The 115,343-nt window shown below is 66.3% G+C and carries 102 protein-coding genes (1 of these 102 cut by a window edge); 33 read left to right on the top strand and 69 right to left on the bottom strand.

Annotation, left to right across the window (positions count from 1 at the left end):
- The 3 genes from OH799_RS29240 to OH799_RS29230 form a co-directional block, all read right to left on the bottom strand.
- Positions 1-892, bottom strand: partial view of an anti-sigma-D factor RsdA gene (locus OH799_RS29240; RefSeq protein WP_406270626.1) — the 5' portion only. 263 nt of this gene lie to the left of the window's left edge; 892 of the gene's 1,155 nt are visible here — the first part of the coding sequence; its start codon is at positions 890-892; its stop codon lies beyond the left edge, outside the window.
- Entirely contained in the window at positions 885-1,463 is a 579-nt protein-coding gene (locus tag OH799_RS29235; RefSeq protein WP_357266072.1) for a sigma-70 family RNA polymerase sigma factor, read from the bottom strand. Before OH799_RS29235 ends, OH799_RS29240 begins: the two co-directional genes overlap by 8 nt.
- 133 nt (positions 1,464-1,596) lie before the next feature.
- Entirely contained in the window at positions 1,597-2,469 is an 873-nt protein-coding gene (locus tag OH799_RS29230; RefSeq protein ID WP_406270622.1) for a hypothetical protein, read from the bottom strand.
- 624 nt (positions 2,470-3,093) lie between these two features.
- Between OH799_RS29230 and OH799_RS29225 the strand changes: the two genes are divergently transcribed.
- The 3 genes from OH799_RS29225 to OH799_RS29215 all read left to right on the top strand — a co-directional run bounded on the left by OH799_RS29225 (position 3,094) and on the right by OH799_RS29215 (position 4,632).
- A complete protein-coding gene (locus OH799_RS29225; RefSeq protein WP_357266076.1) occupies positions 3,094-3,387 on the top strand; it encodes a WhiB family transcriptional regulator in 294 nt (97 codons plus the stop codon).
- Between the two features lie 416 nt (positions 3,388-3,803).
- Entirely contained in the window at positions 3,804-4,379 is a 576-nt protein-coding gene (locus tag OH799_RS29220; RefSeq protein WP_406270618.1) for a sigma-70 family RNA polymerase sigma factor, read from the top strand.
- A 1-nt stretch (position 4,380) separates the two neighbouring features.
- Positions 4,381-4,632, top strand: coding sequence for an RskA family anti-sigma factor (locus tag OH799_RS29215; RefSeq protein ID WP_406270615.1), 252 nt, complete (start codon positions 4,381-4,383; stop codon positions 4,630-4,632).
- Positions 4,633-4,886: 254 nt separating this feature from the next.
- On the opposite strand, the gene groL is transcribed toward OH799_RS29215, so the two are convergent.
- Together groL and groES are read right to left on the bottom strand one after the other, a co-directional pair.
- Complete coding sequence (gene groL, locus OH799_RS29210; protein WP_406270612.1) at positions 4,887-6,497, bottom strand: chaperonin GroEL; 1,611 nt, start codon at positions 6,495-6,497, stop codon at positions 4,887-4,889.
- Between the two features lie 141 nt (positions 6,498-6,638).
- Complete coding sequence (gene groES, locus OH799_RS29205) at positions 6,639-6,938, bottom strand: co-chaperone GroES (RefSeq protein ID WP_014981824.1); 300 nt, start codon at positions 6,936-6,938, stop codon at positions 6,639-6,641.
- A gap of 592 nt (positions 6,939-7,530) precedes the next feature.
- Here groES and OH799_RS29200 point away from each other — a divergent pair.
- Positions 7,531-8,925 carry an Hsp70 family protein gene (locus tag OH799_RS29200; RefSeq protein WP_406270609.1) on the top strand — a complete coding sequence of 465 codons (1,395 nt, stop codon included), beginning with the start codon at positions 7,531-7,533 and terminating at the stop codon, positions 8,923-8,925.
- 180 nt (positions 8,926-9,105) lie between these two features.
- On the opposite strand, the gene tsaD is transcribed toward OH799_RS29200, so the two are convergent.
- The 7 genes from tsaD to OH799_RS29165 form a co-directional block, all read right to left on the bottom strand.
- On the bottom strand, positions 9,106-10,149 hold the full coding sequence (gene tsaD / locus OH799_RS29195) for a tRNA (adenosine(37)-N6)-threonylcarbamoyltransferase complex transferase subunit TsaD (RefSeq protein ID WP_406270607.1): 1,044 nt from the start codon (positions 10,147-10,149) through the stop codon (positions 9,106-9,108).
- Positions 10,146-10,658 carry a ribosomal protein S18-alanine N-acetyltransferase gene (rimI, locus tag OH799_RS29190; protein WP_406270604.1) on the bottom strand — a complete coding sequence of 171 codons (513 nt, stop codon included), beginning with the start codon at positions 10,656-10,658 and terminating at the stop codon, positions 10,146-10,148. Before rimI ends, tsaD begins: the two co-directional genes overlap by 4 nt.
- A gap of 5 nt (positions 10,659-10,663) precedes the next feature.
- Positions 10,664-11,383, bottom strand: a complete 720-nt coding sequence (gene tsaB / locus OH799_RS29185) for a tRNA (adenosine(37)-N6)-threonylcarbamoyltransferase complex dimerization subunit type 1 TsaB (protein ID WP_406270601.1) — start codon at positions 11,381-11,383, stop codon at positions 10,664-10,666.
- Positions 11,384-11,438: 55 nt separating this feature from the next.
- A complete protein-coding gene (gene tsaE / locus OH799_RS29180) occupies positions 11,439-11,891 on the bottom strand; it encodes a tRNA (adenosine(37)-N6)-threonylcarbamoyltransferase complex ATPase subunit type 1 TsaE (RefSeq protein ID WP_406270598.1) in 453 nt (150 codons plus the stop codon).
- Positions 11,884-12,972 (bottom strand): alpha/beta fold hydrolase, encoded by a 1,089-nt coding sequence (locus OH799_RS29175; protein ID WP_406270595.1) that lies wholly within the window; start codon positions 12,970-12,972, stop codon positions 11,884-11,886. The genes tsaE and OH799_RS29175 overlap by 8 nt, the downstream gene beginning before the upstream one ends.
- Positions 12,969-14,192 carry an alanine racemase gene (gene alr, locus OH799_RS29170; protein ID WP_406270592.1) on the bottom strand — a complete coding sequence of 408 codons (1,224 nt, stop codon included), beginning with the start codon at positions 14,190-14,192 and terminating at the stop codon, positions 12,969-12,971. Before alr ends, OH799_RS29175 begins: the two co-directional genes overlap by 4 nt.
- Positions 14,193-14,506: 314 nt before the next feature.
- On the bottom strand, positions 14,507-15,955 hold the full coding sequence (locus tag OH799_RS29165; protein WP_406270590.1) for an NAD(P)H-hydrate dehydratase: 1,449 nt from the start codon (positions 15,953-15,955) through the stop codon (positions 14,507-14,509).
- Between the two features lie 170 nt (positions 15,956-16,125).
- On the opposite strand from OH799_RS29165, the gene OH799_RS29160 reads away from it, so the two are divergent.
- On the top strand, positions 16,126-16,551 hold the full coding sequence (locus OH799_RS29160; protein ID WP_406270587.1) for a cupredoxin family copper-binding protein: 426 nt from the start codon (positions 16,126-16,128) through the stop codon (positions 16,549-16,551).
- 54 nt (positions 16,552-16,605) lie between these two features.
- Here OH799_RS29160 and OH799_RS29155 read toward each other — a convergent pair whose 3' ends face one another.
- Positions 16,606-17,097, bottom strand: coding sequence for a MarR family winged helix-turn-helix transcriptional regulator (locus OH799_RS29155; protein WP_406270584.1), 492 nt, complete (start codon positions 17,095-17,097; stop codon positions 16,606-16,608).
- Between the two features lie 137 nt (positions 17,098-17,234).
- On the opposite strand from OH799_RS29155, the gene OH799_RS29150 reads away from it, so the two are divergent.
- On the top strand, positions 17,235-18,431 hold the full coding sequence (locus tag OH799_RS29150; protein ID WP_406270581.1) for an MFS transporter: 1,197 nt from the start codon (positions 17,235-17,237) through the stop codon (positions 18,429-18,431).
- A gap of 90 nt (positions 18,432-18,521) precedes the next feature.
- Here OH799_RS29150 and glmS read toward each other — a convergent pair whose 3' ends face one another.
- Entirely contained in the window at positions 18,522-20,405 is a 1,884-nt protein-coding gene (glmS, locus tag OH799_RS29145) for a glutamine--fructose-6-phosphate transaminase (isomerizing) (protein WP_406270578.1), read from the bottom strand.
- Positions 20,406-20,441: 36 nt separating this feature from the next.
- On the opposite strand from glmS, the gene OH799_RS29140 reads away from it, so the two are divergent.
- A complete protein-coding gene (locus OH799_RS29140; protein ID WP_406270575.1) occupies positions 20,442-21,299 on the top strand; it encodes a dienelactone hydrolase family protein in 858 nt (285 codons plus the stop codon).
- A gap of 10 nt (positions 21,300-21,309) precedes the next feature.
- Here OH799_RS29140 and OH799_RS29135 read toward each other — a convergent pair whose 3' ends face one another.
- The 5 genes from OH799_RS29135 to OH799_RS29115 form a co-directional block, all read right to left on the bottom strand.
- A complete protein-coding gene (locus tag OH799_RS29135) occupies positions 21,310-21,660 on the bottom strand; it encodes a hypothetical protein (RefSeq protein WP_406270573.1) in 351 nt (116 codons plus the stop codon).
- Between the two features lie 49 nt (positions 21,661-21,709).
- A complete protein-coding gene (locus OH799_RS29130) occupies positions 21,710-23,335 on the bottom strand; it encodes a hypothetical protein (RefSeq protein WP_406270570.1) in 1,626 nt (541 codons plus the stop codon).
- A 58-nt stretch (positions 23,336-23,393) separates the two neighbouring features.
- The gene (locus OH799_RS29125; protein WP_406270567.1) at positions 23,394-23,705 is read right to left on the bottom strand and encodes a hypothetical protein; all 312 of its coding nucleotides are present in this window, start codon (positions 23,703-23,705) and stop codon (positions 23,394-23,396) included.
- Positions 23,706-24,100: 395 nt separating this feature from the next.
- On the bottom strand, positions 24,101-24,409 hold the full coding sequence (locus tag OH799_RS29120) for a DUF6802 family protein (protein WP_406270564.1): 309 nt from the start codon (positions 24,407-24,409) through the stop codon (positions 24,101-24,103).
- 74 nt (positions 24,410-24,483) lie between these two features.
- A complete protein-coding gene (locus OH799_RS29115) occupies positions 24,484-24,675 on the bottom strand; it encodes a PspC domain-containing protein (RefSeq protein ID WP_406270561.1) in 192 nt (63 codons plus the stop codon).
- Between the two features lie 146 nt (positions 24,676-24,821).
- Here OH799_RS29115 and OH799_RS29110 point away from each other — a divergent pair, with 146 nt between their 5' ends.
- Complete coding sequence (locus OH799_RS29110) at positions 24,822-26,477, top strand: ABC-F family ATP-binding cassette domain-containing protein (RefSeq protein WP_406270558.1); 1,656 nt, start codon at positions 24,822-24,824, stop codon at positions 26,475-26,477.
- 505 nt (positions 26,478-26,982) lie between these two features.
- Here OH799_RS29110 and glmM read toward each other — a convergent pair.
- The 5 genes from glmM to OH799_RS29085 all read right to left on the bottom strand — a co-directional run bounded on the left by glmM (position 26,983) and on the right by OH799_RS29085 (position 34,300).
- Entirely contained in the window at positions 26,983-28,359 is a 1,377-nt protein-coding gene (gene glmM, locus OH799_RS29105; protein ID WP_406270555.1) for a phosphoglucosamine mutase, read from the bottom strand.
- 278 nt (positions 28,360-28,637) lie between these two features.
- A complete protein-coding gene (gene rpsI / locus OH799_RS29100; RefSeq protein WP_406270552.1) occupies positions 28,638-29,147 on the bottom strand; it encodes a 30S ribosomal protein S9 in 510 nt (169 codons plus the stop codon).
- Positions 29,144-29,587, bottom strand: a complete 444-nt coding sequence (gene rplM, locus OH799_RS29095; RefSeq protein ID WP_327112742.1) for a 50S ribosomal protein L13 — start codon at positions 29,585-29,587, stop codon at positions 29,144-29,146. The genes rpsI and rplM overlap by 4 nt, the downstream gene beginning before the upstream one ends.
- Positions 29,588-29,760: 173 nt before the next feature.
- Positions 29,761-31,707 carry a hypothetical protein gene (locus tag OH799_RS29090; RefSeq protein WP_406270549.1) on the bottom strand — a complete coding sequence of 649 codons (1,947 nt, stop codon included), beginning with the start codon at positions 31,705-31,707 and terminating at the stop codon, positions 29,761-29,763.
- 112 nt (positions 31,708-31,819) lie between these two features.
- Complete coding sequence (locus OH799_RS29085) at positions 31,820-34,300, bottom strand: FHA domain-containing protein (protein WP_406270546.1); 2,481 nt, start codon at positions 34,298-34,300, stop codon at positions 31,820-31,822.
- A gap of 144 nt (positions 34,301-34,444) precedes the next feature.
- Between OH799_RS29085 and OH799_RS29080 the strand changes: the two genes are divergently transcribed.
- Positions 34,445-35,848 carry a metallopeptidase gene (locus OH799_RS29080; protein WP_406270543.1) on the top strand — a complete coding sequence of 468 codons (1,404 nt, stop codon included), beginning with the start codon at positions 34,445-34,447 and terminating at the stop codon, positions 35,846-35,848.
- Here OH799_RS29080 and OH799_RS29075 read toward each other — a convergent pair.
- The gene (locus OH799_RS29075; protein ID WP_406270540.1) at positions 35,845-37,197 is read right to left on the bottom strand and encodes an FHA domain-containing protein; all 1,353 of its coding nucleotides are present in this window, start codon (positions 37,195-37,197) and stop codon (positions 35,845-35,847) included. The two genes, OH799_RS29080 and OH799_RS29075, sit on opposite strands and share 4 nt — an antisense overlap.
- Positions 37,198-37,343: 146 nt before the next feature.
- On the opposite strand from OH799_RS29075, the gene OH799_RS29070 reads away from it, so the two are divergent.
- The 7 genes from OH799_RS29070 to OH799_RS29040 all read left to right on the top strand — a co-directional run bounded on the left by OH799_RS29070 (position 37,344) and on the right by OH799_RS29040 (position 45,012).
- Entirely contained in the window at positions 37,344-38,549 is a 1,206-nt protein-coding gene (locus OH799_RS29070) for a hypothetical protein (protein WP_406270536.1), read from the top strand.
- A gap of 156 nt (positions 38,550-38,705) precedes the next feature.
- Positions 38,706-39,866 (top strand): hypothetical protein, encoded by a 1,161-nt coding sequence (locus tag OH799_RS29065; RefSeq protein ID WP_406270533.1) that lies wholly within the window; start codon positions 38,706-38,708, stop codon positions 39,864-39,866.
- Between the two features lie 10 nt (positions 39,867-39,876).
- On the top strand, positions 39,877-41,082 hold the full coding sequence (locus tag OH799_RS29060; protein ID WP_406270530.1) for a hypothetical protein: 1,206 nt from the start codon (positions 39,877-39,879) through the stop codon (positions 41,080-41,082).
- Between the two features lie 6 nt (positions 41,083-41,088).
- Positions 41,089-42,288, top strand: a complete 1,200-nt coding sequence (locus OH799_RS29055; protein ID WP_406270528.1) for a hypothetical protein — start codon at positions 41,089-41,091, stop codon at positions 42,286-42,288.
- A gap of 99 nt (positions 42,289-42,387) precedes the next feature.
- The gene (locus OH799_RS29050) at positions 42,388-43,923 is read left to right on the top strand and encodes a serine/threonine-protein kinase (RefSeq protein ID WP_406270525.1); all 1,536 of its coding nucleotides are present in this window, start codon (positions 42,388-42,390) and stop codon (positions 43,921-43,923) included.
- A 432-nt stretch (positions 43,924-44,355) separates the two neighbouring features.
- Positions 44,356-44,685 carry a WXG100 family type VII secretion target gene (locus OH799_RS29045; RefSeq protein WP_357266238.1) on the top strand — a complete coding sequence of 110 codons (330 nt, stop codon included), beginning with the start codon at positions 44,356-44,358 and terminating at the stop codon, positions 44,683-44,685.
- Between the two features lie 30 nt (positions 44,686-44,715).
- A complete protein-coding gene (locus tag OH799_RS29040; protein ID WP_327112722.1) occupies positions 44,716-45,012 on the top strand; it encodes a WXG100 family type VII secretion target in 297 nt (98 codons plus the stop codon).
- Between the two features lie 108 nt (positions 45,013-45,120).
- On the opposite strand, the gene OH799_RS29035 is transcribed toward OH799_RS29040, so the two are convergent.
- Positions 45,121-46,569, bottom strand: a complete 1,449-nt coding sequence (locus tag OH799_RS29035; RefSeq protein ID WP_406270522.1) for a type VII secretion-associated protein — start codon at positions 46,567-46,569, stop codon at positions 45,121-45,123.
- A complete protein-coding gene (gene eccCa, locus OH799_RS29030) occupies positions 46,569-50,600 on the bottom strand; it encodes a type VII secretion protein EccCa (protein WP_406270519.1) in 4,032 nt (1,343 codons plus the stop codon). The genes OH799_RS29035 and eccCa (OH799_RS29030) overlap by 1 nt, the downstream gene beginning before the upstream one ends.
- Positions 50,601-50,660: 60 nt before the next feature.
- Between eccCa (OH799_RS29030) and eccD (OH799_RS29025) the strand changes: the two genes are divergently transcribed.
- Together eccD (OH799_RS29025) and mycP (OH799_RS29020) are read left to right on the top strand one after the other, a co-directional pair.
- Positions 50,661-52,238 (top strand): type VII secretion integral membrane protein EccD, encoded by a 1,578-nt coding sequence (eccD, locus tag OH799_RS29025; RefSeq protein ID WP_406270516.1) that lies wholly within the window; start codon positions 50,661-50,663, stop codon positions 52,236-52,238.
- A 10-nt stretch (positions 52,239-52,248) separates the two neighbouring features.
- Positions 52,249-53,715 (top strand): type VII secretion-associated serine protease mycosin, encoded by a 1,467-nt coding sequence (gene mycP / locus OH799_RS29020; RefSeq protein WP_406270513.1) that lies wholly within the window; start codon positions 52,249-52,251, stop codon positions 53,713-53,715.
- A gap of 211 nt (positions 53,716-53,926) precedes the next feature.
- Here mycP (OH799_RS29020) and OH799_RS29015 read toward each other — a convergent pair whose 3' ends face one another.
- The 6 genes from OH799_RS29015 to OH799_RS28990 all read right to left on the bottom strand — a co-directional run bounded on the left by OH799_RS29015 (position 53,927) and on the right by OH799_RS28990 (position 60,705).
- Entirely contained in the window at positions 53,927-55,462 is a 1,536-nt protein-coding gene (locus OH799_RS29015) for an amidase (protein WP_406270510.1), read from the bottom strand.
- Positions 55,463-56,124: 662 nt separating this feature from the next.
- Positions 56,125-56,943 carry an ESX secretion-associated protein EspG gene (locus OH799_RS29010; protein ID WP_406270507.1) on the bottom strand — a complete coding sequence of 273 codons (819 nt, stop codon included), beginning with the start codon at positions 56,941-56,943 and terminating at the stop codon, positions 56,125-56,127.
- Entirely contained in the window at positions 56,940-58,223 is a 1,284-nt protein-coding gene (locus OH799_RS29005) for a hypothetical protein (protein ID WP_406270504.1), read from the bottom strand. The genes OH799_RS29010 and OH799_RS29005 overlap by 4 nt, the downstream gene beginning before the upstream one ends.
- A 14-nt stretch (positions 58,224-58,237) precedes the next feature.
- Positions 58,238-58,615 (bottom strand): hypothetical protein, encoded by a 378-nt coding sequence (locus tag OH799_RS29000; RefSeq protein WP_406270501.1) that lies wholly within the window; start codon positions 58,613-58,615, stop codon positions 58,238-58,240.
- Between the two features lie 15 nt (positions 58,616-58,630).
- Complete coding sequence (locus OH799_RS28995; RefSeq protein WP_406270499.1) at positions 58,631-59,293, bottom strand: DUF3558 domain-containing protein; 663 nt, start codon at positions 59,291-59,293, stop codon at positions 58,631-58,633.
- 83 nt (positions 59,294-59,376) lie between these two features.
- Entirely contained in the window at positions 59,377-60,705 is a 1,329-nt protein-coding gene (locus OH799_RS28990; protein WP_406270496.1) for a helix-turn-helix domain-containing protein, read from the bottom strand.
- 266 nt (positions 60,706-60,971) lie between these two features.
- Between OH799_RS28990 and OH799_RS28985 the strand changes: the two genes are divergently transcribed.
- A complete protein-coding gene (locus OH799_RS28985) occupies positions 60,972-61,328 on the top strand; it encodes a hypothetical protein (RefSeq protein ID WP_406270493.1) in 357 nt (118 codons plus the stop codon).
- A gap of 140 nt (positions 61,329-61,468) precedes the next feature.
- On the opposite strand, the gene eccB (OH799_RS28980) is transcribed toward OH799_RS28985, so the two are convergent.
- Entirely contained in the window at positions 61,469-62,959 is a 1,491-nt protein-coding gene (gene eccB, locus OH799_RS28980; RefSeq protein WP_406270489.1) for a type VII secretion protein EccB, read from the bottom strand.
- A gap of 112 nt (positions 62,960-63,071) precedes the next feature.
- Between eccB (OH799_RS28980) and eccE (OH799_RS28975) the strand changes: the two genes are divergently transcribed.
- Positions 63,072-64,715, top strand: a complete 1,644-nt coding sequence (gene eccE, locus OH799_RS28975; RefSeq protein ID WP_406270486.1) for a type VII secretion protein EccE — start codon at positions 63,072-63,074, stop codon at positions 64,713-64,715.
- A 69-nt stretch (positions 64,716-64,784) separates the two neighbouring features.
- On the opposite strand, the gene OH799_RS28970 is transcribed toward eccE (OH799_RS28975), so the two are convergent.
- Positions 64,785-64,919: a hypothetical protein gene (locus tag OH799_RS28970; protein WP_406270483.1), complete on the bottom strand. Its 135-nt coding sequence runs from the start codon at positions 64,917-64,919 to the stop codon at positions 64,785-64,787.
- Between the two features lie 634 nt (positions 64,920-65,553).
- Here OH799_RS28970 and OH799_RS28965 point away from each other — a divergent pair.
- On the top strand, positions 65,554-66,780 hold the full coding sequence (locus OH799_RS28965; protein ID WP_406270480.1) for an MFS transporter: 1,227 nt from the start codon (positions 65,554-65,556) through the stop codon (positions 66,778-66,780).
- Positions 66,770-67,522 (top strand): DUF6875 domain-containing protein, encoded by a 753-nt coding sequence (locus tag OH799_RS28960; protein WP_406270477.1) that lies wholly within the window; start codon positions 66,770-66,772, stop codon positions 67,520-67,522. The genes OH799_RS28965 and OH799_RS28960 overlap by 11 nt, the downstream gene beginning before the upstream one ends.
- A gap of 259 nt (positions 67,523-67,781) precedes the next feature.
- On the opposite strand, the gene OH799_RS28955 is transcribed toward OH799_RS28960, so the two are convergent.
- Both OH799_RS28955 and OH799_RS28950 read right to left on the bottom strand, forming a co-directional pair.
- Positions 67,782-68,345, bottom strand: a complete 564-nt coding sequence (locus tag OH799_RS28955) for an NADPH-dependent FMN reductase (RefSeq protein ID WP_406270474.1) — start codon at positions 68,343-68,345, stop codon at positions 67,782-67,784.
- 223 nt (positions 68,346-68,568) lie between these two features.
- Positions 68,569-69,498: a zinc-binding dehydrogenase gene (locus OH799_RS28950; RefSeq protein ID WP_406270471.1), complete on the bottom strand. Its 930-nt coding sequence runs from the start codon at positions 69,496-69,498 to the stop codon at positions 68,569-68,571.
- A 78-nt stretch (positions 69,499-69,576) separates the two neighbouring features.
- Here OH799_RS28950 and OH799_RS28945 point away from each other — a divergent pair, with 78 nt between their 5' ends.
- The 3 genes from OH799_RS28945 to OH799_RS28935 all read left to right on the top strand — a co-directional run bounded on the left by OH799_RS28945 (position 69,577) and on the right by OH799_RS28935 (position 72,260).
- Positions 69,577-70,227 carry a TetR family transcriptional regulator gene (locus tag OH799_RS28945; protein WP_406270469.1) on the top strand — a complete coding sequence of 217 codons (651 nt, stop codon included), beginning with the start codon at positions 69,577-69,579 and terminating at the stop codon, positions 70,225-70,227.
- Between the two features lie 99 nt (positions 70,228-70,326).
- Positions 70,327-71,157, top strand: coding sequence for an NAD(P)H-binding protein (locus OH799_RS28940; protein WP_406270466.1), 831 nt, complete (start codon positions 70,327-70,329; stop codon positions 71,155-71,157).
- 107 nt (positions 71,158-71,264) lie between these two features.
- A complete protein-coding gene (locus tag OH799_RS28935; RefSeq protein ID WP_406270462.1) occupies positions 71,265-72,260 on the top strand; it encodes a GAF domain-containing protein in 996 nt (331 codons plus the stop codon).
- 46 nt (positions 72,261-72,306) lie between these two features.
- Here the strand turns inward: OH799_RS28935 and OH799_RS28930 are convergent, their stop codons facing one another.
- The gene (locus OH799_RS28930; RefSeq protein ID WP_406270459.1) at positions 72,307-73,116 is read right to left on the bottom strand and encodes an S-methyl-5'-thioadenosine phosphorylase; all 810 of its coding nucleotides are present in this window, start codon (positions 73,114-73,116) and stop codon (positions 72,307-72,309) included.
- Between the two features lie 245 nt (positions 73,117-73,361).
- On the opposite strand from OH799_RS28930, the gene OH799_RS28925 reads away from it, so the two are divergent.
- On the top strand, positions 73,362-73,670 hold the full coding sequence (locus tag OH799_RS28925) for a metal-sensitive transcriptional regulator (RefSeq protein WP_357266196.1): 309 nt from the start codon (positions 73,362-73,364) through the stop codon (positions 73,668-73,670).
- A gap of 45 nt (positions 73,671-73,715) precedes the next feature.
- On the opposite strand, the gene OH799_RS28920 is transcribed toward OH799_RS28925, so the two are convergent.
- The 5 genes from OH799_RS28920 to OH799_RS28900 form a co-directional block, all read right to left on the bottom strand.
- On the bottom strand, positions 73,716-74,693 hold the full coding sequence (locus tag OH799_RS28920) for a TAXI family TRAP transporter solute-binding subunit (RefSeq protein ID WP_406270455.1): 978 nt from the start codon (positions 74,691-74,693) through the stop codon (positions 73,716-73,718).
- The gene (locus tag OH799_RS28915) at positions 74,690-76,111 is read right to left on the bottom strand and encodes a sensor histidine kinase (RefSeq protein ID WP_406270452.1); all 1,422 of its coding nucleotides are present in this window, start codon (positions 76,109-76,111) and stop codon (positions 74,690-74,692) included. The genes OH799_RS28920 and OH799_RS28915 overlap by 4 nt, the downstream gene beginning before the upstream one ends.
- Before the next feature lie 37 nt (positions 76,112-76,148).
- A complete protein-coding gene (locus OH799_RS28910) occupies positions 76,149-76,808 on the bottom strand; it encodes a response regulator transcription factor (protein WP_406270449.1) in 660 nt (219 codons plus the stop codon).
- A gap of 46 nt (positions 76,809-76,854) precedes the next feature.
- The gene (locus tag OH799_RS28905; protein WP_406270446.1) at positions 76,855-78,264 is read right to left on the bottom strand and encodes an MFS transporter; all 1,410 of its coding nucleotides are present in this window, start codon (positions 78,262-78,264) and stop codon (positions 76,855-76,857) included.
- 196 nt (positions 78,265-78,460) lie between these two features.
- Positions 78,461-79,294, bottom strand: a complete 834-nt coding sequence (locus tag OH799_RS28900; RefSeq protein ID WP_406270443.1) for an LLM class F420-dependent oxidoreductase — start codon at positions 79,292-79,294, stop codon at positions 78,461-78,463.
- Between the two features lie 174 nt (positions 79,295-79,468).
- Between OH799_RS28900 and OH799_RS28895 the strand changes: the two genes are divergently transcribed.
- A complete protein-coding gene (locus OH799_RS28895; protein ID WP_406270440.1) occupies positions 79,469-79,921 on the top strand; it encodes an Hsp20/alpha crystallin family protein in 453 nt (150 codons plus the stop codon).
- Positions 79,922-79,992: 71 nt separating this feature from the next.
- On the opposite strand, the gene truA is transcribed toward OH799_RS28895, so the two are convergent.
- From truA to infA, 8 genes are all read right to left on the bottom strand, one after another.
- Complete coding sequence (truA, locus tag OH799_RS28890; protein WP_406282700.1) at positions 79,993-80,898, bottom strand: tRNA pseudouridine(38-40) synthase TruA; 906 nt, start codon at positions 80,896-80,898, stop codon at positions 79,993-79,995.
- Positions 80,899-80,983: 85 nt separating this feature from the next.
- Complete coding sequence (gene rplQ / locus OH799_RS28885) at positions 80,984-81,505, bottom strand: 50S ribosomal protein L17 (RefSeq protein WP_406270437.1); 522 nt, start codon at positions 81,503-81,505, stop codon at positions 80,984-80,986.
- A 50-nt stretch (positions 81,506-81,555) separates the two neighbouring features.
- Positions 81,556-82,614: a DNA-directed RNA polymerase subunit alpha gene (locus tag OH799_RS28880; protein WP_357266180.1), complete on the bottom strand. Its 1,059-nt coding sequence runs from the start codon at positions 82,612-82,614 to the stop codon at positions 81,556-81,558.
- A 131-nt stretch (positions 82,615-82,745) separates the two neighbouring features.
- Positions 82,746-83,351, bottom strand: coding sequence for a 30S ribosomal protein S4 (gene rpsD, locus OH799_RS28875; RefSeq protein ID WP_406270434.1), 606 nt, complete (start codon positions 83,349-83,351; stop codon positions 82,746-82,748).
- 20 nt (positions 83,352-83,371) lie between these two features.
- Positions 83,372-83,785, bottom strand: a complete 414-nt coding sequence (gene rpsK, locus OH799_RS28870; RefSeq protein WP_014981768.1) for a 30S ribosomal protein S11 — start codon at positions 83,783-83,785, stop codon at positions 83,372-83,374.
- A gap of 9 nt (positions 83,786-83,794) precedes the next feature.
- Complete coding sequence (gene rpsM / locus OH799_RS28865) at positions 83,795-84,166, bottom strand: 30S ribosomal protein S13 (protein ID WP_040686660.1); 372 nt, start codon at positions 84,164-84,166, stop codon at positions 83,795-83,797.
- Positions 84,167-84,412: 246 nt separating this feature from the next.
- The gene (gene rpmJ, locus OH799_RS28860; RefSeq protein WP_011207363.1) at positions 84,413-84,526 is read right to left on the bottom strand and encodes a 50S ribosomal protein L36; all 114 of its coding nucleotides are present in this window, start codon (positions 84,524-84,526) and stop codon (positions 84,413-84,415) included.
- 147 nt (positions 84,527-84,673) lie between these two features.
- Positions 84,674-84,895 (bottom strand): translation initiation factor IF-1, encoded by a 222-nt coding sequence (gene infA, locus OH799_RS28855; protein WP_003418601.1) that lies wholly within the window; start codon positions 84,893-84,895, stop codon positions 84,674-84,676.
- Between the two features lie 470 nt (positions 84,896-85,365).
- Here infA and OH799_RS28850 point away from each other — a divergent pair, with 470 nt between their 5' ends.
- On the top strand, positions 85,366-88,326 hold the full coding sequence (locus OH799_RS28850) for an AAA family ATPase (protein ID WP_406270429.1): 2,961 nt from the start codon (positions 85,366-85,368) through the stop codon (positions 88,324-88,326).
- Positions 88,327-88,551: 225 nt separating this feature from the next.
- Here the strand turns inward: OH799_RS28850 and OH799_RS28845 are convergent, their stop codons facing one another.
- From OH799_RS28845 to eccD (OH799_RS28830), 4 genes are all read right to left on the bottom strand, one after another.
- Positions 88,552-88,983, bottom strand: a complete 432-nt coding sequence (locus OH799_RS28845) for a DUF4254 domain-containing protein (RefSeq protein ID WP_327112672.1) — start codon at positions 88,981-88,983, stop codon at positions 88,552-88,554.
- A gap of 486 nt (positions 88,984-89,469) precedes the next feature.
- Positions 89,470-93,543 (bottom strand): type VII secretion protein EccCa, encoded by a 4,074-nt coding sequence (gene eccCa / locus OH799_RS28840; RefSeq protein ID WP_406270425.1) that lies wholly within the window; start codon positions 93,541-93,543, stop codon positions 89,470-89,472.
- Positions 93,544-93,545: 2 nt separating this feature from the next.
- Positions 93,546-94,970, bottom strand: a complete 1,425-nt coding sequence (mycP, locus tag OH799_RS28835) for a type VII secretion-associated serine protease mycosin (RefSeq protein WP_406270422.1) — start codon at positions 94,968-94,970, stop codon at positions 93,546-93,548.
- A 5-nt stretch (positions 94,971-94,975) separates the two neighbouring features.
- Positions 94,976-96,448: a type VII secretion integral membrane protein EccD gene (gene eccD, locus OH799_RS28830; RefSeq protein WP_406270419.1), complete on the bottom strand. Its 1,473-nt coding sequence runs from the start codon at positions 96,446-96,448 to the stop codon at positions 94,976-94,978.
- Between the two features lie 133 nt (positions 96,449-96,581).
- Here eccD (OH799_RS28830) and eccA point away from each other — a divergent pair, with 133 nt between their 5' ends.
- On the top strand, positions 96,582-98,399 hold the full coding sequence (eccA, locus tag OH799_RS28825; protein WP_406270416.1) for a type VII secretion AAA-ATPase EccA: 1,818 nt from the start codon (positions 96,582-96,584) through the stop codon (positions 98,397-98,399).
- Positions 98,400-98,423: 24 nt separating this feature from the next.
- On the opposite strand, the gene eccB (OH799_RS28820) is transcribed toward eccA, so the two are convergent.
- Positions 98,424-99,881 carry a type VII secretion protein EccB gene (gene eccB / locus OH799_RS28820; RefSeq protein ID WP_406270414.1) on the bottom strand — a complete coding sequence of 486 codons (1,458 nt, stop codon included), beginning with the start codon at positions 99,879-99,881 and terminating at the stop codon, positions 98,424-98,426.
- Between the two features lie 269 nt (positions 99,882-100,150).
- Between eccB (OH799_RS28820) and eccE (OH799_RS28815) the strand changes: the two genes are divergently transcribed.
- On the top strand, positions 100,151-101,875 hold the full coding sequence (eccE, locus tag OH799_RS28815; protein WP_406270411.1) for a type VII secretion protein EccE: 1,725 nt from the start codon (positions 100,151-100,153) through the stop codon (positions 101,873-101,875).
- A 308-nt stretch (positions 101,876-102,183) separates the two neighbouring features.
- Here eccE (OH799_RS28815) and OH799_RS28810 read toward each other — a convergent pair whose 3' ends face one another.
- The 10 genes from OH799_RS28810 to OH799_RS28765 all read right to left on the bottom strand — a co-directional run bounded on the left by OH799_RS28810 (position 102,184) and on the right by OH799_RS28765 (position 107,776).
- A complete protein-coding gene (locus OH799_RS28810) occupies positions 102,184-102,465 on the bottom strand; it encodes a hypothetical protein (protein ID WP_406270408.1) in 282 nt (93 codons plus the stop codon).
- A 90-nt stretch (positions 102,466-102,555) separates the two neighbouring features.
- A complete protein-coding gene (locus tag OH799_RS28805) occupies positions 102,556-102,870 on the bottom strand; it encodes a WXG100 family type VII secretion target (protein ID WP_406270405.1) in 315 nt (104 codons plus the stop codon).
- A 98-nt stretch (positions 102,871-102,968) separates the two neighbouring features.
- Complete coding sequence (locus OH799_RS28800) at positions 102,969-103,748, bottom strand: ESX secretion-associated protein EspG (protein WP_406270402.1); 780 nt, start codon at positions 103,746-103,748, stop codon at positions 102,969-102,971.
- A 34-nt stretch (positions 103,749-103,782) separates the two neighbouring features.
- On the bottom strand, positions 103,783-104,739 hold the full coding sequence (locus tag OH799_RS28795) for a PPE domain-containing protein (RefSeq protein ID WP_406270399.1): 957 nt from the start codon (positions 104,737-104,739) through the stop codon (positions 103,783-103,785).
- A 15-nt stretch (positions 104,740-104,754) separates the two neighbouring features.
- On the bottom strand, positions 104,755-105,051 hold the full coding sequence (locus tag OH799_RS28790; RefSeq protein ID WP_406270396.1) for a PE domain-containing protein: 297 nt from the start codon (positions 105,049-105,051) through the stop codon (positions 104,755-104,757).
- A gap of 12 nt (positions 105,052-105,063) precedes the next feature.
- Entirely contained in the window at positions 105,064-106,338 is a 1,275-nt protein-coding gene (locus OH799_RS28785; RefSeq protein WP_406270393.1) for a hypothetical protein, read from the bottom strand.
- Entirely contained in the window at positions 106,335-106,652 is a 318-nt protein-coding gene (locus OH799_RS28780) for a hypothetical protein (protein ID WP_406270390.1), read from the bottom strand. Before OH799_RS28780 ends, OH799_RS28785 begins: the two co-directional genes overlap by 4 nt.
- A 171-nt stretch (positions 106,653-106,823) precedes the next feature.
- Entirely contained in the window at positions 106,824-107,150 is a 327-nt protein-coding gene (locus OH799_RS28775; RefSeq protein ID WP_406270387.1) for a YbaB/EbfC family nucleoid-associated protein, read from the bottom strand.
- A gap of 144 nt (positions 107,151-107,294) precedes the next feature.
- Complete coding sequence (locus tag OH799_RS28770; RefSeq protein ID WP_406270385.1) at positions 107,295-107,609, bottom strand: hypothetical protein; 315 nt, start codon at positions 107,607-107,609, stop codon at positions 107,295-107,297.
- Positions 107,610-107,641: 32 nt separating this feature from the next.
- Complete coding sequence (locus tag OH799_RS28765) at positions 107,642-107,776, bottom strand: hypothetical protein (protein ID WP_406270382.1); 135 nt, start codon at positions 107,774-107,776, stop codon at positions 107,642-107,644.
- A gap of 701 nt (positions 107,777-108,477) precedes the next feature.
- On the opposite strand from OH799_RS28765, the gene OH799_RS28760 reads away from it, so the two are divergent.
- The 3 genes from OH799_RS28760 to OH799_RS28750 all read left to right on the top strand — a co-directional run bounded on the left by OH799_RS28760 (position 108,478) and on the right by OH799_RS28750 (position 113,576).
- Positions 108,478-110,451 carry a hypothetical protein gene (locus OH799_RS28760; protein ID WP_406270379.1) on the top strand — a complete coding sequence of 658 codons (1,974 nt, stop codon included), beginning with the start codon at positions 108,478-108,480 and terminating at the stop codon, positions 110,449-110,451.
- A gap of 237 nt (positions 110,452-110,688) precedes the next feature.
- The gene (locus OH799_RS28755) at positions 110,689-112,797 is read left to right on the top strand and encodes a hypothetical protein (RefSeq protein ID WP_406270376.1); all 2,109 of its coding nucleotides are present in this window, start codon (positions 110,689-110,691) and stop codon (positions 112,795-112,797) included.
- On the top strand, positions 112,794-113,576 hold the full coding sequence (locus OH799_RS28750) for an ESX secretion-associated protein EspG (RefSeq protein WP_406270373.1): 783 nt from the start codon (positions 112,794-112,796) through the stop codon (positions 113,574-113,576). Before OH799_RS28755 ends, OH799_RS28750 begins: the two co-directional genes overlap by 4 nt.
- Positions 113,577-113,886: 310 nt before the next feature.
- Here the strand turns inward: OH799_RS28750 and OH799_RS28745 are convergent, their stop codons facing one another.
- The 3 genes from OH799_RS28745 to OH799_RS28735 all read right to left on the bottom strand — a co-directional run bounded on the left by OH799_RS28745 (position 113,887) and on the right by OH799_RS28735 (position 115,206).
- Entirely contained in the window at positions 113,887-114,540 is a 654-nt protein-coding gene (locus OH799_RS28745) for a Uma2 family endonuclease (RefSeq protein ID WP_406270371.1), read from the bottom strand.
- Between the two features lie 120 nt (positions 114,541-114,660).
- Positions 114,661-114,972, bottom strand: coding sequence for a hypothetical protein (locus OH799_RS28740; RefSeq protein ID WP_406270369.1), 312 nt, complete (start codon positions 114,970-114,972; stop codon positions 114,661-114,663).
- Positions 114,973-115,071: 99 nt separating this feature from the next.
- Positions 115,072-115,206, bottom strand: coding sequence for a hypothetical protein (locus tag OH799_RS28735; RefSeq protein WP_406270366.1), 135 nt, complete (start codon positions 115,204-115,206; stop codon positions 115,072-115,074).
- Between the last annotated feature and the right edge of the window lie 137 nt (positions 115,207-115,343).

The raw sequence follows: 115,343 nt of genomic DNA, 5'->3' as shown, positions 1-115,343 counted from the left end.
ACGCGGTCGTCGGCTTGCTGCCGTTCGGCGTGGTCGCATCGGTGGAATCCGAGGGCTTACCGGACGGCGCCGAGGGCTTACCGGACGGCTCGACCGGCTGCTGCAGGATCGTCGGCGCGGTGCTTCCGCTGGTCGGCTTCGGCTTCGAGGTCGCGTGAGTGTCGGAGGTCGGCCTCGGTTCACCCGACTTCGGCACCGTCGTATCGAGCTGATCGGCCAGCTCCGGCGACCACTTGCGCAGTTCGACGAGCAGACGGTCCCACTCGGTCATCACTTCGTTGCGCTTCTGCGGATCGTTGATCTGCGTGGCGTTCTCCTTGGCCCGCTCCAGGCGGGCCTTCGCCTGCACCGGGTCCTGGGCGACCAACGTCGACGCCTCGGCCAGGTCGTTGTCGGCACGCTGCACGACGGTGGTCTGGGCCTGTTCACTGAACACGACCTCTTTGACCCGCCACAGCGGATCACCCGGCTCGGCGTTGTACGAGAACGCCGTCATGCCGCCGAAGACCAGGGCCAGTGCCGCCGCGGTTCCGGCGATCGGACGAAGTAGCCGTAGCCGCCCTCCGCTGTGCGCGCCGATGCGGACCTGACGCGCGCCGATCTCCTGATTGACCGCGGCCACGATCGCATCCAAGTCCGGCTCCGCGGACATCGGCGGGGCGATCAGCTCCGCCCGCCAATCCGCGAGCAGCGTCGCGAGCTGATACTCCTCGGCGCTGTCGGTGCTCACCGGACCATCGCTGGCGATGGCATCGATCAGAGCATCGTCGCGGCGTACCGCTGCGATGTCGACCGGGCCGGTATCACCGGACGCCTCGGCGTAGGGACCGCTGTTTCGCGATCCAAGCCGCGCCTTCCAGTCACCCCGACCGCGCTCGCCATCCCTAGCCATACATTTCACCTGCCCTCGCCACTTGTGACTTGAGTTTCGCGAGTGCCCGGTGTTGGGCCACCCGTATCGCGCCCGCCGTACTGCCCACGGCGACTGCGGTTTCTTCTGCCGACAGACCCATGACCAAGCGCAGGATCAAGATCTCCCGATGCTTCTCAGGAAGCGTCGCGAGCAGACGGTTCATCTGCCTGCTCGTCTCGGACTCGAGAGCTCGTTGTTCCGGTCCCTGGTCGGTGGATATGACATCTGGTACTTCGGCCATCGCCTCCGCCTTGTTACGGGCGGCGTTGCGATGCGCGTCAGCGACCTTGTGCGAAGCGATTCCGTAGACGAAGGCCATGAAGGGCCTGCCCTGGTCCTGATACCTGGGCAAGGCGGTCATCACAGCCAGACAAACCTCCTGCGCAACGTCGTCCGCGGAGAGCTGCCCACGCTCCGCGGCTCCGATCCGCGCGCGGCAGTAGCGCACCACCAGCGGGCGGACCATCTCGAGTACCTGAGCTAAAGCGGATCTGTCGCCCTGCGCAGCGGCAGTGACGGCGAGGTCCAACTCTTCGCCCGTATGCGTCATCGTCAGAGATATTCCTGGCGTTACAAGTGGCACCGTCCGGTGACGACCAGTGCTTCCACCGAAGGGGCGGAACGGATCTAACAATAGCGACCCGTTGCCGGGAACCGGGCAACACGGTCATCTCCGCGATCACCTACCGACCACCCATGGGACGGAATACCCCGCCCCGGCGAGCGATGGTCGCGGCGCACTCGGCCGCCTCCGCCGCAGCGCCCTCGACCCCCAGCCCGGCGCGCAACATAGCGCTTGCCCACCGCAGCGGTAGCAGCCTGTACTCGCGACACTGCTCGGCGACTTCTTCGGCAAGCGACACGGACCGGTCGTGCTCACCCCCCGCCGCGGCGGCTGCGGCGAGCAGTAGGCGGGACTTGACCCGGTGCCGCACCGACGGTGCCCTTTCGGCCAACTCCATCGCGGCATCGGCGTGCCCGGTCGCAGGCCCCGAATTTCCTGCGATCAGGGCGGTTTCCGCGCAGACCCAGTGCCACCTCAGCGCGGAGCGCCAACCCATCTCCCCCGGCGCTGTCGCCGCTCGACTGCGTCGCAGAAGCCGGTCGGCCAGCGCGAGCCGCCCGACGCCGAGCGCGTCGGCGGCGAGCCCGGTCAGCGCGTCGCAGAGGGCGTCGTGGCGGTCGGGGCCGTCGTCATCGGACCGTTTCCGAGTGGTCTCGGTCGCGGCGGCGTCGGTCGCGAGGATCAAGGCTGCGGCCCGTCCGTCGAATGCCGCGGCGCGCGCATGCCAGCCGAGTTGGCGCAACAGCGAACCCGCCGTACTTCCCGCCAGTGAGAGGAGTACCGGGTCGGTGCTGTGATTGCATACCTTTCGCAGTTCGACCCGAGCTGCGGCGTAACGCCCCTGGCCGCCGAGTACCACCGCGCGATACCAGGAGCCGAGGGCGTCCGAGGCGGGTGGCAACTCGGCGACGGCGCGACCAGGGTCGATGCCGAAGGCAGCCTCGGCGAGGAGCGCGAGGTCAGGATCTCCTGGCGGAGCGGGCGCGAACACGGGCGCACTCTATCCTGTGGTGCGCGCGGGCCCGGCCCGCAGAAAGGAGGCCGCGGCAAACCGGCAACTTCTCAGCATTTCGCCGTCTCTCGATGTTTCCATCAGGTAAATCTCGTCTGGCAACCTCGGGGTGTGCGCGCTCGGAATTCACTCGCGTTTCGAGTAATTAACCTGAGCGCCCCGTTTTCGCCATCTCGGATCCATACACCGCGAACGCGCCGACGACCACTGCGACCACCCCACCGACCAGCCGACCGGGGCGGGCCACTGAAGGGTCCGGACCCATAAACACGCTCCTACCTGCGCAAATAGTGAAGCTACTTACGCAGCACGAAGCCACGAACCGCTAGCCAACCGACCAGTATCGCCGGAACCGACGCAAAAAGTAAATAGCTCTGAGGTTAAATTTCCCAGCCTAGAATTCGGAGGACGGCTGCGTGGAACTATTGACGGAATTTCGCGGCTGGACCTAACGTAGCTCATCGTCACGGACGGCGCCGCGCGAAATTGCAGCGACCGAAGGCAAGCCCGAGGGCACCCTCGCCGACCCGGCGCCGTGGCCCACAACTGTTGCAGAACAACTGCTCGACAATGCTGACGAGCTCGCACTACGAGGAGTTCACCATGCCCATGCCGACCCACCTCCCCGGACCGAACGCCGATGTCTGGGATTGGCAGATGCGAGGGTCCTGCCGCGGGCAGGACTCCGCGGTGTTCTTCCATCCCGACGGCGAGCGAGGCAGAGCGCGCACGGCGCGCGAGATGCGCGCCAAGGAGATTTGCCGCAGCTGCCCGGTGCTCATGCAGTGCCGCAGTCACGCGCTGAAAGTCAGCGAGCCCTATGGCATCTGGGGCGGCATGTCGGAGACCGAGCGCGAGATGCATACGCGGCGCAACCGGCGCCGCATGGCCGTATAGACGAATTCCTTCCCATCCACACGCCGCTGGGCGCCGAATGCCTAGCAAACAACGGGCCACTGCAATTGGCCTCGGCCGAGCCGGTCACGGCAACACGGTGATCGGTTCCGCACCGAGGATCGGCGCGTGGGCTCCGATCGGTCACCACCGATCCGCCGGCCGCCGCAGCGCGCAGCTGCCGGTCCGGCGTTTTGCGACATCGCGCGGCGCGTTACGGCGTCTCCACTCCTGAGCCGCCTTGCGTGTCGGCGCTTTTCGCAAAGCTGCTGGCCTACAGCCGGTTTGTCGGCACCCCACCGGAAGGGAGGTCATAGCGACACGCTACGGTAGTGACTGATGACACAGAATGGAGCGTTGTGACAACGCGGCCGCCAGCCGCAGAGGGCGACTCGTTCCGAAGAGAAGCCTTCCCACCAGTGGATTCTGCGGTTACGGCACGCGCAGCCGAAAGTATCGAGCTCGCCGCGCTTTTGCATCGATGCGGCCTGTCGGACCATGAAGCATTCGCCGAGCTGTACGACCGGACGTGCGCGCGCGTCTTCGGTCTTGTGCTGCGCGTCCTACACGATCCCGGATATGCGGAGGAGACCACCCAGGAGGTCTATCTGCAGATTTGGCGGACGGCAGCGAATTTCGACCCGGCGAAGGGCTCGGCAGTGACGTGGTTGATGACTCTCGCGCACCGACGCGCCGTCGACCGGGTCCGCGCCGAGCAGGCCCACACCCAGCGTGAAGTCGCCTATGGGATACGGGTTCTCGGCAACGAATTCGACGAGGTCACCGAAGAAGTCGAGCGTAGGCTCGAACAACAGGCCGTCCTGGGGGGTCTCGCCACACTGACGGAGACCCAGCGGGAAGCCATCTCGCTCGCCTACTACGGCGGGCGAACCTACGCGGAGGTAGCGCACTACCTCGGCATAGGGTTACCGACCGTTAAGTCCCGTATTCGGGATGGATTGACACGACTGAAAAGAAGTTTGGGGGTGACGTGAGATGAACGAATACCAGATCGATCTCGCGCACACCGTCGCGCTCGGATCGATCGACGACGAAGACCATCACCAGGTGCAGAAACTGCTCGACAGCGAGGACCCCGTGCTACGCGCGGCGTTCAGCCAGGAAGTACGAGATACGAAGGAAGCTCTTTCCCTTCTTGCCGCAGCGACGGCGGCTACGCCGTCGCCCGCGCTGCGTGCTCGCTTACTCGCAGCCATCGCCGCGGAAGAGCCACCGGTCGCCAGCTGATCCGGCGCCCCGCCACGGATTTCCCGCTCCGCACGTCCAGAACCGTAGCAGTCGGACGGACCTGCGGTCCTTGTTCCGGCCCACGGTCGACAGTGTGTCGAGCTTCGGAATACCCGGTACTCACCGAGTCACAGGTCGAGGTAGCGACTTCGGGTTGTCGAGTGCACAGACAAGGGCCCCCGGGCCAAGATGCGGTCCGAGGGCCTTGTCGTCCTGCGTTATCGTCGTCCTGCGTTATCCGAGCGGCGACGGAGTCAGTGCGCGTGTCCGTGATGACTGTGATCGTGCTGCTCCTCGGCAGGCTTGTCGACCACAGCGCTCTCGGTGGTGAGCACCATCCTGGCGACCGAAGCCGCGTTGACAACAGCCGAGCGGGTTACCTTCACCGGGTCGACGACACCGTCGGTGAGCAGATCACCATAGCTGAGCGTGGCGGCGTTGAAGCCCTCTTTGCCCTCGGTTACCCTGCTGACCACCACAGCCCCATCCAACCCCGCGTTGGTGGCGATCCAGTACAACGGCGCACGCAGCGCGGTGCGCACCACCTCGACGCCGACGGCCTCGTCGCCGGACAGCGAGTCGCGCAGCTCGACCAGCTTGGCGCTCGCCTGCACCAGCGCGGTGCCGCCACCGGGCACGATGCCCTCCTCGACGGCGGCCTTGGCCGCGCTCACCGCGTCTTCGACGCGGTACTTGCGCTCCTTGAGCGCGGTCTCGGTGGCCGCGCCGACCTTGATCACCGCGACGCCGCCGGACAGTTTGGCCAGCCGCTCCTCGAGCTTCTCCCGGTCCCAGTCGGAATCGGTGGCCTCGATCTCGCCGCGCAGTTGCGCGCTGCGCGCTGCGATGTCCTCCGCGGTGCCCGCACCATCGATGACGGTGGTGTCGTCCTTGGTGACCACCACGCGACGGGCCTTACCCAGCACGTCGATGCCCGCCTCGCGCAGTGAGATGCCGAGATCGGGGTTGATCACGGTGCCCGCGGTGACCACGGCAAGATCGTCGAGGAACGCCTTGCGGCGGTCGCCGAAGAACGGCGCCTTCACCGCGACGGCCTTGATCGTCTTACGAATCGCGTTGACCACCAAGGTGGACAGCGCCTCGCCCTCGACGTCCTCGGCGATGATCAGGACGGCCTTGCCGCTCTCGGCAATCTTCTCCAGCAGCGGGAGGAAGTCCGGAAGCGAGCTGATCTTCTCGCGGTGCAGCAGGACGAACGCGTCCTCCAAGACGGCCTGCTGGCTGTCGGCGTCGGTGACGAAGTAGGGCGAGAGGTAGCCCTTGTCGAACTGGACGCCCTCGGTGACCACCAGCTCGGTCTGCAATGTCGAGGACTCCTCGACGGTGACGACCCCGTCCTTGCCGACGGTGGTCAGCGCCTTGCCGACCATCTCGCCGATCTCCTCGTCGCGCGAGGACACGGTGGCGACCTGTGCGATCGCCTGCTCGCCCGAGACCGGGGTGGCCTGCGCGAGCAACGCCTCGGAGACCGCGTCGGCGGCCTTGGCGATGCCGGAGCCGATCGAGATCGGATTTGCGCCGGCCGCCACATTCTTCAGCCCGGCCCGGACCAGCGCCTGAGCCAGCACGGTGGCGGTGGTCGTCCCGTCGCCCGCGACGTCGTTGGTCTTGGTGGCGACGCTCTTGACCAGCTGTGCGCCGAGGTTCTCGAACGGGTCTTCCAGCTCGATGTCGCGCGCGATGGTGACGCCGTCGTTGGTCACGGTCGGGCCGCCGAAGGCCTTCGCCAGCACGACGTGGCGGCCGCGCGGGCCGAGGGTGACCTTCACGGCGTCGGCGAGCTTGTCGACACCGCGTTCCAGAGCTCGACGAGCCTTCTCGTCGAACTCGATCTGCTTTGCCATGTATTTTGCTCCTGTATCGGGTTCACGGCGCTCCGGGTGGTTACCGAAACCACGCCAGGCAATACGCCGAAGGCGCTAGCCAACGCACTCCGCCCCGGGTCGAGAGAGACACCGGGGCGGAACGCATTCGTGCCTGATCGGCTACTTGGTGACGACGGCCAGCACGTCGCGCGCCGACAGGATGAGGTATTCCTCGCCCTGGTACTTGATCTCGGTGCCGCCGTACTTGCTGTAGATAACGGTGTCACCCTCCTTGACATCGACCGGGATGCGGTCGCCCTTGTCGGTGACGCGTCCCTCGCCGACGGCGATGACGGTGCCCTCCTGCGGCTTCTCCTTCGCCGTGTCGGGGATGACCAGGCCGGAGGCCGTCGTCGTCTCGGCCTCGTTGGCCTGGACGAGGATCTTGTCCTCGAGCGGCTTGATGTTCACGCTCGCCACGTTGAGCCCTCCACTTTCAGGGGATTTCGGTCGTCCGGAACTGTTGTTCCGGACTCGTCGGTTCGGTCACGATGCTGACGCCTGCGCATAGCCCCGTCGTCGCGGGTGCCGGGACCCCTGCTCAGTAGTCAAACTGCTGGCACACGCACTACACACAGTGCCGACTAGCACTCTATACATGAGAGTGCCAGCGCTCAAGGGCGGGCGGTGCCAAGTTTGCGGACGGCTCGCCCATGATGGTCGGGACTTCCTATTGGTTCAGGAAATCTGTAACGTTCGGATAACGGATTGTGACACTATTGACGACGGTCGCTGTCCGGCGCCTCGGCGCCGCCGAGGCTACGCAGGGCTATTCAGGGGTACTCAGGGGTACCGCAGCGTCATCGGAATAGACAGCGTCACAGAACAATCGTTCCACCACAGCTTCACCAGAGAGCAAGCCAGACGTGATTCATGGCCGGTCCCCGAGACCCACCCGGACAAGGGGCCTGTCCTATCCCCGGTTCGGGTCGTGCGTCATCCATACAACGGTCCGGCAGTTCATTCGAGATGGTCGACGACACCACGACCATCCGCTCGAAGGGAGGTGAACATGCGAACGTCCCTGGGCATTTCGGCCGGGGCAGAGGTCGTGTGCTCGGCGCTGGTCGCTACCGCGCCGAACGGCGCGCAGAGCTTCGACTACCGCGTCGTCTCCGCCGACGCGGCCAATTCCGATCTCGGCGACCTGGTGGCGTCCTCGATCGAACTGATGACCACTCAGCTGCCGACCACCCAGCCGCCGCGCGAGGTCATCCATCCGCTCGGGGCACGCAGCGCGGGCACGCAGCGCGGGCACGTGTCCGCCACCAGCCGGCCGCCCACCAGCGTGGCCGTCGCCTACCGCACCAGGGAGCAGGCACAGGCCATCCGCTCGGCAACCGGTAAGCAGCGCGAGCTACGGCTGATCCCGGAGGGCACCGCAGCGCTGACCTATCTGCGGCACACCGGCCTGCTCGACCGCTACGACACCGTCGCCATCGTCGACCTCGGCGCGTCCGGGCTCACCGTCACCATCGCCGACTTGGCCGACGACGCCATGCTCCGGTCCGATCGGACCGCGACCATCAGCGGCAAAGCCATCGACGACCTCGTCTACCACCATCTGGTGGACCAGCACTTCGCCCGGCGCGGCACCCGCCCGAACCGCGGCAGGCTGACCAACCGGGGCCGCGCGGCCAAGGAGCACCTGTCGATCGCGCCCGCCGTCACCATCGACCACGTCGCCGGACGTCCGCTGAAGCTGACCAAGGCCGACTTCGAGGTGCTGATCGCCGACCTACTGCGCGACATGGCCGTGTTCGTCGCGGCGGTGTGCGCGCGGGCGCCGAAGCTCCCGCAGGCAGTCGCGTTGATCGGCGGCGGAGCCAACATCCCCGCCGCGCTGAACACGCTTACCGGCACGCTGAACATGCCGGTGTTCACCGTGCCCGATCCGGAGGCCGTAACCGCCAAAGGCGCGGCGCTGGTGGCCGATTCGGTGCAGCCCTCGGTGTTTCCGGTCGGCGCGCTCGGCAGCGATGCACCCGCCGGGACGTTCGCCAAGGTGGTCGGCACGCTCGCGGGCGCGATCGTGGTCGTCGGCCTGATCATCGGCTACGGCGTGAAGACGTTCTCGCCCACGTCGGACGACGAGGTCTCCCCCGCAGGAACGACGAGTACGGCCCCGCAGCTGCCTACGCCGCCGATACTGCCGCCGAACGGAGCGGGACCCACCCCTGGAGGCCGGAACCAGGAAAGCACCAGCCGGCCCGGCGACAGCGCCGGACCGACCCCGGACAGCGCGCAGCCGAGCCCGACCGGCATTCCGTCCACAACTCAGGCGACCACACCGGCGCAGCCCACGCTGCGTCCGGATCCGAACCTCCCGCCGATTCCGTTCCCCGAACTGCTCGGCCCACTGTTCGGCCATCCGAGGTCGGCGCAGGGAGGTTCGTCCGGCCAGTAGCAGAGCCGTACACCAACCAGGCCCGCACACCATCCAGGCCCGCACGCGAGCCGGGCACCCAGCACGAGCCGCACGCGACCCGGCGCCCGCACGGGCGGGTATCCCGTTCTCCTCGCGCGCGAACTCGGTTTCGGCGGCGAGCCCAGCAAATCGGACAGAGTTCGCAGAGCCCGGATCGGGTTACCGGACCGAGCTGACCGACACCGGCAGACCCGGATCGGTGGCCACCGTCAGCGGCGACGGCGCCGCGCCGCCCGCGATCACATGGGCGCCGAGCGCGGCGATCATCACCCCGTTGTCCGTGCACAGCCGGGGCTTGGGCACGCGAAGGGTCAAACCGGCCGCCGCGCATCGCTCCTCGGCCATCGAGCGGATCCGCGAGTTGGCCGTCGCGCCGCCGCCGAGCACCAGCGTGCCGACACCGATGTCCTTGGCCGCACGCACGGCCTTCATGGTGAGCACGTCCGCGACCGACTCCTGGAACGACGCCGCGATGTCCGAGATCGGCAGGTCCTCCGCACCGATGCCGTCGCGCTGCGCTGCCTCCACATAGCGGGCGACCGCGGTCTTGAGACCGGAGAAGGAGAAATCGTAGCGCGGGTCACGCGGCCCGGTCATGCCGCGCGGGAACGTGATCGCGCGCGGATTACCGGTCACCGCGGCGGCATCGAGTGCGGGACCACCGGGAAAGCCGAGCCCGAGCAGGCGCGCGACCTTGTCGAACGCCTCCCCCGCCGCGTCGTCGACGGTGCTGCCCAGTTCCATGATCGGCTCGGCCAGGTCCGTGACATGCAGCAAATGCGTATGCCCACCGGACACCAGCAGCGCGACACAAGGCGGCATAGGACCGTGTTCGAGGGTGTCCACCGCGACATGCCCACCGAGGTGGTTGAGTGCGTAGAACGGCACATCCCATGCCCCCGCATACGCTTTCGCCGCCGCGACACCGACGAGTAGCGCACCGGCCAGACCTGGCCCGATCGTCACGGCCAGCGCATCCGGCTTCGCGATACCCGCCGCGGACAGCGCGCGCCGCATGGCAGGCACGATCGCCTCGAGATGTGCGCGCGAGGCGATTTCGGGCACAACGCCGCCGAAGCGTGCGTGCTGGTCGACACTGGAGGCGACCTCGTCCGCGAGAAGTTCGCAGGTGCCGTCAGAGTCCCTTCGGACGATGCCGACACCGGTTTCGTCGCAGGAACTCTCGATCCCCATGACGATCACGAGAGCACCTCATCCGGTTTGCTCGCTCGCCACTCCCGGTCCTCGTCGGTGAGCGCGGGACGGCGCATCGTGTACGCGTCCGCACCGCTGGGGTGGTAGTAGTTCTTGCGCAACCCGATGATGTGGAAGCCGTGCTTGGCATACAGCCCGATCGCGGGCGCGTTGTCGGTGCGAACCTCGAGGAACACCGGTCCGCCGCGGCTGCCCGCCTCGGCGAGCAGCGCCTCGAGCAGCAACGTGCCGATGCCCGCGCGATGACAGCCGGGGTCGACACCGATGGTGTGCACCTCGGCCTCGGGGTGTTCGGCATCACCAAGCAGGGCTATCCCCGCATAGCCGACCATTCGCCCGTCGTCGTCCTGAGCGGTGATATAGCGGTTGTGCTGGCCGGCCAGCTCCGACTGGAACGCGATCGCGTGCCATGGGTCGTCCTCGGGGAACAGCAGCTGCTCCAATTCGACACAGCGCTCGATGTCCGCAGCCACCATCGGCTCGATCCGGAAACCCACCCGCGTCACGCTCCCGTCCGGTCGAGGGCGCGGTAGGCGTTCTCGACGGCGTCCGGCCTGCGCAAATACAGCGGGACCAAAGGCTCGGGCACGGTGCGGGCGAGCACCTCTGCCGCCGCGACCCGCACCAGCCCGACGGGCGAGGGGGTCTCGGCCGGAAGCACGGGGAGATCGAAGAAGTCGACATGCGACGCGGATCCGGCGATCGCCGTGGCCTGGTTTGCGTCGAGGTCGGCGGGCTTGCACACCTCCGGCCCCGCCACGCGGGCACCTTCGCGATATCGCGCCCAATACACCTCGCGTCGGCGGGCGTCGGTCACCACCAGCAGCTCGCTGGTCGGCGGGAGCACGGCCGCCTCGGGGCGCTGGGCGAGATCGATCGCCGCGTCGGCGGCGATCGCGTCGAGACTGCACACGCCGTAGACCGGAATGCCGAGCGCGTCACCGAATGCGGCCGCCGTCGCCATGCCGACTCGGAGGCCGGTGAACGGACCAGGACCGACGCCGACCACGAGCGCGGCGATGTCGGTCCTGGAACGACCTGCCTCGGTGAGGCATTCGAGGATCTGTGGGGTGAGCACCTCGGCATGCGCGCGCGGGTCGACCCGCACCCGGGAGGCGACAATGCGCGTCTGGGCAGGGATGGCCGGATCGGCGCCTTGCTCCAGTTCCACCAGTCCCGCTGTGACGGCGGGTGTCGCGGTGTCGACGGCTAGTACAAGCATGATTGGCCTAACGATACCGCTTGGTAGTTGCCACCGGCACGTAGCTATCTGACAGTTAATTCACCCATTCCCAGATCGCGGTGCGCACATCCGAATCCGGTTCGCGCGAAAGCAGCACGCGCAGGTGCCGATCCGTGAGGTGCTCCACCACCCCACGGCCCCACTCCACAACGACCACCGCCTGATGCAGATCGGTGTCCAGATCGAGCGCGTCCAGCTCGTCCAGGTCGCCGCCGAGCCGATACGCGTCCACGTGCACCATCGGCACCGCGGGAGCGCCCTCGCGATGCCCGGCGCGGTGCTGGCGGGCGATGATGAACGTCGGTGAGCTGACCCGGCCCTGCACACCGAGGCCTGCGGCGATGCCACGGGTGAGTGCGGTCTTGCCCGCACCGAGCGGGCCGTCCAGCACCACCAGGTCACCGGCGTGCAGGTCTCTGGCCAGTTCCCGGCCGAGTGCCTCGGTGTCGTCGACGGTAGGCAGAATCCGTTGCCGCCGTTCAGCCACCGGACACCTCCGGTGCGCTCAGCGGCGCCGGTTCGACCGCGCCCGCCCGCAGGAGCAACCGGTCGAGTGCGGCGTTGACGATCTCCGGGTACTGCAGCTGCGGCATGTGCGCCGCACCCGGAAGCAAGACCAGTTCGCTGTTCGGCAGCGCGTCGGCGAGAGCGCGGGAATTGCGCCAAGGAATCACCAGATCGTGTGCGCCGCCGAGCACCAGGACCGGCGTGTCCGCCAACGTAGGCAACGCCGCCGATTCGTCGTGCAGCTCGATCGCCTCGAGGAAGCTCACTATGGTCTCGACCGGCGTCTGATCGATCATCATCGTCGAGTAGCGCGACAAGGTCGGACTCACATGGCCGTGAAAGGCGCTGACGTGCAAGATCGGTGTAATCACGTGGCGCGCGGTGGTGCGGCCCACTTGCACGAGTGCGGGCGCGGTGCGCACGGCCAGCCGGAAGCCGTCGATCGCGGGGTTGCGCAGCAGCTGTCCGATGCCCGCCGAAGTGACCTCGGCGGCGGCGGTGCAGAACAGTGCGATCCCGATCACCCTGGCCGCGAACAACTCCGGGTACCGCGCGGCCGCGGCAAGCACCGCCATCCCACCCAGCGAATGCCCGACCAGCACGACGGGTCCGGTCGCGGCGGTGGACTCCAGCACGGTGACGATGTCGCGCCCGAGCTGGGCAACGGTGCAGCTGGCGGTGCTCGGCGTACCGGAGCGGCCGTGTCCGCGCAGATCGAACAGCACCATGCGCACCTGTGCTCCCCAGCGCTTTTCCAGGTCCCGGCGCTGGAAATGGAAAGACTCCATGCTGTTGCAGAAACCGTGCACGAAAATCACCGTGACCGGCGCATCCGGCGGACCGCATTCGCGAGTGGCCAGTCGAACGCCATCCTCGGCGAACACCGCGCCGGGGCGGTCCCCGTCCAGGAGCGCGAAATTCTCGTCGCGGTATTCGTCACGACGCGCGGGCCACAGCACCCGCGCACCGGCACGGCGCAGCGCGTGCGCGCCGGCCAATGCGCCGACCAAGCCGACGGTGGCCAGCCCACCGCGCACCGGGGTGACCAGTTGGCGTTTCATCGGGCACCGCCGGTGAAACGTCTGGCGACCCGGCCACGGGGCGAACACACCACCTCGTAATGGATGGTGCCGAGCAAGTCCGCCCAGTCCTGGGCGTGCGGTTCCGCGCCGAACAGTACCGCGGTATCACCCTCGCGGACGCCCGCAGCGTCGTCGCCGAGATCGACGACGAACTGGTCCATGCATACCCGGCCGACGTTCCTGCGGCGCGCGCCGCCGAGCCAGACGTCGAAACGTCCGCTCAAGGGGCGGAACACGCCGTCGGCGTAGCCCGCGGGGATCAGCGCCACGGTGGTGTCGCGCGGCGCTGTCCACTGGTGCCCGTACGAGACGCCCTCCCCCGCCGCCACCTCCTTGACCAGGGCGACCCTGGCCTGGAAAGTCATGGCCGGACGTAGACCGAAGTCGCCGAGGTCGGTTACCGGGGACAGGCCGTAGATGGCGATGCCTGGACGAACCATGTCGAAGGCCAGGTCGGAGCGGGTCAGGGTGGCGGCCGAATTGGCGAGATGCACCAGCTCGGGTTCGAGCCCGTGCTCCTCGGCCGCGGCGATCGCCTCCAGGAACCGGGCACGCTGCACGTCGTTGTTGGAATGCTCCGGTTCGTCGGCGTGCGCGAGATGGGAGAAGATCGCGCGGAAGCGCACCGCCTGCTCATCGACCAGAGCGCGCAGGGCAGTCAGGACCTGAGGGTATTCGATCGGCGATACACCGTTGCGGTTCAGACCGGTGTCCACCTTCATCGTGACCGTGGCGGTGCTGCCCGTGCTGCGAGCTGCCGCCTCGACCGCGCGCAGATGGGCGAGCGAGGAGATGCCTATCTCGATATCGGCGCCGATCGCGGTCGCGAAATCTGCGTCGGAGTTGTTCAGCCAGCACAGGATCGGGGCAGTGATCCCGGCCGTGCGCAACCGCACCGCCTCGGCCACGGTGGTGACCCCCAGCTCGACGGCCCCCGCCGCCAGCGCCGCGCGCGCGACCTCGACTGCGCCGTGGTTGTAGCCGTCCGCCTTCACCACCGCCATCACCGCGGCATCGCCTGCGTGTTCCCGCAGGATCCGCACATTGTGAGCGATGGCATCCAGATCGATGACCGTCTCGACCTGCGCTCCCCCGCCTCTCCCGGACTTCAGGCCGTACGAGTCGGGTGCCGCGGGAATTTCGTTCTGGTCCTGCGCTGGGATCGCTTCAGTTCTGGACGTACCCGATGAGTTACCCATGTGCTCCCCCACCTCTCCGGATCTTCAAGCCGTACCAGTCGGGTGACACGGGATTTTCGTTCAGGTCCTGCGTTGGGACCGCTTCAGTTCTGGACGTACCCGACGAGTTACCCATGTGCTTTCGGAATCAGTTGTCGCGTTTGTTTCGGTCGAGTGTATTGGCGCGCTGGGCTCTGGTTGCAGCCAGTTCGTGTGGCGGTCCCTGGAAGCGCGGTGGGCGTCAGGCCCTGTTGGTGTGATGACGACCAGCCGATCGGCGGCCTCCGGTCGACAGGCCGGATCAGCTCGATCATGCGGGGGGGTGACGACCCGGTTCACGATTGCGGAAGAGCCAGGGTGCGGAGGACGCGGATGGACGGACGGACGTGATCGAGCAGCGGCATTGCCGAGGTGGGAGCGCCGATGGAATGGTTCTCGTTGGCGGCGAGGTCGGCGGCGAGGGAGTGGGCGCGAGCCGCCGCGGCGGCGGACCAGGCGGGGTCGCGGCCCGCGGCGAGGAGAGCGCCGATGATGCCCGAGAGCACGTCGCCCGCGCCCGCGGTGGCGGCCCAGGATCCGCCCGCCTCGTTGACCAGAACGGCGTGCCCCGGGGTGGCGACCAGCGTGGCACGGCCCTTCAACAGCACGGTGACCCGCCAGGAGTCGGCGAGGTCGCGGACTGCGGCCACCCGGTCCTTGCCCACCTCGTGGCCGGTGAGGCGGGCGAACTCCCCCGCGTGCGGCGTCAGCACAGTTGGGGCCGGGCGATCGCGAACCAGCGTCGGCTCGGCGGCGAGCAAAGTCAGGCCATCGGCGTCGACGACGACCGGGAGGTCGGTGGACAAGATTTCGGCGAGGCGCTTCCTAGCGTCGCTATCGGTGCCGGCACCGGGACCGAAAACCCAGGACTGGACCCGGCCGGTCCCGGAAACATGCGGGGTCGCGATCACTTCCGGGAAGTGACGCAGCACCTCGGCCGCGCCGGTTCCGGCATAACGGACCATGCCAGAGGTCGCGGCGACGGCGGCGCCCGTACACAGCACCGCCGCGCCCGGATACGTCTCGCTGCCCGCGCAGACGCCGGTGACGCCCTGTGTGTACTTGTCGTCGGCCGGACCCGGTACCGGCCATGCGACGCCGATCGATGCGGGCTCCAGCGCGGCGAGATTCGGTTCTTGGAGACGTAAACCGATGGGGACCAGGACGATTCGTCCGCAATGCGGCGCGGCGAGTGCGTGCACCGGTTTATAGGCGCCGAAGGCGACCGTGACCTCGGCGCGCACGGCGGGGCCTTCGACCGCGCCGGTGTCCGGGTCGACGCCGCTCGGCAGGTCGGCCGCGATAATCGGAGCATCCAACGCCGCAACGAGTTCCGCGGCGCGCGGGCGTAGCGCACCGTGACCGGAGATGCCCACGATACCGTCGATCACCAGGTCCGGATCGCCGATTTCGTCCCGCACCCGGCCACCGGTCTTGCGCAGCGCGGCAAGGCCTTTCGCATGGGCCCGATCCGGGTTCAACAGCACCGCGGTCACCGCGACACCTCGGCGGCGCAGCATCGAACCGGCCCAGAGCACGTCGCCACCGTTGTCGCCGGATCCGACCAGGAGCGTCACCGCACGTCCCGCGATACCACCGGTGCGCGACCGCAGTTCCGCCGCGACGACCGTGGCCAAACCATGCGCCGCGCGCCGCATGGGGACACCGTCCGGAACCAGGGTGAACAGCTCGGCCTCGGCCGCGCGCACTTCGTCGGCGGTGAAATAGCCCCGCTGCGTGGACATCGCATTCCCTCCGTCGGTCTTGCCCGTGCCGAGCCGATGGTCATGGGCCGATTCGTCGTTATGGGCACTTCCTGCCCATCCTGACACCCACCGACTCGGCGCCGAGCCGATCGGAATGCCGCCGCGCCACCACATGGGCTCGCGACGGCGGCAGACTACGCTTGGCCATCATGCCAATCGTCCGCCGTCGCACAAGGCCCACGTGGGTTGTCACGGGATTCGTTATCGGTGCGCTGGTGCTGTCCGGATGCGGTGGCGGAGATTCCGGCTCGGCCACCACGACCACGAAGAGACCTCCCCGCGCGGCCACCACGACCTCCCAGCAGGCAAGCGTGCACAAGGCCGCCGCCACCATCGCGGTCGATGATATGAAGTTCTCGCCCGGCGAGGTCACCGTCGAGGTCGGCGACACGGTCACCTGGAAGTTCGACGACAAGGTGCCGCACACCGTGCAGGGCATCGGCGACAAGGCGATGGGCATCAACAGCCCCATCTTCGACAAAGGCGAGTGGAGCTACACCTTCACTTCCCCCGGCACCTTCCGCTACCTCTGCTCGCTGCACCCGGAGATGCGCGGCACGGTCACCGTCGAGTAGGAAGCTCGCGTTCGACCGAGCCGGGCCAGGTGTGGTTCAGACCTTGCGTACGGCTCAGACCGGGCGGTAATCGCGGGTGCGGGCGCCGCGGGCCGAGCTGGTGTTCAGTGCTTCGACGGTGGCGACGAGTGGAGCCAGTTCGGGGTCCGCGGCGGCTTGCCCGAGCGCGCCGGCGAGGGCGGCGTCGTGCGTGGGGCGTGCCTGTTCGAGAAGAGCGAGTCCCGCAGGAGTCACGTCGGTGTAGATACCTCGACGGTCGTCCGGGCAGAGGTAGCGCTGGAGCAGGCCGCGGTCTTCGAGCCGGGAGACCAGGCGGGTGGTGGCGCTCTGGCTCAGTACCACGGCATCGGCGACCTGGTTCATCCGCAAGTGACCTCCCGGCCCGTCGTGCTGACGGCTGAGGACGACGAGCAGCGAGTACTCGCGCACGCTCAGGTCATGGCCGGATTGCAGGGCGCGTTCGATATGTGCCTCGATCCGGTCGTGCAGCAGCGACAGTGCGTACCAACCATCGGCCAAGCCGGTCAGTGCGGCATCCGCGGTCATGGCGTTTCCTTCGGCATCGGGGATCGTTCCCTTCAGGATAGATGGGTTTCACAATAGCCCGCGCTTGCAATTATAAGGCGTCTGCAATTATTGTTGCCGCCTGTAAGAATCAGGTGCAACCAAGTGGAGACTCTCTCATGCCGCTCGCACTCCTCGCCCTGACACTCGGGGCATTCGGAATCGGTACTACGGAATTCGTCGTCGTCGGCTTGCTGCCCGACATCGCCGACACCTACACGGTGTCCATCCCCACCGCAGGCCTGCTGGTCACGGGATACGCGCTCGGCGTAGTGGTGGGCGCGCCGCTGATGACCGGCCTCGGCACCCGGGTTTCGCGCAAGCGCATGCTCCTCGGCATGCTGGCGCTTCTGGTCGTGGGTAACGTATTGTCCGCTCTCGCACCTACTTTCGAGACGATGCTGACCGGTCGGGTCGTGGCTTCCCTGGCACATGGCGCGTTCTTCGGTATCGGCGCGGTCGTCGCGGGGAACGTAGTCCGCCCCGACCGGCGCGCCGGCGCGATCGCGATCATGTTTACCGGCCTGACCGTCGCCACCGTGGTCGGTGTGCCGCTCGGGACGCTGCTCGGCCAGCACTTCGGCTGGCGGCTGACGTTTCTGTTCGTCGCGTTGGTCGGCCTGATCGGACTGATCGGCGTCGGCGTGCTGGTGCCGGAGCAAGTTACACCGCGAGAAGCCCGGCTGCGCAACGAGCTAGCGGTGTTCCGCAACCCGCAGGTACTGCTCGCGATGGCGATGACGGTGCTCGGTTTCGGCGGCGTGTTCGCCGCGATCACCTATCTCGCGCCCATGATGACGGAGGTCACCGGCTACGCGGACAGCTCGGTCACCTGGTTGCTCGTGCTGTTCGGTCTCGGCTTCTTCGCGGGCAATCTGATCGGCGGCAAGTTCGCCGACCGCCACCTGATGCCGATGCTGTACCTCACCCTCGGCGGGCTCGCGATCGTGCTCGCATTGTTCACCGTCACGGCGCACAACAAGATCGCGGCCGCGATCACCGTCGTTGTGATCGGTGCGCTCGGCTTCGCCACCGTCCCACCGCTGCAGAAACGCGTGCTCGACCAAGCGGCGGGCGCACCCACTTTGGCCTCCGCCGTCAACATCGGCGCCTTCAACCTCGGCAACGCCCTCTCCGCCTGGCTCGGCGGGCTGGTTATCACCGCAGGCTTCGGCTACACCGCCCCCAACTGGGTGGGCGTCGCCCTGGTGCTGGTCGCCCTCGGCCTTGCCGTCCTCTCCGGCACCCTCGAGCGCCGCACCACGACGACTGAACCGACCACTCCGACCGAACCTTTCGTCCCGGCCCGAGTGTGACCTACCCGAGCTGCACGCCACAAACGTCGAGTGGCACACCATTGCGGTATTTCGCGCAACAATGTGCCACTCGTCGTTGTAGCGGGTGGGTTATTCGACTGTGACCGACTTTGCGAGGTTGCGGGGTTTGTCGACGTCGTAGCCCCGGGCCTGCGCCACTTCGGCGGCGAAGATCTGCAGCGGAACCGTCGACAGGAGTGGCTGGAAAAGGGTTGGGGCCGTGGGAATTTCGATGAGGTCGTCGGCGAATGGACGGACCGTGTCGTCGCCTTCCTCCGCGATCACGATGGTGCGTGCGCCGCGGGCCTGGATCTCGCGAATGTTGCTCAGCAGCTTGGAGTGCAGCACCGCGCGGCCCTTCGGGGAAGGCATCACCACGATCACCGGCAGCTCGTCCTCGATCAGCGCGATCGGGCCGTGCTTGAGTTCACCCGCCGCGAAACCCTCGGCGTGCATGTACGCCAGCTCCTTGAGCTTGAGCGCACCCTCCAGCGCCACCGGGTAGCCGACATGACGACCGAGGAACAGCACGGTCGGAACGTGCGCCAGCTCGCGCGCGATGGTCCGCACCTGCGGCGCCGTCTCCAGCACCCGCTCCACCAGCCGCGGCATCGCCTCGAGTTCGGCGAACTCGCGCGCGACCTCATCCGGGTATTTGGTGCCGCGCGCCTGCGCCAAGGCCAGCCCGACCAGGTAGTTCGCCGTCACCTGAGCCAGGAACGCCTTGGTGGAGGCGACGCCGATCTCCGGCCCCGCCCTGGTGTAGAGAACCGCGTCGGACTCGCGGGGGATCTGCGCGCCGTTGGTGTTGCAGATCGCCAGGACGCGCGCCTTCTGCTCCTTGGCGTGGCGCACGGCCTCCAGCGTGTCGGCGGTCTCGCCGGATTGGGAGATCGCCACCACCAGCGTGGAACGGTCCAGAACCGGATCACGGTATCGGAATTCGCTGGCCAGCTCCACCTCGACGGGCAGCCGGGTCCAGTGCTCGATCGCGTACTTGGCCAGCAGACCGGAGTGATAGGCACTGCCGCAGGCGACGACGAACACCTTGTCGAAGTCGCGCAGCTCTTGGTCGGCCAGGCGCTGCTCGTCCAGCACAATCCGGCCGGAACCATCCTGATCAGTGCTGAAATGGCCGATCAGGGTGTCGGCGACGGCGGCGGGCTGCTCCTCGATCTCCTTGAGCATGAAGTAGTCGTGGCCCCCCTTCTCCGCGGCCGCCAGATCCCAGTCGATCGTGAACGGGCGGGTACGCGGCCCCGCGTCGTCGCCCGCGAAGTCGGTGACCAGGTAGCTGTCCGAGGTGATCACCACTGCTTGGTCCTGGCCGAGTTCGACCGCCTCGCGGGTGTGCTCGATGAACGCCGTGACATCGGAGGCGATGAACATCTCGCCCTTGCCGACACCGACCACCAATGGTGTGGAGCGCCGCGCGGCCACGATCGTGTCCGGGTGGTCGGCATGCGTGAAAACCAGCGTGAACGCACCCTCCAGCCGTCGGAGCACAGCCAGCGCGCTGGCAGCGAAGTCGCCCGCGGTCGGGCCTGCGGCGTAGGCGCGAGCCACCAGATGCACGGCGACCTCGGTGTCGGTGTCGCTGCGCAGCTCGACCCCGGCATCCTCCAGCTCACGACGCAGCGGTGCGAAGTTCTCGATGATGCCGTTGTGCACCACTGCGACCTTGCCGCTGTCGTCGCGGTGCGGATGCGCGTTGCGGTCGGTCGGCGCGCCGTGCGTCGCCCAACGGGTGTGTCCCATGCCGGTGGTGCCCACGAAGCGGTCGACTTCGGCTTCCGACAGCTCGGCCTCCAAATTGGCCAGTCGACCAGCTTTGCGTTCCACGGCCAGCGCCCCCGCACCGTCCAGGATTGCCACACCCGCGGAGTCGTAGCCGCGATATTCCATGCGGCGCAACGCGTCAACGACGACGCCGAGCGCGTCTCGGTACCCGACGTACCCCACGATTCCGCACATGGCTCCCCACACTACTTATCGGATAACGTTCACGTCGTGTCGGCGTCTGTGAAATCGCTTCTGAGCACCCTGACCAGCCGCGGCCCGCACCGGGTGCTGCGCGGCAATCTGGCCATCGCAGGCCAGCCCGGGGTGGTGTGCACGCCCGAGTCCGGGTTGAACCTGCCTGCTGTCGCGTTCGGACACGGCTGGCTGACCGGTGTCGCGCAGTATCGTGGCCTGCTCGAACATCTCGCTTCCTGGGGGATTGTGGCCGCCGCCCCGGACACCGAGCGCGGGCCGATCCCGTCGCATCTCGGCCTAGCCGCCGATCTGCTCACCACGCTCGACATCTGCACCGGCGTCCGGCTCGGGGACGGCGATATCAGCGTGCACCCCGAACGCCTCGCCCTGGTCGGGCACGGCATGGGTGCGGGTGCCGCCGTCATCGCCGCCGCCCAGCGTCAGGTCGCCGCCATCGCTGCTCTCTTCCCCGCGCCGACGGCGCCGTCCGCCGAAACCCTCGCGCCTGACCTCGACGTCCCTGCGCTGATCCTGGCGGGAGCCACCGACATCACCTCGGTCAGCTCCAACGCCATCCCGCTGGCCACCGCGTGGGGCGGCAGGGCGATCCTGCGCGCCATCGACGGGGCTTCGCACAACGGCATCATCGAGGGCCGCCGCGTTCTCTCGGCGGTCGGGGCGGGCAAGCACGAACCGAAAACAGCCCGCACCACCCGCGCGTTGCTGGCCGGCTATCTGCTCGCCACGCTGGCGGGCGACAAGGCCTACCGCTCCTTCGCCGACCCCGAGGAGACCATTCCGCACACCAAGGTCATAGACCCCGACGCGCCCCGCGAGGAGGAACCGCCGAAGCTGAAAGTCGGCCAGTTGGCCGCGCTGCTCCGACGATGATCAGCGCGGATCAGATCAGCCAACTCTGGCGCTGATAGAACTTCGCGTCTTCGTCCTCGTCGTCGACCGGCCCGACGGTCTGATTCGCCCGACGGGCGGTCATCGACCGCGCAACGGCTTCACGGTGTTCGCGCGCTTCGGCTTCCAGCTGCTCTTTCGCCTCGTCCTCGGCACGAGATTGCTCTAGCTCGGCGGCGTGCTCCTGCCAAAACCGATCCATATCGGCCGCCAGGTGCTCGGCGAATTCGCGGCCCTTCGCCGCGGTCTGCTCGTTGATCTCCTGAAGTTCATCGATCAGGATCGCCATCCGTCGCTGGTTCTCCTCGGCGAGTCGCCTCGCCTCCTCGGCATAGTTCACCATACGGCTTGTCCTCGCGGACCATGCACGGCCGCACCTCCCATGTCCGGGGTCACAGCGGTCCTGCCTCGGCCAATTCTGCGCCACTGTCGAATGGGCTCTCGGATTCCGGTTCGCCCTGCTCCGGGATGGGATTCGGCCAATGCTCGCCGTCTTCTTCGCGTCGTGTGGTCGGAGGAGTTCCGGTCGGCACGCCCGGCTGGCCGATGTTCGGTTCAGGGACCGGTGTGGTGTCGACCGGCTTGTCCTTCCCTGGCGTTTCGGGAGCCGGAGTCTCGGCGGGAGGCGCGGGCTCTTTCGGCTCATGCATCGAGATGACCGGTACCCCATGCTCGTCCAGCTCGAGATCGAACTCCTGCTGCCTGCCCTCCGCGTCGGACAGCACAAGTTTCACCTGGCCATCCGGCCCCATCTCGAACTTCACATGTTTTCCTGCGATATCGAACTCGGCCTTCGGCTTGCCGTCCCGGTCCTTCTTGTCCGGGTCGTCGGTGTCGGCGTTCTTCGGATCGATGCTTTCTCTGAGCTTTTCGATCGCGCCGTCGATTCCACTCTTGATGGATCCGGTCAGTGCGGTGACGCCTTGGTTGACTGCCTGGGTGAGACCCGTTGTCAGCGGCGAGAATTCCTTCGCCAGCTGGTTGAGTGCGGCCAGGCCGTCCAGTGACGGCATCTTGGGGGCCAGCGTTGTCGGAGTATTCGGCGTGGTTAGAGCAGTGCTGGCGGGGACTGCGCTCGGCGTGGTGCCGGCCGGGACCGTGGGGGTCGACGGTGTGCCAGGAGTGCCGGGCCGCGCAGGGGAACCAGGTTGGCTCTGGTTGTCCGGCTTGCCTGAAGATGGCTTCGACGGCCCCTCCGGGCGCGGGTAGGCGTGGTCGGACACCGCCGCCAACGCACCGGCCAGGTTCTGGTACTGCAGCTTGAAGTGACCATCGGTCTGTGTGCAGACATCGATGTAGCGCGTCAGTTTCGCATCGAAGTCCCGTTTGAAGGGATTCTGCAGCCAATCGTTGACGGTATTGCGAATCTTTTCGCCGTAGACGCCGGTCAGCTTCTGCTTGCGGGTGGTCTGGTAGTCGGGCCCGGCGAGTGTAGGGAAGATCCGGCCGAGGTCGCGCACCTGGTTCCCACTGATCCACTCGTGCGCACTGTGCACATCGACAATGACTTTCACGTCTTCCGGAGTCTTGCCGTCGATTTTCACGACCCTGCTGCCGTTCCCCGAATCCTCCAGCAGTCCAAGTGCGGCCTCGGCTTTCGCACCGGCGGATTGTCGCAGCGAGTTCGCCATCGGGTCGATCGTCTTCCACGCCGCCTGCGCTAGCTGCCGATCCTCGGCGGCCAAGACGGACTGCTTGCTCAGCATGTCGAGCGCGGCGTCAGCCGCCGCTCCCTGCCACAGGTCGGGGAGACGACCTGTGTAGCTCCGCTGCGCATCCCACTGGCTATCCACCTCGGCCAGTGCGGTTTTCAACGCTTCCCCCGCCTGCTCCAGCTTTTCCACCCGCATGCCGCGTTGCTCGTCGTACATCGCGAGCAGCTTGGCGAGATTCCCCCGGCCGCCATTGCCGCCGAACGCGGCCTCGTACAGCGGCATGAATTCTATCCAGTACTGCAGCCCGTAGCTGCCTTCGTCCAGAATGGCGTCGATCGTCTTACCCTGCCAGGCAACGGCCATGATCCCGACTCCTCGAATGTGTGGTGTCGTCAGTGGAAACACGAGTCATTCGGCGGTCTCACATCTTGTTCGTCTCTGCCGCGCGCTGCCGGTCGGTCTCCGCGTACGTCACAACCGCCGCACCGAACGCATCGGCGGTCGCGGTGGTGGCGTCGCTCCAAGTCTTCAGCCACGCACTGATCCGCTCCAGCCCCTGATGCACCGCTATGCCCTGCTGCGCGTAGTTCCGGCCCGCCTCGTCGGCGTCGCCGAACATATGGTCGGCAACCCTCTCAGCCTGGTCGCGAACCGCATCCGCTGATCTTCGATAGTCGCTACCCAGCGCACCGAGCTCCCCCGTCCGAACCCCGACCATCTCCGACCCGCCCATGAACGCCCCTCCGTCCTCGTAGTGTCACCCCGCCGGCCGCCGAACCGCTTCGCGCCGACTGCGGCCATACTTTCTTCGACGCAACCCACCGACGTTCGGTTCCACGACTTCCATTTCGATGTCCCGAGAAACCTACTGTCCGCGGCCGACAGCCACAATCAGCACAGTTCTGTGGTGTGTCGATGGGAACTCGGCAACAAGGTCGGTCTCGGCACCTCGAACTTCACAGCGGATCGAACCGTCGGTAGTGGACTGCGACGGTTACAAGGTCCCATTCCCCCGTAGTGGCGAGCGCAATGCGACAGACAGCGCCATGACAAGAACATGAGCGTCCCGCGACCGGAAGAGCCGGACATGCCCCGGGGTATTTACCTTCGCGCGGCGCGGGTGTCGGGTCAGTTGCCGATCTTGCCCTTGTCCGTGCGGAGCCACTCCGAGGTGCCGTCGGGGTGGCGATGGAACTCCCATGCGGTGTAGTCGCCGTCTTTCTCCACCACGGTGACGTGGTCGGCGAAACCGTCGTGGTCGTAGTCGGTCCAGACCTGCATCGCCTCGTCACCGGTGGTGGTGACGGAATCAAGGGTGCCGTCGCCGTCGATGTCCTGGGTGGGGTGCTGCAATTCGACCGCACCCAGGCCGTCCAATGGCGAGGACGCGTCGATACCGGGTAGATCCAGACCGGGTAATTCGCCCGAGGTGACCAAGACTCCTCCTCAGCGGGACTCGTGCGGTGCCGCGAGCGGCATCGCACCATCCTGTCATCCCGCACGAGCTCGAGTCACTTTTTGGGCATCAGCAGCCACAGCACCAGGTAGATGACGAACTGCGGGCCGGGCAGCATGCACGACACCACGAACAGCAGCCGCACAACGTTGGTGTTCCAGCCGAGGTAGTCGGCGATGCCACCGCAGACACCGGCGATCCACTTGTCGTGGGTGGAACGGGCGAAACGACGGATAGGGGTGGTCATTGTCTTCCCTCTCTGGTGGTAATCGTTACGAACTCCACTCTGCCGAGCGACACCCGCCGCGACATCGGTCCGTCGGCCGATACCAACCCTGATTTCTCCAGGGCCCGATCTCGGGGTTCAACCCCGAGCACGGCAGACTTGTCCAGGTGAGCACCACTCTGCATGCCCGCGGGCTGTCCGCGAGTCACGGCGAACGCACGCTGTTCGCCGACCTCGACCTCACCCTCGCGCCGGGTGACGTGATCGGTCTGGTCGGCGTGAACGGTGCGGGCAAGTCGACACTGCTGCGTATGCTTGCCGATCGCCACGCTCCGACCGGCAGCATCACGTTGAGCCCGCCGGACGCCACAGTGGGCTACCTGGCGCAGGAGCCGGAGCGGGTACCGGGCGAGACGGTGCTCGCGTTCCTCGGTCGCCGAACGGGAGTCACCGTGGCGCAACAGACCATGGACGTGGCCGCCGAACGACTCACCGAGGGCGGCGCGGACGAATACTCCCCCGCGCTGGAGCGCTGGCTGGCACTCGGCGGTGCGGACCTCGACCAGCGCGCCCACGAGGTGGCGGCCGATCTCGGCTTGGCCGACAGCCTGCCGAACGGCCTCGACACGCCGATGACCGGCCTGTCCGGTGGCCAGGCCGCCCGCGCCGGATTGGCCTCGGTCCTGTTGTCGCGCTTCGATATCCTGCTGCTGGACGAGCCGACCAACGATCTGGACCTGGACGGCCTCGCCCAGCTGGAACAGTTCGTCACCGGTGTCCGTGTTCCGCTGGTGGTGATCAGCCACGACCGGGAGTTCTTGGCGCGCACCGTTAATCGGATCGTGGAGCTGGACCTCACGCAGCAGCAGGTGGGCATGTACGACGGCGGATACGAGTCGTATCTGATGGAGCGGGAGATCGCCCGTCAGCACGCCCGCGAAACCTACGAGGAGTACGCGGACACCAAGGCGGGCCTGGAGTCCCGCGCGCAGATGCAGCGCAACTGGCTCGAACACGGCGTTCGCAACGCCCGCCGCAAGGCGCGCGACCCCAGGAAGCTGGACTCGGACAAGGCAGGCCGCAAGATGCGCGCCGAATCCACCGAGAAGCAGGCCGCCAAAGCCAGGCAGACCCAGCGCCGCATCGAACGGCTGGAGGTGGTGGAGGAACCGCGCAAGGAGTGGGAGCTGCGGATGAGCATCGCCACCGCCCCACGCAGCGGCTCGGTGGTGGCGATGCTCTCGAACGCGACCGTCACGCGCGGCGCTTTCACCCTCGGGCCGATCAGCACCCAGATCGACTGGGCCGATCGCATTGTGCTGACCGGCGCCAACGGCTCCGGCAAGTCCACGCTACTTGCGTTGCTGCTCGGAAGGATCCCGCCGGAAAGCGGGACCGCGAGCCTAGGCTCCGGCGTCGAGATCGGCGAAGTCGACCAGGTGCGCGGCCTGTTCCGCGGGACTGTCGCGCTGGCCGACACCTTCGGCGCCGAGATGCCGGACTGGCCGGACGCCGAGATCCGCACGCTACTGGCCAAGTTCGGCCTGCGGGGCTCGCAGGTACTGCGCGCCTGCGACACCCTTTCTCCCGGCGAACGCACCCGCGCCGCCCTCGCACTGCTCCAGGCCCGCGGCGTCAACCTGCTCGTGCTCGACGAACCGACCAACCACCTCGACCTCCCCGCCATCGAACAACTGGAGCAGGCCGTCGAATCCTTCACCGGCACACTCCTGCTGGTCACTCACGACCGCCGCATGCTCGACACCGTTCACGCGACCCGCCGCTGGCACATGGAAGCGGGCACGCTCACCGAGACGCTCTGAACACAGTCGTCTCCAGTCGAGAACCCGAACGACATCGCAAGGCCGATGCACCACTGAGAGCACGTGTGGCCGCCGCCCAAGCAACCGCATCGCCCAACCCGCTTCCGAGCAAAGCGAGACCTGGCATCGCCCGTTCGCCCGCCCCGCAAGCATGAGAGGACGCAAATAATCAGCGCCTCGAGCGCTGCACATTCCAACACAGCCCGACTCGCCGCCCGAGCGGAGCGAAGCGCATGCGAAAGCAGTCGCCAGCGGGCCAATCGAACTCGAGGCCCAGAGCCCGCAAACGCCGAGTTCCAAGGCACAGCCGAAGCACTTGCGATCGCCGCCCCACGCAGCAGAATCGGCCGAACCCCCACTTCCGAGCGAAGCGAGATCAAGCATTCGCCGTTCGCGGCCCGGCTCGCGTCCGAGTGGCCGGCGCGTCCGCGACGAAGTCGCCAGCGGCGGTCGCTCGGACGCGAGCCACTATGGGGCCGCGAACACGCCGCGCCCGCGCGGCCGATTACACAGAGCCGACCCGCTTGGCGAGATCGTCCGCCAGTTGCCGTGCCTGCGTCGGGTCGGTGGCCTCCACCATCACCCGCACCAGTTCCTCGGTCCCGCTGGGCCGCAGCAGAACTCGCCCGGAATCGCCGAGAATCCGTTCCGCCTGCAGGACCGCGTCGCGCACCTCGGGCGCGGTGGCGACCACGGACTTGTCGTTCACCGACACGTTCACCAATACCTGTGGCACGGTCTGCAGTACGCCGGCCAGATCGGCGAGGGTGCGCTGAGTCTGCGTCATCCGGGCCATCAGGCGCAGTCCGGTCAGGATTCCGTCCCCGGTGGTGCCGTAGCGCGGGAACACCACATGCCCCGACTGCTCGCCGCCCAGCGTGTACCCGCCGCGCCGCAGTTCCTCGAGCACGTAGCGGTCACCGACCGCGGTGGTGCGCACGGTGATTCCGGCCGCGCGCATGGCGATGTGCAGGCCGAGGTTGCTCATGACGGTGGCCACGAGGGTGTTGTCCGCCAGCTCGCCCGCCTCGTGCATGGCCAGCGCCAGAATCGCCAGGATCGCGTCGCCGTCGACCACGGCGCCTTCGGCGTCGACGGCCAGACAGCGGTCGGCGTCACCGTCGTGTGCGAGGCCGAGATCGGCGCCGTGCGCCGACACGGCCGCACGGACTTGGTCGAGGTGAGTCGAGCCGCAGCCGTCGTTGATGTTCAGCCCGTCGGGCTCGGCGTTGATGGCAATCACCGTCGCCCCCGCCTCTCGGTATGCGGCGGGCCCGACTTCCGCGGCGGCACCGTGTGCGCAGTCGACCACCACGGTCAGCCCGGACAGGTCCTGCGCGGTCGCCTCCACCAGGTGCTCGACGTAGCGCTCGTGCGTGCCCTCGAGACTGTAAAGATCCGGGATGACCAGCCCGTGGTCGCGCGCACCGGAGGCATTGCGCACCCGCCCGATGCCCGCGCCGGTCGGCCGGAACGGCGCGTTTTCGGCGACGAGCGCCTCGATCCGATCCTCGATCGCGTCGTCGAGCTTGTGCCCGCCCGCGGCGAAGATCTTGATCCCGTTGTCGGGCATGGGGTTGTGCGAGGCGGAGATCATTACGCCGAGGCAGGCGTCGTAGAGACCGGTCAGGTAGGCGACGGCGGGCGTCGGCAGCACCCCCAGCGAGAGCACGTCCACTCCCGCCGCTGTCAGTCCGGCGGTCACGGCGGCCTCCAGCATCTCCCCGCTGGCTCGCGGATCTCGCCCGACCACCGCTAGCGCACGCTTCTTGCCGCGGCTCAGAATCTGCGCGGCCGCACCCGAAACGCGCAGCGCGAGTTCCGGACTCAGCGACTCATTGGCAAGCCCGCGGACACCGTCGGTGCCGAACAACCGTCCCATACCTCGCCCCTAATCGGTGGATCTGCGGCGTGAGCGACAGGCCCGGAGGCGGCAGCCCGTGTAACCACGAAGGCCCCGCGAACGCCGCGAGTACATACAGCACGAGAGCAGGCAACCAGCCGTTCACTGGAAGCCTGCTCTCGGACAGCTGCCACGTCGAGGGTTCCCAGCGTGAGCGGGCCCTCATGGTTACGCAGGTTACCGGCTCCGGGCTTGACCGCTCTCGCCGACTCCAGCACCGCCAGGGTGGCGGATGCCGGAGGTCGACGACGCCGGAATCAGCGCTTCGAGTACTGCGGCGCCTTGCGCGCCTTCTTCAGACCGTACTTCTTGCGCTCGGTGGCACGCGGGTCACGGGTTAGGAAGCCTGCCCGCTTCAGCGCGGGACGATCATCCGGGGTGACCTCGATCAGCGCGCGGGCGATGGCCAGACGCAGGGCGCCTGCCTGGCCCGACGGGCCGCCGCCGACCAGGCGGGCGTGCACATCGAAGGACTCGGTGCGCTCGACAGTCACCAGCGGCGACTTGACCAACTGCTGGTGCACCTTGTTCGGGAAGTAGTCCTCGATGGTGCGGCCGTTGAGCACGAAGTTGCCGGAGCCGGGGAGCAGCCGCACGCGGACGACGGCCTCCTTGCGGCGACCGACGGTCTGCACCGGACGGTCGATCACGATCGGAGCGAACGACGCCGAGACCTCGGGGTCTTCGTAGCCCGCGCCGTCCTCGACGGCCTCGACAGCGTCGAATTCCTCGACGGCGTCCTCGTTGAATTCCTCAGGAGCGGTCACTGGGCCACCTGCTTGATCTCGAACGGAATGGGCTGTTGGGCGGCGTGCGGATGCGTCGGGCCCGCGTAGACCTTCAGCTTGCCCGCGATCGCGTTGCCGAGCTTGTTCTTCGGGATCATGCCTTTGACGGCCTTCTCGACGAGCCGATCGGGGCGAGCCTCCAACACCTGACCGACAGTGCGCGACTTGAGGCCGCCCGGGTGCCCGGAGTGGTGGTGGATCAGCTTGTCCTGCCGCTTGTTGCCACTGATGGCAACCTTGTCGGCGTTGATGATGATGACGAAATCGCCACCATCGACGTGCGGGGCGTAGGTCGGCTTCGTCTTGCCACGCAGCAGATTCGCTGCTTGGACGGCAAGACGGCCGAGCACTACGTCAGTGGCGTCGATGACGTACCACTTACGAGTCACGTCACCCGCCTTGGGGCTGTACGTAGGCACAGTGCTTCCCTGTCTGTCGTTGGTGTTGCCGGCCGAGCGTGCGGTCGAGGTGTTCCGGCGGCCGGTGGAGACCCGGGCCTCGGTGGACGACCGGACCGATCCATACGATCGACCAAGCGTTCCACACGCCAACGAGCGACGATACCAGCGGCGCAGGCCGGAAAGAAATCGCGTCAGATCTCGAACGGCGGACCGGGGTCGATGGCTCCGGGCGGGCCGGGCACCACGTAGCGCAGGGTGTCGATGCCGGGCCCTGCGCATGGCGGGACACCACTCTCGTCGGTTCGCTCGCCCGAATGGCTGTCTCTGGCGGTGGCGATCCCCGGCTTCGGCTGGTTGATGGCGTACGGGGTCAGCTCGCACACGATCGGCTCCATCCCGCCCGGCGCCGCCTCGTCGCCAAGGGCGACCGAGCCCACACCGCTGACTGCTCGCAGGTCGCTCGAAACAACACCGCTAGTGACTGCTTGCAGGTCGCTCGAAACAACACCGCTAGCGACTGCTCGCAGGTCGCTCGAAACAACACCGCTAGCGACTGCTTGCAGGTCGCTCGAAACAACACCGCTGGTTTCCGCGGCCAGCTCGACCCGATCACCACCGGAAGGCAACGCGATCACGGCAAGAGCCACCGCGCCGACCACGGTGTTGGCCCCGAACAAGTTGCCCTTCATCTTGTTCCAGCGCTTTCCCTTGCGGGGCGGGTCCTCCTCGTCGGACCCCCTGCCGGGTTCCTGCCGCGGCCCGCCGCGCTGCTGCTGCGCTCCCTGGTACGGCAATTGCTGGTCCGGCGGGCCCTGGTACGAGGGCCTCGAGCCGAGCGGCGGCACCGGGCCACCGGGAAGCGGCCCCTGCGGCGGGCCGGCGAACTCGCCTTGCGGGCGCCTCTGCTGCTCGTCGGGGTGCTGGCTCGGTGGACGGGTGAAGCGGCTGCCCAGCTCGGCGAGGTTCGGCGGGAGGCCCTGCGGCACTTGGTCGCGCCCGATCCGGGTGGTCGCCTCCTCCTCCTGCTGGGAGGGGTACCCCGGGCCGTACTGGACGCCGGGGACCGACCGGAACGGCGGCTGCTCCGTTCCGCGCTGCCACGTGCCCGGCTGCTGCGGCGGCTGTTCCTCCGGCCGCTGCGATCCACTCTCGGTGCGACGGTGCCCCGCGTCGGCCTGCTGTTGAGACGCGACGGCTTGCTGCTGCGCGTATTCGGCCTGCTGCCTGGCGGCATCCACGGGAGACCCAGGGCCGGGCGCTGGTTCGGCGGGCCTGCCCGTAGACACCGGCTCACCCGACTCGGTGTCGGTCACCAGCAAGTGCGCGGCACCGAGCACGAGCGCGTGCATCGGGTGGTCGGCCACTTGCAGCCGGTGCCCGAGATGATTCTGGAAGGCCAGGCGCAGCGCGTCGTTGAAGCACACATTGCCCGACAGCAGGACCGTCGAGGTATCCGCACCGATCGAGCGGGCCGCCGCCATCACCTCGATCACCACGTTGTCGGCCGATCGCGCGTCGCGCATGGCCTCGGCGTCGACCGGGACATCGACCGACTCGGTGGGCTGCTCGTCGTCGCCGTGCACGGCGACCACCAGCATGGTCCTGCCGTCGGAGTACACGCCCGTCGCGCCGATGCCGTGCGGCCTGGCCTGGTCCGGCGGGTGCACCAGCCCGAGCGCGCGCACGTAGCCCGACAGCGCGACGCTTTCCGGCAGCGGCTCGACGGCGACGTCGAGCTGTTCCACCAGCGTGGCGTAGACGTCGACCTTCTCGTCCGGCCAGCCGTCCGGGAAAGGTAACGCCACCAGGTCCGGCTTGCCGCGGACGTGCTTGCCGATCTCCGCGAGCGGGTTGTACAACCGCGCGCGGAACACCAGCTCGGCGGGCCACGTCGCGCCCGCCACCACGATCTGCGGATGCCCGAGGATGTCGCGCACGTCGGCGATCGCCATCCCCAGATCAGGCCTTTTCCGTTCCACACCCGCGGTGTACAACCGACCCGACGAATCCGCCAGCAAATAAGCCGGCGGCGTCCACATACCCTCCACCTGTACCGGACGGATGGGGGTGCCCCCGCCGCCCGCGGCCACGGACACCACATCCCATCCGAGATGTACTGCCCCTACTCGCACCGTCACAGGCATAAGTGTGCCCAATTCCCGGCCAAGATGCTGAACGTCGTGGTCAGCCCCGGGTCGTCGCCGTTTTCACGCGGCGGAACCGGGCCACTTACTGTCGGTTCGGGAAGAATCACGCCGCCGACTTCTTCAGTCGCAGCCGACGCCACGTGATGATCGCCAGCACCGCGGTGATCACCAGCAGGACCCCGACGTCCAGCGCCCAGATCTCCGGCTTTTGCTGCCACAGCGTGTCGGGCTGTGCGCTGAGGAACACCTCGCGGATATTCACCGTCGACGCACCGGAGGCATAGCCCCAACGGGCCGGGAACAGCCAGGACACCTGCTCGAGCACTACCCGGCCGGTGACCGGGATGAGACCGCCCGCCATCACCAGCTGGCACATGATGGCCACCACCAGCAGCGGCATCACCTGTTCGTTCGACTTCGCCAGCGAGGAGAGCAACAGACCGAGGACTACACAGCAGACCGCGGTCAACGCGATATCGATGTACAGCTCCGCGCTGCCGGAAGCGAGCACCGCACCCTCGCCGGGCCGCTTCTTGCCCGCGAGCACGATCCCCACCAGCACCGCCGACTGCAGCAGCGCGGTGCAGCTGAACACCGCGATCTTCGCCATCAGATACGCCGAAGGCAGCAGGCCGACCGCGCGTTCCCGCTGGAAGATCGTCCGTTCGCCGACCAGGTCGCGCACCGTCAATGTCGAGCCCATGAAGCAGGCGCCGAGGATCAGCACCACCAGCAGCTGTTGTGTCTCGCCGCCGCCTTCGGGCACGAACGTGCCGTCCGGTAGCGCCTTCAACGCCCCGCGCTGGAAGCCGTTCTTCCCGGGAACGACCAGGGAGAGCCCGCCGAGGATGAACGGCAGGACCACCAGGAACACCAGATAGCCGCGGTCGGCGAGGATCAGCCGGATCTGTCTGCGTGCCAGGGTCGAGAACTGCTTGCCGCCGCTGGACTGCGGCGGACTGCCCGCCGACCCGTACGGCTGCTGCTGCGGCGGCGGTGGCGGCGGCGCGAACGCCTGCCGGGAGCGGTAGGCCGCGAACGCCTGATCCGGGTTGGCCGCGACGTTGGCGAAGATCTCCGCCCAGTCGCTGGTGCCGAGGGTCGCACCGACCCCGGCCGGGTTGCCGCAGTAGGCAGTCTTGCCGCCGGGTGCGAGCAGCAGCACCTGATCGCACATATCCAGGTGCGCCACCGAGTGGGTCACCACGATCACCACGCGGCCCGCGTCGGCCAGCTCGCGCAGCATCACCATGACCTGCCGGTCCAGCGCCGGGTCCAAGCCCGAGGTCGGCTCGTCCAGAATGAGCAGCGAAGGACCTGTCAGCAATTCCAGCGCCACCGAGGCGCGCTTGCGCTGGCCGCCGGAGAGCCGGTCGACCCTGGTATCGGCGTGCTCGGTGAGCGAAAGCTCCTTCAGCACACCGTCGATCACCGCCTGGCGGTCGTCCCTGCTGTTGTCTCGGGGCAGCCGCAGTTCGGCCGCGTAGCCGAGCGCCTGGCGCACGGTGAGCTGACGGTGCAGCACGTCGTCCTGCGGCACCATGCCGATGCGGGAGCGCAGCGCCTCGTATTCGGCGTGCAGGTTGCGCCCCTCGAAGGTGACGACGCCACCGGACGGATGCGTGGTGCCCGCGATCAAACGCGAAAGCGTCGACTTACCCGCGCCGGACGGACCGATCAGCGCGGTCAGCGTCCCTCGGCTCGCCGACATGTTCACGTCGACGAGCAGCTGCTTGTTGCCCTCGACGGTGAATCCGACGCCGTGCACCGCCAAGCCCTGCTCGGCGACCGGCTTCTGCCGGTGCACCAGCGTGCCCTGCTGCACGACGAAGTCGACGTTGCCGATGGTGATGATGTCGCGCTCGCGCAGCACCGCGTGTTCCGTGCGGTGCCCGTTGACGAACGTGCCGTTCGCCGAACCGAGGTCCTCGATGGTCAGCCCCTCGGCGGAGGCGACGAGGCGGGCGTGCTTGCGGGAGGCCAGCGGATCGTTGACGACGATCTGGTTGTCGGTGGTGCGGCCGATGGCCAGACCGCTCGGAGGTACGCGATCGGGGCGGGCGATCGGCGTGGTGGACGCCCTCGCCCGGACCGGCGGAATATTCGAGGTGCCCGCCCTGGTCGTCATGTTGACGTTCAGCGGCTGCGCGGGCGCGGCCTGCGGCGGCGGCTGATACTGCGGAGGCTGGAACTGGTGCGCGGCAGGCTGACCCGACTGCGGTTGCGGCGCGGGCTGGGGCGGCCGTATCGAAGGCCGCTGCGGGGGTTGGGGATTCGCCGGTAGCAGGTGCAGCAGGGGACCGCTGATCGCGTCACCGAGGCGCACCTGGGTGGGGCGATCGATCGACACCGGCTGAGTGAGTCTGCGCGCGTCCACGAACACGCCGTTCGTGCTCTGATTATCGGCCAACACCCAGGCGCTGCCCTGCCAGGCAAGTGTCGCGTGGACCCGCGAAACGAGTGGGCTGTCGACGAACAGCGTCACCTCCGGCGCCCGACCCATGGTGACCTTATGGCTCGAATCGAAAATTCGTTCGGTTCCATCATGGCGCACGGTGATGGTTTGCGCCCCCGGTGAAGACATGCAGCGGATACTATTCCATCACCCGGACATCGGCGGTGCCCCCGACGCGCCTTATGCCCCGATCCGGGCGACCGACGTGAACGTGATACCGGCCGACCAGGGGGAGCCTTGCCGACATACAAAGCGACCGCGGTTATTGCTGCGATGCTGACCGTTCTGGTGCTGGTCGGAGGCTGCACCAGGCTCGTCGACGGCAGGGCTGTCTCCATCTACGACGACCCGTTCAAGGTCGCCGGGCTGCCTACGACCAGCGGTCCGAGCGGACCGCGGGACGGCGTCCCGGAGAGCACACTGACCGCGACGAACGGCGACGGCGGCGTTATGGACAGGTTGGCGCTCAACGCCGTCGACGACATCCAGACCTACTGGCGCGACGAGTTCGGCAAGGAATTCCAGGGTGAGTTCAAGCCGGTCGGCAAGCTGCTGTCCTGGAGCGCGAAGTCCCCGCGCACCGACGCGGTCGAGTTCTGCAAGGAGTCGACCTACCGCCTGGTGAACGCCGCCTACTGCCGACTGGACAATTCCATCGGCTGGGATCGGTCTGTCCTGCTTCCCACCATGGAGGAGACCTTCGGCAAGATGGCCGTGGTCATGGTGCTCGCGCACGAATACGGGCACGCGGTGCAGACCATGGCGAAGATCGTCGGCACAAAGGACCCGGTGATCGTCAAGGAGCAGCAGGCCGACTGTTTCGCGGGTGCGTTCATGCGCCACGTCGCAGAGGGTAAAGCCGCGCATTTCACGATCAACACCTCCGACGGCCTCAACTCGGTGCTCGCCGCCACCGTCGCCATCCGCGACTCCAATCCTGACGACCCGGAGAGCGTGCACGGTTCCGCCTTCGAGCGGGTCACCGCCGTCCAGGTCGGCTTCACCGACGGACCGCGAGCCTGCAAGGGCATCGACATCGACGAGATCAACCAACGCCGCGGCAACCTGCCGACCAGCTTCGACGGAGAGTCGGGCGAGTACGAGATCACCAAGAACAATCTGATCGAACTCAGCAAGGCGCTCGCCGCGATCCTTCCGATACCCGAGGAACCGACCTACGACTACAGCGGGGCGAAAGTCGACTGCCGCAGCGGCGTCACGACCGAACCCGTGTCGTATTGCGCGGCAAAGAACGTCATCGCCACGGACATCCCCGGGCTGGCTCAACGCGGCACCGTGAACTCCGACCCGGATGAGCCGCTACCGGTCAAAGTGACCGGCGACTACAACGGCTACATGGTGTTCATCTCCCGTTACACGCTCGCGGTACAGCGCAATCACAAGCAGCAACTCGTCGGTCCGAAGGCCGGACTGCGCGCGGCGTGCCTTTCCGGGGTGGTCACCGGAAAACTCGCGCAGACCGGACGGCCGGTGAACCAGGGCGACATCAAGCTCGCCGCAGGTGATCTCGACGAGGCCGTCTCGGGCTTGCTCACCGACGGACTGGCCGCGAGCGACGCCGAGGGCAAGACCGTGCCGAGCGGTTTCGCCAGAGTCGACGCGTTCCGGGCCGGCGTGCTCGGCGGGCAGAGCACCTGCATGGCTCGCTACTCTTAGCCGAACGGTGGCGGGGCCGCGTGTTCGAAGCGCAGCACACGGTTGCCGAGCATGATTTCGGTGCCGGTGATCAGCACCATGGATTGGTTCGGGGCCAGGCGCACCCAGTCGCGGTAGCCGGGCAAGCGGGTGCGGGTGCCGTTGGTCGAACCTCGATCAACCACGGTCACGTCCCAGTTCACGAGGCGGATCTCGGCGTGTGCGCGTGACATGCCGCCGGACGAGTCGTCCACCCGCAGCGGAACGAGTCCGCTCTCGGCCGCCGCGGAATGTTCCGGGTCGCGGCCGATCACCGCGTCCGCGGCCAGCATGTAGGTAGTGCCGTCATCGAGAATCAGCATGCCCAGTGGCGGGCGGACCACTTCGATCAGCCCCTGAGTCTGGTCGACCGGCATGCCGCACACGGTGCAGAACGCGGCGCGCGGATCACTGGGATGCGCTCGCGCGCATTTGAATCCCAGCACCTTGACGGCGAGCGTGGTGCCCCTCGCGGTCGCCTCCAGGCGGCGTTGCAGATCCGGGTCGGGCAGCGGAGCGGGGTTGGTGCCACCGAGCTGGGTCGGCGCGTCGTGCGGATCGGTCGGCTCCTGCTCGCCCTCGGAGTCGTGCATCGCGGTCGACGGGGCCGTCCGGTGCAGCTGGGGTGGCGGTATTTGTGGCCCGGGCGCCTGCTGGGGATTCAGCGCCCGCCGGACCCCGGAGTCGGCGGGCGGCTCGTGCTCGATGCGGGCGGTCGGCAGCGGCGGCACCTCGGCGCGGCGATGCATGCCCTCGTGACGGGACGACCGGCCATTCGTGGGCGTTCCGGCACGCGCTCCGTCGGACCAGACGACGGCGCCGCCCGCCTGCGCGATACCCTCGACCAGCCAGCCGATGCCACGCTCCGGCGGCAGATCCGGAATGCGGCCCTTCGCGTCATCGACGTACAGGGCGACCGCCCGCGCGGGAACCTCCGCGACCCGATCGACCGTGAACGCCGCACCGCTGCCGCGATACTGCTCGACCGCGCCCTCACCGGCCAGCACCGCGGTGACCGCACCGTGCAGGAAGATCGCCACGCCTCCGTTCTCGGCAGCGGAGAGAATGCCGAAGTCGATCGGCTCTCCCGGGCTGATCTGCTCGGCGTGTTTCATCAGCCAGCGGGTCGCCTGCCGGGCCACCACGACGCCCGGCCCCTTCGGCTCCTGATCGGTCGCCGCACGCACCAGTTCGGCCAACGATTCGAGGGCGATGACGGCCGGAGAATCCTGATTCGGCCTGCCCGGACCGCGGTGGGCCACGACAATGACCGCGCCGGCGACCCTGGCCACGGCATGGCTACCTACGACAACCTCGACCTGCCGATCCATCAACGGTATCCGCCTCCACTGAAGGCACAGTGCAGGGTCGTCGTCACGCAGACCAGGGTATTGCAATGCGAGCACTATCGATCCCCCTCCCCGGCGTCCGTCGGGTAACTTTCAGTGTCGGCAACGGGAGGAACGAGGGGCCTGTCATGGTTCGGACCAAACGCATTGCGCTCACCGCGTATTGCCTGGCATGGGCAGGACTGCTCGCCGGCTGCGCCGGCGTGCAGGGTACGCCCACCGCGGGGGAAATCGACGTGCGAAAGCTGGAGGTCGGCACCTATCCCGTGGAGCGGCACCAGTACAACCAGGACTCCGCCGGCAAGGGCGCGCTGCTCGAAGGCATGCGGATGTCCGACGCGGTGGTCCCGACCGTCCGCATCGATCCGGCACTGAAAGTCGGCCGCGGCAGCACCGTGGTCGCCGACGCCGAGCAGGCGCTCGACTTCGTCGCCAAGGTCTCCAAGCCAGTCTTCGACAACCGCAAGCTGGTCGTCGGATACGCCGCCAGCGGCGCCGACCGCCCCGACCCCGCCGGCCAGACCAACCCGTCCTCCGCCGCCACCGCGATCACCGACGCCGTGTTCCGCTTCCCCGACCAGGCCACCGCGAAGCTTGCCGCCCGCGAGCTCGAGGACGTGGACATCGCCGTGTCGCCGGAGAACCGCAAGCTCTCGTCGAACAAGTATCCCGACTCACACATCCATTGGCGTCCCGGCGTTCCTACCGTCGGTGCCTTCATGGCCCACAAGGAATTCGTCATCTCCTTGTTCATCCAACGACCCGGTGCCGACGGCACCGACCTGGTGAGCTGGGTCGACAAGACCCTCGCCGCGCAGGTCGCGCAGCTGGACAAGTTCACCCCGACCCCCGTGAACAAGCTCGACTCCCTGCAGGTCGACCCCGACGGCCTGCTCGCCCGCGTCGCCGTCGCCGACCACAAGAGTCGCACCCCCGATCCGGCGACCTTCGCCGTCTACGGCGCCGACCACACCGTCCATCGCGCCGACGACGAGGCCGAACACCTGCGCCTGGTCGAGGACGCGGGCGTCGACCACACCGCCATCGTCGACGACAGCTACGTCGCCCGTACCCGCGACGCGGCCGCCGCCCAGGAACTGGCCACCGGTCTGTTGGAAAGCGAAAGCGCAGACTACGACACTCTCGGCGCCCCCAAGGACGTCCCTGGCGCCAGGTGCCTCCAGCTCAACAGCAAGGGCGACCCGAAACGCGAATACAAGTACCGCTGCTACGTCGCCTACAAGCGGTACGTCGGCGTCGTCACCAGTGATAAGGAACCGGACGTGCGACAAAAGATCGCCGCGGAGTATGCCCTGTTGGCGAATAGTTTCTGACCCGCGCACACCGTGATCGCAGACCGTTCGGTCTGGTTCGACGGGGACTGGTGAAGTACAATCCGCGGGACTACGCAAGGCTTTTGGGGAGGGACGTTGCAGTTTGCTGCGAGACCGATGCCGCTCCGAACCGCATACGCCCTGATCATGTCGGGGATGCTGGTCGTCGGTGTCAGCGCATGTGGTTCGACGGTGTCGGGCCGGGCCGAACGGGTGCAGCCGGATCCGGCCACGTTGGATGTCGGGAACTATCAGACGAAGCCGCGCGAGATCGGCAACGCCAAGAACGAGAAACAGGCACGCGCGCGAGAATCGCAGCGGCTCGCCGACTTCGTGGCATTGCCGTTCGAGGCCGACCCCAGCTACGTCGAAGACGCCTGGGCCCTGCGGCCACACATCGTCTACAACCAGAAGTCGCTGGGGAAGCTGGTCATCAACGACACCTTCGACGAGGTCGCGAAGGATCTCGTCGCGGGCTGGGTCAACGCGTGGAGCACCGGAGGCCCGCGGGAGGCGGCGAGGCGCACGCTCAGCCTGGCGGTGATGATGTTTCCCGACACCAAGACCGCCATGACAGTCGGCCCGACGCTCGAGCACGACGACTTCACCTACAACCGCGACAACCAACCGGTCGCGATCACGAAACACCCGCACACGATGGCACATTGGCGTCCGGACGTGTCGTCGCTCGGTTCCTGGACCGTCCACGACCGGTACGTCGTCTACGTCAAGGTGGAGGACGACACTTCCGCGCCCGATCTTCCCGCTCTGACCGCACAGGTCGAGAAGATGCTGGACGTGCAGATACCCCTGCTCGACATGTTCCGGCCGACCCCCTCCGACGAACTCCCGCGGATCCCACTCGACCCGGGAGGGCTGCTCTCCCGGACGCTTCCGAGCAATCCGGAATCACCGATCCGTGCCGATCCGGACGGGGTATACGCCGATCGTGGCGTCATGTCTCTGCTGGATGGCACGCAGAACTCCCTGGCGACCCTCGAAAAGAGCAAAGTTGATCTCGTCTCGTTCGGCGACGCCGTGGTCTTCCGTAGCAAGACGCGACAGGGCGCCGATGATTTATGGGCAGCCTGGCAACCGTCGAAACAGCTGAAATCCGACCAGAAGCTGGTCGGGACGCCGACCGGGCTCGGCGACCATGTCGAGTGCTACGCGGAAATCGTGGCGAACAGTCAGGCACTCGGTATGAACCTGTGTGTCTTCCAGGTCGATCGATACACGGTGCAGACATTCGGAAAGCAGTTGCAGGACCTGCACCAGAAGGTCTCCGCACAGTACGCGCTGTTGACGAGTAAATGAGGGGCCCCGAGTGAGGTACAGACTTCAGACTTTCGCGGTACTCGCCAGCTCGATCATCTTGGCCGCGGGATGCTCCAGCACCATCGACGGCAATCCACAGCCCGGCATGTCGCCAGTGGATCCGGCGATCCTCAAAACCGGAGCGCTCGCCACCGAGCCCACCGCGTACAACCCGCGGATAACCTCCGCGAACGATGTCCGCTTCATCGAAGCCCGCCGGATGCTGAACTATCTGGTACACCCGTTCGACGTCGACAGCGACATCACCGATATGGGCTACGTCAAGCTGATCGCGACGCCGCTGAGCATGGTCAACCCGGGGGCGTTCCCGGAGAAGTACCAGGTGGTAGGCGAGAAGTACAACGTGCTTGCCGGTGCCTATGTCTCGCGGACCAACGGAAATCTGCGCGGCACCAAGAAATTGATCATCTCGATACTCCGCTTTCCGACCGAGACCGACAGCAGGAACGCCGCGGAGGAGTTCGACCGGATCACCAACGAGGAGCCCGGCAGGCATCCCGTTCCGATCGATGGATATCCCGACGCCAAGTCGACCTCGGGAAACGACCTGGCCGCCATTGCGTTCCTCCAGCATGGCCCGTACGTCATCTCGGCCAATGCCGGAGTACCCGAGCCGAACAAGGACGCACTCGCGAGTGTCCTGAAGAAGACGATCGATCGGCAGATCGCCGAACTGGACAAGCAGCAGCCGGTTCCGCTCGACGACCTGCTCGACCTGCCCCTCGACCCGGACGGAATCATGCGCCGCGCCGCGCCCTCGGCGAAGGACTACAGCGACCCCTTCTTCGGCCGAGATGATTTCGGCCATTATCAGCCCTCCGGGATCTTGCACTTCGAACGCAATCCGATCGAGGTGCGCAGAGCGTTCGAAGAAGGTGGCGTCGACCTGATCGGCCGCCAGAGCGGAACGGTGTATCGGACCCGCGACCTTCCCTCCGCGTTCCGCCTTCAGGCGGCTCTCGCGAAGCCTGCGAAGAACGACGAGGTTGTCGCCCCGCCGCCCGGCCTCGCGGACACACGGTGCCTGAAGTTGGACTACAGGGATGTCAACCGTTTGAACAAGGGGCTGTGCGTCATCGTGTACGACCGATACGTCGCCGTGGTGGTCTCCAAATTTCCCGAGATCAGCCGGGTGGACCCGCAGTTGCTGGAACGGGCCGCCGCTCAGTACTCGATTCTCGCGAAGAGTGGGTGACCGTCCATGCGGATACGAAGCCTGACGTGCGCGACGCTCATCGCGTGTGTCTTCGCGGCCGGCGCTTGCGGGGGTGACACCACCGAGCAGGCAGACGTCCAGCGAGTCGATGTCACGAAATTGGATTCGGGCAGCTACCCGACGGCGCCGATCGATGTCGAGCAGACGAGGACCGACCAATCCGGAGCAGCGCGCGAAGCGATACGCATCGGTGCCGCGACACCGCTCATGTCGGACATCGACAACCGATACATCTACCAGAATCCCGGATACCGCACGCGGGTGATCACTCCGAAGACACCGCCCTCGCTGAAAGCGGTGGACCGCAGTGAATTCGATACGGTGGCGCCCGGCCTGGTGGCTGGGTGGTTCACGCAAGGACAGCGGAGGAAGGAATTCTCCGTCGGCAGCGAGGTGCTCGTCTACGTTCTCCGCTTCTCCGATGCGAGCCACGCGTCCGCGGCGGTCAAGGAACTCATCGAGCGTGTTCCGGGTGACAGCATCTCCATTCCCGGCTATCCGGAGGCCCGAACCAGGCACAATGCCCACACCGAGTTCGGCATAAATTATCTGAGCACCGGGCTCGCGCACGGCGAGATGGCGCTGCTGGTCCAGATCAACGACCCGATCAGCCGCCCCTTCGCTCCCGGCCCTCCCGCCGATCTCACCAAGCGCTCTTTCGACAAGCTCATCGACATGCTCCGGCAGTACACGCCGACACCGATCGACAAGGTATCCGCGCTACCGCTCGACATGGACGGGATGCTCAGCCGGACGGTGCCGCTCGACGACAACAACAAGTCGGTCGACGGATCCGACCCGTCAGGGGTGTATCCGGCGCAGGCACTGCTGCATTCGGAGCAGGACCCGAATTCGGCGCGCTCCGCGTACACGGACGCCGGTGTCGACTATGCCGCGGCCGTCGGCGCACTGGTTCTGCGGGCCAAGGATTCGGCGGCCACGACCCGGCTGCTGGCCGCGATCTCGTCACCGGTCGCGACCGAGTACGACAAGGCGGACAGCCCGGCGAACCTGCCGGAAGCCAAATGCTTCAAGCCGAAAGAGGGGCCGGGCAAGTCTCCGATGGACAAGCCGGTGTGCTATTTCGCCTTCGATCGTTACGTAGCCCAGGTGAGCAGCAAGAACGTCCAAGACCTGCAGCAAAAGACCGCGGCGCAGTACAAGCTGTTGGCCTATGGGCGCTGACCACCGCGCCGGGTGTCGGTCGAACGCCCGGCTTTCGCTTGCTAGATTTTCCCCGAAAGCACGTCGGTGGGGGCGTTCGACATCGTTGAGGAGGACCGAATGGCGTTGCGGCCCGGCGCAATCATCGGCGGATACCGGGTACTTCAGGTCCTCGGCAGCGGCGGCATGGGAACCGTCTACCTGGCGCAGAATCCGATCCTGCCCCGCCGGGATGCCCTGAAGGTTCTCAGCGCAGACCTGTCCACCGACGACGAGTTTCGCGCGCGGTTCGAGCGTGAGGCCAACCTAGCGGCAGGCCTCGACCATCCGAACATCGTCGCCGTGTACAACCGCGGCGAAGAAGACGGCCAGCTGTGGATCGCCATGCAGTACGTCCCCGGCACGGACGCCGCGGAGGAGGCGAGGAAGGGACGGGCGGTCATGACTCCCGAGCGAGCGCTGCGCACCGTCTCAGAGGTGGGCAAGGGCCTGGACTACGCCCATCGGCGCGGGTTGCTGCACCGCGACGTCAAGCCTGCCAACTTCCTGCTCTCCACTGCCGAAGGCGACGACGAGGAACGGGTGCTGCTCACCGATTTCGGCGTCGCAAAATCCTCGGAGGACGGCCAAGACCTCACGGCCACAGGCAATTTCATGGCCACGGTGGCTTATGCGCCCCCCGAGCAATTGGTCGGAGGAACCCTCGACCCACGGGCCGACATCTACAGTCTGGGCTGTTCGTTCTTCAAACTGCTCACCGGCCAGAACCCCTACCCCTCGACCATGCCCGCCGTGGTGATGATGGGCCATCTGCATGAGCCACCACCGAAGTTGAGCACTGTCCGTCCGGACTTGCCCGCAGCGCTCGACGGTGTGATCGAGAAGGTGATGGCGAAGGACCCTGCCCACCGGTACGGCACCTGCCGCGAATTCATCCAGGCCGCCGAAGCGGCGTTGTACGGCGCCTCGCAGTACCGCGCTTCCGAAACGACCTATTCGACTGACCTGCGGGCGCCGATGACCGACCCTCGCACCGCGATCAGTGCGTATGGGCCGCCTCGCGAAGCCACTGATCAGCGGTTGATCGAGACGATCCGAAGCCGCAGCGAGCGTTCTCCCGCCAGACGCTTTCTCGGACCCGCGATCATCGCCGTCGTCATAGCAGTCTCGATCGCCGCGGGCACGTTTTTCCTCACCCGGGGTGGGGCGAACTCTTCCGGCTCGGGAAGCAGCCTGGCCCAGGTGCGCGACAATCATCCGGAATTCGACGGAAAGACGATCACCGCATTCAATTTCGGTAATTCCACCCTGTCCGCCGTGCTGACACCGAGTGATCAGTCGAAATTCTTGCAAGATATCGGTTTTCGATACAGCACCAAGTACAAGGCGGTCGGTGACGAGAAATCGCCGCGGGCGATGTCGGCGAACAGCTTTACGACCGATATCGATTCCGAAGTGGTGATCGTACTCAGATCGGACAGCCAGGCCGGAAACGGCGGACTGCGTGGTCTCCCGAATGGCATCCTCTCCGGCTCGGCGAAGATCGTCGTCGTCGACGACCCTTCGACCGTGCAGGCGTTCCAGGTGTGGACCGGCCAGTCCGTGGATGTGCTGGTGGACAAGATGGTTCCCACCATCGCGAAGATCGTCAAGTAGTCCCCGGCGCAGTGCACTGGACTGGATGATTCGGACCGCGGCTTGTAAACGCGCTCGCGCACGAGCTCCGTTGCCGACCTTGGCATTCGACGTTCGCTGGTAGCGCGACAGCACGCCGTTCGGTAGGGTGTTGCGCAGCCAGCCCACTCGCCGGTTCAGGTGGTAGCGAGCAGGGGGAAGGAGGGGAGCAGCGCGCTGGCAGCGACTATACAGACGCGACGGCACCTGTGGTCGGACGTCCGGGGGGATCTCATCCAGGCCTTCCGTACCTCGGCGTAGCCAGTCGCCCACTTGGGACGCACGTTTCGACGCAAATCCGCCAGATAGCTGTGAACCGGGTGGAACCGATCGAGCGGCAGCCGCGTCCAACTACATGAAGAGGTCAGCTGGCACTTGCGACGTTGACCGTCAACCGAAACAGGAGGAGCCACCATGGCAGGGTCTCTCTCAGCGGATAATGAACTCATCGGGCAGAAGGCGAAAGAGTTTCAGGAGCAGCACAACAACTTGATGCTCGCCATCCGACAGCTGAAGACCGATGAGGACAACGTGACGAACGGCGCCAACTGGCAGGGCCAGGCGCGCGACGCGTTCAACGCCTTTATGGAGCGGTACTACTTCCAGGCGGACAAGCTCAACGACAAGCTGATGGAGACGTCGGAGAAGCTCATCAAGGCCGGTTCGACGTTCGAGGACCAGGACACCGACTTCGCCCAGCAGGTGCAGGCCCAGGTCTCCAGCCTGGAACTTCCTCCGGTCTAACCAGAATCACGTAGCAAAGGAGCCTGAACAATGGCAGCTGGAAAGCCCATATCCGCCAACTTCTCGGGCGTCGAGGACGGAGCTCGGGCAATCATCGCCCGAGCCGAAGGGATCAGGAACGAGCTGGAGGCCTTCCACAAGAAGGTCGAAGAGTTCGTGACGACCAACTGGAAGGGTGACGCGAACGAAGCGTTCGCCGAGCTGCAGCGGTCCTGGAACGGCCATGTCGAGCAGCTGAACCAAACCCTGCACGGTGCCGCGAAGCTGGTCAGCTCGGGAAACTCCGAGCTGCAGAGCACGGACACCGCCCTCGCCGGTCTGTTCTGAGCACCGCCTCCAACCGATTCGTGCCCCCGGTAGATCGTCGCCGGGGGTACGAATCTTTGTGTAGGTCATTTACTTCGAGCCCAATGCAGCTGGCCGGCAACCTCGGGTTCACTCGATCACACGAACAGAGCTACCGAATCTCTCGCAGGTATTCGACAAATCCAGCCAGCTCTCACCGACGTACTGACACCCCACACTGACCTGGATCCCGTACTCCAGGAAGACGTGCCAGCGAACCGTTGATCCGTCGCGGGGGCGCTCGGTGTACGCGAGTCCCGAGCGTCCGCCGAAGACCACCTCTCGCGTCACATCGCTCAGCGCACCGTTCGGGCGTTGCGCCATCTGGGCTTCGAGGTTGGCCACGACCTGTTCGTAGCCGGAGCCTCGGACCAGGGTTGTCTGCACGACGGTCATTCGATGCCGGGAGCCGTCCTCGGGGGCGAGATCGATGCGGGACTTGCCATCGCCAGGCGCGGAGACAATGCGCCATCCTGTCGGTAGCTGAAAGCTGATGCGACCGAACGTTTCCGGAGCGGATGCCGTCGACGCCGGCGGCAAAGTGCGCGCAGTCGGCTCCGACGCGGCGGAGGTCGTCGGTATTCCCGCCGTCGTGGCCGTGTCGTTCGAACGGCCCAGCAGGATGACACCGGCGACTACAGCGACAACGACTACAGCGACAACGGCCACCGCCGCGATGTAACTTGTGGTCCGGTGGTGGCTCGGCCGCTGCGCGGCAGCACGATCGCGCAGCGGCTGCATCCATTCGGTCGGCGTCAGGGTTGGTGCGGCATCTCGCGGGTAGGCCGGTTCCGGCCTACGACTACGGATCAAGTCGGGGCCGACCACACCGCGCACTTCGACGGCGGTGCCGGCGGTTTGTTGGACGGCTGTGCCGAGCAGTTCGAGCATCACAGGATCGGATACGCCGACGACCTGGGCGAGATCGACTGGCCGCTCACCGAGCAGGCGGTCGATCAGCGCGCACAAGTCGTCGAACGCGCGCGATTCCGCGGTGATCTCAGCAAGAGCGAGAGTTGGCTCGTGCTCGCAGGATTCGATGTGGATACCGTGGTGATCGCGGATCACCGCGGAAGCCGTCGTGGTCAGCGTGCCGAACTCCAGGACCACAGTGCGACTGCTGTGGCTGGTGCCTTCGTCGACCGCTACCGACCGCACCGCCATGTCCTCGAACGCGACATCGGCCGCGAATCCCCGCGCCGCCTGGTCGAGTACCGAGCGGCGCGGCGAACCCCAGTCGGTCGGGCAGACGAGAATGATCCGCTCGCAGGGCACTGCTACGCCGAGATTCTCGAGCACGGCGGCAAAGACAGCGCTCAACCCGTCGACCACCGATGGCGCACGCGGCGTCAGCGCGATCGCGTCAGCCGGGATGAATTGAACAGCCGAACTCACCAGAGTGGGCGGTGTCAGTGGTTGACCGACCATCAGGTCGAACCCGTTGCTGCTCAGGCCGATCGAGGGCAGCACGTCACAGTGTGTGGTCGCGCCACGTGCCCAGACACGCGTCTCCGTGACCACCAGCTCAACGGTGGACATCAGGGCAACGGCATCCAGGCCGACTGCACCAATCCCTCACCGTTGCGCGTGATGAGGGTGCCGCGCCCCGGCGGCATGAGGCTCGGTCGCGTACTGCCCATGAGCACACCCTCGTCGCGGCTACAGCTCATGATCAGACCTGCCGAGCCGAGATCCTTCATCCTGGCCAACGTAGCCTCGTACATCGCCCTACTCGCTCCACCCGAGCGGCGGGCGATAACCAGGTGGAATCCGAGGTCACGGGCGTGCGGCAAGTGTTCCACCAGCGCCTGTACCGGGTTACCCGCCGAGGTGGACACCAGGTCGTAGTCGTCGACGATGACGTACAGTTCCGGGCCGGTCCACCAGGACCGTTCCCGCAGCTGCTGGGGCGTGACGTCCGGGCCTGGGGTGCGCTTGCTGACGTAGGCAGCCAGATCGTTCATGTTCTGGGTGAACTGCGGCGCCGTCGAGCCGTAGCCCGCGAGGTAGCCCTCGGGGACCAGTCCGAGCATGGAGCGCCGGTAGTCGCCGAGTATGAAGCGCGCCTGGTCCGGGGTGTTCGACGCGGCGATGCCCTCGATCAGCGAACGCAGCAGCGTCGTCTTACCCGATTCGGTGTCGCCGATGATGATGAAGTGTGGGCTCTCGGCGAAATCGATGTAGACCGGAGCCAGCTCGGACTCGTTGATACCGAACGGGATTCGCATGCACTTGGCGTTCGGGTCGACCTGCGACGGCCACTCCCCCGCCAGGTACAGCAGCTGCTCCCGCGGGAGCTGCTCGGGCAGCATGCGGACCTGCGGTGCCGGACGGCCCGGCGTCAGCCTGGCGATGGTGGCGACCGCGTCGCTGACCGCTTGGCCCAGATTGTCGGGGTTCGCGCTGCCGTCGATGCGCGGCAGGCTGGTCAGCATGTGCAGACACTCCGGTGTCATACCGCGGCCTGGTCGGCCCTGGGGGACCAGCGAGGCGAACTTGCGGCCCAAATCGGAATCCATCGGATCACCCAGGCGCAGTTCTATTCTGGTGCCGATCTGATCCTTGAGCGCCGGGCGTGCCTCGGCCCACCTGGCGAGGGCGATGACCACGTGCACGCCGTAGGACAGACCCTGCACCGCGAGGTTCATGATGGTCTGCTCGAGCATCTCGAAGTCCTGGCGGATCGAACCGAAGCCGTCGATCACCAGGAATACGTCGCCGAAAGGATCTTCGTGCGCGCCGGCCGCGGCTGGGCTGCTGGCCGGATCCATCGAACGCAGACGGCGGAACTCCGTCATCGACTCGATACCGAGATGGCGGAAGCGAGCCTCGCGCTGACGGACGATAGTCGTCATTTCGGCGATGGTGCGCCGGACCTGATCCTCGTCCAACCGGCTCGCGACCGAGCCGACGTGCGGCAACCCGAGCAGGCTGGCGAGCGTGCCGCCACCGAAGTCGAGACAGTAGAACTGCACCTGTTCGGCGGTATGCGTCAACGACATCGCCATGACCAGGGCGCGCAGCGCCGTCGACTTGCCGGACTGCGGACCGCCGACGACGGCGACGTTGCCGCGGGCACCGGACAGGTCGACGATCATCGGGTCGCGGCGCTGGTCGTAGGGGCGGTCGACGATGCCGATCGGGGCACGCAGCGTGGCCACCGCGGAGTATTCGCCGGTGAGGATGGAGCGCGGGATGAGCTGGTCGAGCGTGGGGGCCTCGTCCAGCGGCGGCAGCCAGATCTCGTGGGCCGGGCGGCCGTGCCCGCGGATCCGGGAGACCAGCATGTTCACGTTGGACAGCTGCTCGCCGTCCTCGTCATGCTGGGGTTCCAGACTCGGCTCGGGTGGCAGCGGAACGCGGTCCGCGGCGCGGAAGCCGACGTGTGTCGCGGTGAACGGCCGTGCCTTGATGTCGATTTCGCCGGACTGGGTGGCGATGGTGATGTCGCGCTGCGAGCCGCCGCCGACGTACGGGCCGGAGACATAGGAGGCCTGGAAGCGCTGGATCTCGCCCGAGTCCGCCTTCAGGTAGCCGCCGCCGGGGTGGTTCGGCAGGTTGTAGGCATCGGGCACGCCGAGCACCTGACGGGATTCGTTGGCGGAGAACGTCTTCAGCCCGATCCGATAGGACAGGTGGCTCTCCAGGCCCTTGAGTTTGCCTTCTTCCAGGCGCTGCGAGGCGAGCAGCAGATGCACGTGCAGTGAGCGGCCGAGGCGGCCGATCATGACGAACAGCTCCGCGAAATCCGGGTGTTGGGTGAGCAGTTCGGAGAACTCGTCGAGCACGACGAACAGGGCGGGCAGCGGGTCGAGGTCGGCGCCCGCGGCGCGTGCCTTCTCGTACTCGGAGACGTTGGCGAAGTTGCCTGCGGCGCGCAGCACCTCCTGGCGGCGGTTCATCTCGCCGGCCAGGGCATCCTTCATGCGGTCGACGAGGTCTGCTTCCTCCTCCAAGTTGGTGATGACGGCGGCGACATGCGGCACGCCGTCGAGACCGAGGAAGGTCGCGCCGCCTTTGAAGTCGACGAGCACCAGGTTCAGCTGGTCCGGCGAGTGGGTGGCGAGCAGGCTCAGCACAAGGGTGCGCAGGAACTCCGACTTACCGGAACCGGTGGCTCCGATGCACAATCCGTGCGGGCCCATGCCGTTCTCGGCGGCCTCTTTGATGTCCAATTCCACCGGAAGGCCGTCGGCGCCGACACCGAATGGAACACGTAGGCGTTCCCGGCCATAGCGCGGACGCCAAGCGTGCGCGGGGTTGAACGCGCCGATGTCGCCGAGGCCAATCAGCTGGCTCCAGGTCGAGATCACCTCGGAGTCATCGGATTCCACGTCACTGCTGCGCTGGGTCGCCGCGCGATAGGGCGCGAGTCTGCGCGCCACCTGCTGGGCCTGCTGCGGGCTGATCCGGTCGATGAGCGCGAAGCGTTCCTGATTGCCGGTCGCGCCGCGGCCGACGCACTCACCGTTCTCCACGATCATCTTGATGCCGCGGGACACCGCGAGACGCGGCGCGTAGCCACAGAGGTCGATGATCGTGACGCCCTCGTAGCCGGATTCGCGCAACTGATCGTCCTCGGCCTCGAGCAGACCCCCGTCGACGACGATGACGATGTGCACCATGTTCGCGTTGGCGGGCTGGTTTCTGGAGTACCGAACCCGATTGCCGAGCAATGGATGTAGGCCGGCCATGGCTTCCCGGATCGAGCCGTAGAACATGCGCTGGGTGCCGATGCCGTCCTGCGCGTCGGGATGTTGGGTGTGCGGGAGCCATTTGGTCCACTCCCATTCCCGGGCCGTATCCGCTCCGCAGACGACGGCGACGAGCACTTGGTCCGGCGCCTGGAACATGCACAGCTGCACCAACATCGCTCGGGTCATGTCCCGCGCCTCGCCGCGGTCGCCGTCCAGCGCGATCGTGGCGAAGCCCTTGACCGCGATCGCGGTCGGCAGGTCGGGCACTGTCGAGTGGGCACGCACGAAGCGGCGCAGCGAGACCGCGGCGATCGGCTCGAGCTCTTCGACCGGGCCGGTCTCCGGCGCGACCAGCCGGGTGGCCAAGCGCTGACCGCCGATACCGATGCGGGCGTGGCAGAAATCCTTGTCGCCCGCACGGCGCTCCCACATACGACTGGTGCCCGCGAGCATCCAGATCAATCCCGGTTCGGAATGGCTCCATTCGACCGACGCGCGCTGCTGCCGCGCAGTCTCGTCGACATCCCTGCGGACCTGGTCGAGATAGCGAAGGTAGTCCTTGCGGTCCTCGTTGGCCTCCGCGGCCTTCTGTCCCTTACCCCCGCCCTGGCCCGCGAACATGCTGACCATGGAGAACAGCATCATGACCGGGAACATCATGCTCATCGGATTCGACGCGATGCCGCTGCCCTGGGTGAACATCAGGGCCATCATGCCGACCATACCGATCACCATCACGACCGGCATCAGCTTCATCAGCAGGTTTCCCGGTGTCACCCGGGGGATTTCGGGCGGCGGCTGCAGCGTGACCTCGCCACCGGGCAAACGCGGCATCTCGCGGCGCGCACGGCGCTGGAAGCGGACAGTGCTCATCGACGAGAATCCCCCTTAGGCAAGCTGTGATTCGGGCTCAGTGTAGAGGTCACAGCCGACATGTCGTACAGTTCGACCAGCATTCTGCTGCCCGAACCGTGGGTTCGCAAGAGCGCCCATGACCAACGGGGTTTGCGGAATCACGAGGTAGAAGACCGAGTTGGGGGAAGCTTGACGCACGCGCGCCTTGACCACATCGACGAAGAATCCTCGCGCGGTATCGTCCGCGCGCCCGACCTCGCCAGGGTGACGATTCTGGCCAAGCACACCCAGGTCGACATGGCGATCCCGGTCGATGTGCCGGTCGCGCTGGTGATTCCGAGCGTCGTCGACATGGTCGCCCAGCACAGCAGGACGAACGACTTCGACAACGAGGGTGAGCGTTTCGAACCCGCCGAATGGGTGCTCGCCCGCATCGGCCATCCCCCGTTCTCCAACTCCCTCAGCCTGGGCGAGCACGGTGTCCGCGACGGCGAACTGCTGATGCTGGAGAGCGCCTCACACATGGCGCCGACACCGCTGTTCGACGACATCATGTACAACGTCGCGATCGCCGACACCGACCACTACCGCAGCTGGACTCCGAAGGTCGCGCGGATCACCGGCTCGGTGCTCGCGGCGGTCACCATGATCGTCGGCTGCCTCGGCCTGCTGCTGTCTCCCGACGCACTGCCGATCGCGGTGGGCGGCTCGGTCGCGCTGGTGGTCGCGATCCTGCTCGTGGTCGCGGCGATGGTGCTGAGCAGGTTGTACGGTGACACCGCCACCGCACTGGTACTCGGCGGCTGCGCGTTGCCCGCCGCCTTCACCGCGGGCATGCTCTACGTGCCCGACAACTACGGCTGGCCGCACATTCTGCTCGGTTCAGTGGTGCTCGGCGCGACCGCGATCCTGGCCTGGCGCGTCACCGGTGTCGGCCTCGCCCTGTTCATCGGCGCGGCCACCCTCGCGACCTACGCGGTACCCGCCGCGCTGGTCGGTCTGTTCACCGATCAGCCCGAGCGCGCGATCGGCGCCGGCGTAGCGGCACTCGGGCTCGGCGGGCTCTCGCTGGCGCCCCGGGTATCCATGCTGCTCGCGAAACTGCCGCTGCCGCCGGTTCCTTCGCCCGGCACTCCGATCGACCCGAGCGAGGACGATCCGGACGACCACCGGGCGCTGCCGACCATGGACGTACTGCGTGTGAAGTCGGAACGTGCCCGCATGTACCTCGCCGGCTTGGTCGCGGCGACCACGCTGGTCACCGCCATCGGCGCGCTCGCGGCCACCGACCCGAAGGCCGACGACCCGTACTGGCAGGGCGTGGCGCTCGCGGTGGTCTGCGCGGTGGTGCTGATGTTCCGCAGCCGCACATACGCGGGCGCCGAACAGGCCGTCGTGCTCATCTCGGGCGGGTCGGCGATCGTACTGATCATGTTGGTGGGAGCCGGTTTCGCGATCGGCCAGCCGCTTGCGGTGTTCGGCGCGGCGATGGTCGGGTTGATCGCGGCGCTGATCCTCGGCATCATCGTCCCGAACCAGTCGGCCACCCCGCCGATGCGCCGCGGCGTCGAAGTGCTCGAGTACGGATTCGTCGCCGCCGTACTGCCGCTGGCATTCTGGGTCGCCGACCTCTACTCGCTCGTCCGCTCGCTGTGAGCTCGCCTCGATGACTCCGAAGCAGTGGGGCGGCAGACGTTTCCATGTCGTACGGACCGGTACGGCCGCGTGCCTTCTCGCGCTCAGCGTGTCCGTCGGGTTCGGAGCAACTACCGGAAGCCCGCTCGCGCACGCGGAGAAGCCGACAGTGAGCCCGGACACACCGCCGCCACCTGGCAATCCAGCCGCACCGCCGGACAAGACCGAGCGGGCGGCGAACACCCCGTGCGTCGGTACCGGATCCGGCGGCGACGGGCCGACGACCCCGGCTGCGCAGCTCTCGCTCGGCCTCGAACACGCCTGGCAGTTCTCCCGGGGCGCAGGACAACTCGTGGCTGTCATCGACACCGGCGTCGTCCGTCATCCGCGGCTGCCAGGGCTGATCGCGGGCGGCGACTATGTGAGCAGCAGCGACGGAACCGAGGACTGTGATGGGCACGGCACCCTCGTCGCAGGGCTCATAGCGGCGACGAAGGTTGACGGTCAAGGCTTCTCGGGGGTCGCGCCCGAGGCGCGGATCCTTGCCATCCGGCAGAGTAGCGGCCTGTATCAGAAGGAGGGAGCGAATCGGGACAAGGGGCCGGACGCACTGCCCCAGGCGTACGGCACCACTCGCACCATGGCGTCGGCGATCCGTCGCGCGGCGGACATGGGAGCCACCGTCATCAATGTGTCCGAGGTCGCGTGCAGGCCGACTTCGGAGCCATTCGAAGATACCGACTTGGGCGCCGCTGTCCGGTATGCCGCGATCGAGAAGAACGTGGTCGTGGTGGTAGCGGCCGGCAACTCCGACGAGAACTGCAAGGGCACCAACGCGGTCATCGATCCTCTCGATCCAGCCGCGGACCCGTGGAGCAAGGTGAACCTGAATGTGTCGCCGGCCCGCTACGACGATTACGTGCTCTCCGTCGGTTCCATCGATCAGAACGGGCAGCCGTCGAAGTTCACTGTGCCCGGGCCGTGGCTCGGCGTGGCGGCGCCCGGTGAGAACATCACCTCTCTCGATCCACTGTTCAACGACCCGAACAGCAAAGGAACAGCGGTCCAAGTCAGCAGCATCCGTCAACAAGGCCAGCTCGGACCGATTCAAGGCACCAGCTTCGCCACGCCCCTGGTGTCGGGTGTCGCCGCACTCGTACGGGCCCGTTTCCCAGAATTGAGCGCGCTGGACGTCATCAAACGCATCGAGGCCACCGCGCACGCCCCCGCGGAAGGGTGGAACCCTTACATCGGCTACGGCGCCGTCGATCCGGTCGCGGCCCTGACCGCCGAGGTGACCGGGGAACTGTCCCCGAAAAGGTCCAGCGTCGCCAAGAGCCAGCAGCTAGCCGTACCCGCTGCGCCTCCGGCGCCGGACCATACGGCCCGCAACGTCGCGCTGATCGGCTCCGGCGTGATCGCGCTGTTGCTCATCCTCGGCTACCTCGCGTCGTTCCCACTCCGCCGCAGGTTCGGCGTCAGTCCCGACGACATGTGACGGATGTCCGCTCGGCGAGAGCACGAAGATTCGCCCGTAGCGCGCGTCGTGCAGGCTGATCTGATCTACCGAGGTGAGAGCATCTGTAACCGCGCTGGTCGAGCCTGCCTCCGGCCAGGACAACGGCGTCGAGATCACCGAGCTGACGGGCGGCGTGAGCGGCGTCTGTCAGTACACCCTCACCGACCGCACGATCGTCGGACCGAAGAAGCTACCAGGGTCTTGGACCACGCCCCAGTCCTCGTTCGTCCTCCGCACCTCGTCCTCGACGGACGCCCGGTAGTACGCCCTGCTTCGGTGCCTGGAAGCCGCCGATCTTCTGCTCGAGCAGTTCGGCCAGCCGCAGCGGGGTGCGGTCCTCGAACATCGGACCGATGAGCTGCACCCCCACCGGCAGCCCCTCGCGGGATCGGCCCGCGGGTATGGCGGTGGCGGGCAGACCGGGCATGGTGGCCACACCGGCCCAGACGAACTGGTCGAAGTACGGGTACTCGACGCCGTCGATGTCGATGTGCCGGTTCTCCAGACCTCCGTTGTGGTCGTGCGGGAAGGCGGGAGTGGGCGTGATGGGGCACACCACGGCATCGAACTCGGCGAAGAGCTGCCGCCAGCCGTGGCGGTGGAGTGCGCGACGGTTGTTCGCCTCGACCCAGTCGCGGTGGCTGAGCACCATGCCGCGCAGCCGCGCCGCATCGAGACTCCGGTCGTCCGCGCTCAGGGCGGCGGCGTGGGTCTGCAGCTGTTCGTACACGTCGACGGAAATACCTGCTGCGGCGTTCGACAGCATCAGCAGCATGTAGAGCGTCGCCGCTTCGGCCGGGTCGGGCAGCAGCGGACTGCGCCGTTCGACGCGGGCGCCCTCGTCGACGAGCGCCTCGGCGACCCGGTTCACGCCCGCCCGCACCGCCGATCCGGTCGGAATGAGCGGATGGTCCTCGATGATCAGGACACGGAAGTCGGCCAGCCGCTCGTGGCGCGCGGGCGGCAGTGCGACGTCGTAGGCGACGCCGTGGGTCAGCGGGTCCGGTCCGGCCATCACGTCGAGTAGCAGCGCGAGGTCGCGGGCGGTGCGCGCCATCGGGCCGACGACGGCGAGGTCGAGGTCGAGGTCGATCGGCAAGGCCGGCGCGGGCGGCGCAACCATGCCGCGGGCCGCCACCAGCCCGAGTGTCGGCTTGTGCGCGTAGACACCGCAGAAATGCGCGGGGGTGCGCAGCGAACCGGCGAGGTCGGAGCCGATGGACAGCGCACCGAATCCGGACGCCAAGGCCGCCGCCGAACCGCCGGACGACCCACCCGACGTGCGACCGTGATCCCACGGATTGTTGGTGGTGCCGTAGATCTCGTTGAAGCTCTGGATATCTCGCAGCATCAACGGCACATTGGTTTTACCGAGCAGCACCGCACCGGCGGCCTTCAACCGCGACACCTGTACCGCGTCCTCGGCAGGCACATAGTTCCTCTGCGCAGGCATGCCCCAGGTCGTGGGCAGCCCGGCGATGTCGTAGGACTCCTTGACCGTCACCGGAATACCGAGCAGCGGCCGATCCTCGCCACGGGCACGCGCCGCGTCGGCATCGCGCGCGGCGGCCCGCGCGCGGTCGAAGTCCGGCACACAGATCGCGTTGATCACCTTGTCTTCCCGCTCGATCCGGGCGATCGCCTCGTCGGTCAGTTCCACCGAGGTCACCGCACCAGCACGCAAGGCAGCCGCGAGCTCTTCGGCCGACTGAAAATTCCACTCCATGAATCCGACGCTATTGGCCTGCCGCAGAGGACATAAAATGCCGCTTCGCACAACGGGACAGATGTCTCAAAGCTCATCATGTTCCTCTCCGGCCACGGCTATTCGCCCGACCGCCGGCCATGGCGCCGCGCGGCGGGATCGGTGTCGGCCTGAAGGTTCAGGAGACCTTCATCGGACATGCTCTTCGCAAGGCTGCGAATCGACATATGCCCGGACAGCTTCCTCAGCACCGGTGTGGACGCGCCCTTCTCCGCAGCGTGGGTCAACCTGACGCTGTTCGATATCACGGCCTGAGCCGACGGCACGGAATCGCGGTCACCAGAAAGCGAATTGCGTTCCCGCCTCGCGCTTCTGTGCTCAGCCGGGGCCTGGCCCGGTATGGCGTCCAAGTCGATAGGCTCGGCGGGCCGCAGGGCGATTCCAGCGGCCTCGGCCTCGCCGTGCTGCCGGGCCTCCTCTGCCTCTTCCACCTTTTCGTTGGCCCAATACCGCCGGTCACACGCGGCTTCATACAAGGTTCTGATGCCCTGCGCGGAGCAACCCGGCCCAAGAAATCACACCGTGCCCGTTGCCCATCCCCGGCAAGCCCCGTGCGCGGCGCTGTCAGCGGCCCCACCAGGTACAGAACATGCCCTTGACGCGCCGAGGACATCTTCCGAATGTCAGGTGTAGCAGTAGTCGGGGTCGTTGTCTTCGCGGTATGTGCGGACTGTGGTGTCGATCAGGCGCCGCAGGCAGGTGTTCAGTGCGGTGGTGTCGGCGGGTTCGGCGCGGATCTCGTGGGCGTTGTGGCGCACCAGGTATCGGCCGTCGGGGAAATCCATGACGTGCAGGTCGCGGGCGGCGGAGGGGCGGTTGTCCCAGGCCGGGCCGGGGTGGACGGCGATGTGGACGATGGTGCTGCGGGGGCGTTCGAAGAATCGTCGCGCCTGTTCGCGGGGTGACTGGGGGGCGTCGTCGTGGAATGCAGTGAACGGGCGGTCCTCGTCGTCGACGTCGTGCCGGGACAGCTGCAGGGCGGCGCCGGTGCCGCGTGCAGTGTCCGGGAGCGCGCCGAGCACATGGCGGGCCACGGCATCGGCGTCGATGAGCAACATGCGCACGCGTCCACCGGAATTCGAACTGGCGGACGGCTCCTGGGTCAGCAGCACGGCATGCCGGTGGTGCACGGCGGCGTGCACACGAATTCGGTGCTGCGGGTCGCCGCCGTTCAAGAGGTCCGCCGGTCTGGTTGCCGCGCCGGCAAATCCGGTAGCTTCGATGCGCGCCTCCGGTTCATCGAGCAGCCGCAGGGCGGTGTAGATGTCCTCGTTCATCCGCTGCGCGAGGTCGGCCGCCTCCGTTTTCCACTCCTGCACGTAGGCATCGACGGTGTCGTGACCGGACCGGTACTGCAACGGATACGGCAGCACATCCCGGTCGATACCACGCCACAGCACCGCATAACCCAGTGCGCTGAACGTCCACTGCCGCATACTCATCCGCCCAGCACCGGAGGCACCGTCTTGGGCCGGTGGGCTTCGTCCTGACCGGTCAACTCGTCACCATTTGTCTGCGACACCAGGGCTTCGCTGATCTTCGACTTGTGTTCCTTCTCGTCGTCGGGTTTACCGCGGGCACCTGGCGGCATCATGCCGGGCGATCCGCCCATTCCCGGCGCGCCTGGCCGTGCCGTACTCGGCCGACCCCCGCCCGGCGCGACCGGTTTGCCTGGCACACCTGGCATCGACTTTCCGGGACCACCAGGCGGAGCACCGGAAGGCGCACCTGGACCGCTGGGTCCGCCAGGGATAGAGCTGGAAGGACTACCCGGCTGGGTGCTCGACGGCGTCGTCGCGGCGGGATCGGCGTTCGCAGGGATGGTCGGGTTCACCTTCGACGGATCGAAAGCTGTTGTGGCCGAGGGATCCACACCCGCCAGGGTCGTGTCGGCGGGATTCTCGCTCGTCGACTGCTCCAATGGGTTCGACGGCAGATCGGAGGTCAGGCTATCCGGGGGCTGACCGTTCGGCCCGCCCTGCTGGTCAGAAGTGCCGTGCGGTGTCCATGGCGCATTCGTACCTGGATCACTCACCGGATTGTGCGGGCGCGGTACCAGCGGTACCTGGGTATCGCTCTCCCGCACGGCCGGGTAGAAGACGTTGTTGATCACGTGGGCATTCGCGGCCGTGGTGACGTCGCGGCGGTGATCGTTCATCTTCCAGGTCGGACCGGGCACCCAGCTGGCGACATCGCTCGTCCAGGTCGGCTTGTAGCCCGGTTGCACCGCCGGTTTGGTGATCTCCACCGCCGACCGCACCAGCTTCACCTTCTCCGCCACGATCTGCGCGGAAGCGACCAGCTGCTGGGATTCGTCGACGTACTTGCGGATCCCCTCGGCCGCCTTGGTCCCGGCGCCGCCCTGCCACTTCTCGGCGATCGCCTGGAGAATCGCCGGACCGAACTCCTTCTGGCTGTCCTGCAGCTTGTTCCGCAGGCCCTCCCACATCTGGTGCACGCCCGTGACCGCGGATTGATTCATCTTCTGCACACGCTCGTAGATGTCATCCAGACTCTCAGGATTCTTATACGAATCCGCCGGAACCTTCGAGGACTGGAACTGAATCCCGAAACCGCCATTGAGAATTTCGCTGATCCGATTCCGCGCGATCACCGCATCAGAGCTCTGATCGCCATTGGCGTTCGCATACGAATCCGGCGGACCACTCTTCGACTGCTCCCGCAATGCGATGATCACCGCCGCCAGCATCGGAATACTCACAACCGCTCCCCTGATCAGCCGACCTGGATATTCGCAATAGTCTGCGCGTTGACCCGCTCTTGCTCCACCAAGCGGTCAACCGAGACCTTGATCGTATCCCGGATGAGCTCCAGGACGGAAATGTGCTCGGCCAGAGCCGATTCAAAGTCGCCCTCACCGCCGATTGCCTTGCACCCCAACATCTTCGCGAGCTCGTCGGCGCAGGGGAAGTCGCCGAGACCGGTGACGTAGGACATATTATTGAGCAAGGTCCGGCAATCCTTGTACACCTGGATCCGATCCTCGCATGCCTTCAGGCAGTCACGAGAGACGGAATCGTCAAGAATCAAATGACCAGCCTTTGCCTGATCCGCAAGATACCGCCATACGGTGATATCTTCATTCCCGCTCATCGTTCCTACTCCTTATCAACGAGGAAGAAAAGTCATCAGAGCATTGGCGGCACTTGATGCCCGATCACACGGAGGAACCGTCGCTCGCGATGTGACGTTAAGTACCGAAACTTCGACCGTTCCCTGACTGGCCGGAAAGGCCAAATAGCACTTCTCGTTCTTCGAGTCGGATGCAATTCGGTGCCGCACGCCGTTTCGGCTACCGATTGATATATCAGCGAAGTCGACGTTCTCTTTCTTCTGTTTAAGGTCATCGACTGTGAAGGATGTCGACCAGACCGTCAGTGAGTAGTCCCAATCCGGGGTGTCATGCCATGTGCACACCTTCCAGCCCTCGACCTGTACGCCGCCGATGCCGGACTCCCGTGTGGACGGGTCCACTCCGAGAGTCCGAAGTGTGCCGTCACTGACTTGCGTGCACGGATCCCAGAGTGCCGCATTAGCGGTTTTCTGGTCGATGCTCGTGCTCGGTGTAGCCGTCTCGTCGGAAGACTGCGTGCACCCAGCAAGCGCCAGCACTCCCGCCAGAACCACGGCCGCCCCTGTCCGTCTTCCCACCAGTGCCTCCCATCCCGCCGTCACAAGTCCTCCGAAGTCTATGACGCGCCAGCTGCGGATACGGTTCCACTGGATACAGACAATCGGTGGTTGACCTTGCGCTGGTGCGGAACTGACCATCTATCCAGCCGAACCATGCACGGTGCTGGTTCCCGCTCCACTTCCACTTCGAAAACAAAGCGAGCCTGGGTCGATCGGAAAGATCAACCTTGCCCCGCAGCCGAGCCGCACAATGAGTCGAAGCGGAAGCGGAAGTGTTCAGCGTCATCACCGCCGCTCCGCGCGGATGCAATTCGTACGGGGCGGAGCTCGCGCACCAGCCGCAGTGAACTGACCGGACCCTCCAACAGCGAGAGTGCGGTGTGCCCGGTTGCGATCGCAGCCTCGAACTCTCCGAGACCGGCGAGCGATGCGGCGAAGTAGGCACGATAGGACGCCTCGTCACGCGGTAGATTGCCTGCGCGCCCGACACTTTCGCGGCAGAGCGCGACTGCTCTATGGTGCTGGCCGAGCAGCTTACGTCCCTTGGCTTCCCACACTCGAAGCTCGGCTTCGGTGATGCAGTCCAACCACGCCGGATCGTCTTGGCTGTCGAGTCCCCGATCTGCTTCGCGCCAGACCCGAGTCAACGTCTTCTCGAAGGTGCTGGCGTCCCCGACTGCGGCATACGCTCTCGCTTCCTCGACCGCCCTCCAGGCATTCAACCGAACTGAGGGAACGCCGCGCACCAGTTCGGACGAGCGCCGTGCCAGCCGTACAGGTTCTCGGCTTGCTGTCGGGGAATCAACGGCCATGTTCGTGAGATCGCCGAGTGCTGCGGCCAAGAGTTCGTTGTCGTCACACTGTTCGGCAAGCAACACAGATTCTGAGAGTTGGTGCCACGCCAGTGTTGTTCTGCCGCAATCGAAGGAGAGCCACGCAGCGGTATTGGACAACCATCCGGCCGCCCGGGCCAACTCGGCACCTGTCCGGACTCCGTACTCGCCGTGGTCGAGCAATCGCCGTGCCAGTCGATATTGCTGGATTGCGAAGTCGACGATCGCGCCGCTGCCGAATTGGTTGTCGTGCTCCCACAACTGCTGAGTCACCGTGCGCAGGTAGGCAATGTGGCCGGTCCCGACACGTGTCGGATCCGACCACGGCAGGTCGGCCGCCGCACCCGTCGCCGCCACCGCGACCGTTGCCGCCTGGACGAATTGTCTGCGATCCACGTCGTCGACTCCTTCACCCTCCCCACCGTCGATGGTCCCCGCGTCGGAGTCACCCAGCAAGAGGGGCATCAGTGCGGAGCGAGGAATCCCGAGCGCATCCGCAGCCCGGACCAATTCGCGCACATCGAAGATTGTGCCCACCTCACCCCGTTCCACCCGCCCGGCGTGAGTGCGGTCCCAGTGCAGCAGTTCCCCGAAATCGGCCTGGGACAACCCCATCTGCTTACGCACGAGCGCCAGCGCCGGGCCCGGCATCCCCGAGGCGAGCAACTGCCGGAATCGCGGCGAGTCCCACACGGCAGTGAAAACTGAATCGGTCACATCCGGCCCCCTGATCCGAAGCGATACGCAATGCCCGGAACTCTATTGCCGGCAACACAAATCGCGGCGGCAAACGGCAGATACCGCGCAATCGTGTCGGTCGGCCGATGCTGTCGCTTCACCGCTTGCGGCGGCCGACGCTATTGATCGTCCGGCGCCGGGCCGATGCCATCTCCCGGGCACATCGGCCGCAAAGGGTTGCTGGTCGGTGGCGTGAGCCCCCGGCGCCGGACGCCCAATTCTTCCGTCGACGCGAAAGGCACCGCATGACACAACCGCCGCATCCGCTCGCCCCACACCCTCGCGCCAAGGCGCTGGGCTATCTGCGCGACGACGTGAGCGGGCAGGGGTGGCAGCACGATGAGCAGGCGATCCTGTCACTGGCCACCCAGCTCGGCTACGACCTGGTGAAAACCGTGCGCATGAATCCCGACATCCACGACCCGCTGCACCGGCTGCTGATCATCGTCCGCCGCCTCGATATCGCCGCAGTGATCACACCCACCCTCGAACACATCGGCGCCCCTAGTCGCATCTGCCGAGCCTGTTCCCTGATCACCATCACCCCGGAATACAACTGGGCACTTGCCTACAAACCATTCGACGGAAGTGCGCAATCGTGACCAGCGTCCCGGCGTCGGGTACCGCAACCAACAGAACACGCGCATGGTGTAGCGGAATGCCCGCGGAAGCCCGTTCACATACCGTCCAACGGAGTGGGCGGGCAATAGTCGACTTGCCAGCTCAGCCGTTGGCCGATCGGCTACTTCGCCGTGGCGACCCGCTGCTTGGCGGGTGCGGGATCCGGGGCAATGCCGTCGTGGGCGACCATGGCGGCGTCGCGGCCCATGCTCGGTCCGCTCGCAAGCAATCCGACGATCGGCCATGGCGCCGGTTCAGGCTTGACACCGGATTCAGCATCCATGCCGAGTGCCTTCGTGGCCTCATTGTCCTTGATCCCGAAGCGAACACCGGTATCGGCGACATAGAACATGCCGTCCTTGCGTCGGCTGTCCGGTTCGATGCCGGTGGTCTGGACGAACGCGCCCGAACCAGGTGGGAAGTACACGGAGTCGACGTTGTCGCCTGTGCCGTCGGCCTGTGCGAGCGGAACCAGCTTGGCGCTGCTGGACATCGGCAGATCGCTGCCATCGATGACGGACAGTTCCGCTCGCAATGCGACGTCGGTGCTGCCGGAGACGCCCGGGATAGGCTTCCACGACAAGCAACTCACCGGTCGCGCTTTGGGCTGGACGATCGTAGGCGCGGTTTCGGGGTAGGTGGCGACGTTCAGCGCCCGCGACTCCGGCGCATAGGTCTTGTCGAAAGTCTGGATGGCGGTGCCGTGGTCCGGGTTGCGCTGTGAGGCACGGATCACCTCGGCGGTAAACGGACTGACGGGCTGCAGGCCGTCATTCAGGAGAACGTAATTCTGATCAGCCTTGCCGTCGAGTTGCACGACCGTACCGATCTTCAGTCCGTTGATCGAGTATCCGGACGGTTGCCCACCCGGATCAGTGATCGTGGGCGGCGCAATCTGATTCACCTCGGGGATAGCGTTCAGCAGGCCCTCGCTGATCGGCCGAGGGGTCATCCCCCGGATCTTCAGCGGGTCGGTGACAGTCGGGTCGTTCATGTTGACGCGAGCGCGCGTTTTGTTCCAGACCAAGTAGACCGCGTCCTTGCCCTTCACCAGCAGCGCCTTGTCCTTGCCCATCGGCGCGGCCTTGTCGCCCAGTTCCAGATCGCCGATCAGCACGGAGCTACTGCGGTCGTCGCTGCCGTCGGTCTTCAATGAGTCGCACACCGTCCAGACGCGCCCCTTGCCCTCCTTGTCGAAGTGCAACGAGCCGGGAGCGCCTGGGATGCCGATCAATTGACCGCGCGCTTTCTTCCCCAGCTCCGATTCCTTCACGATCGCGGGTTTGGCCGCGTCCCCCACGGCGAGGCGGGCCGAGGCGATGTTGAGCGCCGGATGCACCACGTCATCGATCACCACGTAGACGGCGCCGGACTCCTTGCCGATCAGGATCTTGTTGTCGCCGATCTTGTCCTGCGGACGCAGCAACGCCAGCACGCCGCAGCCCGCGAGTACCACACAGGCCAGGATCAGACCGACCGCGTACGCGCGCGACTGGGAACGCATGGGGTCGTGCAGCATTCGCACGTCCCGACGCACCAAGGCGTGCTCCATCCGCCGGACCAGAAAGCGGTATCCGCTCACCTGCCAGCGTGTGGTGGGTTTTGAAGGCATTATTCCTCCCCCGAACAGTGCTCGCGTTCGCCGAACACAGTACAGTTCCCGAGGACTCTTGTTCAGCTCGGCCACTGCGAACCGGCCGACACCGGGTACTTGGGGGACGACGATGGCGGAACCGGCCGGAGCGGGATCACAGCCGCTCCTCGGACGCGTCTCGATGCGAAATCTGCTGATAGCACAGATCATTGGCCTGGTCGTCGGGTTGATCGCGCTGTTCGCCAGTCTTCCGGCACTACCCGCACTCGGCGCGGCGGTGGTAGCGACGCTGATCCCACTCATCCCGGTCGGCAAACGCACGCTGCTGGACTGGATCGCCACCTGGTGGCGCTATTCCACCCGCCGGGAATACCAGCTCGGCGACACCGTCGACTTCCGCGGCGCGGACGGACGGTCGCTCGGCCTGTACTGGGACGGGAGCCGCGTGGTCGCCGTCGTCGAGGTGCTCCCCCCGCCCGGCGGTCTGACCAGGATCGCCCGCACCACAGTGCACGCCTCGCACCTGCTTCCGCTGCCGGAACTGGCGAATTGCCTGAACCAGCACGACATCCTGCTCAGCGGCATCGACATCATCAGTCATGGGCATCGCAGCCGCTCCGGCACGCCCGCGGGTCAGATCTACGAATCGCTACTCGGCCCGCTGCCCGCCACCGCGCACCGCACGGTGTGGCTCGCGATCAGTTTCGACGCGGTGGCCTGCCCGGAGGCCGCGGCGCGGCGCGGCGGCGGAGCCGAGGGCGCCTCGCGCGCCGTCAATATCGCCACCCAGCGCATCATGCGCACGCTCGAGGATGCCGATTGCAATGCCCGGATCCTGACCGCGGCCGAGATCCGCAAGGCGGTGCTGCAGATCACCGGCGACTTCGCTCCGCGCACGCTCGAACATCGTTGGCGCTACGCGGAGATCGGGAACAGCGTGAACATCGGCAGCGCGGTCGACCCCAAGCATCTCGACTCCGAACTGCTCGCTCAGCTGTGGGTGGCCCCGTCGCGCGACACCACGGTGGCGGTGCGGCTGCGCCCCGGCAACTCGGCCGAGTCGGTAAGCATCGGTGCCGCCTGGCGATTGACCGCACGCGAGCTACCCGAACAGATCGAGCTGGCGGGCATGGTCTCGATGAACGGACGGCACCGCGACGGACTGCTCGCCCATCTGCCGATCGCCGTCCCCGGCCTGGACGACACCGTCCCGATGACCGAGTACCCGATCGACGTGATCGACGCACTGCACCTGCCCTCCTCCGGCTGCGGCCAGTTGATCGGCTCGGACGACGAAGGACAGGGCGTCGCGGTCCGCATCGTCGGCGCGGGCATCTCGACGGTGTATGTTGCGGGCGAGTTGTACTTGGCTCAGCAGTTGGTGTTCCGCGCGCTCGCGGTCGGCGAGCGGATCCTGATCCGCACCGACCGGGCGCAGGCGTGGGAAAACCTGGTCACCACGATCGGCAACCGGGAGCGACTGACCATCGCCGTCGAGACCCACCAGTCCGACGCGGGATTCACCGCGACAGTGGTCGACGGGGTGCTCGCGCCCGCCCCACATGCGGGCGTCACCACCATCTACGTGACGGGCGACCCGATGGGCTGGCCCGCCACCCGTCCCGACCTGGCCATCCACCAGCCCGGCGCGATCGGCAATCACGTCGTCTTGCGCACCGGCGCGGCCCAGGTCGACCTGACGCTGGTGTCCATCCCGCGCGAAGCCACCTACATCGGGCAGCCACGCGGCCGTCGCGCCATGGCCAACCAATAGCTACCGGCCCCGCGGCACGTGCTACGTCAAGCACGGCGGCGAAGATGCGGTTCGGCCGATCCGAGCGAGTCAGCGGGGCCCGCATATCACCAGCACCGTGTGCACGAACCCCGGATAATCGAAATCCAGGCCACCGGCGGCGTACTTCCAGCGGGCGTCGAACGCGAACCGCTCGACCGCCTCCCGATCCGACAGGCCCTCCACCCCGATTCTTCACCAACCCGAACTCGGCCTACAGCACCGCCGAACTCGACTTACTTACGACTACTTAAGTAACCGTGGATATAGCGCCCTTCCCCAATCTCCGTCCTGAGGCAGACCGGCACGCGCCAATCGCAAAGACCCAACCATCGCTGCGTTTCTACTCCGATGCTGGCGAACCACCGACTCGAGCCGGCATGCTGCGGCCGAAGAGTCATAGCGCCACCCCTATCCGTCGCTTCACATCGAGAAGGACATCGAACAGGTGCGTTCCCTGTTCCTCGACACCCTGCGCAACTGGCCCGAAGAAAAATTGCCTTAGACAAGAAGCGCCGAAGCATTGACAGACCTACATCCGATCGTTATCGTCGTCCTTGGTTACAATCTGTACGAGACGAGGAGTATTCGACATCGATCGGGAACGCTTTTCATCTGACTTCCCGAGCATCGCGGTCCACCCGCGCTCGATACTGCGCGAACGTCGACAATAGCTTGTCCGCGTTCCCATATCTTCCCTTTCTTCTTCAACGGTAAGAATATTTCTCGTCAGCTCCCTCTGGTTGAGCAAAGACAAATCGGGAGCGCATATGTCGGCCCAGGTGTCGGCGGTTCTGAACAAAGAAATGCTGGCCAGCCGATGACCGCAACGGCAGTCGACAACAAGGCGAGTTCCAGATCGCTCCCCGCCGAAATATGGATTGTTTCCGTAGCCGCATTCCTCAATCGCACGGCAGGGTTCCTGGCCCTCTTTTCGGCAGTTTTCTACAAATCGATGGATCTGAGCGCATCGGCGATATCATTTGCGCTGTTCGCGGTAGGAGTTTCCGGCGTGCTCGGCTCGCTTGCCGGCGGCTGGTCCGCGGTGCGGTTCGGGCCGGTCAATGTCCTGATCGTCGGTTCCGCCCTCAACGCGCCGCTGTTGCTCTCGCTCGGACTCGTGTCGACGAAACCCACGGCGACCATCATCCTCGCCTCGCTGAGCGTAGCGGTGACGCAATCATTCACCGGACCGGCCGCGACCATCGTGACAGAGTCGACGTATGCGGGCAGCACGGTAACGGCATTCGCCTTTTATCGAGTATTTTTCAACGTCGGAACAACAGTCGTCCCCGCCGTCACCGGAATTATCGGAACCGGCAATTTCACGCCGCTCTTCTTCCTGTCGTCCACACTCTCTTTGACGACAGCAGTCATATTATCGAGTGAGCAGTCTCGAATAACCAGAGTGACCGAGTCCACCGAACTCGAGCCGAGTAACAAGCCGAACTCGACATTCGAGACGGACCGGTCGTACGATACCTACCGCCGAGTACGACTCTGGGCCGTTGTCGTCGTATTCGGCATCGCGATGCTCATTCATGCCACAAGCCTGAGCAGCATTCCACTATCCGTTCAGCGATTGAACCAGGGCGACCGGCTGTATACCGTATTGTTCCTGATCAATCCAGCTGTCATAATTCTTCTGGAACTTCCGCTCAGTTTCTTGGTAGCCAAAGTCAGATGGAATTACTCCTTCGGGCTGGGAGTTTTCATCAACGGCGCAGGGCTAACGCTATGCGGCATCGGGACCAATTGGACCGTCTGCATTGTCGGGTTCGTTATCTTTTCCATTGGTGAAGCAATTTTCGTACCGCTGGTAAACGCGTCCGTCGCGGATATTTCATCCGGCTCCGAGAACGCCCGTTTCCAAGGGTATCTATCGGCTGCGCAGGCGATCGGTTTCGCAACGGGACCGGGCATCGGCGCCTTCGGCGTCCTGCAAAATCCCTCCCTTTTCTGGCTGGTGATTGTGCTGTTTTCACTGGTCGCTGGAGTGGCGGCAACAGTATCGGGAATCAAGATGCGGAGAACCCATGTCGAGTAACTCGGCCGCAAGTGACAGCTCCCCGGCGGCCATCATTAATGCACGGTCCCGTACCGGACAGCGGTCGGGGGTCGACTGGGTCAGTCTGTTCGACGACCCCGGCGAATGCGCCCACCGCTTTCCCGATGTCGAAGTTCTCATCCAGTGGATCGACGACTATCTGATCCGCCCCAACCAAAATCTCGGCCGCACCGGCGCGGTGTGCCCATTCGTCAAGCAGGCTGTCAAGGGACACACCATCTGGACCGCCGTCATACCCGGCGACACCGAGCCGACTGTCGATGCCATGCAGGACATGGTAGATGACGCCATGGACATCTACACCGATCTCATCGACACCGAAACCGACACTCCACTGCACACTGTGGTGACAATTTTTCCGGACCTCACCGATTGCCGCCCGATAGATACGGTGCAGTCCGCCCGCAAGTCCCAGTTCGTCGAGCGCGGACTCATGCTCGGCCAGTTCTATCCGGGATGTCGGCAAACCGGGTTGTGGAACAAGGATTTCTATCCTTTGGACTCGCCCATGCCGATGTTGGTGGTCCGGAAGATGATGAAATCGGACTTCCCGTTTTTGGTCAGCAACCAAGAGTGGCTGTTCGCCTATCTATCGCAATACGCCCCGGATCTCCCTGCCCGACTGCGCCGCTCGATCGCCGAACGGCTACAGGTGCACGGCCAACAGTCCGAATCCTTCGCCGAACTCCGCGTCCACGACATCAACCAGCGACTCGACTAGTGCCGTTCCCAAAACATCAGGTTTCGGCCGGTGACGCGGATGGGTTCGACTTCTGATGAGTTCTCGGTGACCGTCGGATAATGGCAAGCGAGGAAACAGGTTCGGTGCTACCCAGTTGCGCTGGAAGGTTGCGGCGACCAGCCGGACCCGTATCTCAGCACGCAAACCGAATTACCGGCCACGAGAATAAACCACATCGTCTTCGAGCGCGAAGACCAGATCCACACCCTGTCAGGACCAGTGATTTGGGCGATACGGCCTATTGACCCGGGTACGGGTCGGCGGTGCGGGCAGCCCGCAATGTGCGTGCCCACCAAGCCAACTGGCGCAGCATGCGTTCCGCGGCGTCGATCGCGGCGCCATCCCTGGTGTCGCCGGCGTCGTCGAACTGCTTTTTGGCCTGGTGGAAGCTGACCGTCTCGCGGACCGAGACCATGTGGATTTCGGCGACCACCTGCCGCAGCTGCTCCACCGCACGCAGGCCGCCGGAGAGGCCGCCGTAGGAGACGAAAGCGATGGGTTTTGCACGCCATTCGTGTTTGGCGGTGTCGAAAGCGGTCTTCAGCGATGCTGGGTAACCGTGGTTGTACTCGGAGGTGACGGCGATGAAGGCGTCGGCCGCGGCCAGCCGCGCACGGTAGGCTGCTGTCTCGTCGGTCTCGGTGAGGTCGACGGGCAACGGGGTGTGGGCGAGGTCGATGACGCCTGTGTCGAATTCCGGGTGCGCGCGCATGGTGCGCAGAAACCAGTCGGCGACCACCGGCGCGAATCTTTTCGGACGCACGCTGGCCACGATGACCTCGAGTCGCAACGGGGTATCCACCGCGCGAGCCTAACCTCCTGTGTATCGCCCGCGGTGCACGGACACCAGTCACGGACCGCCGCGATTGTTCGGCCCGCCGACGGTCAGAAGGACAGGGCCGAAGAGCGGTGGCGGCAGATACACGCTGTTCGAAAGCGCGACCTGGCGACTCTGTCGCCGCTGCGATGGGCGGGCCGACCGGTACCGCCCCGACCCGACGATCGCGGCGGTACCTCATTCTCGCTCAGTCGATGTCAAGGACGGCTTTGCCGTGCAATCGCCTTTCCAGCAGCGCGTCGACAGCGATGGCCGCGTCGTTCCAGGACCCGCGCCAGGAGATTTGTGCGTCGACCAGCCCGTCGGCGATCGTGCCGGCCAGCCAGGTGAGGTCCGGTGCCAGGTTGTGACAGCCGAGCAGGAAGAATGTCACGACCGACCGGTCGTGCCTGCCCTGATCGCCGAAGAACGCGCCGTAGGGAAAGTTCTCGCCGTCACCGGACGCGTGGCCGACGGCGACCAGGGTGCCGCCTTCGGCCAGCCGCTCGTAGGCGTCCACCAGCTGTCCGCCACCGACCAGGTCCACGACACCGTCCACGGTGCCGGTGAGACCGCGTGGCTCGGCAACGATTTCGTCCGCGCCGAGTGCGCGCAGGCGCAGGCCGTGCGCATCCGGGTCGCCGGTCGCGGCGACCACGGACGCACCACCCTGATGCGCGAGTTGCACCGCGTACCGCCCGACGCCGCCGGTCGCACCGGTCACGAGTATCCGCTTGCCGAGCATCGGTCCGATCCGGTGCAGCGCCCGCAACGCGCTACCGCCCGCGACGGGGATGGTCGCGATGGCACCGAGGTCGGCGCCATCGGGCACGCGACCGATCAGATCGGTGTCGACGGCGCGCAGTTCTGCCCACCCGCCGTCGGGGGCCAGCGTGACCACCGGCGTGCCCGCGGCCGGACCTGATCCATCCGCCGCGACGCGCTCGACGACGCCTGCGGCGTCCCAGCCGAGCACGCTCCCCTCCGGCGCGTTCGCGACGCCGAATGCCACCTCACCGTGGTTGAGCGAGGTCGCTGTCACCCGGATCAACGCCTGGTGCGGAGCGGGTTCCGGATCGGCCACCGATCCAAGGCGGAGGCCCGCGGGCACGGAACGGTCGACGAGCAAGGCACGCATAATCTCCCACTTTCTATAAATTGCTACTCAGTGGCATATTACTACCAGTGGCGTTGGCCGCCGAGGTACGGTGAGGACATGAGCGCGGTGATTCCTGACGAGCTGTCCCTGCGGGACCGCAAGAAGCTGCGCACCCGTCAGGCACTGATCGACACCGCGCTGGACCGGTTCACCGAGCAGGGTTTCGAGGCGACCACCCTCGACGAACTGTGCGCAGCGGTCGAGATCTCCAAACGCACGTTCTTCCGCTATTTCACGAGCAAGGAAGACGTCGCGATGGCACCGACGCAGGACCTGTGGGCAGCCTTTCTGACCGAGTTGGAAAACTCTGTGCTCGGCCTGGACCAGCCGCTGATCGACCTGCTCCACGACACCCTGCGCACCGCCCTGGAACGCATGCCAACAGACGGGTGGGCCGATCGCGCGCTGCGCAGCCGCCGACTCGCCGCCCGGGTGCCGTCGATGAACGCGCACGGTCTGGAATTCTGCGACCGCACCACGCGTGCCGCACTGTCGACGCTCGGCGAGGTCTTCGAGCTCGATCCCCACGACTTGCGACCACGACTCGCACTCGACATCACGATCGCCGCCTTCCACTGCGCGCTGGAGGAATGGACGCTGCGACCGGAACCGGCCGACCGCGACGCGCTCGCCTCCTGCCTGCGTGAGGCCTATGCCGCGGCCTGCGCCAGCACCGCACTCACGATGACGCGACGGGCCAGGCCGTAACGCGGCTTCCCCCCGTCGATGGGCGAACTCTCACCTGAACGCGCTGCGTGCCGCTATGTTCGGCACGACAAGCGCAGTGCAGTCACGGGAGGAGACGAAATGATCCTGGTAGCCGGAGCCACCGGCAATGTCGGCGCGGAACTGGTGCGGACGCTGAGCAAGCAGGGCCAGCCGGTCCGGGCGCTGGTGCGCGACGCGGCGAAGGCCGCCCTGCCCTCCGGAGTCGAGGCGGTCACCGGTGATCTGAACCGGCCGGAGACGCTGAGCGGCGCGCTCGACGGCGTGCACGGCGTGTTCTTGCTGTCCGGCTACAACGACCTCCCCGACCTGCTGAAACGGGCGAAAAACGCCGGGGTGCAACGGGTCGCGCTGCTCTCGGGCGGCTCGGCCGCGCTGCAGGACCTGGACAATGCCGTGTCCCGCTACATGACGCTGTCCGAGCGGGCGGTACGCGCGTCCGAACTGGCCTGGACATTCCTGCGGCCCAGGTCGTTCATGTCGAACTCGCTGCGCTGGTTGCCCCAGCTCGCGGTCGGCGACGTCATCCGTGTGCAGTTCCCCGATGTCCGGGTCGGTGCGATCGATCCCGCCGACATCGCTGCGGTCGCGGCGACGGCGCTCACCGACGGCGGGCTGGACGGGCAGGTCCTCGAGCTGACCGGACCACAGGCGCTGCTGCCCGCCGACCAGATCGCGGTGCTCGCCGCCGCGCTCGACCGCCCGCTCGTCGCGCACGGGCTCAGCAACGAGGAGACAAAGGCCGAGTTGACGGCCACCATGCCCCGGGAGTACGTCGACGCCTTCCTCGACTTCTTCGCCGACGGCACGCTGGACGAGGCGACGCTCTACCCCACCGTCGAGCAGGTGATCGGACGCCCTCCGCGGACCTTCGAGCAGTGGGCGACGGCGCACGCCGACGCGTTCAAGTGAAACGGCCTGAGTGACCCCCATTCACCTCTCCTGACCGAATTCGGGCACCATATTCTCTGGCTATCAGCCTGACCGTGGCATCGGGGTTCGATTTCGGGAGGGAGACTGTGATTATCGGACGCTGGCTGGTGATCGAAACGCTCGGCCAAGCCGACACCTGGTCGGTGCTGGTAGCCGGATCCGCACCGCGGGAGTGGAAGTCGTATCACCGTGCGGTGCCCGCGCGGTTGCAGCCGATCGTCACCGCGGCCTACACCTCCGGCACGGCCGTCGATTACGAACTGCCACCGTCGCGACACGTCTGGTCGGGGCGGCAGGTCCAGGCGGCTCCGCTGCTCGGGCCCGGCGACCGGGTGCACGCGGTCCGACTGTGGGTGGGCAGCGGCGCCCCGCCCGCGCCGGTCGGTGTCACACCGTTCACCGTCGATGGCCGCACCCGACGGGTCGAGGCGGTCCAGGACGAATCCGGCCCGCATTTCGATCGCACTCGCACCGTGTGGATCGGTGCGGAAGTCTTCGAAATGATCGAACGTTTCGACAGCGCACTCGAACTCGTCACCACGATGGCACGCTCGGAACCCGGCGGCCGATGGCTCGACACCGCCACCGTGCGTTCCACCATCGGCCCGCGCACCCTGCTGCTGGCGGCACGCAACCCGGATCCGGACCGCCATCACTGGGTCGGTGTCGCCGTCGACGTCACTGACAGCGTTGCGCCGCAACCCAAGTCGTTCGAGGCGGCCACCCTGGAACTGCTACGCGGCAGGCAATCGAACCGGTACCTTCTCGTCGTCGACCTGGCCCAGGTCCGGCTGGTCCGCTGGGTCACCGAACCTGTCCCCGGATTGCGCTGGGGTGGTGTGACGGACGAACGCACCATGCCACATCCGCACGACCGGCCTCGGATCCTGACCGCCCGCGCCGATGTCCGCGCGGGTAGCCGGCGGGTCCGGCTCGACGGGGTGCGGTTGGCGGCGACCACCGGTGACTGGATCGTCGCCGACGTCGAGGCATCACCCTTGCCCTGCGGCACGCCCGACTTCCCGCCAGCGGCATTCGCGCTGGTCCAACTGGCGGTCGTGGGCCATCCGGCCGCCGAGTGATCAGCTGGTGGCCGCGAACTCGACCGCCCCTGACACCGCATCGGGCTCAGGGGAGTTCGAAGGGAAGCGACACTCCAGCATGTACGCGACACCGCTCACAGGTTTCGGTGCCGTCGACCGCGCCTACCGCGCGGCGGATGAGTTCCTTGAACGGCGCGAGATTGCGCTTGAACTCGGCGAAGACGTCGGCGGCGTGCACGCCGCCGCCCTCCTCCAGCCCCGCGTCCAGATCGGTCACCAAAGCGACTGCCGCATAGCACATTTCGAGTTCGCGGGCAAGCACGGCTTCGGGATGGCCGGTCATGTTCACCAGCTCCCAGCCCTGCGCGGCGAACCATCGGCTCTCGGCGCGCGTGGAGAAGCGCGGCCCCTCGACCACCACCATGGTCGCGGAGTGCATCATCGGCAGCGAGTCGGTCTCGGCCTCGAGGGCGGCGGCACGCAGTTCGTCGCAGTACGGGTCGGCGAACGAGACGTGGATGCCGCCACCGTCGAAGTAAGTCTGCGGTCGGCCGGACGTCCGGTCGACCAGCTGGTCCGGCACCGCGACGGTGCCGGGGCCCCAATCCGCGCGCAGGCCGCCGACCGCGCACGGCGCGAAGATCCGCCGCGCGCCGAGCGAGCGCAGCGCCCACAGGTTGGCCCGGTACGGCAGGGTGTGCGGTGCGTATTCATGGTTCTTGCCGTGCCTGGGCAGGAAGGCCACCGGCCTGCCCTCCACCTCGCCGACCGCGATGGCCGCACTCGGCGATCCGTACGGGGTCTCGACCTCGACGGTCGTCGCGTCGTTGTCGAAGAAATCGTAGAAACCACTTCCACCGATCACGGCGAGCGCAGGCCGAGAGTGCGAACTCATAACGCAATTGTCTCGTCTCGCGTCGACCGCCGCATCGCGGGGCGGCGCTACGGCGCCGGCGCGGCGTCGGGGATGATCACCGGAGGTATCGTTCGACGTGGAGGGGGACGTACCGGGTGCGCGCGCCGACCTGGGCGCGGCCCGTCGTACGGGGTCCTGACCTGACAATTCGCCACAATCAATGTACCCTAGGGGGGTATTGATTCGGTCCGCTCCGCAGACCGGCAGGCAGCGAGGAGACACCGGTGGCCGCCACCCCCAACGATCACGCGACGCACGGCTACATCACCGCCAAGGACGACTACCTCAAGCGGCTGCGCCGCATAGAGGGTCAGGCGCGCGGTCTGCAGCGGATGGTGGAGGAAGAAAAGTACTGCATCGATATCCTCACCCAGGTGTCCGCCATGACCAAGGCGCTGCAAGCGGTCGCGATGGGCCTGCTCGAGGACCACATCAGCCACTGCGTGGTGGATGCGGCGGTCGCGGGCGGCCCCGAGGCCGAAGCCAAGATCAAGGAAGCCACCGACGCCATCGCCCGTCTGGTCCGTTCCTGACCGGTCACGCCCGCGCATCGCCGGTGGCCGGGAACAGGACGCCGATCAGCCGTGCCAGCGGCGATAGACCTCGGCCGCGCCGGGATGCAGTGGGATAGAACCGGTGCTGATCAGCGAGCGACCGTCCAGGAACTGAGTGCCCGCCGCCTCGGTGGGCACCAGCGAATCCGCCTGCCACACCAGGAGCTCCGCGACCGAGGCGGCTACCCGGTTCGGCATGACGGCGGTGGCGAGCAGGAGGTTCGCCACACCGATCGTGTGTACCGCGACGCCACCGGGGTAGGCGTCGGTCGGGATCGCGACCCGGTCGTACACCGGCCCGAACCGCTCCCGCATCGGCGCGGCCAGTTCGCCCATGTCCACCAGCCGCATCCGGCTCGGCACCTCGAGCAACGCAGTCGGCACACCGCCTGCCCACAACAACGCGTCCACGTCACCATCGCCCAACGCGGCCACCGCCTCAGGCAACGGTCGATGCGAAATCGCCACATCGGCGGCGGGATCCAATCCCACGACCCGCAGAATCCGCTCGCCGGTCAGCGCCGCACCAGACCCTTCCGCCCCCAGACTCACCCGCGCCCCGCGCAGATCCGCGACCGCACCGATCGGGCTATCAGAACGCACGACCAGTTGCAGGTAGTTCTCGTACACCCGCCCCAACGCGGACAACGTCGCGGAGCGACTCGATGAGGTGTGGTGGTCGGGCGCTGGGTGGGCCACCCGGTCGGCGCCGTCCCCCACCGAGTCCGAGAGCGCGAGTGCGGCATCCACCTCTCCGCGTGCGAGTAGCGCCAAATTGGCCTGAGAACCCGCCGTGGTGACCCGTTCGATCCGCACGCCACCGTCCTTCGCCGCGGCGGCGCCGAGTAGCCCCGCGAACGCGTGATAGAAGCCGCCGACCTCACCGGAGGCCAGCCGCACCGTGACCCCCGCGGACCGCGGACCGCACCCCGCGACTCCGGCCGCGACCGCGAGGGCGAGGAATCCGCGCCGACCGATGCCACCCAGTTCTCGTCGCGTCATCGGTCCACCGCCGCGGGCAGCCGGACACCGATCGCGAGGCCGTGCGGATGGATCGCTTCGACCGTGAGGGTGCCACCGCGCGCCTGCGTCAGCGCGGCGGCGATCGGCAGGCCGAGCCCGGAGCCGCCGGCCGGTGCCGACGAGCCGCGGAAGAAACGAGTGGTGAGCTTGTCGATCTCGCCGGGCCGCACCCCCGCACCGTCGTCGCGGACGGTCACCGTGACCCAGCCGGGCTCCGTCGCGACGGTCAGCTCGGTGTGCGCGCTGCGACCCGCGTAGCGTGACGAATTGCTCAGCGGGACGTCGAGGATCTGGGCGAGCACGTCAGCGGAGACAGCGACGTCGGCATACGCGGGCGACGGCGCGACGCGAAGTTCCTGGTCGGCGGCCTCGAATGCCGAGCTCCAGGCGTCGAACCGGTCGGCGACGACTTGGACGGCGTCGCAGTGCCTGTCGTCGGCGGCGCTTCGCACGGCGTCGAACGCGGCGGGCGTCTCGGCGACAGCGAGACTGAGCAGGCCGTCGAGCAGCGCGGTCAGGCGGTCGACCTCGGTGCCTGCGCCACGGAAGGTGCTCGCGGCGGTCTCCGGAATCGCGGGCTCCAGGGAGTCGAGTCGAATTGTCAAGGCGGCCAATGGATTACGCATCGCGTGCGCGGTGTCGGCGACGAGCTGGCGCTGCGCGTCCGCGGAATCGGCGACGGCGAAAGCCATGGCGTCGAACGATTCGGCGACCGCCCTCATCTCCGGCGGCCCGCCGTGGCGACCCGCGATCGATACCGGCGTGGCGGTGTCCGCGCGGGGCTTCGGCAGCGTCGCGGTCAACTCCGCGACCGCGTGCGAGAGCGCCGCCAGCGGCCGCAGCACCCAGCGGCTGAGCGTCACCGCCAGCAGCATGAACAACATCATGGCCACCACGCCACCGACCACGATCACCGCCCAGGCCCGCCCGATGTCGGCGCGGGCTCGGGCCGTGGACGCCTCGATCACGACGGCTCCGTTCACCTGCACGCCGGTGCCGACGGGCCGCGCGACGAGCATGGTCGGCGCGCCCCACGGCGCCAGCTTGTCCACCGCGTGCGGACGCTGATTGCGGCGCGCGGCCGCCACCGCCGCGACGACCCCGGGATCGTTCACGCCCGCGCCCGCGTTCACCGCGGTGGTGCCCCTGGCATCGACCACGAGCACGTTCTCGCCGTACAGCTCGTGATAGCGGCTCACCTCGTCGGCCAGCGCACGACTGTCGCCCGTGGTGACGGCGTCGTCGGCGAGGTTGGCGAACCGGTCGGCATCCCCGGAGCGAGCCAGCACCAGCTGCTGGGTGCGGCTGGTCGCGATGGTCAGCGACAGTGGAACCGCGAACGCCAGCACCGCGATGGCCGCGAAGACCGTCAGCGCGGCCAGCAGGCGACGCCGCATCGCACACCTCCGGCCCGCCCGGCCGCGGGCATCGTGCTCACTGCCCCCACCGATATCCGTAGCCGCGAATGGTGGTGATCAGGCCCGGCCGATTCAGCTTGGCTCGCAAGCCGGTCATGTGCACGTCCAGCGAGCGCGACACCGCGACGAAGGCATCGCCCCAGATCCGGTCCATCAGCTGCTGGCGGCTCACGGCGGCGCCCGGCCGTTCCACCAACGCCTCGACCAACTCGAATTCCTTCTGCGTCAATGTCACGGGCGCGCCGGCCACCTCCACCACGCGGGCGCCGAGGTCGACCCGCACGTCACCGGTGACCACCACCGACTGCGCCTGCTGCGCCGCGGCGGCCGCGCGCCGGGTCACCGTCTCCAGCCGCGCTACCAGCTCCGCGATCCGCGGCGGCTTCACCAGGTAGTCGTCGGCCCCGCCGCGCAGGCCGCGCACGATGGAGCGTTCGTCGCTGCGCGCGGTCAGGATCAGCACCGGCATGGTGCTCACCTCACGCAATCGGCGCAGCACCTGCAGGCCGTCACCGTCGGGCAGTCCGAGGTCGAGGATCACCGCGTCGTAATCGCGGTGGGCGATCAGCAGATCCGCCCCGCGGCGCAGGCGTTCGGCACGGAAATTACGGGCGTTGAGCGCCTCCACCAGCGCGTCTCCCACGCCGTCGTCGTCCTCGACCACCGCAAGCCGCACGCGCCGATCCTCCCATAGCGGGTGGATCGGCGCGTGTGCCGGGCAGTCAGTCACGCACAGTGACGAACGGTCGTCCCGGCTCGGCCGCCGCAACGTCGGACCTGGTATCGGCGTCGGTGGTCGGCTCCGCGTCGATCGTCGACGCGGTCGAGGTCTCCCGCATGAAGTAGTAGGTGACCAGCGAGACAGCGATGCATCCCGCGACGTACCAGAAGTACAGTGACTCGTGGCCGCCCTTCTTCAGCGCCAGCGCGATCGTCTCCGCCGTGCCGCCGAAGATGGCGACGGTCAGGGCGTACGGCAGGCCGACACCGAGCGCGCGGATCTTGGTCGGGAACAGCTCGGCCTTCACGATGGCATTGATCGAGGTGTACCCGGTGATGATCACCAGGGCACCCATCATCAACGCCCAGGCCGCGACCGGATTGGTGGTGCGCGCGAGCACAGTCATGATCGGCACGGTCAGCACGGTGCCCGCGACGCCGAAGAAGATCAGCAACTTGCGCCTGCCGACCCGATCCGACAGCGCGCCGGCCAGCGGTTGCAGCACCACGAAGACCAGCAGTGCGACGAAGTTGATCCACGCGACGGTCGACTTGGAGATACCAGAGGTGTTGATCATGAACTTCTGCATGTAGGTCGTGTATGTGTAGAAAGCGACGGTTCCGCCCAGCGTCAGCCCGATAACCAGCAGACATTCGCGCGGGTACTGCAACAGGATGCGCAGCGAACCACGCGACTTCTGTGCACCCGCGGACCCTGCCGTCACGGCATCGGCTGTGCTCTTCGCCCGCTCCGATTCAGCACGGAATTGTTCCGACTCGTCCATGCCGCGCCGCAGCCACATCACGATCAGCGCACCGGCCGCGCCGATCACGAACGGAATCCGCCAGCCCCAGTTGTTCATCTGGGCCGTGTCGAGGAACTGCTGCAGCACGATCTGCACCCCGAGCGCAACGAGCTGGCCGGCAACCAGGGTCACGTACTGGAAGCTGGAGTAGAACCCGCGCTTACCCGCCGAGGCCACCTCGGACAGATAGGTCGCGCTGGTGGCGTACTCACCGCCGACCGAAAGACCTTGCAGCAGCCGGGCCACAAGCAGTAAGGCGGGCGCGGCCAGGCCGATGGTCTGATATCCGGGCGTCACCGCGATCATCAACGAGCCCGCCGCCATCACGGTCACCGACAGGGTCAGCGCCGAGCGGCGACCGAACCTGTCCGCGTACCGGCCCAGCGCCCAGCCACCGATCGGGCGCATCAGGAAGCCGACGGCGAACACGGCGGCGGTGGACAACAGTTGCGCCGTCGGATCGTCCTGGGGGAAGAACGTCTTCGCGAAGTACACGCTGAATGCGGCGTAAACGTACCAGTCGTACCACTCGACGAGGTTGCCGATGGATCCGCGCAAAACGTTCGCGACCACCCGGCGCTCGCCTACTGGCTGTGTCGTAGTCACAAGATCTCCTCACTCCGACGCCTCATCGCGTCGTCGCAGATCAGTGTGTTGGCAGTCACAAGCGCGACGGAATGGCTCTGCTCGCTTCCTAACAGTCCCTTAGGACGATCGTGGCAACGCCCCTGGTGTGAGTGAAAACGGGTTCGGTCCCCGGCTGACGCCGAGGACCGAACGAGTTCGTGTGGCGAAGGAAAGCTCAGGACCTTTCGGCGAGCAACGGCGCGAGGGTGCGCAGCGCCGCGAGGTAATCTTCGCCGAGGATCTGCGGGGCCACGTGGTTCGCGCCCGCGTCGAGGTGTTCGGTCAATCGGGCGGCGATCTGGTCCGGCGTGCCGTGCGCGACGACGGCGTCGAACACCCGGTCGCCGGGTGGGGTGGTGAGGTCGGCGTCGGTGAAGCCGAACCGGCGGAGGTTCGACACGTAGTTTGTCAGGCCGAGGTAGAAACCGATCGTCTCATCGGCTACCGCGTGCGCCGCGCTCGGATCGTCGGTCAGCACGACCTTGTGCTCGGTCGCCAGCAAGGCATCCGTGCCGATCGTGCGGCGGGCCTGCGCTGTGTGCTGTGGCGGCACGAGATACGGCAGCGCGCCCGCGGACCGCTCGGCGGCCAGTTTCAGCACGCGCGGGCCGAGCGCGGCCACAGCGCGGCGCTCGGCGGGCACACCGGCGGCGTCGAGTTCGTCGAGGTACTCGACCAGCGCGTCGTAGGGCTTGCGGTATTCACCGGTGTGTTCCGGGTGCCCGGCGCCGACGCCGAGCAGGAACCGGCCGGGGAAGCGCGCCTCGATCCGGTGGAACGATTCGGCGGCCTCCTTCGCCGCCGACGCCCAGATGTTCACGATGCTCGTGGCCACGGTGATCGTCTCGGTCGCCTCCAGCAGCGGCTCGACCGTAGCGAGATCCGCGGGCGGTGAGGCGCCCAACCACAGCGTGCCGTAGCCCAGCTGCTCCAACTCCCGCGCGTCCTCTGGGCTGAACCCGTTGTACGCCCGCCACACTCCGAACCGTCCGAGACTGTCGAATGTCATGTCCCGACCCAACACAGGCACGCATACCGGTATTCCATGCCCGTCGGCGACACGGGGCTTGGTCCTGACAGGTCGATAGCCCTCGAGGGCGGAGAGGGCTAACGTGGCGGGTGCACAGCTATCGGCGCCCGCCGCCGTGGCAGGCGTCACCACTGGGAAATGGAGGTGATTGCTGTGCTGAGATTCGATCCGTTCCATGACATCGACACCGTCGCTCGTCAGCTGCTCGGTGAAACCGTCGGGACCGCTCGCGCACCGAGATTCATGCCGATGGATCTGTTCAGAGCGGGAGACCACTACGTTCTGAATGCCGACCTGCCAGGTGTCGACCCAGGCTCGATCGACGTCAGTGTCGACAGCGGCACGCTCACCCTGCGCGCGCAACGTACCGTTTCCAGCGAGGAAGGCGTCCAATGGGTCGCCTCGGAACGCTTCGCGGGCACGTATATGCGTCAGCTGTCCCTCGGCGACAACGTCGATGCCGACAAGATCAACGCGACATACAACAACGGTGTGCTGTCGGTGACGATCCCCATCGCGGAACGCGCGAAGCCCCGCCGCATCGAAATTTCCGGCGGGTCCCAGCCGAAGACGATCGAAGCGCAATCAGGGCAGTCGTCGAAGTGACCATCTATTCCCCGCACCCCTGCGCGGGTGCGGGGAAACCTTGTTTCCGAATACCCCTCTCGCTCAACGCCTCAGTCGCCGCAGCATCTCCCGTCCCGGACCGGGACAGACCGTAGCTCGCGCGTCTGCGCATTGCGGGCGGCGAGGTCTCCGTCGGCGGGATAATCGACGCCGATCAGGCTCAGCCCGTGCGCGGGCGCGACGGTGACCGCACTGGAACGCTCGGTCTCGTGCAGCAGCTCGCCGACCCACTCCGGAGTGCGGCGGCCCTCCCCGACCGCGAGGACCGCACCGACCAGGCTGCGAACCATAGACCAGCAGAACGCGTCCGCGCTGACGTAGGCGGTCAGCAGATCACGGTCCCGCACCCAGTCGAAGCGTTGCAGCTCGCGGATGGTGGTCGCGCCCTCCCTCCTGCGGCAGAACGCGGCGAAGTTATGCAGCCCCAATAGCTTTCGCGAAGCCACGCGCATGGCCTCGACCTCGACGTCGGACCGGCAGGCGACCACGCTGCGCGCATGTAACGGCTCGGCGCCGTATGCGGCGGTGGTGAACCGATAGGCGTAGTGGCGGCGGATCGCGGAGAACCGCGCGTCGAAATCCGGCGATGCGAGCCGTGCATCCTTGATCCGCACGTCCTTCGGCAGGAACCGCGCCATCCGATGTACCAACTTGCCCGCATCCAGCTCGGCAGTCGTATCGAAATGCGCTACCTGCCCCTCGGCGTGCACGCCCGCGTCCGTGCGCCCCGCCACGGTCAGCTGGATCGGCTCACGGAACACCTTGCTCAGTGACTCCTCCAGCACCCCCTGCACGGTGCGCAGTCCCGGCTGACGCGCCCAGCCCAGGAAATCAGTGCCGTCGTAAGCGATATCGAGCCGGACACGCGCCCTCGGTGCATCCGCCGCGCCGCTCTCCGGCGCCTGCGTCGCATCGGGTCGCGGCTCGGCCGACGTCGATCCCACCGAATCCTCCACGGTCACACGATCTCCTAGTCGAAACGAACAAGCCCGCCGACCCAGTGCGGGTGGCGGGCTCGTTCGAGAACTGTGACGCGAGGCGTCAGGCGTCCTTCTTGTACTCGGCGGCCCCGTCGACAGACGGAGCTTCGGCGGTCTCGGCGACGGCCTCGTCGGCCTTCTCCTCGACGACTTCGGCGGCCGGCGCCTCCTCGACCTTCTGCGACGCGGCAACACGGCGGGCGCGATCGGCTTCGTTGGTCACGGTCTTCTCCCGGACCAGCTCGATGATCGCCATCGGCGCGTTGTCGCCCTTGCGGGGCAGGGTCTTGGTGATGCGGGTGTAGCCACCCTCGCGCCCCTCGAACGACGGGCCGATCTCCGCGAAGAGGTCGTGCACGACGTCCTTGTTGCGGATGACCTTGAGCACCTCGCGACGGTCGGCCAGGGTGCCGCCCTTCGCCTTGGTGATCAGCTTCTCGGCGTAAGGGCGCACGGCCTTGGCTTTGGCCTCGGTGGTGGTAATCCGGCCGTGCTCGAAGAGCGCCGTGGCCAGATTGGCGAAGATCGCCTTCTGGTGTGACGCCGACCCGCCGAAGCGGGCACCCTTCTTGGGCTTGGGCATTGTGTGGTTCTCCTTGTTTTCGGCCGGTCCGGGGCGCCTACCCCGACGGCCTAGAGCTGTTCGGTCTCGGCGTAGTCCTGCTCGCCACCGTCGGTGTCACTGAATGTGCCGTTGTCGCTCCACGTCCCGGTGCTAGCGTCGTAGCCCACCACGCTGGACGGGTCGAACGACGCCGGGCTGTCCTTCAGCGAGAGGCCCAGCGCGTGCAGCTTGACCTTGACCTCGTCGATGGACTTCTGGCCGAAGTTTCGGATGTCCAGCAGGTCCGACTCGGTGCGGGCGACCAGCTCGCCGACGGTGTGCACGCCCTCACGCTTGAGGCAGTTGTAGGACCGGACGGTGAGGTCCAAGTCCTCGATCGGCAGACCGAACGAGGCGATGTGGTCCGCCTCGGCCGGCGAGGGGCCGATCTCGATACCTTCCGCTTCGACGTTCAGCTCGCGGGCCAGGCCGAAGAGCTCGACCAGGGTCTTGCCCGCCGAGGCGAGCGCGTCCCGCGCGCTGATGGAGTTCTTGGTCTCCACGTCCAGGATGAGCCGGTCGAAGTCGGTGCGCTGCTCGACACGGGTGGCCTCGACCTTGTAGGTCACCTTGAGCACCGGCGAGTAGATCGAATCCACTGGGATCCGGCCGATTTCCGCGCCGGACGCCTTGTTCTGTACGGCGGGGACGTAGCCGCGACCGCGCTCGACGACGAGCTCGATCTCCAGCTTGCCCTTGTCGTTCAGGGTCGCGATGTGCATGTCCGGGTTGTGCACGACGACGCCGCTCGGCGGAACGATGTCACCGGCGGTGACGGTACCGGGGCCCTGCTTGCGCACATACATCGTGACCGGCTCGTCCTCCTCCGAGGACACGACCAGACCCTTGAGGTTCAGGATGATGTCGGTGACATCCTCCTTCACACCCGGAACGGTGGTGAACTCGTGCAGGACGCCGTCGATACGGATGCTCGTAACCGCCGCCCCCGGAATCGAGGACAGCAGGGTACGGCGCAGCGAGTTGCCGAGGGTGTAACCGAAGCCCGGCTCGAGCGGTTCGATGGCGAACTTCGAGCGGTTCTCGGCGACGACCTCTTCGGTCAGTGTCGGACGCTGTGAAATCAGCATTTGGATCATCCTCCTGTTTGGGCGCCCGCTATTTGACGCCTCGTCTTAGGGGTTGTGCGTGATCGTCACTTGCGGTGCCGTTTCGAGCGACCTGCGAGCAGTCGCCAGCGGTGACGATCACGCACCGCTGATTACTTCGAGTAGTACTCGACGATCAGCTGTTCCTGCAGCGGCACATCGATCTGAGCGCGGTCCGGCTCCTGGTGGACCAGGATCCGCAGGCGACCCGGGATGACCTGCAGCCAGCCAGGAACCGGGCGGTCACCAACCGTCTCGCGCGCGACCTGGAACGGCAGCGTGCCGAGCGACTTCTGCTTGACATCGATGATGTCGTACTGGGAGACCTTGAAGCTGGGAACGTCGACCTTGCGGTTGTTCACCACGAAGTGGCCGTGGCTGACCAGCTGGCGAGCCTGCCGACGGGTACGCGCCAAACCTGCGCGGTACACGACGTTGTCGAGCCGGGTCTCGAGCAGACGAAGCAGGTTGTCACCGGTCTTGCCCTTGAGGCGGTTGGCCTCTTCGTAGTACCGGCGGAACTGCTTCTCCATGACGCCGTAGGAGAAGCGCGCCTTCTGCTTCTCCTGCAGCTGAAGCAGGTACTCGCTCTCCTTGATCCGCGCGCGGCCGTGCTGGCCGGGCGGATAGGGGCGACGCTCGAACGCCTGGTCGCCGCCGACGAGGTCGACGCGCAGACGACGCGACTTGCGGGTGATGGGGCCTGTATAACGAGCCATTTTTCGCTATTCCTTTCCCGCTAGACGCGACGCCGCTTGGGCGGACGGCAGCCGTTGTGCGGCTGCGGGGTGACATCGGAGATCGTGCCCACTTCGAGGCCGGCGGCCTGCAGCGAGCGGATCGCGGTCTCGCGGCCCGAGCCCGGGCCCTTCACGAACACGTCGACCTTCTTGACGCCGTTCTCCTGCGCCTTGCGGGCGGCGTTCTCGGCGGCGAGCTGCGCGGCGAACGGGGTCGACTTGCGCGAACCCTTGAAACCGACGTGACCCGACGACGCCCAGGAGATGACGTTTCCGTTCGGGTCGGTGATCGACACGATCGTGTTGTTGAACGTGCTCTTGATGTGCGCGTGGCCGTGCGGGACGTTCTTCTTTTCCCGGCGACGCGACTTCTGGGTCTTCTTGGGGCCGGAGGCCCTGGACTTCGGAGGCATCGGTTATCCCTACTTCTTCTTGCCGGCGACGGTGCGCTTCGGACCCTTGCGGGTGCGCGCGTTGGTCTTGGTTCGCTGGCCACGCACGGGCAGGCCACGACGGTGGCGCAGACCCTGGTAGCAGCCGATCTCGATCTTGCGACGGATATCGGCCTGCACCTCACGGCGCAGATCACCCTCGACCTTGAGGGCCGAACCCTCGATGTAGTCACGCAGCTGCGTGACCTGCTCGTCGCTGAGGTCCTTCGAACGCAGGTCCGGGCTGACGCCGGTCGCCTCGAGGATCTCCTTGGAGCGGGTACGGCCGATGCCGTAGATGTAGGTCAGCGCGATCTCCATGCGCTTCTCGCGCGGGAGATCAACGCCCATGAGACGTGCCATATGGCAGTTCCTTAGTGTCGCGGAGGTCTGCTCCCTGTCCGTCCCCTCGTCTTATGGGGCACCGGCCTCCGAACCGGTGGTAGGCGCGCACGCCCCGGGCGAACCCGGATTTCCGCAGCGTGCGGCTGGTGCTGGGAGTTCTTCTTTGCCAATCCGAACTGCGGTTCGGTGCTTGGCTGGTGCTGCGTCGAGCGACGCCCTCGGCAAGCCTCAGGCGCGGTGGAGCGAGGTCTCCCCCGCTTCCGCTCAGCCCTGGCGCTGCTTGTGGCGCAGGTTGTCGCAGATCACCATGACCCGGCCATGACGCCGGATCACCTTGCACTTCTCGCAGATCTTCTTGACGCTCGGCTGAACCTTCACGTCCGTCCAATCTGTTGTGGTTCACACGGGTGTGAACACAGGTTTCCCCAGTCGGCGACTGAGGAAGTCTCTGTGGTGAGTCTTTCGACTCGACCCCGGCTCGGGCCGGGGCACGGCCGACTCGCACCACTCGACCGCGCTGGGCGATCACTTGTAGCGGTACACGATCCGGCCACGCGACAGGTCGTAGGGCGAGAGCTCGACGACCACACGGTCCTCGGGGAGGATACGAATGTAGTGCTGCCGCATCTTCCCGCTGATGTGCGCGAGAACTTTGTGTCCGTTCTCGAGCTCGATCCGGAACATCGCATTGGGCAGCGGCTCGACAACTCGACCCTCGACCTCGATGGCCCCGTCTTTCTTCGCCATGTCCTCCGCGATCCCGGTTACGCTCAACCTGGTTTGTTTGACTGATTTCTGCTTGTATGGACCGATCATTGGCACAACCGGACGCACGCAAACAGTCGGCGCGTAGGTGCACCGCCGCTCAAGCTTACCGACCTGCCCCCGATCGGGCAAAAATGCCTCCCTGTATACCCGCTCCGTCAGGCGTTTCGAAGCCGCCTTCCCACGCCTGGTGAGCGTCCGGTCCGCCGCCGCGGCGGCATCACGTTGTCGCGTAAACTGACCGCTGTCCAGGTAATCGGGTCGAGCAGATCAAGGGGGACGCGTGAGCGAGTGTAACGAGCGAGCCACAGGGACAGCGCCCCTGGCCGCGACGGAGCCGAGCGCCAGCGAGGTACAGCCGTGAGCGAGCGCAGCGAACGAGCCACAAACACGGGGCCCCTGGCCACGGCAGAGCCGAGCGCCAGCGAGGTACAGCCCAGCGAGGTACAGCCGTGAGCCGTAACGACGACGGCCTCCCTATGCTGCCACCATGGCTATCCGAGAGCGAAGTCACACAGGTCGGCTACGAAGCGCCGGTACAGAACCTTCCGCATGACGACCTGATCGGCGATACCTCCAACCGCAGACGCGGGCGGTTCAAGAACCGGGCACCGGAAGCCGAACGTCCGGAGAAGCGCCGCAAAGGCTGGCGCCGCGACAAGCAGGACGGGCACGTCGGCGCGGAACAGCGTCCGAACGATCAGGGCAGCGCGTACCAGGCCGGACCGGAGGCGCTGCCCCGGGACCAGCGACAGCACGACTCGCGGCAGCCCCCAGTACCCGAGCAGGCGCCACCGGATCAGAACGTATCCTGGGAGGGCGGTCCCCAGCACACCGGCGGCGCACAGCAGGGCCTGCCGACCCGCAATCCCTCGCAGCCCTCCCCGGGATTCCAGCCGTTGGGCAGCAGGGCTGCCGAGCCGTCTGCCCCGAACGGCCGCTCTGCGCCACACCAGCCCCGCAGGCCGGATCTGCCGCCGCCACCGCCGATTCCCGACTCGCCACAACAGGTACTCGGCGAGCGGCCCGGACAGGTGCCGGACGGCGAGAGCGCCGGACCTTCGATGCATGACGGGCGCGTCGGTCCGGCGGCCGAGACGGGCGCGAGTCCGGCCGGGACACCAGGCGAATGGTCCACCGCCCGTCCTACCGGCGACCATCCGAACGGGGAACCGCTTGCCGCGATGCGGCCGAACCAGTGGCCGACGGCTCCTGGGGAACGGTCCGCACCGCCGATCGGCAGGCAGTCCGCCGCACCGCCGGTAGGTGAAGACCCGTTCGTGTCGCCGACTGGTACGGACAGAGCGATGCTGCCCCAAGGTCCGCATCCGGCGGTTCCGCCGATAGGCCCGACCCCTGCGACACCTCCGGTAGGCGACCACCCCGCGATGCCGAACCCAAGCTCCGGGATACCTCCCGAGCCTGTTCATCCGGCGGTTCCGTCGACGGGCCCGAGTTCCGCACCACCAGCAAGCCAGCGGCCCGCGACGCCCGCGACCGGCGCCGGCCCGACAGCGTGGCAAACCGCCGACCGTCCGGCTGTGCCGCCCACCGGCGAAAGCCCGATCGCACCGGCACGCGAGCACCCCACAGCACCGCCCACCGTGCCCCCGGTCGGCGAGCCTCCTTCGACACCGCCGACCAGTCAGGTCGCCACACCGCCTGGCCCTTCTCCCGCAGCCACCGAAGGTCCTGCCGCGACGGGTACCGGCCGTCCGCCACCGTCGTGGCTTGCCGCGCCGAGCCCCGCGCAAGGGGCGGCGCAGCCGAACGCCCAGTCCTGGCAGTCGGGTGCGGCCGGATCGGCGAATTCCCCTCGCATCCAACCCGATATCGCGGCCTCGGGCTGGACCTCCTCGGCAGCGTCCGACATCGCATCGGCTCGGCCCGCCGCAAGCGGACGACACCGACTGCCCCCTGAGGAGATCGACCACCGGCCTGGCCCCCAGACGCCAGGAGAACAAGCGCCGAACTCGGACCAGCAGCCGGTGTCCCAGCCGCCGGTCCCGCAGCAGCACGCCGACCCGGCTCGGAAAGACGCGGACTACGCCCCGAGGCCGCGTGCTTCGAGCGTCCCCACTCCCGAACAGGCTGGTCATCCACGGCAGTTCGCAGGCGGCCCGGCGGCGAGCGGCGAGCGGATCGGCCCGTACAGCCCCGCCGAATACCCGAACACAGGTCCGGCCGAATCAACCGGCCAGCCGGTCCACTTCGTCGGCGGCCCGGCACCGGTCAACGGACCAGCCCCAGTCGGCGGACCCGCCGACCAGTCGCGCAACCTCGCCGAGCACGGCGACTCCCGCGCGCAGGAGGAATCAGGCCAGGCAGCGCCGTACACCGGGGCGACCAGCGACCAGTACCAACCCGACCCCCAGGGGTACGCACAACCCGCTCCACAGGCGGACCGCTCCCCGTGGGGCAACCCGCCGGGATACGCACAGCTGCCCGCCCAGCAGCCGAACTACCAGCAGAGTGCGCAGTACCAGCAGCCTTTGCTGGACAACGTCCCGCGGCGGCAGGTCAAGCGGCCGCCGGGAAGCGGGTGGCGCAAGGCAGTGCACCATGTCTCCGGCGGCGCCATCAACCCCGGCATGTCCGCCGAGGAACGCAGGTTGCAGGAGCTGGTCGCACGGATCAGGCAGCCGGTACGGGGCGACTACCGGATCGCGGTGCTCTCGCTCAAGGGCGGCGTCGGAAAGACCACCACGACAATGGGTATCGGCTCCATCTTCGCATCCATCCGGGGCGACCGGGTGATCGCGGTGGACGCCAACCCGGACTTCGGCACGCTGTCGCAGCGGGTGCCGCTGCAGACCAGATCCACCGTGCGCGATTTGCTGCTCGACCCGTCGATCCAGCGGTACTCGGATGTTCGTAGGCACACCTCGCAGTCCACCAGCCGATTGGAAGTGCTTGCCAGCGAACGTGATCCGGCCGCATCGGAAGCGTTCAGCGAGGAGGAGTACCGCGCCGTAGCGCAAATCCTGCAGCGGTTCTACAACATCATCCTCACCGACTGTGGCACCGGATTGATGCACTCGGCGATGTCGGGCGTGCTCGACCTGGCCCACTCGTTGGTGCTGATCTCCTCCCCCGCAATCGACGGGGCGCGCAGTGCCGCGGCGACTTTGGACTGGCTGTCGCTGCACGGGCACGACCACCTGGTGCGCAACGCGGTGGTGGTGATCAACTCGCCGCGGTCGGGGTCGCCGAACGTGGGTATCCAGCAGCTGCGGGAGTACTTCCTATCCCGCTGCCGGGCCGTGCACATCATCCCGTTCGACCCGCACATGTCCGTGGGCGCCGAGATCGACCTGCACCAACTCCACAAGCAGACCAAGCGAGCCTACGTGGAGCTGGCCGCAACCGTCGCAGACGACTTCGCCACCGATCACCGCCGCTATCGTCCGTGACGCCTGCCGGGCCACCGCTAGCGACTGCTTGCAGGTCGCTCGAAACCACACCGCTAGCGACTGCTTGCAGGTCGCTCGAAACCACACCGCTAGCGACTGCTTGCAGGTCGCTCGAAACAACACGACCCGCCGAGCATCGAAAGATGTGCGCTATCAGGAGAATTCGGTGGCACAAGGAAATCGATGACTCGGCACGCCGACAGCGTGAAGTGCCGAGCTACCGAGTCACCATTCAGGCAGTCGCCGTCTGCCGGCCATGACATCGCGGACCAGATCGTCGTAGGCATCCGCAAGTTCGGCGAGACGATGCCAGGCGCTGTGTAGCAGCTCGTCGTGCGCGTCCAAGGTCATCAACGCGTGGTGCGCACGCACCGACGACTCCGCGAGACGGTCGATCACCGCGCCCACCGTCTCGGTGTGCAATGTCGCGCCGAACCGATGCTGCGGCACGCTGCGCAGCACCCAGTCGTCGATCGCCATGACCAGTTCGGCTCTGCGACGCTCGATTTCGCGGATCACCGCCGGGGTGGTGTCCACCGAGCCGCCGCGGCCGACCAGCCGACGTTCGTGTAGTACTGCTAGGTCACGGGCGAACCACAGCAGCGGTCCGCCGACGACACGGTGCCCGCGACACGCCCGAACGAGTAGGTCGGACATAGGAACTAGTCCGGGTGCCGCAGAATGCACTAGAGAATCGACGCACCTCGGTGTGCCCGGGGGCGCCATTACAACCGTTGAATTCGAACCTGCCACGTTGCCTCGCCGTCATCGCCGCACAACACCGGATCAGGACGTTCAATACGATAAACCTCTTAAGGCACCTGTCAAGCGTTACTCGGCCGTAGGGGGTCACGAAGAGTCCACTTCGTTACCTGCACGACCACCGAGGAGCGAGATGCCGGGCGGTCTGACTTATCACCGGATCGCAGACCTACTCCATGAGATCCGCGCAGCCGAATGGAAGCCGGGTGATCGACTGCCCAGTCATTCCGAGCTTGCCGATCAGATACGGGTCTCGTTACCGCTGCCCGCAACGCTATCCAGGTATCTGTCGCCAAAAATCTGATCTGCAAAGCTACTCCCGCGGAACGATGGTCCGAAGCCAAGAAGTACTAGTGCCGTGACGACTGATGTCGGCCGCTCCTACAGCGGTGGCAGGTGCGATATCTGGATCATCTCCGGGTCGCCGCTACGGGAAACCAGGATGCCCCGGCCCGGCGGGAGCTTCGACGAGCGGATGTCACCCAGGAGTTTTCCTTCGTCCTTGGGCGCACTCATCAGCAGCGCGTCGACCGAAAGCTCCTTGAGCCTGCCGAGCACCCTGTCGTACAACGCCCGCGACGCACCGCCCGAGCGGCGGGTCACGATCAAGTGCAGGCCGATGTCGCGAGCCTGTGGGAGATACTCGAGCAGTGGCTCCAGAGGATTCTGCCCGGTCGCGACCATGTCGTAGTCGTCGACGACGACATAGATCTCCGGTCCGGTCCACCAACTGCGTTCCCGAAGCTGTTTCGGGGTGATGTCCGACCCAGGGATGCGCTTGCTGAGGTAGCCGGCGACCTCTTTGATCATTCCGATCGAGGTCTGCGACGAGGTCGAGTACCCGGCCAGCTGCTGGCCTTCGATGAGCCCGAGCATGGTACGCCGGTAATCGATAAGGATGACCCGGGCCTGCTCGGCGTTCGAGTTCTCCACCACACCCAGGACGATGTTACGCAGCAAGGTGGTTTTGCCGCATTCCACATCCGCGAACGCCATGAGATGCGGCTGGGTACCGAAATCCAGGACAACTGGCTCCAGTTCGGCTTCCCCCAGTCCGACGACGACCCTCGTGGGGCCGAGTTCGATGCCGCGCTCCCGCGCGGCCGCGAGCACCTCCGTGCGCGAGATGTCCAACGGCAGCATGCGCACCTCAGGGGCGCGGCGACCGCCGAAGAGCGCGTTCATCTGTTGCTTGGCGACGACGACACCGTCGGCCAGCGTCTGCGGGTCGGAGTCCGAATCCAATCGCGGCAAGGCGATGAGCATATGCAGTTTCTCCGGGGTCAGGCCACGCCCCGGTCGGCCAACCGGGACGAGCACTGCGGTGCGCCGGTCCATCTCGGAGTCGGACGGGTCGCCGAGCCGAAGCTCCAACCTGGTCCCGATGAGATCCTTGACGGCAGGCCGGATCTCGGCCCAGCGCGTCGCCGCGACCATGAGATGGATGCCGTAGGACAAACCCTGCGCCGCGATCGCGTTCAAAGCCGGCTCGAGGACATCGAATTCGGCGCGGATTGTCGGCCATCCGTCGATCACCAGGAATACGTCGCCGTGCAGATCCTCCGACAGCGGGTCGGCCGCCCGATCCTCGGCGCCCATTTGGTTCAGTTTCGCCTTGCGCTTGCGGAACTCGTGGATCGACTCGATGCCCAGCTCACGGAAGCGTTCCTCACGCTGGTGCAGCAGCGTGGTCATCTCCGCGACGGTCCGGCGGACCCGGTCGACCTCCAGTCTGTTCGCTACCGATCCGACGTGCGGCAGATCCGCCAAGCCTGCGAGGGTACCGCCACCGAAGTCCAAACAATAGAACTGTACTTGTTCGGGGGTGTGTGTGGCAGCGGCCGCCATGATGACCGTGCGAAGGGTGGTCGACTTACCCGACTGTGGGCCGCCGACCACGGCAAGATTGCCCTGCCCGCCGGACAGGTCGACGACCAGCACGTCGCGGCGCTGTTCATAGGGTTTATCGATCACGCCGATCGGCATCCACAGCTGACCGTGCCGGTTCGCCGGCGATTTCCAATCCGGATCGGGCAGCAGCATGTCCACCGAGGGCGACTCGTCCAAGGGCGGCAACCACACCTCGTGCGCTGGCCGTCCGTGCCCGGTCAGGCGCTGGACGACCACCTGCAGCAGGGTGGAGGGCACCGCCTCGGTGCGCAGGGCGGCCTCGCTCGGCGGGGGTGGCAGCTCACCCGGCGACGGCGGTAGTTCCGGAAGTCCACGGGCCACGGCACTGTCGAGCGAAGTCCGCTCCTGTTCGGGTGCCTCGACCTCGCTCGCGGTGAACACCACGGCTGACTGGCCGCCTACCGAACGCCCGTCGATCTGTTGCGTACCACGTGGCGAAACATACGGCCCTGACACGTAACTTGTGTTGAATCGCAACGGATCGTCCGCGTCGCTCTTGAGGTAGGCGGAGCCCGGCACGCTCGGGAGGTGGTAGGCGTCGGTGATACCGAGCACCGCCCGCGATTCGTTCGCCGAGAAGGTGCGCAGCCCGATCCGGTAGGACAGATGGCTGTCCAGACCGCGCAGCTTGTTCTCTTCCAATCGCTGCGAGGCCAGCAGCAGATGCACCCGCAGTGAGCGCCCCAGCCGACCGATCATCACAAACAGATCGGCGAAATCCGGTTTTTGTGAAAGGAGTTCGGAGAACTCGTCGACAACAATGAACAGCGCGGGCAGCGGGTCGATCTGGGCGCCCGCGGCGCGGGCCTGCTCGTACTCGGTGACGTTCGCGAAGTTGCCCGCTGAACGCAGCAGCTCCTGACGGCGGTTCATCTCGCCGGCTAGTGCGTCCTTCATGCGGTCGACCATCGAGAGTTCTTCCTCGAGGTTGGTGATGACCGCGGCCACGTGCGGTAGCGAGTCGAGACCGAGGAAGGTCGCACCACCCTTGAAGTCGACCAGCACCAGGTTCAGCAGGTCAGGTGAATGCGAGGTCACCATCGACAGCACCAGGGTGCGCAGAAACTCCGACTTACCTGAACCCGTTGCGCCGATGCACAACCCGTGTGGTCCCATGCCGTTCTCGGCGGACTCCTTGATGTCGATCTCCACCGGGGTACCGTCCGGGGTGACACCGATCGGCACCCGCAGCCGCTCACGGGAGCTGCGTGGACGCCACACCAGAGGCGGGTCGATCTGCGCGGCGTCCGGAATCTTCAGTAGCGACATCAAACCCGGATCGGCGCGTGTTTCGTCGCCGAGACTGACGATCTGCGCGGCCGTGGCGACGCGGTAGCGAGCCAGGTCCCGGGCGAGAGACTCCGCTTCGGCACCCGTCACCACGTCCGCGGTCGCGAATTTCTCGGTGCCCGCGGCCGATTTCGCCGCGACCATGCCGTCGCTGACGACGAGCTGGAGCCCACGGCGCACAGCCAGCCCGGTCTGCGGTGCGGTGAGGTCGAGGACCGTGACGGAGTCCAGCCCCGCGTCGCTGACGATCCGATCGGTAGCACTCACGTAGCCGTCATCGATGATGACGAGCAGGTGGACTCGCCCCGCGGTCGGCTGAGCGTTGCGCATGAAGCGGCCACGCTCGAGAAGCTCGGCCGCCATCGCTGTCTCCAGCTCCGCCAGCGAGCGGTACATCATCCTGGCCGAGCCCATCCCGTCCCGCTCGACCGGGTGCTGCAGGTGCGGAAGCCATTTGGCGAACGACCAGGTCTCGCTGTCCGGGTCGGCGCAGATGATGGCGACGGCGGTGTGGTCCGGTCCGTGGAATGCCACGAACTCCATCAGCATCGCCCGCACCAGGGTGCGCGCATCGGCGGGATCACCTTCGATATTGATAGCCGGAAACGCGCGCAGCGAGATGGCGGTCGGCAGGCCGTGCACCACGGAGTGGGTGCGGACGAACCGGCGCAGCGCCACGGTCGACACCGGCTCCAGGTCCTCCAGCGGGCCGGTCTCCGGCCGCGCCAGTTTGGTGGCCAGCCGGTGGCTGCCGACGCCGACGCGCACATGCCCGAAATCCGGGTCGTTCGGACGGCGCTCCCACATCCGTCGAGTGCCGACGATCGATTGCAGATCGGCCGGGGCTGGGTGGCTCCAGGTCAGAGCGTCGAGCTGGGAATGGCCGGTCTTGCGCACATCCTTGCGCACCTGGTCCAAGTAGCGGAAGTAGTCCTTGCGCTCCTCGTTGAGTTCGGCAGCCTTCTTCGTGCCACCAGCCCCCCCGCGCATTCCCGCCATCATGCCGACCATCGACATCAGCATCATCATCGGGAACATCATCATGAACGGGTTGGCCAGGAGATTGCGCCCCATCATGGCCATCATCGCGATCATGCCGACCACAGCAACCACCATGACGAGTGGCATCAGCTTCGTCAGCAAGCCGGCCGGTACCGGCCGTGGGATCTCGGGCGGTGCCGTGAGTGCCACTTCACCGCCGGGCGGCCGCGGCGGCGCGATCCGCGGCCTGCGCACAAATCCTTCGGTAGCCATGTCTACTGTCCTTCTTCCACAGGTTCTGCAGAGTCGATGGCATCGACACGGGTGCGGCGGAACGGAATCGACAATGTGTATCCGATGCCGAGCAGCGCCAGCAAGACGATCGTGCCGATGGTGGCCACCCGCCGGGGCATCGGATCGACGTAAGGTGGCGGCGTCGGCCCCTCGATGGGGCGCGCCACGTCTGCTTCCGCGCTCACTGGTTGCTCAGGCAGCTGCGCCGTCAACGCCGCCACTGGGTCGACGAGCCCGTGCCCGAGCTGGTCGTCGCGTCCAGCGCCTGGTGCCTGTGCGGTGCGGATGATCCGATCCATCACCTGTCGCGCCGACAGCTCCGGGAACCGCGCGCGCACCAGCGCCGCGAGGCCGGAGACATACGCGCTGGAAAAGCTGGTCCCATCGAGGGATCCGGTGCCTTCGCTGGTCTGCACGGCGTTGATCAACCCCACCCCGCCAGGTTTGCTGTCGAGCGAGACGATGTCGCGTCCCGGCGCCGCTACGCCGATCCATGGACCGAATATCGAGAACGGCGACGGTGTGCCGTCGGCTTCCACCGACGCCACCGACAGCACGTAGGGGGAAAACCAGGCCGGGCTCACCGTGGTGCGGACCGCACCCCAACCCGAACCGTCGTTTTGGGCGCCGCACGTACCGCCATTCTGGATGTTTCCGGCGGCGGCAACCACCACGACGTTGCGGTCGTAGGCGAATTTCACCGCGGCGCCGAGCGCACCGTCGACGGGAGCGACTCCGGCCGGCGAGCAGGCCACTTCGGAGATATTGATCACAGTGGCACCGCGATCGACAGCGCGGACAACAGCGGCGGCCAGCGTCAGCACGGTTCCGTACCCGGTGCTCGAGATCGCGCCCGGCACCTCGCGGCGGTCCCGATCCTTCGGCTCGTAGGCCAGGCTCAACTGCCGGATAGCAAGGATCTCCGCTTCCGGTGCAACACCGACGAACGCGTCGTCCGGACTGGGCCGCGCGGCGATGATGCCGGCCACGAAGGTACCGTGGCCGTCACAGTCGACCGTTCCGTTCGAGTCGGAGACGAAGTCTCCGCCGGGCTCGAGGGCTGGTAGGCGCGGATGCGGATTCACGCCGGTGTCGACAACCGCGACCTTCTGGCCGCTACCCCTGCTGAACTGCCATGCGGCGGGCAGGTCGAGAATCCGCTGCGGCAACGGGGCGTCACGTGGCGCGGCGCCTGTGAGCAGGGGTTCGGCACATACGGATCGCTGCTCGGTCGCGTCGGGCGGTCCATTCACGGCCAGTGCCGCACCGAGCGCTCCGTCATCGATGACGGGGGGCGCGATCGCATACGAAGGGGCAGGCATCCCGACGATGCTCAGGCCGAGAACCGCCGCGACACCGGCCAGCCGTAGCGGTGTACGTGACTTGCGCCGCCTCGCGATAGCCATCGGTGTCACAGGTTTCTGGCGGCGGAGTACAGGTCCATGATCCAGAGCACCAGTGGAATGATGGTGACGATCAGCAGGTATTCGAATATCTCGCCCATACGGCGGGTCACCGGCGACATTTCGGTGTGCGGTCCGATGACACCGAATACCATCGCGACCGCCCCTACCGCGAGCAGCATCCCGGCGATCGGCACCAGCCACGAAGGATGACCGAAGGCCACACCGACCATGATCGCGATCAAGGTGGCAGTGCCACCCACGATCAGTGTGCTCGCCTGGGTCAGGTCGGCGAGTGAACGTCCCCGCAGACACAGGATCAGCGCGACAACCACGGCCAGCGCGATACCTTGCCACCGCGCCGCGCCGAACGGGTCCGCGGCGATCACCGCCCCCGCCGCTGCCGCCACGGTGGACCCGATGAGTACTCCGGACTGGTATTGGTTGGCAGCGCTGGCCCGCAACTCCAGTCCCACCGCCGAGGGCAGGGCGGTGGCACCGATGGCGCCGATGTCCTCGATGGTGGGCCGCGGTTCGTGGTCGGCCGGGTCGATCGCCGCGCCCGCGGTCGGTACCGGCGGCACCGGTAGCCGCGCCGCCGCGACCGCGATTCGTGGGGCCATGGTGAGCATGATGAGGGCGGCCACCATCGCGCCTGCGGCGATCTTCGGCGGATCCGTCTCCCAGACCATCCGCACGAATGCGGCGACACCGCCGAACAGCGCCATGGTGATGGCCGCTGCGAACATTGTCGCGCCGACACCGGTGACGCTATAGCCGACCACCGCGACGACCAGGGCCGTAACACAGGCCAATAGCAAGTGCGGACTGCCGAGATCGCCCGGCACGAACAAGGCCGCGCTGGCGAAGAACAAGAGCAATGCGTTCAGCGACAACACCACGGCGACCAACCGCGCCTGATACATCCGTATCGCGATCACGGCCGCGGCCATCGCGGCCGCGCCGGTTCCGACCGTGAGGAAGCCGATCGCGATACCCGCACCGTCGCCCCTGGCTGCGACCAGCAGCGCGATTGCCGCGAGCACCGCGGCGAGGGCTGCGATCAACCCCACCCATCGAGCCGATGCCGGTGACCAACTTCGGAACATCTCGGTGGTCAGCTTCGACACCGCGTCGATCACATCGTCGAACAGCGCGGGCGATTCCTTGGCCGTCACCGACCGCAGTACCAGCAGCTCACCGTCGTACACCTCTGCTTCGGTCAGCGTCTGGTTGGGTGGGATCGGGTCACGGCCGATCCGGGCCAACGTCCAATGCTGCGTCTGCAGCGGCGCACCTTCCTCGGGGTCGGTGAAGTCCGGGGTGCGGGACTCGATCAACTCGACTACATCGGTAATGAAGGCGGCGATCGGAATGGTCGCAGGCAAACCCAGATCGATCTGGGTGTTTCCGCCGATAACCGACACACGGCACAGTTCCGGGTCAACGGCACCCAAGCCGCTGGTCGACGACTCGGTCACGGGTTGGATGACTCCCTACACTCAACGCTGTCCCTAGATGGCAACGAACACAATCTATCGAACAAACCGATATCCGGCAGCCGGTATGCTGAGCGAGAAATCGCTCACACGTAGGCTTTGGGGGCTCACCCGCATGACTGGCAATCGCCAAGCACAACGCGCCTTCGATGCTGGCATCTTGTCACTGGGCCTGGTTATCGACGGGCAGGAATCCGCCCGCGACCTCGACTACGCCAAGCTGGCGTTCCAACGGGCAACCGAATGGGATCCAGGCATGTGCGATGCATGGCTCGGGCGTGCCGCCGCTGGTGAAGTCACCCGCGAGGTGCTGTTCAACATGTACAAGACCAGCGGGGCAACGCTTTTCCGGGAACAGCGCCGGTTGGGGCTGCGGCCCCGCGAGCTCGCCGGGCGCTTCGTGGTCGGCCAGTACATCGACTACCCGCTGTCCAGCTACACCGAAATCTGGCTGGCGCAGGCTTCGCTGCTGATCTCCGAGGGCGACTACGACGAGGCCGAGAAGGTCCTCGACGAACTCGCTGCGTACCGGAAGTCCCAGCTGTCGCAGCCCGATCGCGAGATCGACGACCGCATCAGCGCGTACGTGCGCGGGGTCCTGCACTACACGACGCAGCGCTGGCCCGATGTCATGACGGTGCTCGCCGGCTCCGCGGAGTGGGACGACCCCTACCTGGCCGCCGGTGCGCACGTGATGGTCGGCACGGCTTGCGCGCAACTCGGGCTGTTCGGTGAAGCGATCCGCCGGATGGAACGGGCCGAAGGAGGCCCCATCCCCGCGGCCGCGACCACCGCCCGGTTCTGCCGGGGCCTGTGCCTGCGCGAGACCGGCCATGAGGACGAAGCCCAGGCCCTGTTCGAGAAGGTGTTCTCCGAGGCACCGGATTTCGCGGCGAACACCGCCGCCATGCGAGACCGCAAGTACCGCCTCACGGTGTCCACCAAGGAACAGATCGAGGCGCGCACCAACCGCTGGGATCCCGCGTCCGCTCCGTCGACCGAGCAAATGGGCCGCGAGGAGCGCGACGACAAAGCCAAACTGATCCTCGCGGCCGCACGCGCGGAGCTGGATGCGCAGATCGGTCTTGCCGCGGTCAAGACGCAGGTTGCCAAGCTGCAGGCGACCGCACAGCTGGCCAAGATCCGCGCCGAGAAGGGGATGGCCAGCGTGCCGCGCGGACAACACCTGGCGTTCACCGGCCCGCCTGGGACCGGTAAGACCACCGTCGCCCGGGTGGTCGCCAAGATCTACTGTGGGCTGGGTCTTTTGAAGACCGACAGTCTCGTCGAGGCCAAACGCGCGGATTTCGTCGGCCAGCACCTGGGCAGCACCGCGATCAAGACCTCCAAGCTGATCGACAGCGCGATGGACGGTGTGCTGTTCATCGACGAGGCCTACACGCTGATCCAGACCGGCCTTTCCGGCGGCGACGCGTTCGGCCGCGAGGCGGTGGACACCCTCCTGGCACGTATGGAGAACGATCGAGACCGCCTGGTCGTGATCATCGCGGGATACGACGGCGAGATCGACCGGCTGCTCGCGGCCAACGACGGCCTCGCTTCCCGGTTCGCCAAGCGGGTGAAGTTCGATTCCTACACCCCGGCGGAGTTGGGCCAGATCGGGCAGTTCATTGCCCACAAAAGGGATTCGGAAATCTCCGACGAAGCCCAAGCGCTGCTCGTGCAGGCTTGCGCGGATTTGTACGGCAAGGAGAGCACCGACCAGACCGGTCAGCCACGCCGCGGGATCGACCTCGCCGGCAACGGCCGCTTCATCCGCAACGTCATCGAAGCAGCCGAGGAGGAACGCGAGTTCCGGCTGGCCAACGACGAAAACCTGGACCTGACCGATGTGGACGAGAGCGTGCTCATGCGCATTGAAGCCGACGACATGCGCAATGCCCTCGACAGCGTTTTGTCCACCCTGCGGTAGCGCTGTCCCGCCTCGCTGTCCCGCCTAGTTTGTTGCTGCGCCGGTGGGCAGGGTGTCGTGGCTGACGAGTGCGTTCTTGGCGGACAGGGTCGGGCCGGGGACGAGCTGGCCGATGATCGGCCACGGGGCCAGTCGTGGTTTCTGCGCCAGGCCGAGCACGGCCGCGGTCTGGGCGTCGGGCACGCCGTAGCGTATTCCATTGTCGGCCACGTAGAACAGGGTGCCTCGGCGGGAGCTTTCCGGGTCCATGCCGGTCGCCTGGACGTACTCACCTGAGTTCGGCGCCAGGTACGCGGCGTCTACGCGATCGCCGGTGCCGTCCGAGGTGGCCAGGGCGACCGGAGTGGCCGAGTCCGCCAGCGGCAGTTTCCGGCCGGCCAGGACCGTCACCGTTGCGGCCGGATCGTTGGAGCCCTTGGACCAGGACGTGCACCCCACCTGATAGTTCTCGGCGGGAAGGATCTTCGGCGTTTCCTGCGGGAAGTTGTCGACCGTGAGAGTGTTCAGCACCGGTACCCCGACCAGCCGGTCCGGCGGCACCGTCGTGATGTCGCTCATGCCCTGAGAATTCGCGTTGCGGATCACCTGAGCGGCGAAAGACGTCACCCGTTGCACCCCGTTCGGCAACACGACGTACAGCTCCTCGGCATTGACCCCGCGCGCTCTGATCACACCGCCGACGGGTATGTCCGACAATCGTCCAGGGCCGGGTTCGCCCAGCCGATCGATGTGCGGCGGCTTCAACGCGGGCACCGGAGTGGTCGAGTTCAACAGCCCGGCGCTGACCGGTCTCGGCGGCTGGTTGCGCAACTTCAGCGACCGGTCCAGGACCGAATCCGCCGGGTCGATCTCCGCACGCTTGCCGTCGAACAGCAGGTAGATCTTGTTCTCGCGCGTCACCAGCAGCGCCTCGTCCGATCGCAGTGGCCGGGCCGCATACTCGGATTCGGGCTCGATCGCACCGACGATCGCCGTCGTGCTCACTCCTGGGGAGCGGGCCGCGCTGCCTGCCGCGGACAGCATCACCGAGTCGCACAGCGTCCAGATCGAGCGGTCGCCCGACGCGCCGGGCAGCGCGGCTGGAGCGCCGGGAATACCCAGCATGGGACCGCGCGGCAGCGACGTCAGCTTGGATGCTTTCACCGAGGTCGGCAGCTCATCGCTACCTGTGATGAGCCGCGCCGAGGCCAGGTTCAACACCGGATGCAGGGTTCCGTCGACCACCGCGTACAGCGCGCCGCTTTCCTGCGCCATCACGATCTTCGCGTCGTCGACCGAGCCCGCCGGCTTCAGAAAAGACAGGATCGCCGCGCCCGCGACAACCAGGATTCCGAGTACAGCGCCGACGATCAGCGACCGCGCCTGCGACCGCATGGGGTCGTGCAACATCCGCACATCACGACGTATCAGCGCATGCTCGTACCGGCGCAGCAGAAACCGGTATCCGTTGACTTGGGCACGCGTGGTCAACTGTGCTGGCACGACGCCTCCGAACTGACGCGGGTTAGAGCAGGTGGAATCCTATCCTGCCCTTCTCCTCACTTCCCAACGTGACAACACTTCCCAACGTGACAACTGATTTCGTACCGACATGGGTAACTCGTCGGGAACCGGCTGACCCGGCCACCACCTCACCGCCAGCCGCCAACGCCACTCTCGTGGCACCCAAGTCCGGCCAGAAACCACGGAGAGGCGGGAAGGCGAGGCGGGACAGGTAGCGAAGGTGGGGAACTTCGGTCCATTATGATTCCATGGCGTCAACAACGGCCGACCCGGCCGTAGCGGTATCGGCACCACCGCTGCACTCACCGCAGAACTGGTTGTTTCGAATATTACCGCTGCGCTTGGTGATTCCGGTCGTGCTCGTCGCGATAGCGGTTGCCCTCGTCGCAGTGTCGTTCGACGCACCGACCCCCTATGCCGTGGCCGGTGGCGCGCTCGTTATCGTCATCGGCCTCACCAGGCTGCGCGGCAACTCGCTCGCCGGATTACTGGACGAGAAGACCGCGTTCCGGTGGCACGCCTTCCGCAACCGTTCCACCGGTGTCAACCACGCTCCGTTCGACGTGCCACTGCTCGAGGGCGGCACATACGGCATGCGGTGGGATGGCGCACACCTGATCACCATGCTGCGCATCGACGCACCACCGCGCTTCGTGACGCTGCTCAGCCCGAGTGGCCTGAGCACGGGAGACAAGGTTCCACTCCCGGAGCTCGCGCGCTGCCTGAACCAGTTCGACATAGATCTCGCGTCCATCGATGTGATCAGCACCGGGGCGCGCACTTCGGACGCCGGTCCGGTCGCACGGCTCTATGACCAGATCCTCGGGCCGCTTCCCGCGGTCGCTCAGCGAACGGTCTGGATTGTTCTGCGGCTGAACCCACTCGCCAACGTCGGCGCGGTGGACCGCCGCGGCGGGGGCTCGACCGGCACGCTGCGCTCCGCGATAGTCGCGACCCGGCGGGTGGCGAATCGACTGGCCGCCCGCGGGCTCACAGCGTCGGTGTTGTCTGCGGCGGAGATGACCTCGGTGGTGCATCAGCTCACCCGCGGCGCTTCGCTGGATCAGCTCGCGGAGACATCCCGGGGCCTAGAGCACGACGGAATCTATTCAACGTCCTACCGGATGGCGCTCGAAGCGCTCGGCCCTCGCGGGTTCGCCGATGTCTGGGCGACCCAGAGCCTGGCGACCACGATGACTGTGCGGCTACGGCGGGCGGCAGCTGACGGCACTTCAGCCCTGAGTGCGGGATCGGCGAAGATCGCGGTGACCGCGACGGTCCGATTCGACACTCGCCACGAGCCGGCGGAGGCAAGTGCCCCTGGCCTGGTACCTATGCCAGGGAAACAGTATCGGGCGCTGCTGCACAGCCTTCCGGTCAGTGCCCAGGGACCCGAGCTGCCGATCGACAGCTCCTTCGGCACCCCGGATTCATTGGCCGCCCTGTCCATGCCCATCGCCGGCTGCGGACAGCTGATCGGCGCGGACTCCTCCGGGCAGGGGGTGGCGCTGCCGTTGGTGGGCCAGCGCGTGCGCCGGGTCGAGATCATCGGCGCGCTGCTGATTGCCAAGCAGGTCATCCTGCGCGCCATCGCGTTGGGCGCCACCGTCGTGGTGCACACCAACCGCCATGAGGCCTGGCGGGAGATGGTGGCCTATGTCGATTCGCCGCAGTTGCTTTCGCTGGCGGCCTGGTCGGCCGGTTCCCAGCAGGCGAATTCGCACCGGGCCGCATCCGTCATCGTCTACGACGGCATACCCCCGTCGACGCACCACTCCGACGCGACGGTCATCCTCCTGCGGTCGCGTTCGGCAGGTGGCAACTATTTCGACCCCGACGTCACCCTGACCGAGGACCCCGAGACCGCGAACCGGGTCACCGTGCAGACCGCCGCGGGCACGACAACCGTCGACATGGTCGCGACTCCCTTCGAGATGACCTACCTCGGCATGGCGCGGCCGATTCCGGTGTAACGGCCGAACGGCCCGTGCACGCGATTCGTGCACGGGCCGTCGAGGCAGCCGGATGCCTGCCGTCAGCCACCGTTGAAGGTTGCGCCGACCTTGATATCCGTATTGGTCGCCCGTTCGTACGCGGAAACTATGGCATTGCCCCAGCTTTCCGATGACGGTTTCGGGATCCGTTGCATCAGTAGTTCCGAGCTCTGAATCCCCTGCGTCCTCGACGAGTCCTTTGAAGTCGACATGGCCCGCGTTGGGGACAAGAACGACGTGTCACCCCTCCCGAAGAGGGGTGGACACGTGTGAACGTTCGACTCCGCTCAGATGGCTCCGAAGCCGTCCGCAACCGCCTTATCCGCGCCGAAAGCTCTGATCAGTGCTTCCTCGAGCGCTGTGGCGATATTTTCGATCGTGGTCAAAGTGTCAGCGAACTCGTTGTCCCATGACTTCTTCACCGGTTCATAGCCGTCGGTGTACGCCGCGTTGACGGTGCCGTCTGTGTCATCTGTCCACGCCTGCTTCAACGTTTCCGAAGCTGCCGCAAGTTCATCACCGCCAGCCGTCGCCAGATCACTATGGCACTGCTTCAGTTCGTTGTACATGTGGTCTATTTTCGGCTTATTGTAAACGGTTATTCCGGACATGTCAGATCCTCTTAATAGTGTGTGGATGTGGAGGAGTATTAATTCTCACTAAACGAGATTCGTCATGGGTGCGGTACTTACCCGCGCAAACCCTTCTTCGTTTTCCGTCTCAGTGTTGACGTATGTTGTTTGACCGACGCCGACCTGATCCTCCAATTTCATCAGAACTTTCTTCAGGCGAACGCCTTCTTCATCCCACGCCGCCACAGCTTTCTGGAATGCTACCGCCGCTTGACCCTGGAATCCGCTCCGACCTGAATCGACCGCCTGCTGAACTCGAGCAAGAATTCTCTGGATCCTGTCGACTACTGCGGCAACATCTTCCTTCCCCCTGGCAACCTTGAATTCGTCCTGTGCAACCATCGTATGTACCTCTATCTCTGTGTATTCCTAGGAACGCCAGGCGATGCGGTCGCACATCACCCGTCTCTATGTGTGTCAGCAGCATGCTCATATCTGAATTACGACAGCCACCTCCCCCCAGGCAGCGACCGGACCAGCGCGGAAATCGCTTGTGCGATCCGGTGATCGGAGCCCGGCGTGAAGGTGGACCACACCCGCAGGTCGGGGGAAGCTCCGGGGCTGGCGACGATACGACCCTGGGTGGTGTCGTATACCGCTACCGCTCCGGAAGATTGGGTTGTCGCGCCGTCGTCGTAGGCGTAGGCGACGATCTCGGCGTGCGCGAAACAACTCGACATGGCGAGCCCGAACTCGATCGCGGCACGTTCCTCGATACCAAGTCCATAGAGCACCTGGGTGTAGTCGCTGGATTCGACGGCTCGATCGAAACGTTCACGCAGCTGATCGGCCGGCGCACTGAAGCTCACGGTACGCGCGGGCGGACAGGCCCCCAGCGCGTCGAGCACTGGGCGTGCCAGCGCGGCTCCGTCGTCATCGGCCCACGTTGTGCGGACGTCGAAGACGTCACCGATCCTGGTTGCCACGGCGTGCTGGGACGCCCTGCGGGCCAGGCAGACTCGCCGAGTTCCCGCGTCTGTGTGGATACGCGCCACCAGCTCCCGGTCCGGTTGCGACAGGATATGAAGGGCAGCAGCGAGATCGGTGTCCACCTCGTCATAGCTATCCAAGAGCCCCGAATCCCGCAGGCCGGCGATCGCCTCTTGCTGCGCGGCGGTCCAGGCTTGTACCGAATCCTGTCGCGGACCGACACCGAGGACCAGCGGCAGTGTCTGCACGCCCAAAATGCCGGACACGGCGAGCAGGCCGTCATTGGTCATCGTCGGCATCGCACCCCCTTGCGCTGAGGCGGCCTCATGTCGCCTCCGATCGCTGGGCCTGCTCGGCGGCGCCCAACACCGGCGGAGCCACATCGATGCCGGCATCTATCTCCACCGCCTCGCCGCCGAGCGCCGCGGCCGCTCCCGCACGGACGGCACGCTCGGCGCCGCCCATGGCGGCGGCCGGCGGCATCCCGCCCGGCATCATTCGCCCGGTACCCGAGTCGGCAGGTACCGAAGTCGACCGCACTGGAACAACGTCCTGCGTGGACGCCGCCTGAGCGACAGTCTGGGTGTGGTAGGAGGCCTTCGCCCGCGGCATCGCCAGCCCACGGAAACCCGCGCCTACTGTCGCAGGCGTGACGCGGCCAGCCGCACTGGGAGCCGATGTCGGTGTCGCGGCGGCGCGTTCGGCATCAAGTGCCGCACTCGACGCAATCACCGGTGGGTGCTGCTGGTGCCACGGTGTGGCCAGCGGTGTGGTCGCCGATTCGTAACTCTGCATGACGCGGGCGGCATTCGCCTTGGCCAGGTTCTGCTCGGTATCGACCTGGGCCGCCGCCGCCACCAAAGGGGCGCCGAGTGCGGCACCGGCTTGCTCGATTCCGCGTTTCGCCACCTCGAGTGCGGCGATTTCGGTGACATGCGGCATAGCCAATCGCGCCACTTCGTATGCCACAGCCTGGCCACTGGCCCGCGACGCGTTGTGGCCCGCGGCAGCGGCGGCGTCCACGAGCCAATCCCGCAATCGCGCGATCCGGTCGATCGCGGCGCTACTCTCGGCAGAGCGCCATGATTCGCGAATCCTGGCGATGATCTGGTCGTATTCGACTACGGCCGCACCGAAACTCACGGCCAGCTCGGCCCACGCGGCGCCTGCTTCGGCCATCGGAATCGCGCCACGACCAGTCGTGAGGTCACGCGACAACTGCTCGGTGGGTCTGGCTTCCCAGATCACACCGGTGAATCCGGCTACCGGTGGCTCGACCATATGTGCAGCCTCGCGCTATCTCGCAGTACTGAAGCCGGCCGCGTTGTCATTGTCCATCCGCACCACCTGCTCGATCTGCGAACGGAAGGCGGCGGCCAGCTTTCGGATCTCGAGGATGCCCTGGGTGGCGGCGTCGTCGTAGGACGACGCGACGCCACGCAGCGTTTCCGCAGCGCGCATGGACACTTCGTCCATGCCCGCGTGCTCCACGGCGAGCGCAGGCAATTTTGCCCGTAGATCGTTCTCCAGCCGGTTTGCGAGGGCGTCCAAGTCGGTGCCGGATTCGCGTGCCAGGATCGGATCGAATTCCATGACGACCTCCTGTCAGAGGGTAAGTGCCTTGTCCGGCGAATCGCCGTCCAGTGGTTCGGTCACACGCTCGGCCGCGCCGACCACCGGCAGCGAGGCTCCTTCGATATCACCCACGACCTCGTTGCCGTGCTGTTCGGTCACCAAGTTGGCGCGAACGCTGTCCGACGCCGCGGCCTCGCCTGCCCGCGCCATACCGCCACCGGCAGCGCCTGCGGCACCCATCGGCATCATTCCTCCGCCACCGCGCATCGGGCTGCCCGCACTGGAAGCGGATGACACTCCGCCGGTACCAGCGGCGCTGGTACTAGCACTCGCGGCACCGACACCGCCTGCGGGCACCCGCGCGCCACCCCAGGGGGTGAGCTGCCGCGGCTGGGCGCCGATGCCCGCGCCGCCGCCACCCACGAGTCCTGCGCCACCGGCCGGAGCACCGCCCTTGAGCCCTTGCTTCTCCTTGTCGACATCCGCAATGGATCTCACTGGATTCAGCGCGGTGTGTGCCTGGGAGATGGACTGCGCACCGGAAGAGACCGCATTCGTCAGTGTCGGCACAATCTGCATCAGCTGCGACACGATCTGCATCGGATCCACGCCCTTCGGCGCGTTGGTAACGGGCACCTTCTGCCCGGTCCCCATCATCTTCGCACTCTCGATGCCCAGCTCGGTGCGGGTCTTCCCGACCACGATCGTCGCCTCGGTGAGCGTCTCGACGGTCATCGCCAGCAGGAACGCCTGTCCGGCTCCGGTCGCGAGGAACGGTGCCGACGCCGCTACCGACGCCATGTACTTGGCCATGATCGCCGCCATCGCGGCGGCACCGGTGAAGACCGAGGTCGCTGCCGTGGCGGTGCCTGCCGCGGTCTGCGCGCTCTGAGTCGACACAGCCGCGCCGTCCTTCTGCGCCTGCGTCGCCTTCCCCGCAGCCTCCGTCGCACCCATGCCCTGCCACAGCATCATCGCCATCTGCACCGCCGACGAACCGACTTGCATCGTGGTCTGCAGGACGGAGGAGATTTGGGAAAACACCTGCGTGGGGTCGGGCCCCGGTCCGGCGGCGGGCTGACCGGTACCGAAACTGCTCGCCAGGTCAGTGAGCGGTTTGGCCAGCAGTGACAGATCAAGAGCCGGCAGCGGTGGTAGTTCCGGCAGTGCCAATTCCGTGGGCAATTCCGGCAGCGGTCCGAGGCCCATATCCTTGAGGACGTCGTTGACCGGCCGGTTCAGCATCGGGCCGACCGCACTCTGGCGCAGCAGGTCCATCACGGTCTGGTCGATCGGGGCTGTCATGACTGTCTACCGACAGCCCCGAACTCGGTTACCGATGCGGCCTCGGTGAGGTCGTGTAGGCCGGCGCCCTCATAGGATGTCATCGCCGAGCCCGCGTGCACGGCAGCCAGTTCGATGACCGACATGAGGTTATTGGCCTGGGCAAATGCGAACGCGGCCAGGAAATCCTGCCCGATCAGGCCGAATACCGGGATTGCGGCAGCCATGGTCGCCGCCTGGTTCGCGGCACCCGCCGCAGCTGTCTCCACCGCCATCATGGCCGAGGCATCGCCGTACCGGCGGATGGCGTCTGACACTACAACAAGTTCAGTCATCGGAAACCTCTACAGCCGGAAGACTATTGGTTGCTTGTCCAAATGTACCGGCTTTCCCATTGGCGGGAAGCCGATCGGGGTGTGTGCTGATCCGCCGAGCAGGTGGATCATCCTGCCGATTGCTCAACAGGCCTTCATGCATAGGTAGAACGCAAAGAGTCGCTATAGAGTTCAATGCCCGCGCTCACTGTCCGGCATCGACTCGGCGATCTCCTGGTTGAACGCGATGACCAAGTCGCCTCGCCGGGCAATCGCCAGGTGGGCCGCCCGGCCTGCGGTAGCGACCAGCACCGCCTCGAACTCGCTCGGCGACAGCTTCGAGATCGCGTCCGAGAACACCAGATCACACAGTGCGCCATTGCCGTCTACCTCGGCGGTCACCGTGCCATCGGGCGAAGTCTCCCGCACTCGGATCGCGGCCATCTGATCACCCAGATCACGCATTCGATTCAGCTGACGGTGCACCCGCGCCTCCAGCGCGTCCATCGCCTCGTTCATGCTGTCTCCTCTGCGGCATGAGCGGGACGCTCCGTGGTCACACTCCACTGCCACCTCCGGGCCTGACCGCTCATACCGTCTCCTCTGCGGCATGAGCGGGGCCCTCCGTGGTCACACTCCACTGCCGCCTCCGGGCCTGACCGCTCATACCGACCTCAACCAGCTCTGCGGCTCTACGTCGTAATCCGACTCCTCGACGAACTCCTCGCGCGCCACGTCCTCCGGCTTCGGCAAGCCGGTCAGCGCGAGCATCTCGCTGCTCAACCCGGCGGCCTCCAGCTCCGCCCGGCGAGCCAGGCCCGCACGGTTGGCCGACTGCCGGCACAGGCTGAGGATTTCGCGGGCCAGCTCCCCCGGAGTCCGCCGCAACTCATCGCGTTCGATGGTGATCCCGGTCGGTAACCCCTCCTCGGTGGTCTCGACCGAGATCGAGCCGCTCCTCGATGTTGCTGTCGCCATGGCATCCTCACCTACTCGTCGTACCGAATCATCTACGGCAACCCGTATTCCGTTAACACCCACTCGTCTTCGATGGTGCGAGCCACTATGGCCATCTCGGTATTGATCATCGCGATCAGGCGTTCGGCGTCGCCCGCCGACGGGATCACGTAGCGGCCGTTGTCCAAGAGATCATCCCCCTACAATCAGACTCCTGCACCGAATCGTCGCACGCTCGCGGGAATCACGCTCACCGTGCTGCCCGGCCCCGACGGTTTCTCGTTGTCGTCCAACTCCTTCGCTGCATTGCGGCCGAAAAATTTTACACCCCACGACATCTACATCTCATCGTCCCACCCACCACTGGAGGGAAGAGATGAACCACGCGATGAGCACGTCCGTGTCACTATGGGTCGGATCGTCGGTGATAGTCAGGAGCGCCAACCATGGGTCACACCAAGGCCTTGCCACTGCCGAGGGCACGGGACTCGGAGGCACGGATGAGCCATCCCTAACGGACCGCCGAGCTCCAGCGCCGCCCGGTCACGACAACCAAGGACAAGGACCCCCGGAAGCGCATCACGGCCCAGACAAACGCGGGGTAAGTCAGATTCGAGCCCCCTCCGATCAGGTAGCCGCCGGAGAATGCGCGGACGCGATCAGTGGAAGATCGTTCGAGATAGTCAGGAGTGCGATTCATGGGTGATACCAAGGCCGCAGCGCTGTCGGCAGCATGGATCGGGGGACACCGATGACCTCTCGTGACGCTATGGAAGGCGGAAGCGTCCCGCCACAGAAGCCGATCGGCCCGGTCATCGAGACCGACGACAAAGACCTCATGGCGGGTGCACTGAAGGAGGCCACGGCCGGGGACCTGCGGTTCGAATGGATGGCCGCGCAGAACGCCGCCACCGAGGCCAGCAAGGCAATCGGCAAGATTCTCGGCATCGAGGAGGCGATGAGCGAGATCACGCTGGATAATTTGAGCCAATTGCGGTCCGGTTCCCAGCTGGCCACCATGTTCAACAACACGCTCAACGCGCTGGGCGAAGTGCTGGGTGGTCACAAAGACTCGTTGACCAACGCGATGGAAATGTACAAACTCGCAGGCAAGAAGTACATCGATGTCGATTTGGATAATGCGAGCGACATCAGCGGCACGGAAAAGAAGCGATACGGTTCGTATCTCGACGGCATCAAAGCACCCACCAGGCCTTCGGGAAGATTCCTCACCGAGGCCCCAAAAAAAGGCAGCGTACCGAAAACGGAGTACGAGGACAGTGGTCGCATCGAAGACAGAGTGGCCCTCGGACAGCGAGATTTCCTTACCGACGCCTTGACCGATAAGCAGGAATCTTACGCCAAAGCTGTCGATCCGAACGCCAAGATCGTCAAAACGGCCAACCTTCCGAACAGTCTCTCGGACTTCTTGGGATCCAATCAGACGCAGCCGAAGGGTTTGCAACAGAATCAGTTGGAAATATTTTCGCCCGATCCGGAGAATCCGGACAGTCAGTTGTGGCGTGACTTGTACGAACTCGGGCAGCACACCGGGGACGCGATCAAACCGGTGGATTACGCTTCCAAGATGTGGAAATGGATGGCGGAGGTACTGGACGACGCCGTCGGTAGCTACGCCAAGAATATCGCGAACACGCCCGAAGACCAGTGGCGGGGCAGCGGCCGCAACGCGGCGACAAAAGCAGTCAAGGACTACAGCACAAAAGTAGCCGACCTGACCTCGCGCATGCACGCGATGGCCGACAACCTCAAATACACCTCGGAATGGCTGGCGGACACCAAAAAAGGCATGCCCCCCGATCCGGCTCCGCCGCCGACACGGACCGTATACTATTCGGATTCGAGCGGTTCCACCACCTACGACGCTCCCGATGCGATCCGCGCCGCCGCGAATCAGCGAGATCTTGCGATTTATCGGCAGAATATGGAAAACAACTATGTTTCAGGCGTTCAGGCATCGTCACTGCTGGTACCGGCGCTGAACGAGATCCCGTCGACCGCGCCGAAGGTCGACGAGGATGGGAAAGCCACCGACTCGACCGGTGATGGTGGCGGTGGTGGCGGCAGCCAGGACACCGGGGGCGGCAGCCAGTACACCGGGGGCGGCCCCGGAGGCCCCGGCCTCAGCTACACCGGGGGCAATAACCTGCCCACTGGTGAGGTGCAAGACCAGGGTCAGACGCAGAAAGAATTGGACCGTCAGCGCCTCGCGGCGGAGCAGGCCCAGCGCGATCAGCAAGCATTCGACCGCGAGCAGCGAGACTTCGTGCGCCAGCAACAGCAGGAACAAGCCGACTTCGATCAGCAACAACGAGCACTGGCGGCCCAACAGCAGCAGGATCAGGCGACGCAGCAGGCGGCGGCAGCCGGACAGCAGGCGATGCAGCAAGCCATGTACGCCGGCCAGCAGGCCGCCGAGCAGGCGGCGCGGGCCGCGCAGGAGAAGCAGCTGGCGGACAAGGCATTCGCGGGATTGCCGGGGATTCCGCCCATTCCCGGGATGGACATCGACCCCAAAACCGGCCTGCCCAAAGTAGGCGGCGGCCCCGGCCCAGGGTTGGCGAGCTCGCCCGTGGCCAAGGACCTGGCCCAGGCATCCAAGTTGTTTCCGCGCGCGGGCACCGCGGTCACGGCCGCTGGGGCGGCCGCGGCGGCAGGCCGGGCCGGCTTGGCGCCCTTGGCCGGTGCCGGCACGCCCGGCGCGCCAGGCGCGGCGGGCCGCAACGCCGGAGGCGAATCGGGCAACCAGCACAAGCCACCGACCTGGCTCCAGTCGACCGAAGCCCTGGAAGACGCACTCGGTGACGCACCACACGTAGTCAGGCCCGTGATCGAAAGATGAATCGCACCTGGAAACTCACCGACCTCGAGTTCTTCTACGGCCGGTCGGTCGTGGAAGACTCCTTCGACGACACCGTCGAACAACAGGGCGACCGATCAGGAAGCCGCCGGAGAATGCGCGGACGCGATCAGTGGAAGATCGTTCGAGATAGTCAGGAGTGCGATTCATGGGTGATACCAAGGCCGCAGCGCTGTCGGCAGCATGGATCGGGGGACACCGATGACCTCTCGTGACGCTATGGAAGGCGGAAGCGTCCCGCCACAGAAGCCGATCGGCCCGGTCATCGAGACCGACGACAAAGACCTCATGGCGGGTGCACTGAAGGAGGCCACGGCCGGGGACCTGCGGTTCGAATGGATGGCCGCGCAGAACGCCGCCACCGAGGCCAGCAAGGCAATCGGCAAGATTCTCGGCATCGAGGAGGCGATGAGCGAGATCACGCTGGATAATTTGAGCCAATTGCGATCCGGTTCCCAGCTGGCCACCATGTTCAACAACACACTCAACGCGCTGGGCGAAGTGCTGGGTGGCCACAAAGACTCGTTGACCAACGCGATGGAAATGTACAAACTCGCAGGCAAGAAGTACATCGATGTCGACTTGGATAACGCGAGCGACATCAGCGGCACGGAAAAGAAGCGATACGGTTCGTATCTCGACGGCATCAAAGCACCCACCAGGCCTTCGGGAAGATTCCTCACCGAGGCCCCAAAAAAGGGCAGCGTACCGAAAACGCAATACCTGGACGGCGATAACGACGGCGAGGCCGTCCCCCTCGGCAACCGAGATTTCATCAATACCACTTTGACCGATAAAGAGGAAGATCTCACCACCACCTACGACGGCACTCCGGTTTTCGACCCAGCCAAAGTTGTCAAAACGGCCAACCTTCCGAACAGTCTCTCGAACTTCTTGGGATCCAATCAGACGCAGCCGAAGGGTTTGCAACAGAATCAGTTGGAAATATTTTCGCCCGATCCGGAGAATCCGGACAGTCAGTTGTGGCGTGACTTGTACGAACTCGGGCAGCACACCGGGGACGCGATCAAACCGGTGGATTACGCTTCCAAGATGTGGAAATGGATGGCGGAGGTACTGGACGACGCCGTCGGTAGCTACGCCAAGAATATCGCGAACACGCCCGAAGACCAGTGGCGGGGCAGCGGCCGCAACGCGGCGACAAAAGCAGTCAAGGACTACAGCACAAAAGTAGCCGACCTGACCACGCGCATGCACGCGATGGCCGACAACCTCAAATACACCTCGGAATGGCTGGCGGACACCAAAAAAGGTATGCCCACTCAGCCGAATCCGCCGAAAACGCAGACCATGTACTACGAAGGTGAGGGTGGTTCCGGTTCCTATGACGCCCCCGCAGCGATAGTCAGCGCCGCGAATAAGCGCGACCTCGCGATTTATCGGCAGAATATGGAAAACAACTATGTTTCAGGCGTTCAGGCATCGTCACTGCTGGTCCCGGCGCTGAACGAGATCCCGTCGACCGCGCCGAAGGTCGACGAGGATGGGAAAGCCACCGACTCGACCGGTGATGGTGGCGGTGGTGGCGGCAGCCAGGACACCGGGGGCGGCAGCCAGTACACCGGGGGCGGCCCCGGAGGCCCCGGCCTCAGCTACACCGGGGGCAATAACCTGCCCACTGGTGAGGTGCAAGACCAGGGTCAGACGCAGAAAGAATTGGACCGTCAGCGCCTCGCGGCGGAGCAGGCCCAGCGCGATCAGCAAGCATTCGACCGCGAGCAGCGAGACTTCGTGCGCCAGCAACAGCAGGAACAAGCCGACTTCGATCAGCAACAACGAGCACTGGCGGCCCAACAGCAGCAGGATCAGGCGACGCAGCAGGCGGCGGCAGCCGGACAGCAGGCGATGCAGCAAGCCATGTACGCCGGCCAGCAGGCCGCCGAGCAGGCGGCGCGGGCCGCGCAGGAGAAGCAGCTGGCGGACAAGGCATTCGCGGGATTGCCGGGGATTCCGCCCATTCCCGGGATGGACATCGACCCCAAAACCGGCCTGCCCAAACTAGGCGGCGGCCCCGGCCCAGGGTTGGCGAGTTCGCCCGTGGCCAAGGACCTGGCCCAGGCATCCAAGTTGTTTCCGCGCGCGGGCACCGCGGTCACGGCCGCTGGGGCGGCCGCGGCGGCAGGCCGGGCCGGCTTGGCGCCCTTGGCCGGTGCCGGCACGCCCGGCGCGCCAGGCGCGGCGGGCCGCAACGCCGGAGGCGAATCGGGCAACCAGCACAAGCCGCCGACCTGGCTCCAGTCGACCGAAGCCCTGGAAGACGCACTCGGTGACGCACCACGCGTAGTCAGGCCCGTGATCGAAAGATGAATCGCACCTGGAACTTCACCGACCTGGAGTTCGTCGTCGCCTGGGAGACCGCGCAAGCGGATATCCTGCCGGCGCCGTTCATATTCACCAGTCGAACCAAGTATTACGACGACTACCAGCGTGAGAAACGGGAAATCCGTGAGCAGCTGCGCGGCAAGCTGGACCGTAGTTTCGACAGCGTGCTCGATGTGGTTGCTCGGCCGGACATCCGGGTCGAGTTGCACGGCTGGGGCAGCGACGAGGAGGACGCCGAAAGTCAGATCCGCCTGCTCGCGGTCCGCCGCGAGGGCTACGGATACCTGCTGAAACAGCTTCCAGGCGAGACGGCGTGGCACAGCGGCGGCTACACGGTCACCGAGTGCGCGCCGCTGGCGCTCGCCGAGGCGCTGACCGCGGAGCTACCCGAGGTGGACGCGGGCAAGCTCGGAGACATCGCGCTCGTCAAGCAAACCAACGGCGCCGACCTCGACTTCTCCTACGGCCGGTCGTTCGTGGAAGACTCCTTCGACGACACCGTCGAACAACAGGCCGACCAATTCCTCCGCACCCCGACCACCGGCGAGGGCGTGATCGAGATCGCCCAGGGGATTTCCCGGTTCGGCCCACGCGGGGTAGCCAGGAAGCGGTTGTACTGGCGGGACCTGGACGGCGATGGGCGCTACGCAATCACCGCCGCAACCCCGCCGGTCGCGGTGGCAGCCGACACCAAACGGCTCACCACACTGGTGAACTCCGGCATCGCGGAAGTGGTCAAGGCCATCAAAGACGAACGGCGATAGGCAGCCTTTCCTCTGTGAGGTTCGCCGCCCATTGCCATCTTGCGCATTGTGCGGGGTATTCACGTCGTGGTGGGCCACCGGCCCACACGGTCCGGCGCTTGGGATTTCGACCGTCGCGCGCCGAGCGTAGCCGAATCGAACGACCCCGCTCCCGACCATCACACGGCCGGGACCGGGGCCGTTGCATGCGTGTAAGCCCATGACAAGCAGATACTGCGCGCTACAGCAGCTGTTCGGCGCCGGTGCGGCCACTGCCGCAGACAGCGCATGGCTGATGCAGCACCCCGGCTGCCGCTGGCCGAGCCGGTCGTCAGAACTCGAGCTCGGACCAAGGGATTCGGATCGGGAACGGGAAGTCGAAGACAATACCGTCGGTGTTTGCCGAGGTCCATTCCCCTGCCACGACATAATTGGCAGGGCGAAGTGGCGAAACGCCGTCCGGGAGTCGGCCGTGGCCGGTCTCCAGCGCGAATGCGCGAACGATATTGATGCGCCTCGGTCCGCGCCCGAGCAGGACTTCCCAGTACCACGGGATGCCCGCTCCGGCGTAGCGCGCCTTCTTCGCCTCGATGTCGCGTTCGGTGTTCGACGGTGACAACACCTCGCCGGCGAGATTCACGTCCGTTGCGCGGATGTCCTGGTATTCCTCTTCGAGGCAGCGGTAGACAAGGAAATCGGGTGTCACGAAGTCGGATTTCCCGGTGTTGCCGAAGAAGACATTCGTCTCCGTCGAGACCCGCCAGCAGTGTTCCAGTTGACTGTGCATGTCCTGTCGGGCACAACGACGAAGGGTGGTCCATAGCAGGTTGGTGCAGTCCTGGTGCTCGGCCGGACCACGTCGCACCCACACGACACGGCCGTTCCACAACTCGATCTGACCTGCGATCTCCTCGGGGAGGCGTTCGAGTTCCGCCCAGGTCATGTACTCGGGAAGGTCGGGTCGCTGGACGTGCGAGATCGACATATCGCCATGCTATCCGCTGGCCGGGCTGCTGGATGGTGCTGATTCTCCAGCGCCACGGATCAACGGCACGTATCGGCCCGAGTCCAGTCGAAGATGAAGCGTCCATCGCCTACCCGCTGCCTAGGGACTGCACCCCGACCAGCGCCCGGTCCCCGCGGCATACCGAGCAGCACTCGGCGCAGCATGGCTTTGCTCGCCCCGAGGAACCGCGATCGAGCCGGGGATTCCTCGCCTCCGGTGGGCAACCCGGTCACAGAACGCGATGATGCCGACATACTCGACCAGACCGTCGATCGCCTGCTGCTCCACTGTGCCGATGGCGTCGAGGTCCGTCCCCATCCGTTCGGCAGCCTCGGGTCGAGACAGGCCCTGGAGGTAAACCAACCCACAGAACCGCTGATGCTGCTCCGGCAGATCGGCGATGGCAGACATCAACATCCCCGGGTCGCCACCACCCAGCCACGGGGCGACCTGATCAGGCACCCGCTGAGCCACACCGGTCCAGACTTCGGGTCGCCCGGCAGTATTCACTCAGGGATGCGGATCACCATTCCCCTCGGCAGCCGATCCGTCCCGATCCTCGGCTGCGTCGGCCTGTGCATGGTCGTCGTCGGAGATCTGGTCGTCGACGCCAGCGATCGCCGTTGCTTCCTCGAACGGCGCCACAGCGAGCGATCCGTCGCGATCGGTCTCGATAGTGGTGGGAACACCTGCGGCGATGTGCGCTGTTACGACATCGGGCGCACGATCACTGTCGTTTCTGTCTGCGGGCGCCTCGTTCGGGATGGATGAGGGCCGGGTGA

Origin of the sequence: Nocardia sp. NBC_00881 (assembly GCF_045207455.1) — a bacterium.
In the GTDB taxonomy this organism is placed as follows: Bacteria; Actinomycetota; Actinomycetes; order Mycobacteriales; family Mycobacteriaceae; genus Nocardia.
This window is presented reverse-complemented; position numbering and strand designations above follow the sequence as displayed.

What these genes read in the sequence shown, in the direction of transcription:
- OH799_RS29235 (WP_357266072.1), bottom strand. Translation starts at nt 1,463, where the DNA reads ATGACGCATACGGGCGAAGAGTTGGACCTCGCCGTCACTGCCGCTGCG.
- OH799_RS29225 (WP_357266076.1), top strand. Translation starts at nt 3,094, where the DNA reads ATGCCCATGCCGACCCACCTCCCCGGACCGAACGCCGATGTCTGGGAT.
- OH799_RS29215 (WP_406270615.1), top strand. Translation starts at nt 4,381, where the DNA reads ATGAACGAATACCAGATCGATCTCGCGCACACCGTCGCGCTCGGATCG.
- groL (WP_406270612.1), bottom strand. Translation starts at nt 6,497, where the DNA reads ATGGCAAAGCAGATCGAGTTCGACGAGAAGGCTCGTCGAGCTCTGGAA.
- OH799_RS29200 (WP_406270609.1), top strand. Translation starts at nt 7,531, where the DNA reads ATGCGAACGTCCCTGGGCATTTCGGCCGGGGCAGAGGTCGTGTGCTCG.
- tsaB (WP_406270601.1), bottom strand. Translation starts at nt 11,383, where the DNA reads ATGCTTGTACTAGCCGTCGACACCGCGACACCCGCCGTCACAGCGGGA.
- OH799_RS29175 (WP_406270595.1), bottom strand. Translation starts at nt 12,972, where the DNA reads ATGAAACGCCAACTGGTCACCCCGGTGCGCGGTGGGCTGGCCACCGTC.
- alr (WP_406270592.1), bottom strand. Translation starts at nt 14,192, where the DNA reads ATGGGTAACTCATCGGGTACGTCCAGAACTGAAGCGATCCCAGCGCAG.
- OH799_RS29165 (WP_406270590.1), bottom strand. Translation starts at nt 15,955, where the DNA reads ATGTCCACGCAGCGGGGCTATTTCACCGCCGACGAAGTGCGCGCGGCC.
- OH799_RS29160 (WP_406270587.1), top strand. Translation starts at nt 16,126, where the DNA reads ATGCCAATCGTCCGCCGTCGCACAAGGCCCACGTGGGTTGTCACGGGA.
- OH799_RS29155 (WP_406270584.1), bottom strand. Translation starts at nt 17,097, where the DNA reads ATGACCGCGGATGCCGCACTGACCGGCTTGGCCGATGGTTGGTACGCA.
- OH799_RS29150 (WP_406270581.1), top strand. Translation starts at nt 17,235, where the DNA reads ATGCCGCTCGCACTCCTCGCCCTGACACTCGGGGCATTCGGAATCGGT.
- glmS (WP_406270578.1), bottom strand. Translation starts at nt 20,405, where the DNA reads ATGTGCGGAATCGTGGGGTACGTCGGGTACCGAGACGCGCTCGGCGTC.
- OH799_RS29135 (WP_406270573.1), bottom strand. Translation starts at nt 21,660, where the DNA reads ATGGTGAACTATGCCGAGGAGGCGAGGCGACTCGCCGAGGAGAACCAG.
- OH799_RS29130 (WP_406270570.1), bottom strand. Translation starts at nt 23,335, where the DNA reads ATGGCCGTTGCCTGGCAGGGTAAGACGATCGACGCCATTCTGGACGAA.
- OH799_RS29125 (WP_406270567.1), bottom strand. Translation starts at nt 23,705, where the DNA reads ATGGGCGGGTCGGAGATGGTCGGGGTTCGGACGGGGGAGCTCGGTGCG.
- OH799_RS29115 (WP_406270561.1), bottom strand. Translation starts at nt 24,675, where the DNA reads ATGACCACCCCTATCCGTCGTTTCGCCCGTTCCACCCACGACAAGTGG.
- glmM (WP_406270555.1), bottom strand. Translation starts at nt 28,359, where the DNA reads ATGGGACGGTTGTTCGGCACCGACGGTGTCCGCGGGCTTGCCAATGAG.
- OH799_RS29085 (WP_406270546.1), bottom strand. Translation starts at nt 34,300, where the DNA reads ATGTCTTCACCGGGGGCGCAAACCATCACCGTGCGCCATGATGGAACC.
- OH799_RS29080 (WP_406270543.1), top strand. Translation starts at nt 34,445, where the DNA reads ATGCTGACCGTTCTGGTGCTGGTCGGAGGCTGCACCAGGCTCGTCGAC.
- OH799_RS29075 (WP_406270540.1), bottom strand. Translation starts at nt 37,197, where the DNA reads ATGGATCGGCAGGTCGAGGTTGTCGTAGGTAGCCATGCCGTGGCCAGG.
- OH799_RS29070 (WP_406270536.1), top strand. Translation starts at nt 37,344, where the DNA reads ATGGTTCGGACCAAACGCATTGCGCTCACCGCGTATTGCCTGGCATGG.
- OH799_RS29065 (WP_406270533.1), top strand. Translation starts at nt 38,706, where the DNA reads ATGCTGGTCGTCGGTGTCAGCGCATGTGGTTCGACGGTGTCGGGCCGG.
- OH799_RS29055 (WP_406270528.1), top strand. Translation starts at nt 41,089, where the DNA reads ATGCGGATACGAAGCCTGACGTGCGCGACGCTCATCGCGTGTGTCTTC.
- OH799_RS29050 (WP_406270525.1), top strand. Translation starts at nt 42,388, where the DNA reads ATGGCGTTGCGGCCCGGCGCAATCATCGGCGGATACCGGGTACTTCAG.
- OH799_RS29045 (WP_357266238.1), top strand. Translation starts at nt 44,356, where the DNA reads ATGGCAGGGTCTCTCTCAGCGGATAATGAACTCATCGGGCAGAAGGCG.
- OH799_RS29040 (WP_327112722.1), top strand. Translation starts at nt 44,716, where the DNA reads ATGGCAGCTGGAAAGCCCATATCCGCCAACTTCTCGGGCGTCGAGGAC.
- OH799_RS29035 (WP_406270522.1), bottom strand. Translation starts at nt 46,569, where the DNA reads ATGTCCACCGTTGAGCTGGTGGTCACGGAGACGCGTGTCTGGGCACGT.
- eccCa (WP_406270519.1), bottom strand. Translation starts at nt 50,600, where the DNA reads ATGAGCACTGTCCGCTTCCAGCGCCGTGCGCGCCGCGAGATGCCGCGT.
- eccD (WP_406270516.1), top strand. Translation starts at nt 50,661, where the DNA reads ATGTCGTACAGTTCGACCAGCATTCTGCTGCCCGAACCGTGGGTTCGC.
- mycP (WP_406270513.1), top strand. Translation starts at nt 52,249, where the DNA reads ATGACTCCGAAGCAGTGGGGCGGCAGACGTTTCCATGTCGTACGGACC.
- OH799_RS29015 (WP_406270510.1), bottom strand. Translation starts at nt 55,462, where the DNA reads ATGGAGTGGAATTTTCAGTCGGCCGAAGAGCTCGCGGCTGCCTTGCGT.
- OH799_RS29010 (WP_406270507.1), bottom strand. Translation starts at nt 56,943, where the DNA reads ATGAGTATGCGGCAGTGGACGTTCAGCGCACTGGGTTATGCGGTGCTG.
- OH799_RS29000 (WP_406270501.1), bottom strand. Translation starts at nt 58,615, where the DNA reads ATGAGCGGGAATGAAGATATCACCGTATGGCGGTATCTTGCGGATCAG.
- OH799_RS28995 (WP_406270499.1), bottom strand. Translation starts at nt 59,293, where the DNA reads ATGGTCAGTTCCGCACCAGCGCAAGGTCAACCACCGATTGTCTGTATC.
- OH799_RS28985 (WP_406270493.1), top strand. Translation starts at nt 60,972, where the DNA reads ATGACACAACCGCCGCATCCGCTCGCCCCACACCCTCGCGCCAAGGCG.
- eccB (WP_406270489.1), bottom strand. Translation starts at nt 62,959, where the DNA reads ATGCCTTCAAAACCCACCACACGCTGGCAGGTGAGCGGATACCGCTTT.
- eccE (WP_406270486.1), top strand. Translation starts at nt 63,072, where the DNA reads ATGGCGGAACCGGCCGGAGCGGGATCACAGCCGCTCCTCGGACGCGTC.
- OH799_RS28965 (WP_406270480.1), top strand. Translation starts at nt 65,554, where the DNA reads ATGACCGCAACGGCAGTCGACAACAAGGCGAGTTCCAGATCGCTCCCC.
- OH799_RS28960 (WP_406270477.1), top strand. Translation starts at nt 66,770, where the DNA reads ATGTCGAGTAACTCGGCCGCAAGTGACAGCTCCCCGGCGGCCATCATT.
- OH799_RS28950 (WP_406270471.1), bottom strand. Translation starts at nt 69,498, where the DNA reads ATGCGTGCCTTGCTCGTCGACCGTTCCGTGCCCGCGGGCCTCCGCCTT.
- OH799_RS28945 (WP_406270469.1), top strand. Translation starts at nt 69,577, where the DNA reads ATGAGCGCGGTGATTCCTGACGAGCTGTCCCTGCGGGACCGCAAGAAG.
- OH799_RS28940 (WP_406270466.1), top strand. Translation starts at nt 70,327, where the DNA reads ATGATCCTGGTAGCCGGAGCCACCGGCAATGTCGGCGCGGAACTGGTG.
- OH799_RS28930 (WP_406270459.1), bottom strand. Translation starts at nt 73,116, where the DNA reads ATGAGTTCGCACTCTCGGCCTGCGCTCGCCGTGATCGGTGGAAGTGGT.
- OH799_RS28920 (WP_406270455.1), bottom strand. Translation starts at nt 74,693, where the DNA reads ATGACGCGACGAGAACTGGGTGGCATCGGTCGGCGCGGATTCCTCGCC.
- OH799_RS28915 (WP_406270452.1), bottom strand. Translation starts at nt 76,111, where the DNA reads ATGCGGCGTCGCCTGCTGGCCGCGCTGACGGTCTTCGCGGCCATCGCG.
- OH799_RS28900 (WP_406270443.1), bottom strand. Translation starts at nt 79,294, where the DNA reads ATGACATTCGACAGTCTCGGACGGTTCGGAGTGTGGCGGGCGTACAAC.
- rplQ (WP_406270437.1), bottom strand. Translation starts at nt 81,505, where the DNA reads ATGCCCAAGCCCAAGAAGGGTGCCCGCTTCGGCGGGTCGGCGTCACAC.
- OH799_RS28880 (WP_357266180.1), bottom strand. Translation starts at nt 82,614, where the DNA reads ATGCTGATTTCACAGCGTCCGACACTGACCGAAGAGGTCGTCGCCGAG.
- rpsD (WP_406270434.1), bottom strand. Translation starts at nt 83,351, where the DNA reads ATGGCTCGTTATACAGGCCCCATCACCCGCAAGTCGCGTCGTCTGCGC.
- rpsK (WP_014981768.1), bottom strand. Translation starts at nt 83,785, where the DNA reads ATGCCTCCGAAGTCCAGGGCCTCCGGCCCCAAGAAGACCCAGAAGTCG.
- rpsM (WP_040686660.1), bottom strand. Translation starts at nt 84,166, where the DNA reads ATGGCACGTCTCATGGGCGTTGATCTCCCGCGCGAGAAGCGCATGGAG.
- infA (WP_003418601.1), bottom strand. Translation starts at nt 84,895, where the DNA reads ATGGCGAAGAAAGACGGGGCCATCGAGGTCGAGGGTCGAGTTGTCGAG.
- OH799_RS28845 (WP_327112672.1), bottom strand. Translation starts at nt 88,983, where the DNA reads ATGTCCGACCTACTCGTTCGGGCGTGTCGCGGGCACCGTGTCGTCGGC.
- eccCa (WP_406270425.1), bottom strand. Translation starts at nt 93,543, where the DNA reads ATGGCTACCGAAGGATTTGTGCGCAGGCCGCGGATCGCGCCGCCGCGG.
- mycP (WP_406270422.1), bottom strand. Translation starts at nt 94,970, where the DNA reads ATGGCTATCGCGAGGCGGCGCAAGTCACGTACACCGCTACGGCTGGCC.
- eccA (WP_406270416.1), top strand. Translation starts at nt 96,582, where the DNA reads ATGACTGGCAATCGCCAAGCACAACGCGCCTTCGATGCTGGCATCTTG.
- eccE (WP_406270411.1), top strand. Translation starts at nt 100,151, where the DNA reads ATGGCGTCAACAACGGCCGACCCGGCCGTAGCGGTATCGGCACCACCG.
- OH799_RS28810 (WP_406270408.1), bottom strand. Translation starts at nt 102,465, where the DNA reads ATGTACAACGAACTGAAGCAGTGCCATAGTGATCTGGCGACGGCTGGC.
- OH799_RS28805 (WP_406270405.1), bottom strand. Translation starts at nt 102,870, where the DNA reads ATGGTTGCACAGGACGAATTCAAGGTTGCCAGGGGGAAGGAAGATGTT.
- OH799_RS28800 (WP_406270402.1), bottom strand. Translation starts at nt 103,748, where the DNA reads ATGACCAATGACGGCCTGCTCGCCGTGTCCGGCATTTTGGGCGTGCAG.
- OH799_RS28795 (WP_406270399.1), bottom strand. Translation starts at nt 104,739, where the DNA reads ATGGTCGAGCCACCGGTAGCCGGATTCACCGGTGTGATCTGGGAAGCC.
- OH799_RS28790 (WP_406270396.1), bottom strand. Translation starts at nt 105,051, where the DNA reads ATGGAATTCGATCCGATCCTGGCACGCGAATCCGGCACCGACTTGGAC.
- OH799_RS28785 (WP_406270393.1), bottom strand. Translation starts at nt 106,338, where the DNA reads ATGACAGCCCCGATCGACCAGACCGTGATGGACCTGCTGCGCCAGAGT.
- OH799_RS28780 (WP_406270390.1), bottom strand. Translation starts at nt 106,652, where the DNA reads ATGACTGAACTTGTTGTAGTGTCAGACGCCATCCGCCGGTACGGCGAT.
- OH799_RS28775 (WP_406270387.1), bottom strand. Translation starts at nt 107,150, where the DNA reads ATGAACGAGGCGATGGACGCGCTGGAGGCGCGGGTGCACCGTCAGCTG.
- OH799_RS28770 (WP_406270385.1), bottom strand. Translation starts at nt 107,609, where the DNA reads ATGGCGACAGCAACATCGAGGAGCGGCTCGATCTCGGTCGAGACCACC.
- OH799_RS28760 (WP_406270379.1), top strand. Translation starts at nt 108,478, where the DNA reads ATGGCCGCGCAGAACGCCGCCACCGAGGCCAGCAAGGCAATCGGCAAG.
- OH799_RS28755 (WP_406270376.1), top strand. Translation starts at nt 110,689, where the DNA reads ATGGAAGGCGGAAGCGTCCCGCCACAGAAGCCGATCGGCCCGGTCATC.
- OH799_RS28750 (WP_406270373.1), top strand. Translation starts at nt 112,794, where the DNA reads ATGAATCGCACCTGGAACTTCACCGACCTGGAGTTCGTCGTCGCCTGG.
- OH799_RS28745 (WP_406270371.1), bottom strand. Translation starts at nt 114,540, where the DNA reads ATGTCGATCTCGCACGTCCAGCGACCCGACCTTCCCGAGTACATGACC.
- OH799_RS28740 (WP_406270369.1), bottom strand. Translation starts at nt 114,972, where the DNA reads ATGTCTGCCATCGCCGATCTGCCGGAGCAGCATCAGCGGTTCTGTGGG.